General features: G+C 60.9%; 117 protein-coding genes and 3 pseudogenes (2 of these 120 only partly in view). 54 read left to right on the plus strand and 66 right to left on the minus strand.

What is annotated here, in order from left to right; translation table 11 throughout:
* A protein-coding gene (locus M1E16_RS09950) for an SMP-30/gluconolactonase/LRE family protein (RefSeq protein WP_458129772.1) crosses the window boundary here: on the plus strand, positions 1–906 show its 3' portion. It extends 183 nt beyond the left edge of the window; the window shows 906 of its 1,089 coding nt (coding positions 184–1,089); its start codon lies off the left edge, out of view; its stop codon occupies positions 904–906.
* A gap of 87 nt (positions 907–993) precedes the next feature.
* On the opposite strand, the gene M1E16_RS09955 is transcribed toward M1E16_RS09950, so the two are convergent.
* A complete protein-coding gene (locus tag M1E16_RS09955; protein ID WP_458129773.1) occupies positions 994–1,434 on the minus strand; it encodes a hotdog fold domain-containing protein in 441 nt (146 codons plus the stop codon).
* A 161-nt stretch (positions 1,435–1,595) separates the two neighbouring features.
* Between M1E16_RS09955 and M1E16_RS09960 the strand changes: the two genes are divergently transcribed.
* Complete coding sequence (locus tag M1E16_RS09960) at positions 1,596–2,213, plus strand: TetR/AcrR family transcriptional regulator (RefSeq protein WP_458129774.1); 618 nt, start codon at positions 1,596–1,598, stop codon at positions 2,211–2,213.
* Here M1E16_RS09960 and M1E16_RS09965 read toward each other — a convergent pair.
* The 4 genes from M1E16_RS09965 to M1E16_RS09980 form a co-directional block, all read right to left on the minus strand.
* Positions 2,200–2,601: a DUF1850 domain-containing protein gene (locus tag M1E16_RS09965; RefSeq protein ID WP_458129775.1), complete on the minus strand. Its 402-nt coding sequence runs from the start codon at positions 2,599–2,601 to the stop codon at positions 2,200–2,202. The genes M1E16_RS09960 and M1E16_RS09965 overlap by 14 nt on opposite strands.
* The gene (locus tag M1E16_RS09970; RefSeq protein ID WP_458129776.1) at positions 2,598–4,625 is read right to left on the minus strand and encodes a TRAP transporter permease; all 2,028 of its coding nucleotides are present in this window, start codon (positions 4,623–4,625) and stop codon (positions 2,598–2,600) included. The genes M1E16_RS09965 and M1E16_RS09970 overlap by 4 nt, the downstream gene beginning before the upstream one ends.
* Before the next feature lie 79 nt (positions 4,626–4,704).
* On the minus strand, positions 4,705–5,655 hold the full coding sequence (locus tag M1E16_RS09975; protein WP_434568986.1) for a TAXI family TRAP transporter solute-binding subunit: 951 nt from the start codon (positions 5,653–5,655) through the stop codon (positions 4,705–4,707).
* 92 nt (positions 5,656–5,747) lie between these two features.
* Positions 5,748–6,758, minus strand: a complete 1,011-nt coding sequence (locus tag M1E16_RS09980; RefSeq protein WP_458129777.1) for a LacI family DNA-binding transcriptional regulator — start codon at positions 6,756–6,758, stop codon at positions 5,748–5,750.
* Positions 6,759–6,934: 176 nt separating this feature from the next.
* Between M1E16_RS09980 and M1E16_RS09985 the strand changes: the two genes are divergently transcribed.
* From M1E16_RS09985 to M1E16_RS09995, 3 genes are all read left to right on the plus strand, one after another.
* Positions 6,935–8,110 carry a Gfo/Idh/MocA family protein gene (locus tag M1E16_RS09985; RefSeq protein ID WP_458129778.1) on the plus strand — a complete coding sequence of 392 codons (1,176 nt, stop codon included), beginning with the start codon at positions 6,935–6,937 and terminating at the stop codon, positions 8,108–8,110.
* A gap of 59 nt (positions 8,111–8,169) precedes the next feature.
* Positions 8,170–9,192, plus strand: coding sequence for a sugar phosphate isomerase/epimerase family protein (locus M1E16_RS09990; protein WP_458130301.1), 1,023 nt, complete (start codon positions 8,170–8,172; stop codon positions 9,190–9,192).
* Between the two features lie 192 nt (positions 9,193–9,384).
* A complete protein-coding gene (locus tag M1E16_RS09995; protein ID WP_434624639.1) occupies positions 9,385–10,617 on the plus strand; it encodes a nucleoside permease in 1,233 nt (410 codons plus the stop codon).
* Positions 10,618–10,635: 18 nt separating this feature from the next.
* Here M1E16_RS09995 and M1E16_RS10000 read toward each other — a convergent pair whose 3' ends face one another.
* Positions 10,636–11,292 carry a polysaccharide lyase family 7 protein gene (locus tag M1E16_RS10000; protein WP_434603791.1) on the minus strand — a complete coding sequence of 219 codons (657 nt, stop codon included), beginning with the start codon at positions 11,290–11,292 and terminating at the stop codon, positions 10,636–10,638.
* 248 nt (positions 11,293–11,540) lie between these two features.
* Between M1E16_RS10000 and M1E16_RS10005 the strand changes: the two genes are divergently transcribed.
* Positions 11,541–11,876 carry a hypothetical protein gene (locus tag M1E16_RS10005; RefSeq protein ID WP_434568981.1) on the plus strand — a complete coding sequence of 112 codons (336 nt, stop codon included), beginning with the start codon at positions 11,541–11,543 and terminating at the stop codon, positions 11,874–11,876.
* A 71-nt stretch (positions 11,877–11,947) separates the two neighbouring features.
* On the opposite strand, the gene M1E16_RS10010 is transcribed toward M1E16_RS10005, so the two are convergent.
* The 5 genes and pseudogenes from M1E16_RS10010 to M1E16_RS10030 all read right to left on the minus strand — a co-directional run bounded on the left by M1E16_RS10010 (position 11,948) and on the right by M1E16_RS10030 (position 15,779).
* Positions 11,948–13,711, minus strand: coding sequence for an L-lactate permease (locus M1E16_RS10010; RefSeq protein ID WP_434624635.1), 1,764 nt, complete (start codon positions 13,709–13,711; stop codon positions 11,948–11,950).
* Between the two features lie 448 nt (positions 13,712–14,159).
* Positions 14,160–14,234, minus strand: a pseudogene (locus tag M1E16_RS10015) (DUF6124 family protein); the annotation flags it as partial.
* 144 nt (positions 14,235–14,378) lie between these two features.
* Positions 14,379–14,453: pseudogene (locus M1E16_RS10020) on the minus strand (DUF6124 family protein); the annotation flags it as partial.
* Positions 14,454–14,603: 150 nt separating this feature from the next.
* Complete coding sequence (locus M1E16_RS10025; RefSeq protein WP_458129779.1) at positions 14,604–14,984, minus strand: RidA family protein; 381 nt, start codon at positions 14,982–14,984, stop codon at positions 14,604–14,606.
* 111 nt (positions 14,985–15,095) lie between these two features.
* Positions 15,096–15,779, minus strand: a complete 684-nt coding sequence (locus M1E16_RS10030) for an SOS response-associated peptidase family protein (protein ID WP_458129780.1) — start codon at positions 15,777–15,779, stop codon at positions 15,096–15,098.
* A gap of 294 nt (positions 15,780–16,073) precedes the next feature.
* Between M1E16_RS10030 and M1E16_RS10035 the strand changes: the two genes are divergently transcribed.
* The 3 genes from M1E16_RS10035 (at position 16,074) to M1E16_RS10045 (ending at position 18,317) form a co-directional block, all read left to right on the plus strand.
* Positions 16,074–17,249 carry a hypothetical protein gene (locus tag M1E16_RS10035; RefSeq protein ID WP_434603800.1) on the plus strand — a complete coding sequence of 392 codons (1,176 nt, stop codon included), beginning with the start codon at positions 16,074–16,076 and terminating at the stop codon, positions 17,247–17,249.
* The gene (locus tag M1E16_RS10040; protein ID WP_434624627.1) at positions 17,246–17,971 is read left to right on the plus strand and encodes a ferritin-like domain-containing protein; all 726 of its coding nucleotides are present in this window, start codon (positions 17,246–17,248) and stop codon (positions 17,969–17,971) included. The genes M1E16_RS10035 and M1E16_RS10040 overlap by 4 nt, the downstream gene beginning before the upstream one ends.
* Before the next feature lie 79 nt (positions 17,972–18,050).
* Positions 18,051–18,317, plus strand: a complete 267-nt coding sequence (locus M1E16_RS10045) for a hypothetical protein (protein WP_434624625.1) — start codon at positions 18,051–18,053, stop codon at positions 18,315–18,317.
* Positions 18,318–20,025: 1,708 nt separating this feature from the next.
* Here the strand turns inward: M1E16_RS10045 and galE are convergent.
* Positions 20,026–21,072 carry a UDP-glucose 4-epimerase GalE gene (galE, locus tag M1E16_RS10050; protein ID WP_458130302.1) on the minus strand — a complete coding sequence of 349 codons (1,047 nt, stop codon included), beginning with the start codon at positions 21,070–21,072 and terminating at the stop codon, positions 20,026–20,028.
* Positions 21,073–21,430: 358 nt separating this feature from the next.
* Here galE and M1E16_RS10055 point away from each other — a divergent pair, with 358 nt between their 5' ends.
* The 4 genes from M1E16_RS10055 to M1E16_RS10070 all read left to right on the plus strand — a co-directional run bounded on the left by M1E16_RS10055 (position 21,431) and on the right by M1E16_RS10070 (position 26,688).
* Positions 21,431–22,585, plus strand: coding sequence for a glycosyltransferase family 1 protein (locus M1E16_RS10055; protein ID WP_434652746.1), 1,155 nt, complete (start codon positions 21,431–21,433; stop codon positions 22,583–22,585).
* Complete coding sequence (gene glf / locus M1E16_RS10060) at positions 22,573–23,754, plus strand: UDP-galactopyranose mutase (protein ID WP_458129781.1); 1,182 nt, start codon at positions 22,573–22,575, stop codon at positions 23,752–23,754. Before M1E16_RS10055 ends, glf begins: the two co-directional genes overlap by 13 nt.
* A 64-nt stretch (positions 23,755–23,818) precedes the next feature.
* Positions 23,819–24,925: a beta-glucosidase gene (locus M1E16_RS10065; RefSeq protein ID WP_458130303.1), complete on the plus strand. Its 1,107-nt coding sequence runs from the start codon at positions 23,819–23,821 to the stop codon at positions 24,923–24,925.
* On the plus strand, positions 24,922–26,688 hold the full coding sequence (locus M1E16_RS10070; protein ID WP_458129782.1) for an ABC transporter ATP-binding protein: 1,767 nt from the start codon (positions 24,922–24,924) through the stop codon (positions 26,686–26,688). The genes M1E16_RS10065 and M1E16_RS10070 overlap by 4 nt, the downstream gene beginning before the upstream one ends.
* 160 nt (positions 26,689–26,848) lie before the next feature.
* Here M1E16_RS10070 and M1E16_RS10075 read toward each other — a convergent pair whose 3' ends face one another.
* Positions 26,849–27,763: a LysR family transcriptional regulator gene (locus tag M1E16_RS10075; RefSeq protein WP_458129783.1), complete on the minus strand. Its 915-nt coding sequence runs from the start codon at positions 27,761–27,763 to the stop codon at positions 26,849–26,851.
* Positions 27,764–27,863: 100 nt separating this feature from the next.
* On the opposite strand from M1E16_RS10075, the gene M1E16_RS10080 reads away from it, so the two are divergent.
* Both M1E16_RS10080 and M1E16_RS10085 read left to right on the plus strand, forming a co-directional pair.
* The gene (locus M1E16_RS10080) at positions 27,864–28,727 is read left to right on the plus strand and encodes an aldo/keto reductase family oxidoreductase (protein ID WP_458129784.1); all 864 of its coding nucleotides are present in this window, start codon (positions 27,864–27,866) and stop codon (positions 28,725–28,727) included.
* A 98-nt stretch (positions 28,728–28,825) separates the two neighbouring features.
* A complete protein-coding gene (locus M1E16_RS10085; protein ID WP_458129785.1) occupies positions 28,826–30,067 on the plus strand; it encodes a cytochrome P450 in 1,242 nt (413 codons plus the stop codon).
* Here M1E16_RS10085 and kefC read toward each other — a convergent pair.
* From kefC to M1E16_RS10105, 4 genes are all read right to left on the minus strand, one after another.
* A complete protein-coding gene (kefC, locus tag M1E16_RS10090) occupies positions 30,064–31,890 on the minus strand; it encodes a glutathione-regulated potassium-efflux system protein KefC (RefSeq protein WP_458129786.1) in 1,827 nt (608 codons plus the stop codon). The two genes, M1E16_RS10085 and kefC, sit on opposite strands and share 4 nt — an antisense overlap.
* A gap of 1 nt (position 31,891) precedes the next feature.
* Positions 31,892–32,413: a glutathione-regulated potassium-efflux system oxidoreductase KefF gene (gene kefF / locus M1E16_RS10095; RefSeq protein ID WP_458129787.1), complete on the minus strand. Its 522-nt coding sequence runs from the start codon at positions 32,411–32,413 to the stop codon at positions 31,892–31,894.
* Between the two features lie 102 nt (positions 32,414–32,515).
* The gene (locus M1E16_RS10100; protein ID WP_458129788.1) at positions 32,516–33,865 is read right to left on the minus strand and encodes a sensor histidine kinase; all 1,350 of its coding nucleotides are present in this window, start codon (positions 33,863–33,865) and stop codon (positions 32,516–32,518) included.
* Positions 33,862–34,572, minus strand: a complete 711-nt coding sequence (locus tag M1E16_RS10105) for a response regulator (protein ID WP_458129789.1) — start codon at positions 34,570–34,572, stop codon at positions 33,862–33,864. The genes M1E16_RS10100 and M1E16_RS10105 overlap by 4 nt, the downstream gene beginning before the upstream one ends.
* 331 nt (positions 34,573–34,903) lie before the next feature.
* On the opposite strand from M1E16_RS10105, the gene M1E16_RS10110 reads away from it, so the two are divergent.
* The 4 genes from M1E16_RS10110 (at position 34,904) to M1E16_RS10125 (ending at position 37,911) form a co-directional block, all read left to right on the plus strand.
* The gene (locus M1E16_RS10110; protein WP_458129790.1) at positions 34,904–35,686 is read left to right on the plus strand and encodes an MlaA family lipoprotein; all 783 of its coding nucleotides are present in this window, start codon (positions 34,904–34,906) and stop codon (positions 35,684–35,686) included.
* Positions 35,679–35,918 carry a hypothetical protein gene (locus tag M1E16_RS10115; protein ID WP_434568963.1) on the plus strand — a complete coding sequence of 80 codons (240 nt, stop codon included), beginning with the start codon at positions 35,679–35,681 and terminating at the stop codon, positions 35,916–35,918. The genes M1E16_RS10110 and M1E16_RS10115 overlap by 8 nt, the downstream gene beginning before the upstream one ends.
* Positions 35,919–36,063: 145 nt before the next feature.
* Entirely contained in the window at positions 36,064–37,365 is a 1,302-nt protein-coding gene (locus tag M1E16_RS10120; RefSeq protein WP_434603836.1) for an Nramp family divalent metal transporter, read from the plus strand.
* A 66-nt stretch (positions 37,366–37,431) separates the two neighbouring features.
* On the plus strand, positions 37,432–37,911 hold the full coding sequence (locus tag M1E16_RS10125) for a VOC family protein (protein WP_458129791.1): 480 nt from the start codon (positions 37,432–37,434) through the stop codon (positions 37,909–37,911).
* Positions 37,912–38,067: 156 nt separating this feature from the next.
* Here M1E16_RS10125 and M1E16_RS10130 read toward each other — a convergent pair whose 3' ends face one another.
* On the minus strand, positions 38,068–38,472 hold the full coding sequence (locus tag M1E16_RS10130) for a RidA family protein (RefSeq protein ID WP_458129792.1): 405 nt from the start codon (positions 38,470–38,472) through the stop codon (positions 38,068–38,070).
* Between the two features lie 131 nt (positions 38,473–38,603).
* Here M1E16_RS10130 and M1E16_RS10135 point away from each other — a divergent pair, with 131 nt between their 5' ends.
* Positions 38,604–39,530 carry a LysR substrate-binding domain-containing protein gene (locus M1E16_RS10135; RefSeq protein WP_458129793.1) on the plus strand — a complete coding sequence of 309 codons (927 nt, stop codon included), beginning with the start codon at positions 38,604–38,606 and terminating at the stop codon, positions 39,528–39,530.
* A gap of 30 nt (positions 39,531–39,560) precedes the next feature.
* Positions 39,561–39,953 carry a GFA family protein gene (locus tag M1E16_RS10140; protein ID WP_434568958.1) on the plus strand — a complete coding sequence of 131 codons (393 nt, stop codon included), beginning with the start codon at positions 39,561–39,563 and terminating at the stop codon, positions 39,951–39,953.
* 23 nt (positions 39,954–39,976) lie between these two features.
* Here M1E16_RS10140 and M1E16_RS10145 read toward each other — a convergent pair whose 3' ends face one another.
* A complete protein-coding gene (locus tag M1E16_RS10145) occupies positions 39,977–40,504 on the minus strand; it encodes a DUF3916 domain-containing protein (RefSeq protein WP_458129794.1) in 528 nt (175 codons plus the stop codon).
* A gap of 299 nt (positions 40,505–40,803) precedes the next feature.
* Here M1E16_RS10145 and M1E16_RS10150 point away from each other — a divergent pair, with 299 nt between their 5' ends.
* Entirely contained in the window at positions 40,804–41,211 is a 408-nt protein-coding gene (locus M1E16_RS10150) for an ester cyclase (protein ID WP_458130304.1), read from the plus strand.
* Between the two features lie 143 nt (positions 41,212–41,354).
* Here M1E16_RS10150 and M1E16_RS10155 read toward each other — a convergent pair whose 3' ends face one another.
* From M1E16_RS10155 to M1E16_RS10170, 4 genes are all read right to left on the minus strand, one after another.
* Positions 41,355–42,308: an alpha/beta fold hydrolase gene (locus M1E16_RS10155; RefSeq protein ID WP_458129795.1), complete on the minus strand. Its 954-nt coding sequence runs from the start codon at positions 42,306–42,308 to the stop codon at positions 41,355–41,357.
* 633 nt (positions 42,309–42,941) lie between these two features.
* Positions 42,942–43,751: a DUF6630 family protein gene (locus M1E16_RS10160; protein ID WP_458129796.1), complete on the minus strand. Its 810-nt coding sequence runs from the start codon at positions 43,749–43,751 to the stop codon at positions 42,942–42,944.
* Positions 43,751–43,912: a DUF2986 domain-containing protein gene (locus M1E16_RS10165; protein ID WP_434624585.1), complete on the minus strand. Its 162-nt coding sequence runs from the start codon at positions 43,910–43,912 to the stop codon at positions 43,751–43,753. The genes M1E16_RS10160 and M1E16_RS10165 overlap by 1 nt, the downstream gene beginning before the upstream one ends.
* 114 nt (positions 43,913–44,026) lie before the next feature.
* Positions 44,027–44,902, minus strand: coding sequence for a LysR family transcriptional regulator (locus M1E16_RS10170; protein WP_434695050.1), 876 nt, complete (start codon positions 44,900–44,902; stop codon positions 44,027–44,029).
* Positions 44,903–45,024: 122 nt separating this feature from the next.
* Between M1E16_RS10170 and M1E16_RS10175 the strand changes: the two genes are divergently transcribed.
* The 3 genes from M1E16_RS10175 (at position 45,025) to M1E16_RS10185 (ending at position 47,924) form a co-directional block, all read left to right on the plus strand.
* Complete coding sequence (locus M1E16_RS10175; RefSeq protein WP_458129797.1) at positions 45,025–45,891, plus strand: NmrA family NAD(P)-binding protein; 867 nt, start codon at positions 45,025–45,027, stop codon at positions 45,889–45,891.
* A gap of 135 nt (positions 45,892–46,026) precedes the next feature.
* Complete coding sequence (locus M1E16_RS10180; protein ID WP_458129798.1) at positions 46,027–47,001, plus strand: quinone oxidoreductase family protein; 975 nt, start codon at positions 46,027–46,029, stop codon at positions 46,999–47,001.
* Positions 46,998–47,924 carry a LysR family transcriptional regulator gene (locus tag M1E16_RS10185; RefSeq protein WP_458129799.1) on the plus strand — a complete coding sequence of 309 codons (927 nt, stop codon included), beginning with the start codon at positions 46,998–47,000 and terminating at the stop codon, positions 47,922–47,924. Before M1E16_RS10180 ends, M1E16_RS10185 begins: the two co-directional genes overlap by 4 nt.
* A gap of 9 nt (positions 47,925–47,933) precedes the next feature.
* Here the strand turns inward: M1E16_RS10185 and M1E16_RS10190 are convergent, their stop codons facing one another.
* Positions 47,934–49,700, minus strand: a complete 1,767-nt coding sequence (locus tag M1E16_RS10190) for a S8/S53 family peptidase (RefSeq protein WP_458129800.1) — start codon at positions 49,698–49,700, stop codon at positions 47,934–47,936.
* Between the two features lie 163 nt (positions 49,701–49,863).
* Here M1E16_RS10190 and M1E16_RS10195 point away from each other — a divergent pair, with 163 nt between their 5' ends.
* Entirely contained in the window at positions 49,864–50,613 is a 750-nt protein-coding gene (locus M1E16_RS10195) for a gamma-glutamyl-gamma-aminobutyrate hydrolase family protein (RefSeq protein WP_458129801.1), read from the plus strand.
* Positions 50,614–50,828: 215 nt separating this feature from the next.
* Entirely contained in the window at positions 50,829–51,212 is a 384-nt protein-coding gene (locus M1E16_RS10200; protein WP_434624571.1) for a MarR family winged helix-turn-helix transcriptional regulator, read from the plus strand.
* Between the two features lie 9 nt (positions 51,213–51,221).
* Here the strand turns inward: M1E16_RS10200 and M1E16_RS10205 are convergent, their stop codons facing one another.
* Positions 51,222–51,851 carry a DJ-1/PfpI family protein gene (locus tag M1E16_RS10205; RefSeq protein ID WP_458129802.1) on the minus strand — a complete coding sequence of 210 codons (630 nt, stop codon included), beginning with the start codon at positions 51,849–51,851 and terminating at the stop codon, positions 51,222–51,224.
* A gap of 125 nt (positions 51,852–51,976) precedes the next feature.
* Here M1E16_RS10205 and M1E16_RS10210 point away from each other — a divergent pair, with 125 nt between their 5' ends.
* The 3 genes from M1E16_RS10210 (at position 51,977) to M1E16_RS10220 (ending at position 54,236) form a co-directional block, all read left to right on the plus strand.
* Positions 51,977–52,531 (plus strand): TetR/AcrR family transcriptional regulator, encoded by a 555-nt coding sequence (locus tag M1E16_RS10210; RefSeq protein WP_458129803.1) that lies wholly within the window; start codon positions 51,977–51,979, stop codon positions 52,529–52,531.
* Between the two features lie 106 nt (positions 52,532–52,637).
* Positions 52,638–53,693, plus strand: a complete 1,056-nt coding sequence (locus M1E16_RS10215) for an alpha/beta hydrolase family protein (RefSeq protein WP_458130305.1) — start codon at positions 52,638–52,640, stop codon at positions 53,691–53,693.
* 42 nt (positions 53,694–53,735) lie between these two features.
* Complete coding sequence (locus M1E16_RS10220) at positions 53,736–54,236, plus strand: HIT family protein (RefSeq protein WP_458129804.1); 501 nt, start codon at positions 53,736–53,738, stop codon at positions 54,234–54,236.
* Positions 54,237–54,442: 206 nt separating this feature from the next.
* Here the strand turns inward: M1E16_RS10220 and M1E16_RS10225 are convergent, their stop codons facing one another.
* Together M1E16_RS10225 and M1E16_RS10230 are read right to left on the minus strand one after the other, a co-directional pair.
* Entirely contained in the window at positions 54,443–55,375 is a 933-nt protein-coding gene (locus M1E16_RS10225) for a hypothetical protein (protein WP_458129805.1), read from the minus strand.
* A 113-nt stretch (positions 55,376–55,488) separates the two neighbouring features.
* Positions 55,489–55,875 (minus strand): hypothetical protein, encoded by a 387-nt coding sequence (locus tag M1E16_RS10230; RefSeq protein ID WP_458129806.1) that lies wholly within the window; start codon positions 55,873–55,875, stop codon positions 55,489–55,491.
* 220 nt (positions 55,876–56,095) lie between these two features.
* Between M1E16_RS10230 and M1E16_RS10235 the strand changes: the two genes are divergently transcribed.
* The 5 genes from M1E16_RS10235 to M1E16_RS10255 all read left to right on the plus strand — a co-directional run bounded on the left by M1E16_RS10235 (position 56,096) and on the right by M1E16_RS10255 (position 58,540).
* Positions 56,096–57,286 (plus strand): colicin E3/pyocin S6 family cytotoxin, encoded by a 1,191-nt coding sequence (locus M1E16_RS10235; RefSeq protein WP_458129807.1) that lies wholly within the window; start codon positions 56,096–56,098, stop codon positions 57,284–57,286.
* Complete coding sequence (locus tag M1E16_RS10240; RefSeq protein ID WP_434624556.1) at positions 57,283–57,513, plus strand: DUF7683 domain-containing protein; 231 nt, start codon at positions 57,283–57,285, stop codon at positions 57,511–57,513. The genes M1E16_RS10235 and M1E16_RS10240 overlap by 4 nt, the downstream gene beginning before the upstream one ends.
* Before the next feature lie 68 nt (positions 57,514–57,581).
* Entirely contained in the window at positions 57,582–57,860 is a 279-nt protein-coding gene (locus tag M1E16_RS10245; RefSeq protein ID WP_458129808.1) for a colicin E3-like toxin immunity protein, read from the plus strand.
* A 110-nt stretch (positions 57,861–57,970) separates the two neighbouring features.
* Entirely contained in the window at positions 57,971–58,219 is a 249-nt protein-coding gene (locus tag M1E16_RS10250) for a pyocin S6 family toxin immunity protein (RefSeq protein WP_434700140.1), read from the plus strand.
* 66 nt (positions 58,220–58,285) lie between these two features.
* Positions 58,286–58,540, plus strand: a complete 255-nt coding sequence (locus M1E16_RS10255; protein ID WP_458129809.1) for a colicin E3-like toxin immunity protein — start codon at positions 58,286–58,288, stop codon at positions 58,538–58,540.
* A gap of 551 nt (positions 58,541–59,091) precedes the next feature.
* Here the strand turns inward: M1E16_RS10255 and M1E16_RS10260 are convergent.
* Positions 59,092–60,657, minus strand: a complete 1,566-nt coding sequence (locus M1E16_RS10260; protein WP_458129810.1) for a methyl-accepting chemotaxis protein — start codon at positions 60,655–60,657, stop codon at positions 59,092–59,094.
* 246 nt (positions 60,658–60,903) lie between these two features.
* Here M1E16_RS10260 and M1E16_RS10265 point away from each other — a divergent pair, with 246 nt between their 5' ends.
* Positions 60,904–61,632 carry a hypothetical protein gene (locus M1E16_RS10265; protein ID WP_458129811.1) on the plus strand — a complete coding sequence of 243 codons (729 nt, stop codon included), beginning with the start codon at positions 60,904–60,906 and terminating at the stop codon, positions 61,630–61,632.
* A 66-nt stretch (positions 61,633–61,698) separates the two neighbouring features.
* Here the strand turns inward: M1E16_RS10265 and M1E16_RS10270 are convergent, their stop codons facing one another.
* Positions 61,699–62,589, minus strand: coding sequence for an MBL fold metallo-hydrolase (locus tag M1E16_RS10270; RefSeq protein WP_458129812.1), 891 nt, complete (start codon positions 62,587–62,589; stop codon positions 61,699–61,701).
* Between the two features lie 151 nt (positions 62,590–62,740).
* Between M1E16_RS10270 and M1E16_RS10275 the strand changes: the two genes are divergently transcribed.
* From M1E16_RS10275 to M1E16_RS10290, 4 genes are all read left to right on the plus strand, one after another.
* Positions 62,741–63,712 (plus strand): GlxA family transcriptional regulator, encoded by a 972-nt coding sequence (locus M1E16_RS10275; protein ID WP_458129813.1) that lies wholly within the window; start codon positions 62,741–62,743, stop codon positions 63,710–63,712.
* Positions 63,713–64,162: 450 nt separating this feature from the next.
* Positions 64,163–64,912 (plus strand): restriction endonuclease, encoded by a 750-nt coding sequence (locus M1E16_RS10280; protein WP_458129814.1) that lies wholly within the window; start codon positions 64,163–64,165, stop codon positions 64,910–64,912.
* Positions 64,913–64,995: 83 nt separating this feature from the next.
* Complete coding sequence (locus M1E16_RS10285; RefSeq protein ID WP_458129815.1) at positions 64,996–65,730, plus strand: hypothetical protein; 735 nt, start codon at positions 64,996–64,998, stop codon at positions 65,728–65,730.
* Between the two features lie 84 nt (positions 65,731–65,814).
* A complete protein-coding gene (locus tag M1E16_RS10290; protein ID WP_458129816.1) occupies positions 65,815–66,609 on the plus strand; it encodes a restriction endonuclease in 795 nt (264 codons plus the stop codon).
* A gap of 118 nt (positions 66,610–66,727) precedes the next feature.
* Here M1E16_RS10290 and M1E16_RS10295 read toward each other — a convergent pair.
* From M1E16_RS10295 to M1E16_RS10325, 7 genes and pseudogenes are all read right to left on the minus strand, one after another.
* Positions 66,728–66,925: pseudogene (locus M1E16_RS10295) on the minus strand (hypothetical protein); the annotation flags it as partial.
* A gap of 166 nt (positions 66,926–67,091) precedes the next feature.
* Entirely contained in the window at positions 67,092–67,877 is a 786-nt protein-coding gene (locus M1E16_RS10300; protein WP_458129817.1) for a hypothetical protein, read from the minus strand.
* Positions 67,878–68,633: 756 nt separating this feature from the next.
* Entirely contained in the window at positions 68,634–68,906 is a 273-nt protein-coding gene (locus M1E16_RS10305; RefSeq protein WP_458129818.1) for a hypothetical protein, read from the minus strand.
* 147 nt (positions 68,907–69,053) lie between these two features.
* Positions 69,054–69,794 (minus strand): HvfC family RiPP maturation protein, encoded by a 741-nt coding sequence (locus M1E16_RS10310; RefSeq protein ID WP_458129819.1) that lies wholly within the window; start codon positions 69,792–69,794, stop codon positions 69,054–69,056.
* Positions 69,787–70,638, minus strand: coding sequence for an HvfB family MNIO-type RiPP peptide maturase (locus M1E16_RS10315; RefSeq protein ID WP_458129820.1), 852 nt, complete (start codon positions 70,636–70,638; stop codon positions 69,787–69,789). The genes M1E16_RS10310 and M1E16_RS10315 overlap by 8 nt, the downstream gene beginning before the upstream one ends.
* Before the next feature lie 66 nt (positions 70,639–70,704).
* Complete coding sequence (locus tag M1E16_RS10320) at positions 70,705–71,169, minus strand: HvfA family oxazolone/thioamide-modified RiPP metallophore (RefSeq protein WP_434624521.1); 465 nt, start codon at positions 71,167–71,169, stop codon at positions 70,705–70,707.
* A gap of 232 nt (positions 71,170–71,401) precedes the next feature.
* Positions 71,402–72,010 (minus strand): DUF1349 domain-containing protein, encoded by a 609-nt coding sequence (locus tag M1E16_RS10325; RefSeq protein ID WP_458129821.1) that lies wholly within the window; start codon positions 72,008–72,010, stop codon positions 71,402–71,404.
* Between the two features lie 258 nt (positions 72,011–72,268).
* Between M1E16_RS10325 and M1E16_RS10330 the strand changes: the two genes are divergently transcribed.
* A complete protein-coding gene (locus M1E16_RS10330) occupies positions 72,269–72,481 on the plus strand; it encodes an antitoxin Xre/MbcA/ParS toxin-binding domain-containing protein (RefSeq protein ID WP_458129822.1) in 213 nt (70 codons plus the stop codon).
* Positions 72,482–72,532: 51 nt separating this feature from the next.
* Here M1E16_RS10330 and M1E16_RS10335 read toward each other — a convergent pair whose 3' ends face one another.
* The 10 genes from M1E16_RS10335 to M1E16_RS10380 all read right to left on the minus strand — a co-directional run bounded on the left by M1E16_RS10335 (position 72,533) and on the right by M1E16_RS10380 (position 82,364).
* Positions 72,533–73,072 (minus strand): hypothetical protein, encoded by a 540-nt coding sequence (locus M1E16_RS10335; protein WP_434652667.1) that lies wholly within the window; start codon positions 73,070–73,072, stop codon positions 72,533–72,535.
* Positions 73,073–73,537: 465 nt separating this feature from the next.
* Positions 73,538–74,617 (minus strand): protein-glutamate methylesterase/protein-glutamine glutaminase, encoded by a 1,080-nt coding sequence (locus M1E16_RS10340; protein WP_434568923.1) that lies wholly within the window; start codon positions 74,615–74,617, stop codon positions 73,538–73,540.
* Between the two features lie 2 nt (positions 74,618–74,619).
* Entirely contained in the window at positions 74,620–75,117 is a 498-nt protein-coding gene (cheD, locus tag M1E16_RS10345) for a chemoreceptor glutamine deamidase CheD (protein ID WP_458129823.1), read from the minus strand.
* The gene (locus tag M1E16_RS10350; RefSeq protein WP_434652663.1) at positions 75,114–75,950 is read right to left on the minus strand and encodes a CheR family methyltransferase; all 837 of its coding nucleotides are present in this window, start codon (positions 75,948–75,950) and stop codon (positions 75,114–75,116) included. The genes cheD and M1E16_RS10350 overlap by 4 nt, the downstream gene beginning before the upstream one ends.
* Positions 75,947–76,483, minus strand: a complete 537-nt coding sequence (locus tag M1E16_RS10355; protein ID WP_434568920.1) for a chemotaxis protein CheW — start codon at positions 76,481–76,483, stop codon at positions 75,947–75,949. The genes M1E16_RS10350 and M1E16_RS10355 overlap by 4 nt, the downstream gene beginning before the upstream one ends.
* Before the next feature lie 39 nt (positions 76,484–76,522).
* Positions 76,523–78,181: a methyl-accepting chemotaxis protein gene (locus M1E16_RS10360; protein WP_458129824.1), complete on the minus strand. Its 1,659-nt coding sequence runs from the start codon at positions 78,179–78,181 to the stop codon at positions 76,523–76,525.
* Between the two features lie 32 nt (positions 78,182–78,213).
* Positions 78,214–80,313, minus strand: a complete 2,100-nt coding sequence (locus M1E16_RS10365) for a chemotaxis protein CheA (protein WP_458129825.1) — start codon at positions 80,311–80,313, stop codon at positions 78,214–78,216.
* 39 nt (positions 80,314–80,352) lie between these two features.
* Positions 80,353–80,637 carry an STAS domain-containing protein gene (locus M1E16_RS10370; protein WP_434652657.1) on the minus strand — a complete coding sequence of 95 codons (285 nt, stop codon included), beginning with the start codon at positions 80,635–80,637 and terminating at the stop codon, positions 80,353–80,355.
* 15 nt (positions 80,638–80,652) lie between these two features.
* Positions 80,653–81,021: a response regulator gene (locus M1E16_RS10375; protein ID WP_042730627.1), complete on the minus strand. Its 369-nt coding sequence runs from the start codon at positions 81,019–81,021 to the stop codon at positions 80,653–80,655.
* An 11-nt stretch (positions 81,022–81,032) separates the two neighbouring features.
* Entirely contained in the window at positions 81,033–82,364 is a 1,332-nt protein-coding gene (locus tag M1E16_RS10380; RefSeq protein WP_458129826.1) for a methyl-accepting chemotaxis protein, read from the minus strand.
* A gap of 269 nt (positions 82,365–82,633) precedes the next feature.
* On the opposite strand from M1E16_RS10380, the gene M1E16_RS10385 reads away from it, so the two are divergent.
* A complete protein-coding gene (locus tag M1E16_RS10385) occupies positions 82,634–83,980 on the plus strand; it encodes an MATE family efflux transporter (protein ID WP_458129827.1) in 1,347 nt (448 codons plus the stop codon).
* Between the two features lie 182 nt (positions 83,981–84,162).
* Positions 84,163–84,825, plus strand: coding sequence for an HAD family hydrolase (locus M1E16_RS10390; protein ID WP_458129828.1), 663 nt, complete (start codon positions 84,163–84,165; stop codon positions 84,823–84,825).
* A 115-nt stretch (positions 84,826–84,940) separates the two neighbouring features.
* On the opposite strand, the gene ppnN is transcribed toward M1E16_RS10390, so the two are convergent.
* On the minus strand, positions 84,941–86,314 hold the full coding sequence (gene ppnN / locus M1E16_RS10395) for a nucleotide 5'-monophosphate nucleosidase PpnN (RefSeq protein WP_305495382.1): 1,374 nt from the start codon (positions 86,312–86,314) through the stop codon (positions 84,941–84,943).
* 215 nt (positions 86,315–86,529) lie between these two features.
* Between ppnN and M1E16_RS10400 the strand changes: the two genes are divergently transcribed.
* Together M1E16_RS10400 and M1E16_RS10405 are read left to right on the plus strand one after the other, a co-directional pair.
* Entirely contained in the window at positions 86,530–87,066 is a 537-nt protein-coding gene (locus tag M1E16_RS10400) for a DUF3087 family protein (protein ID WP_458129829.1), read from the plus strand.
* 88 nt (positions 87,067–87,154) lie between these two features.
* Complete coding sequence (locus M1E16_RS10405; protein ID WP_458129830.1) at positions 87,155–87,907, plus strand: OBAP family protein; 753 nt, start codon at positions 87,155–87,157, stop codon at positions 87,905–87,907.
* A gap of 172 nt (positions 87,908–88,079) precedes the next feature.
* Here the strand turns inward: M1E16_RS10405 and M1E16_RS10410 are convergent, their stop codons facing one another.
* From M1E16_RS10410 to M1E16_RS10445, 8 genes are all read right to left on the minus strand, one after another.
* Positions 88,080–88,391, minus strand: a complete 312-nt coding sequence (locus M1E16_RS10410) for a hypothetical protein (protein WP_458129831.1) — start codon at positions 88,389–88,391, stop codon at positions 88,080–88,082.
* The gene (locus M1E16_RS10415; protein WP_186614672.1) at positions 88,369–88,548 is read right to left on the minus strand and encodes a con-10 family general stress protein; all 180 of its coding nucleotides are present in this window, start codon (positions 88,546–88,548) and stop codon (positions 88,369–88,371) included. The genes M1E16_RS10410 and M1E16_RS10415 overlap by 23 nt, the downstream gene beginning before the upstream one ends.
* 229 nt (positions 88,549–88,777) lie before the next feature.
* Positions 88,778–89,341 carry an ATP-dependent Clp protease proteolytic subunit gene (locus M1E16_RS10420; protein ID WP_039592957.1) on the minus strand — a complete coding sequence of 188 codons (564 nt, stop codon included), beginning with the start codon at positions 89,339–89,341 and terminating at the stop codon, positions 88,778–88,780.
* Positions 89,342–89,476: 135 nt separating this feature from the next.
* Entirely contained in the window at positions 89,477–90,514 is a 1,038-nt protein-coding gene (locus M1E16_RS10425) for a DNA topoisomerase IB (protein WP_458129832.1), read from the minus strand.
* A gap of 203 nt (positions 90,515–90,717) precedes the next feature.
* Positions 90,718–91,797 (minus strand): molybdenum ABC transporter ATP-binding protein, encoded by a 1,080-nt coding sequence (gene modC, locus M1E16_RS10430; RefSeq protein ID WP_458129833.1) that lies wholly within the window; start codon positions 91,795–91,797, stop codon positions 90,718–90,720.
* A 3-nt stretch (positions 91,798–91,800) separates the two neighbouring features.
* Positions 91,801–92,481 (minus strand): molybdate ABC transporter permease subunit, encoded by a 681-nt coding sequence (gene modB / locus M1E16_RS10435; protein WP_434674096.1) that lies wholly within the window; start codon positions 92,479–92,481, stop codon positions 91,801–91,803.
* On the minus strand, positions 92,481–93,233 hold the full coding sequence (modA, locus tag M1E16_RS10440; protein ID WP_458129834.1) for a molybdate ABC transporter substrate-binding protein: 753 nt from the start codon (positions 93,231–93,233) through the stop codon (positions 92,481–92,483). Before modA ends, modB begins: the two co-directional genes overlap by 1 nt.
* A 238-nt stretch (positions 93,234–93,471) precedes the next feature.
* A complete protein-coding gene (locus tag M1E16_RS10445; protein WP_458129835.1) occupies positions 93,472–94,533 on the minus strand; it encodes an NAD(P)H-dependent flavin oxidoreductase in 1,062 nt (353 codons plus the stop codon).
* A gap of 149 nt (positions 94,534–94,682) precedes the next feature.
* Here M1E16_RS10445 and M1E16_RS10450 point away from each other — a divergent pair, with 149 nt between their 5' ends.
* On the plus strand, positions 94,683–95,171 hold the full coding sequence (locus tag M1E16_RS10450; RefSeq protein ID WP_458129836.1) for a GyrI-like domain-containing protein: 489 nt from the start codon (positions 94,683–94,685) through the stop codon (positions 95,169–95,171).
* Here M1E16_RS10450 and ada read toward each other — a convergent pair.
* From ada to M1E16_RS10475, 5 genes are all read right to left on the minus strand, one after another.
* On the minus strand, positions 95,135–96,208 hold the full coding sequence (ada, locus tag M1E16_RS10455; RefSeq protein ID WP_458129837.1) for a bifunctional DNA-binding transcriptional regulator/O6-methylguanine-DNA methyltransferase Ada: 1,074 nt from the start codon (positions 96,206–96,208) through the stop codon (positions 95,135–95,137). The two genes, M1E16_RS10450 and ada, sit on opposite strands and share 37 nt — an antisense overlap.
* 87 nt (positions 96,209–96,295) lie before the next feature.
* Positions 96,296–96,976: a DNA oxidative demethylase AlkB gene (gene alkB, locus M1E16_RS10460; RefSeq protein WP_458129838.1), complete on the minus strand. Its 681-nt coding sequence runs from the start codon at positions 96,974–96,976 to the stop codon at positions 96,296–96,298.
* Positions 96,963–97,682 (minus strand): 2OG-Fe(II) oxygenase, encoded by a 720-nt coding sequence (locus M1E16_RS10465; RefSeq protein ID WP_458129839.1) that lies wholly within the window; start codon positions 97,680–97,682, stop codon positions 96,963–96,965. Before M1E16_RS10465 ends, alkB begins: the two co-directional genes overlap by 14 nt.
* Positions 97,683–97,919: 237 nt before the next feature.
* On the minus strand, positions 97,920–98,090 hold the full coding sequence (locus tag M1E16_RS10470) for a hypothetical protein (RefSeq protein WP_305495364.1): 171 nt from the start codon (positions 98,088–98,090) through the stop codon (positions 97,920–97,922).
* 30 nt (positions 98,091–98,120) lie between these two features.
* The gene (locus M1E16_RS10475; RefSeq protein WP_003182962.1) at positions 98,121–98,423 is read right to left on the minus strand and encodes a DUF1883 domain-containing protein; all 303 of its coding nucleotides are present in this window, start codon (positions 98,421–98,423) and stop codon (positions 98,121–98,123) included.
* A 204-nt stretch (positions 98,424–98,627) separates the two neighbouring features.
* Between M1E16_RS10475 and M1E16_RS10480 the strand changes: the two genes are divergently transcribed.
* Both M1E16_RS10480 and M1E16_RS10485 read left to right on the plus strand, forming a co-directional pair.
* The gene (locus M1E16_RS10480; RefSeq protein WP_434568904.1) at positions 98,628–98,978 is read left to right on the plus strand and encodes a hypothetical protein; all 351 of its coding nucleotides are present in this window, start codon (positions 98,628–98,630) and stop codon (positions 98,976–98,978) included.
* Between the two features lie 111 nt (positions 98,979–99,089).
* Entirely contained in the window at positions 99,090–99,320 is a 231-nt protein-coding gene (locus M1E16_RS10485) for a hypothetical protein (protein ID WP_305495360.1), read from the plus strand.
* Between the two features lie 16 nt (positions 99,321–99,336).
* On the opposite strand, the gene M1E16_RS10490 is transcribed toward M1E16_RS10485, so the two are convergent.
* Positions 99,337–99,618, minus strand: coding sequence for a hypothetical protein (locus tag M1E16_RS10490; RefSeq protein WP_305495358.1), 282 nt, complete (start codon positions 99,616–99,618; stop codon positions 99,337–99,339).
* Positions 99,619–99,726: 108 nt separating this feature from the next.
* Positions 99,727–99,942 (minus strand): hypothetical protein, encoded by a 216-nt coding sequence (locus tag M1E16_RS10495; RefSeq protein WP_305495356.1) that lies wholly within the window; start codon positions 99,940–99,942, stop codon positions 99,727–99,729.
* Between the two features lie 232 nt (positions 99,943–100,174).
* Between M1E16_RS10495 and galU the strand changes: the two genes are divergently transcribed.
* From galU to ahpF, 4 genes are all read left to right on the plus strand, one after another.
* Positions 100,175–101,014 carry a UTP--glucose-1-phosphate uridylyltransferase GalU gene (gene galU / locus M1E16_RS10500; RefSeq protein ID WP_039592970.1) on the plus strand — a complete coding sequence of 280 codons (840 nt, stop codon included), beginning with the start codon at positions 100,175–100,177 and terminating at the stop codon, positions 101,012–101,014.
* Positions 101,015–101,273: 259 nt separating this feature from the next.
* The gene (gene gorA / locus M1E16_RS10505) at positions 101,274–102,629 is read left to right on the plus strand and encodes a glutathione-disulfide reductase (RefSeq protein ID WP_434624470.1); all 1,356 of its coding nucleotides are present in this window, start codon (positions 101,274–101,276) and stop codon (positions 102,627–102,629) included.
* Positions 102,630–102,861: 232 nt separating this feature from the next.
* The gene (gene ahpC / locus M1E16_RS10510; RefSeq protein ID WP_011061677.1) at positions 102,862–103,425 is read left to right on the plus strand and encodes an alkyl hydroperoxide reductase subunit C; all 564 of its coding nucleotides are present in this window, start codon (positions 102,862–102,864) and stop codon (positions 103,423–103,425) included.
* A gap of 123 nt (positions 103,426–103,548) precedes the next feature.
* On the plus strand, positions 103,549–105,111 hold the full coding sequence (gene ahpF / locus M1E16_RS10515) for an alkyl hydroperoxide reductase subunit F (RefSeq protein ID WP_458129840.1): 1,563 nt from the start codon (positions 103,549–103,551) through the stop codon (positions 105,109–105,111).
* Positions 105,112–105,302: 191 nt separating this feature from the next.
* Here ahpF and gloA read toward each other — a convergent pair whose 3' ends face one another.
* A complete protein-coding gene (gene gloA, locus M1E16_RS10520) occupies positions 105,303–105,824 on the minus strand; it encodes a lactoylglutathione lyase (RefSeq protein ID WP_434603941.1) in 522 nt (173 codons plus the stop codon).
* 193 nt (positions 105,825–106,017) lie between these two features.
* Between gloA and M1E16_RS10525 the strand changes: the two genes are divergently transcribed.
* Positions 106,018–106,554 carry a DUF4946 domain-containing protein gene (locus tag M1E16_RS10525; protein WP_434631382.1) on the plus strand — a complete coding sequence of 179 codons (537 nt, stop codon included), beginning with the start codon at positions 106,018–106,020 and terminating at the stop codon, positions 106,552–106,554.
* A gap of 85 nt (positions 106,555–106,639) precedes the next feature.
* On the opposite strand, the gene M1E16_RS10530 is transcribed toward M1E16_RS10525, so the two are convergent.
* The 3 genes from M1E16_RS10530 to M1E16_RS10540 all read right to left on the minus strand — a co-directional run bounded on the left by M1E16_RS10530 (position 106,640) and on the right by M1E16_RS10540 (position 109,721).
* A complete protein-coding gene (locus M1E16_RS10530) occupies positions 106,640–107,005 on the minus strand; it encodes a histone-like nucleoid-structuring protein, MvaT/MvaU family (RefSeq protein ID WP_434631379.1) in 366 nt (121 codons plus the stop codon).
* A gap of 204 nt (positions 107,006–107,209) precedes the next feature.
* On the minus strand, positions 107,210–108,772 hold the full coding sequence (locus M1E16_RS10535; RefSeq protein WP_458129841.1) for an EAL domain-containing protein: 1,563 nt from the start codon (positions 108,770–108,772) through the stop codon (positions 107,210–107,212).
* A gap of 85 nt (positions 108,773–108,857) precedes the next feature.
* Positions 108,858–109,721, minus strand: a complete 864-nt coding sequence (locus tag M1E16_RS10540; protein ID WP_458129842.1) for a LysR family transcriptional regulator — start codon at positions 109,719–109,721, stop codon at positions 108,858–108,860.
* Between the two features lie 96 nt (positions 109,722–109,817).
* Here M1E16_RS10540 and M1E16_RS10545 point away from each other — a divergent pair, with 96 nt between their 5' ends.
* Positions 109,818–110,545, plus strand: the 5' portion of a protein-coding gene (locus tag M1E16_RS10545) for a DMT family transporter (protein WP_458130306.1). The gene runs 217 nt beyond the window's last position; 728 of the gene's 945 nt are visible here — the first part of the coding sequence; its start codon is at positions 109,818–109,820; its stop codon lies off the right edge, out of view.

Below are 110,545 nucleotides of genomic sequence, written 5' to 3' on the forward strand. Positions count from 1 at the left end.
CGCATCTTCAACGCCAGCGTGGAAAAACTCGCCAGCGGCCTGCGCTGGGCCGAAGGGCCGGTGTGGATCGGCGACGGTCGGTATCTGCTGGTCAGTGACATCCCCAACAACCGCATCGTGCGCTGGGACGAAGTCACCGGTGGGCTGTCGGTGTATCGGGAGAATTCGAACTTCTCCAACGGCATGTGCCGTGATCGCCAGGGACGGTTGCTGGTCTGTGAAGGCTCGACCACGTCGACCGAAGGGCGGCGTATCACCCGCACCGAACACAACGGCACGATCACCGTGCTGGCCGGTCGTTTCGACGGCAAACCGTTGAACTCGCCCAACGACATCGTCTGCAAACGGGATGGCTCGATCTGGTTCACCGACCCGCCGTTCCAGACCGGCAACAACTACGAGGGGCACAAAGTCACCCCCGAGCAGCCGCACGCGGTGTACCGCATCGACGGTGAAACCGGCAAGCTCAGCCGGGTCATCGACGACCTGGCGGGGCCGAACGGCTTGTGCTTTTCCCCGGATGAAAAAACTCTCTATGTGGTCGAAGGCCGGGCCAAGCCCAACCGCCTGGTCTGGGCAATCACGGTCAAGGATGACGGCAGCCTGGGCGAGCGCCGCAAGCATATCGAAGGCCTGGATTACGCCGCCATCGACGGCATCAAGTGCGATGAGAGCGGCAACCTCTGGTGCGGCTGGGGCGGCAACGGCGACCCCAAGGCCGACCTGGAAAAACTCGACGGTGTGCGGGTGTTCAACCCCGAGGGCAAGGCCATCGGGCATATCTCCCTGCCGGAACGTTGCCCCAACATCTGTTTCGGCGGCAGGGAGGGCAACCGGCTGTTCATGGCCGGCAGCCACTCGTTGTATTCATTGTTCGTGAACACCCGCGGGGCGACGTTTGCCTGATCCAGGCCTCGCGAATAAGAATAACCGTGGCGAGGCAGCTTGCTCCCGCTCGATTGCGCAGCAATCGCAAAGCAAGCTTCCCAACCCTCAAGCCAACTTCACATTCATGGTGATCCGCGCCGTGAACACCTTCTTGCCATCCACGTCATGAATATCCACCGGCACGATCTTGTCGCCCTCGGTCTGCCAGTCCACCTCATCGCCGTTCGCCACCGCCGTCACGTCGCTCTTGGCCTTGGCCAGGTATTCCACGGTCATGCCTTTGGGGATCCACCGGGCGCCGTCGGGAATCGAGACGTTGGTCATCATCCCGGCGGCCAGCTCGGCGGCGTTGCACATGGCAATGGCATGCACGGTGCCGAGGTGATTGGTGATTTCCTTGCGAAACGGTACCTGCACAGTCGCCGCGCCCTGGCGCAGCTCCGTGACCAGCGGATTGATAGTGGCGAAGTAAGGTGCCATCTGACAGGCCATTTTGCTGAACGCATCGGGACCTGCGCTGTTGAACATACCGAGAACCTGATTCATGTGAAGCCTCACTGACAAGGGATTTGCGGAACAATCTTCCGTTACAGAATATTATTCTGTGACGGAACGGTATTCTGTTGTTGGCGAATCTGTCAAGCTGCGCTCACTTCGTCATGGGCAGCCGTCTGCCTGATCCTTCAACGAACCGGTTTAAGCCCAGCATGCAAACAACGGAATTACTCGAACGTGCCTTCCCCGGCAGAAGGGCCGAGCTCAAGCGCGATATCTTCAGAAAGGCCCTGGCGCTGTTCAACGAACAGGGCATCGAGGCGACCACAATCGAAATGATCCGCACCGAATGCCAGACCAGTGTCGGCGCGATCTACCACCATTTCGGCAACAAGGAAGGCCTGGTGGCGGCGCTGTTCTTCACCGCGCTGGACGACCAGGCGCACTTGCGCGAGCAATACCTGGCCGAGGCGACGACGGCCGAACAGGGCGTGCAAGCGTTGATCTACAGCTATGTCGATTGGGTCGACAGCCAGCCGGAATGGGCGCGTTTCCAGTATCACGCGCGTTTTGCCGTGACCAAGGGGCCGTTCAAGGACGAACTCGCCAACCGCAATACCACGCGCAACGGCCAGCTCTGGCAGTGGCTGAGCGTGGCGGAGCAGGGCGAGGCGCTCAAGCGTTATCCAGCCGAGTTGATGTTCTCGCTGATCATCGGCGCGTCGGAAAGTTATTGCCGTGCCTGGCTGGCGGGGCGCGTGCCGACCAGCCCGAAGGCCCATCGGGAGTTACTGGCGCAGGCGGCGTGGCGATCGATCAGCGCTGATTAATCGAGCGCCGTTCGCAGCTCCACAGTTCTACCGAGGGGTGTTCCACGGTGGGCGGGCCGAGCCAATGCGCCATGGGCTGGCAATGCCCGGCATGACACAGTTGGTAATCGCCGGCCTGGGGCGTGCGGCCCAGCTTCAAAGGTTGCAGCGGCGGCAGTTGGCGATAGTAGTGCCAACTGCCGTTTTCCAGCCGGGCATTTTCCGGAATCTCCATGCCGGCACCGTTGCCCTTGATCCTGGCTTCGCCCAGGACCAGGCCCGTTTCGGTGACACGGTAGTCTTCCTCCCAACGGATCTTCTCGATGGTGTGATCCCACGCCAAGGTGAACTCGCTGAGTTCAAGCTGCGCCCAGATCACTCCGGACAGGCCCAGGCACAAGCCGATCACGCCAAGGCCTGTCCGCTGCGACGTGCGCGCCACAGATGCTGCCCGATCAACAGCGCCCCCAGGACAAAGCCGATTTCATCGGTCAACGGCAGCGCCACCACCAACAATGCCCCGGCGGCAAAACACATCAGCCGTTCCCAGACCGGCATCTTCTGTTGCAGGAAACCGGTGGACGCCATGCCCCACAGGCCGACCGCGAGCAAGGTCTTGATCAGCATGTACGCAGTCATCCAGAGATTGTCGCCCTGGAGCATCAGCGCCGGGTTGTAGACCGTCATGAATGGAATGACGAAGCCGGCGAGGGCGATGCGCACGGCCCAGAAGCTGATCTTCAGGCCACTCTCCCTGGCGATGGGCGCCGCGGCGAAACAGGCCAGGGCCACCGGCGGGGTCAGGTCGGCGAGGATGCCGAAATAGAACACGAACATGTGCGACACAATCAGCGGCACGCCCAGTTCCAACAGGGCTGGCGCGGCGATCGAGCTGGTGATGATGTAGTTGGGGATGGTCGGGATGCCCATGCCCAATACCAGGCAGGTGAGCATGGTCAGGATCAGCGACAGCAGCAGGTTGTCTTTGCCGATGGCCAGGATGTAACCGGCGAAAGTGGACGCCACGCCCGTCAGCGAAACCACGGCGATGATGGTGCCGACCAAGGCGCAGGCGATCCCCACCGGAACGGCGTGCCGGGCACCATCCACCAATGCATGCAGGCAGATGACCAGGGTTTCCCGGGTGCCCTTCATAAACCAGCAGGCGACCACCAGCACGCCGATCACCGCGAACACGATTCCGATACCCAACCGGAAGAAGCCGACGCAGAGAATCCCCAGTGCGACCCAGAACGCGCAGCGTAAGGCGTAGTTCGATACTTTGAGGATAATCGCCGAGCCGAGAATCACGATGGCCGTCAATGCCAGCCCGACCATGCCGGAGAACAGCGGAGTGCGCCCGGAAAACAGCAGATAGACCAGCACTGCCAGTGGAATCAGCAGATACCAGTTTTCCTTGACCGCGCCCCAGGCACTCGGGCACTGATCCTTGGGTAGACCTCTGAGGTTCGAACGCTTGGCCTCCAGGTGCACCATCCAGAACACCGAGCCGAAATACAGGCAGGCGGGTATCAAGGCCGCCTTGGCGATTTCCACGAACGGCACGTTGATGGTCTCGGCCATGATGAACGCCACCGCACCCATGACCGGTGGCATGATCTGGCTGCCCATGCTCGATGTCGCTTCCACGCCGCCGGCGAACGCGGCCTTGTAGCCAAAACGCTTCATCAGCGGAATAGTGAACTGGCCGGTCGTCACCACATTGGCGATGCCCGAGCCGGTGATGGTGCCCATCAGCGCCGATGACACCACCGACACCTTCGCCGGACCGCCGAGTTTGTGACCGAACAGGCCCATGGAGAAATCGGTGAACAGCTTGATCATGCCGGCCTTTTCCAGGAAAGCGCCGAACAGGATGAACAGGAAGATATAAGTGGCCGATACGTAGGTCGGCGTGCCGTACAACCCTTCGGTGCCAAACGCCAGCTGGTTGATGATCTGGTCCACGCCGTAGCCGCGATGCGCCAGGTCGCCCGGCAGGTGTTCGCCGAACAGGCCATAGGCGAGGAACAGGCCGCAGATGATCGGCAAGGCGATGCCCATCACCCGCCGCGCCGCCTCGAATACCAGCACGATCAGGACGATGCCGATGACCATGTCGGCGCTCGTCAGGTCGCCGGAGCGCTGGATCAGGTCGGCCTCGAATACCCACTGATAGAGCGCGGTCGCCATCCCCGCCAGCCCCAACGCCCAGGCCAGGGGTTGCCAGGGCCGTTGCTTGCCATGGGCCGGGTAGCTCAAGAACACCACCCACAGCAAAAAGCCCACATGCACCGCCCGCAGCACGATGCTGGATACCGGGGAGAAGGCTGCGGTGACGATCTGGAATATGGAAAACAGCAACGCTACATAGAACAGCGTCTTCGGCCAGTCCCGTGGGTCCGTGGCGATGCCGTGCTGGTCTTCACTCATAAGGTGCCTGCCTGTTGTCTGTAGCCGGTGCGAAACACGACACGGCAACGGCGGTTTACGCCGTTGCCGCCCCAGGGGTCTACAGCGCGCCCACTTCCTTGTAGTAGCGTTCGGCGCCAGGGTGCAGGGCTATCGGCAGGTTCTTCGCGGCGTTTTTCAGGGAAATATCTTTCGCCGCCGAATGGGACGTGCCCAGGCGATTGAGGTTGTCGAAGAGCAGCTTGGTCATCTGATAGGCCACTTCGTCCGGCACATCCTCGCGGGTCACCAGGATATTGGTGATGGCGACGGTGGGCACGGCGTCAGTTTGTCCGTCGTACGTGTTGGCCGGGATTTGCGCGCTCAAATAGGCCGGGTTACCGATTTTTGCCACGACATCGGTGGGAATCGATACGTAGTTCAATGGCATGGTCGACGCCAGGTCACGAATCGCGGCCATGCCCAGGCCGGAAGATTGCAGCGTGGCATCCAACTGGCGGTTCTTGATCAGATCCACCGACTCGGCGAATGGCAGGTATTGCACCTTCATATCGCTGTAGGTCAGGCCCGCGGCCTTGAAGATTGCCCGGGCGTTGAGCTCGGTGCCGGATTTCGCTGCGCCGACCGAAACGGTCTTGCCCTTGAGATCGGCCAGGGTCTTGATGCCCGATTCCTGGCTGGCGACGATTTGTATGTAGTTGGGGTAGGCGCCAGCGATGGCCCGCAGCTTGGTCAAGGGCGCCTTGAAGCCGGCGTCTTCCACCCCATTCTTGGCGTCCGCCACCGAATCGCCCAAGGCAAACGCCAGCTCCCCGCGTCCGGCTTGCAGCAGGTTCAGGTTTTCCACCGAAGCCTTGGTGGCCTGGACCGACGTCTTGGAATCCTTGATGCCACTGCTGTAGATCTGCGAGAGCCCGACGCCAATCGGGTAATACACCCCGCTGGTGCCTCCGGTCAGAATGTTGATGTACGCTGGCGCAGCATAGGCGGTGGTCGTGACCATCACGGCTGCGGCGGCGGCCAGGGAAATGAAGCGTTTGCTGATTGGCATGGCGACTCTCCGTCTTGTTATGGCTTTTGCAGAGTCTTTCCACTGTAGTCGAAACGGGCCTGATGGCGAGTCGACAACTCCGATGGGCCTGATCAGGCCATGCTGGAGCCTGGCGCTGCGCTGCTGCCGCGTACGGTCAGCTCGAACGGCAGGAGCACGTGCCGCTGGGCGATGGATCTTTTCTCGATCAAGGCGATGAGCATTTCTACGGCTTTGTGACCAAAGGTTTCAGCTGGCTGGGAAATGGTGGTCAGCGGCGGATCGCAATAGGCGGCAAACGGGATGTCATCAAAACCCACCAGGGAGATGTCCTCGGGCACCCGCAGGCCCATCTGCTTGATGCGCTTGAGCGCGCCGATGGCCATCTCATCGTTCTCGCAGAACAGCGCGCTGGGACGCTCGGCCAGGGCGAGCATGGCGTCGGCACCGTCGTAGCCGGCCTTGAGGGTGAAATCGCCGTGGCAGATCAGTTCCGGGACGATGGCGATGCCGGCGTCTTGCAAGGCGTCCTGGTAGCCGGCCACGCGATCGAGGGTCAACGGGCTGCTGCGAGGGCCCTTGATGATGCCGATGCGTCGGTGGCCGAGGCCGATAAGGTGCTCGGTCATGGCGCGGGCGGCGCTGCGGTTGTCCAGGCTGATGGTCGGGTAGGGCGCGTCCTTGACCACTTCGCAGGCATTGACCAGCGGCAACGCGTCGGCGCCGGGCGGCAGTGCGACAAAGGGGTCGCTGGCGCGCAGTTGAATCACCCCGTCGGCCTGGTGGGCGTAGACCAGCGCGGCGAATTCCTGCTCGATGGCTTCGCGGCCCTGGGTATCGCACAGCAGCAGTCGATAGCCGGCCGCTTGCGCCGCCTGTTGGGCACCGCTGATGACCCGGGCGAAAAAGGTATTGGCGATCGCCGGCACCAGGATCACCAGGTTGCCGGTACGGCGGGAACGGAACTGCACCGCCATCAGGTTCGGTCGATAACCGGCCTGTGCCACCGCGGCGTTGACCTTGTCGCGGGTTTCCGGCAGCACGCGTTCAGGCGACTTCAGCGTCCTCGACACCGTGGCCACGGAAACACCGGCCAGCCGGGCCACTTCACGGATATTCGACAAAATCACCTCGATTCGGCGCCTGGAGACACAGGCATGGCCGCGAGCTTACCGCAGGTTCGAAGCCTGACAAATGCTCATCGGCATCTTCCAGGGTTTGACACGAAGCTAAACCAGGCCTAGATTTCCGCTCATGATGTAACCGGTTACATCATCAGTCCGGACAAAAGAGAATCGCGATGAAACCTGTAGCACCAAAAATAAGAATGGGCTTCGTCGGCGGTGGGGAGGGCGCGTTCATCGGCCAGGCCCATCGTCAGGCCGCGGGCCTGGACGGTGGTTTCGAGTTGGTGTGCGGCGCGTTCAGCCGCGACCCGCAGAATAACCGGCAGACCGGAGAAGCCCTGGGGCTGGCCGCGTCCCGCTGTTATCACGACTGGCAGCAGATGCTCGACGCCGAGGCGCTGCTGCCGCTGGACCAGCGCATGGAACTGCTGGTGATCGTCACGCCCAACCATCTCCACGCGCCCATTGCCCGCCAGGCATTGGAGGCGGGTTTCCATGTGTTCAGCGAGAAGCCCGCGGCACTGAACCTCAAGGAGTTGCTCGCGCTCAGGGACGTGCTGCAGGGCAGCCGCTGTCTCTACGGCCTGGCCCACACCTACCTGGGCTACCCGATGGTCTGGCAGGCCCGGGAAATGGTGCGTTCGGGCGTGATTGGCCAGGTGCGCAAAGTGTTCGTCGAATACCCTCAGGGCTGGCTCAGCCAGGACGTCGCCGCGCAAGGCAACAAACAGGCCGAATGGCGCGACGATCCGGCACAGTCCGGGCTGGGCGGCTGCATTGGTGACATTGGCACCCATGCTTTTTCCTTGGCGGAGTTCGTCGCCGACCAACCGATCCAACAGCTTTGCGCCACGCTGGGCACGCATGTCGCCGGTCGGCAACTGGACGACGACGTGGCGATGTTGTTCCAGATGCAACGCGGCGCCACCGGCGTGTTGTTGGCCAGCCAGGTCTGCACCGGCGAAGAGAACCCGCTGAAGATCCGCGTCTACGGCGACAAAGGCGCCCTGGAGTGGCGCCAGGAAGAGCCGTCGAGCCTGATCCATCGCGCCTTCGATCAACCCCTGAGCATCCTGCGTAGCGGGGTTGGCCAGCCGTGGTTGTGCGAGGACGCGACGCGCCGCATGCGTCTGCCCGCCGGGCATCCCGAGGGTTATCTGGAAGCGATGGCCAACCTCTACGGCGATTTCGCCCGGGCCATTCGCGAACGCGTCGAAGGCCCCGATGTGCCTGGCGTACCCGGCATCGAAATCGGCTTGCGCGGTATGGCGTTCATTGAGGCCGCCATCCTCAATCACCGTGGCGAGGCGAAATGGACCACGCTGAAAACCGGAGAATCGCAGTTGTGAGCACCCCCGACGAAACACCGAGCGGCCTGCGCGGGCCAGCGATTTTCCTGGCGCAGTTCATGTCCGATGAAGCGCCGTTCGACACCCTGGCCGACATTGCTCGATGGGCCGCGTCGCAGGGCTACAAGGCGATTCAACTGCCGACCCTCGGCACGCGCTACATCGACCTGGCCCGGGCCGCCGAGAGCCAGGATTATTGCGATGAGCTCAAGGCCGTCTGCGCATCGGCCGGCGTCGAGATCAGCGAGTTGTCGACGCACCTGCAAGGGCAGTTGGTGGCGGTGCACCCGGCATTCGACGCGCTGTTCGACGACTTCGCCCCGGCCCACCTGCGCGGCCAGCCCGAGGCGCGCACCGCGTGGGCCATCGAGCAACTGAAACTCGCCGCCCGTGCCAGCCAGCGCCTGGGCCTCAAGGCCCACGCGACGTTTTCCGGTGCGTTGCTGTGGCCTTATATGTACCCGTGGCCGCAACGTCCGTCCGGCCTGGTCGAGCAAGGGTTCGCCGAACTGGCCCGGCGCTGGTTGCCGATCCTCGACTGTTTCGATGCGGCCGGCGTCGACCTGTGCTACGAGATCCACCCCGGCGAAGACCTGCACGACGGTGCCTCGTTCGAGCGTTTCCTCGAAGCCGTCGATCACCATCCGCGGGCGGCGATCCTCTACGACCCCAGCCACCTGTTGCTGCAACAGATGGACTACCTGGGCTTCATCGATCGCTACCACGACCGCATCCGCATGTTCCACGTCAAGGACGCCGAATTTCGCCCCGATGCCCGTTCCGGGGTTTATGGCGGCTACCAGGGTTGGGTTGATCGCCCCGGCCGGTTCCGGTCTTTGGGCGATGGGCAGATCGATTTCAAGGCGATCTTCAGCAAGCTGACCCAGTACGGCTTCGACGGCTGGGCGGTGCTGGAATGGGAATGCTGCCTGAAGGATTCGCAGCAGGGCGCGGCCGAAGGCGCGGCGTTTATCCAGCGGCACATGATCAGCAAGACCGCCAAGGCGTTCGATGATTTTGCCGGTGTCACGGCGGATGAAGCGTCCAATCGGCGGTTGCTGGGGTTGCCTCCGGAGCAATGACCCCGTGGCGAGGGAGCTTGCTCCCGCTGGGTGGCGAAGCCGCCCCTGACATTGTTCCAGCCGGACCGCGTCGCCTGGTTTTACGACTGCTGCGCAGCCGAGCGGGAGCAAGCTCCCTCGCCACAAGGGCAGGGCCATAAAAGCAGGGCACGGCTTTGTTTCAACAAGAACAACAATAAAACGGTGACTACCATGACCACGATGAATGCACGCCTGAGCGTGATGATGTTCCTGCAATTCTTTATCTGGGGCGGCTGGTTCGTCACCCTTGGCACGTTCCTGTCGACTACGCTGAGTGCCAGCGGCGGGCAGATCGGCATGGCCTTCGCCACCCAGTCCTGGGGCGCGATCATTGCGCCGTTCGTCATCGGCCTGATCGCCGACCGCTACTTCAACGCCGAGCGCATCCTGGCGGTGCTGCACCTGGTGGGCGCGGTGTTGTTGTATCAGTTGTATTCAGCGGCAGACTTCAACGCGTTCTATCCGTACGTGCTGGCCTACATGGTGATCTACATGCCGACCCTGGCCCTGGTCAATTCCGTGGCATTCCGGCAGATGCGCGATCCGGCGCTGGAGTTCTCGCGTATCCGCGTCTGGGGTACGGTCGGCTGGATCGTCGCCGGCGTGGTGATCAGTTTTGTCTTCGCCTGGGACTCACGCGAGGCGATCTCGGCGGGCGGCCTGCGCAATACGTTCCTGATGGCGGCCATCGCCTCGCTGCTCCTCGGGCTCTACAGCTTCACGCTGCCGGGCACCGCGCCGCTCAAGGCGCAGGCGAGCGCTGGCGCCGTCAAGCAGTCGCTGGGGCTCGACGCGTTAGGCCTGCTCAAGGACCGCAGCTACCTGGTGTTTTTCATCGCCTCGATCCTGATCTGCATCCCGTTGGCGTTCTACTACCAGAACGCCAACCCGTTCCTGGCGGAAACCGGCATGACCAACCCGACGGCGAAAATGGCTATCGGGCAGGTGTCCGAAGTGCTGTTCATGCTGCTGTTGCCGCTGTTCATCCAGCGCTTCGGTATCAAGCTGGCGCTGTTGGTGGGCATGCTGGCGTGGGCGTTGCGCTACGTGCTGTTCGCCTACGGCGACAACGGCGGGCTGGCGTTCATGCTGTTCACCGGCATTGCGCTGCACGGCATCTGCTACGACTTCTTTTTTGTCTCGGGGCAGATCTACACGGACGCCAAGGCGCCCGCGCACCTGCGCAGCTCGGCCCAGGGGCTGATCACCTTGGCGACGTACGGAGTAGGCATGTTGATCGGTTTCTGGGTGGCGGGGCAGGTGACCGATCACTTTGTGGTGGAAGGCGGCCACGACTGGAAAAGCATCTGGCTGTTCCCGGCCGGTTTTGCCCTGGTGGTATTTGTCTGCTTCCTGCTGACCTTCAGCGGCCGGCAAGCGGTCGTGGCGCCGTCCAAGGCTTGAGTGGGGAAAAAACGCCAGTCACTTGTGGCTGGCGCTCAGTTTGGTGTAGGTCACTTTTCCGCCTTCACTGGTGCTGCCCTTGTTATCCAAGGTGTAGACGCCGGCCTTGAAGTAGAAATCGTAGCCTTGCCAGGACTTGTCCAGTTTCACCTGGGTGCCATTGTTGCCGATCATTACCGACAGTTGGCCTTGCTTGTCCATTTGCAGCGTGTACGAAAACGATTTGTTCAACGGCACCTTGGGCACGGTCATGATCACCGGGCTTTTTTTGTCCTTGGGCTTGAAGCGGTATTCCACGTCGATATTGCCGACGCCCTTTTCATAGCGATAAACCAGTTTCAACAACGGCGTCGGCGCCTCCTTGGCGTGAATCTGCGCCACCACCACACGGCCTTCCGAAGGCACCTGGTTCACCGACAATTCCCCCTTGAGAGTGTTGGTGCCGCTGTTGTAGCGCCAGTTGCGATGTTTCCCGTCTTTGCTGGTTTCCCGCAGTTCGGAACGCGGGTAGTCGCTGTTACCGGTATGGGAGCCGGTGACAGGCGCCCAGAAGATGATCCTCTGGCCGTTATTGTCGAAATACTTGTTGTTCAGACTCGGCATGGCTTTGGTCGCCACGACCTGCGCGGGTGTTTGCACCGGCAGGGTAACGCTCCAGACAGTCACGTCAATCATGATGAAATCCTCCAACGGGACCGGCCGTATCTGGCGGTCGTCAAGACAATGAATTGCCTTCCGTGGCGTAGTTTTCATGCTATCGACGGGAGTCTGTTTCGCTGGAGGCCCAACTGACGGATGGCTCTGCGATGAGCCTCTCGGGCCCGTAATTGGGGAGAGATGACGTTGTGTCTTTTTGTTGCTGATCGGTTAGAGTACGCGCCGCCCGGGAGACGGATCCCGGGCGTTTTCCCATGGAGCATCAAATGAAACAATTCAGCAAAGTTGTCGCCTGCGCACTGTTCGGCCTGGTCCTGGCGGGTTGCACCGGCACCCCGATGAAAACCCAGCAATACGACAGCAGCCAATACACCGTGGTTGGCCACAGTGAAGCCAAGGCCACCGGCCTGCTGCTGTTCGGCGTGATCCCGATCCGCCAGAACAACCGTTTCGTGCGCGCCCAGACCGCCGCGATCAAGGCCAAGGGCGGCGACGCCATGATCAACACCCAAGTCCAGGAAAACTGGTTCTGGGCCTGGGTCCTGACCGGCTACACCACTTCGGTGTCCGGTGATGTGGTCAAGCTGAAGAACGTTCAGTAAGCCCGACCAGGTAAGTCCGCCCGTGGCGAGGGAGCAAGCTCCCTCGCCACAAAAGCTGGTTTATTTCCAGGTTACTTTCCTCCCACCACCATGTGACTGAACGGCTCGACATACGCCTGCAACGTCACCAGCCCGCCCACCAGAATCGCCAGCACCACCGAGTGGAAAAACACGTAGCGCAGGATTTCCCCTTCGTGGCCGTACCAGCGGGTCGCGGTGGAGGCGACCACGATCGATTGGGCGTCGACCATCTTGCCCATCACCCCGCCGGAACTGTTAGCGGCGGCCATCAACACCGGGCTGATTCCCAACTGCTCTGCCGTGACCCGTTGCAAACCGCCGAACAGCACGTTTGACGCCGTGTCCGAACCGGTCAGCGCCACGCCGAGCCAGCCCAGCAGCGTGCCGAACATCGGGTAGAAGATGCCCGTCGCGGCAAACGCCAGGCCCATGGTCGCGTCCAGGCCCGAATAGCGCGTAAGAAAGCCCAACGCCAACATGGCGACAATGGTGATCAGCGAATAGCGCACCACCCACAGCGTTCGCAGGTATTGGCGCGCCAGTTGCGGGATCGAATAGCCCATCAGCAAGCCGCCGAGAATGGCCGCCAGGAAGATGCCGCTGCCGGTGGCGGTGAACCAGTTGAATTTGTAGACCGCTTCCTCGGTTTTCGGCTGGGGCACCACCGGCGGGACCTTTTCGATTTGCTGGTGGATGGTGCCGAAGGTCAGCAGCGGCGAGAAGATCGGATTCGCCTCGCGCATTGGCTTGCCCTGGGGATCGAGCCTGGCCGATTGGGTCTGCGGGTCGAGGGCCGGGCGGGTGTCGAACAGATTCTTGAAGCCCTGGGTGCCCCAGGCAAACACGAAGACCGTGAGGATGATCCACGGCATCCACGCCCGCAGCACGGCGGGGCGGTTGTCGCTGGCGAAGGCGCCGCTGGCCACCGGCGTCTGTTGCTCGCTGGGGTCGATCTTCGAATCATCGTGCCGGCCTGACAACGCCGCCGAGGTATGCACCGTGGCCGGTTTCCAGACCTTGAGGAAACCGGTCAGGCAGGCCATGGAAATCAGCGCGGCAATCACGTCCACCAGCATCGGGCCGTGGTAGTTCGATACCAGGAACTGCGGGATGGCGAAGCTGACGCCGGCCACCAGGATCGCCGGCCAGACTTCGAGCATCTTGCGCCAACCGGCGAACGCCCAGATCAGCCAGAACGGTACGATCACCGAGAAAAACGGCAACTGCCGGCCGACCATCATCGACAGCTCCATTTCATCCAGCCCGGTGACCTTGGCGAGCGTGATGATCGGCGTACCCAGCGCGCCGAACGCCACTGGCGCGGTATTGGCGATTAGCGCCAGGCCCGAGGCGGCAAGGGGCGAAAAGCCCAGCCCGATCAGGATCGCCCCGGTCACCGCCACTGGCGTGCCGAAGCCCGCCGCGCCCTCGAAGAAGGCACCGAAACAGAAGGCAATCAGCAGCAATTGCAGACGCCGATCGTCAGTGATGCGCGCCAGGGAATCCTGCAGGACCTTGAACGAACCGTTCTCGGTGGTCAGCCGGTGCAGGAAGATGATGTTGAGCACGATCCAGCCGATGGGCAGCAGGCCGTTGGCCGCACCATAAAGGGCCGCCGAACCGGCCATGTCGGCGGGCATGCCGAAGGCGAAAATCGCGATGAGCAACGCCGAGGCCAGGGCGTACAACGCCGCCAGGTGCGCCTTGACATGAAAGAACGCCAGGGCCGCCAGCATCACCACCACCGGAACCGCCGCCAGGAGCGTCGAGAGCACCGCATTACCGAAGGGATCGTAGACTTGTTGCCAGACCATGTTCCACCTCTGCTTTTTATTGTTGGAAGTGCAGGCCCCGGGGGGATTGGCAGAGAAGTATAGGCGGGGATTTGGTAAGCGATTGCCTGCCAACCCCCCGTGGCGAGGGAGCTTGCTCCCGCTGGGTGGCGAAGCCGCCCCAAAATTTCTGCCTTGGCAAAAAGCTTGGGCCTGCTGCGCAGGCCAGCGGGAGCAAGCTCCCTCGCCACAGGGAGCTGTGCAACGGCGGCTAGCGGGCCTCGACGTTATCCAGCGCGCGGTTCGCCAGCAGCCCGCTCAGCTCGATCAGTTGCTGGATGCCCAGCTTTAACAACCCCGTGGCGAGGGAGCTTGCTCCCGCTGGGTGGCGAAGCCGCCCCAAAAATTTCTGTCTTGGCAAAAAGCTTGGGCCTGCTGCGCAGGCCAGCGGAAGCAAGCTCCCTCGCCACAGGGAGCTGTGCAACGGCGGCTAGCGGGCCTCGACGTTATCCAGCGCGCGGTTCGCCAGCAGCCCGCTCAGCTCGATCAGTTGCTGGATGCCCAGCTTTAACAACCCCGTGGCGAGGGAGCTTGCTCCCGCTGGGTGGCGAAGCCGCCCCAAAAATTTCTGTCTTGGCAAAAAGCTTGGGCCTGCTGCGCAGGCCAGCGGGAGCAAGCTCCCTCGCCACAGGGAGCTGTGCAACGGCGGCTAGCGGGCCTCGACGTTATCCAGAGCGCGGTTCGCCAGCAGCCCGCTCAGCTCGATCAGTTGCTGGATGCCCAGCTTTAACAACCCCGTGGCGAGGGAGCTTGCTCCCGCTGGGTGGCGAAGCCGCCCCAAAAATTTCTGCCCTGGCAAAAAAGCTTGGGCCTGCTGCGCAGGCCAGCGGGAGCAAGCTCCCTCGCCACGAGGCTGATTCGTAAGACCGTGCGCTCAGCCCTTCGCCGCCATCGCCGTCACTTCCACTTTCATGCCTTCCACCGCCAGCGCCGCCACGCCCACCGCGGCGCGCACCGGCCAGGGCTTGGCGAAGAAGCGTTTGTAGACTTCATTGAAAGCCGCGCGATCGGCCATGTCGGTCAGGTAGATGGTCAAGTGCAACACGCGGTCCATGGAGCTGCCGGCGCGTTCGAGGGCGGTCTTGAGCGCCTGCAACGTGCATTCGCTCTGCGCCGTGATGTCGCCCAGCTCCAGGCTGCCGTCCGCGCGGGTCGGGATCTGGGTGGAAACCAGCAAGCCGCCGAAACCGGCGACGTCGGAGGAGATGGAGTCTGCGTCCGGGTCGGGGGTGAACGTGATGTCTTGGTTCGCCATGGAAGTCTCGTGCTCGAAAAGAAAGGAGGCCAGTCGCGTCAAAACGACTGGCCTGCCAGTTTAACGCCGATCTTCGGGCTGTCAGCCACTTCCTCCGGTTCGAGGCCGCCGTCACCGTCGGCCCTGGACCATTCGCTTGGCGGTCAGCACGTGCTCCAGTTGCGGTTCGGCGACCGCTACGTGGGCGGCCATGTCGCGGGCCTGTTCCCAATCCAGCTCCGGGCGCAACCATTCGAGGGCGTTCTCGCCGGTGAAGGCCAGCAGGCGCTGCTGTTGATTGACCATATCGCCGTAGGTCACCAGGGCCAGCCCGTCACAGCCGTTGGGCGTTTCACTGGCCTGGGCCAGGGCGGCGAGGAAGATCGGTGAGGATTGCCGCGACGTCGTATAGCTCAGGCGCTTGGACTGGGCGTGCGCGCCAGTCTCCGCGGCGGCTTCGTACCAGCCATCCACCGCCACCAGGACGCGACCGTCGCGCTTGATCCGGTCGAACACCTTGGAGCGCATCACCAGGTGCAAGGGCAGGTGGGTCAGCGGCGGCATCGTGCCCATCGACCACACGGGCGACCACCCCCAGCGCACCTTGATGCACTCCAGGCGCCCGCCACGGTTGCGTATGGCGCTGACCTGCATGTTCGGCTTGATCACGCTTTGTCGCTCATGCAGCGAGGGCTCCGCCGCAGCGTGAAGGCTGTCGGCGGACAAGCTTGATGGGTTGGCACCGAAGGGGTCGCGCTGGGCAAAAAACGCCAGGGAATCCTTGGAAGAAACGGGCTGAACGAAACATTCACACATCGCGAAAACTCCAGGCAGATATTGACTACAACCCGCCGTTGAAGCCGCAAAAAACGAGTCGTCTTCAGTCGGTTGCGGCGGTGTTATGTAGCTCCGAGCCGGCGCGCCAAAGCTTGGTTCGAAAATCCTTATCGTCACCGGATGAGCGGAAAATCAAGCGGCATTTCATCCACTTATACGACCGCTCATCGTCTGCACGGAGAGCCGCGCAATTTCCCAAGGTCGTTCGTTTTGTCCCCGCTGCTGTTGCATCGACGGCGTATCGCGAGGCCTCTGATGAAGGAGAAATGACCCATGACCAAAATCGACAACCTGCTGGATAACAAAGGGACGCCGCTGGACAAGCAGACGTTTACCTGGCGTGACCTGGCCGGCAAACCCATCAGCAAACTGGATGACGATGCGTTCACCCGAGTGCGGGTGATCCTGATGAACGGCGTCGAATCCGACGCGCTGCGCCTCAAGCATTTCGGCGCGCGTTTCCACAAGGAATTGCAACTGCCCTTGGCCCAGGTAAGGCGCGCCGAGCAGCATCAGATGACCGCGATAAACTGGCTGCTGTCGGCTGATCATTCGCCGCTTGAAACCACCGTGGCCTACGAACAGGTCGCGATCGAAGTGACTGCCGCCGTCGCCCAGAACGAGCCCGACCCTTATCAGGCGCAGACCTACCGTTTTGGCCTGCTGGAAGATTTCGACCACCTCTATCGTTACTCGGCCATGCTTGATCGATTGGAAGGCAAAGACGCCAACAACATCTTGCAAGGCTACACGGACATCGTGCCCGGCCGGCCCACTAGCGAGCACCACCGTGCCCCCGGCGATGACCTGCGCGACAACTACAAGAAGGAGAACGCCGCGCTGATCACCAAGATCCATGCAGCGTTGATCACCGGTGCGGAATACCAGACCCACGATTACTACATGAACATCGGTCCGCTGTTTGCCGACCCGGTGGCGCGCGCGTTGTATGCCGAAATCGCCTCGGTGGAAGAGCAGCATGTCACCCAATATGGCTCGTTGCAGGACCCCAGCGAAACCTTCATGGAGAAGTGGCTGGTGCATGAAGCGATGGAGGTCTACACCTACGCCAGTTGCGCCGAGCAGGAAGAAAATCCACGGATCAAGGCGATGTGGGAACGCTTCGTCGACTACGAGCTGGGGCACTTGAACCTGGCTTGCGAATTGTTCAAGAAGTACGAGCGACGCGACCCCGCAGAGGTGCTCAGCGGCCAGTTGCCGCGCATGATCGAGTTCAAGAGCCAGCGTGATTTCGTCCGTGAGACGCTGTCCCGGGAAGTGGATTTGCGAGCCCACGGCATCGACTACGTGCCCAAGGAACGCGAAGGCCACGCTTCCCTCGACTACCGCGCCCAGCTCAACAGCGAAGGCGTGCCTGCCAACATCGTCTCCGCCGGCTACACCTTCAAGCCCGGCACCGAACTCAACCCAGTGGGAGAACAGCAATGAGCGAACGCCAAGTCACCATCGGCATGAATCGTACCGGCGTCCAGATGTCTCCCGAAGACACCGCTCGCCAACTGGAAGCCACCCGCCTGTTTCCGGCGGATGTGCCGGGCGACGTGAGCGCCTACACGGCAGAACGCGAGCGCGCCATTCGCGAGGCCGACCTGATCGGCTCGGTACCGGCACCGGGTTCGGTCAAAGGCGTGGTCAAGACCGCACTGGACAAAACCATCGGCAAGGCGCCCGAAGTGCTGCTGGACAAGCTCGGCGAACGCCTGGCCTTCGAGCGCACCGGCGTGCGCCTGTATGAGGCGATGGTCGCCAAGGCCACAGCCGCGCCCGGGGCTGATCCGGCGTTGGTAGAGACCTTGCGGCAGATCCAGGCCGAGGAGCTCGAACACATGAACATCGTGCGCGAAGCCATCGAAACCCTTGGCGGCGACCCAACCGCGATGACGCCATGCGCGGACGTGGCGGGAGTCAAGGCGATGGGCGTGCTGCAGGTACTGACGGACCCACGCACCACCGTTTCCCAGTCGATGAGCGCGATCCTGACCATCGAGCTGGAAGACAACGCTGCCTGGGAATTGCTGATCGAGCTGGCGAAGAAGGGCGGTCACCCGCTGATCGCCAAGCGCTTCGGCCACGCCCTGGAGCAGGAGGAAACGCACCTGGCCACGGTGCGCGACTTCATCAGGCAAGACCTGCTCGCGCAAGTGAGTTGAGGCTTGTTTCACTGCGGGCTCCACCCTGTTTTTTTCCGGGGCGGAGCCCTTGGCTCGAACTTTTGAAGGACACCCGCCCGTGAGTGAAACCGACCTTGAGATGGAATTGAAAGCCTGGCGGCTGTTGCTGGAAGACGATGCATATCGCCTGGACTTTCCCGAAGATTATTACGACACGTTGATCCGGCGCGCGGATGAATTGGTGTTGCATGAATTGATCAGTCTGGAGGATTGGCAATTGCTCAAGGACGCGGCGGACCAGGCTTACCAACTGACGGTGGAAATGCTGGCGCGCAACCAGCGCGATTGTCTGAGTGTGCAGGGAATGCGCTTGCCCCGGGCTTGATTTTCGTTGCGCCGCCAAGCCCATGTGGGAGCGAGCAGGCTCGCTCCCACCTTTTTGATCTGTGGCAGACACAGGTTTTGTATACGCCGCCAAACCTATGTGGGAGCGAGCCTGCTCGCGAAGGCGGCGGCGCAGGCGATGAAGATGTTGGGTGTACCGACCTCTTCGCGAGCAGGCTCGCTCCCACATTTGGATCTACGGCGGACGCCAGATCTCGGACACTCCGCAAAACCCATGTGGGAGCGAGCCTGCTCGCGAAGGCGGCATGGGCGATGAAGATGTTGGATGTGCCGGCCTCATCGCGAGCAAGCTCGCTCCCACATTCGGATCTACGGCGGACGCCAGATCTCGGACACTCCGCAAAACCCATGTGGGAGCGAGCCTGCTCGCGAAGGCGGCGGCACAGGCGATGAAGGTGTTGGATGTACCGGCCTCTTCGCGAGCAGGCTCGCTCCCACATTTGGATCTACGGCGGACGCCAGATCTCGGACACTCCGCAAAACCCATGTGGGAGCGAGCCTGCTCGCGAAGGCGGCGGCACAGGCGATGAAGATGTTGGATGTACCGGCCTCTTCGCGAGCAGGCTCGCTCCCACATTTGGATCTACGGCGGACGCCAGATCTCGGACACTCCGCAAAACCCATGTGGGAGCGAGCCTGCTCGCGAAGGCGGCGGCACAGGCGATGAAGATGTTGGATGTGCCGGCCTCTTCGCGAGCAGGCTCGCTCCCACATTGGATCTACGGCGGATGGCAGTTCTCGGACACTCCGCAAAACCCATGTGGGAGCGGGCTTGCCCGCGAAGGCGGCGGCGCAGGCGATGAAGGTGTTGGATGTGCCGGCCTCTTCTCGAGCAGGCTCGCTCCCACATTGGATCTACGGCGGATGGCAGTTCTCGGACACTCCGCAAAACCCATGTGGGAGCGGGTCTGCCCGCGAAGGCGGCGGCGCAGGCGATGAAGATGTTGGATGTACCGGCCTCTTCGCGAGCAGGCTCGCTCCCACATTGGATCTACGGCGGATGGCAGTTCTCGGACACTCCGCAAAACCCATGTGGGAGCGGGCTTGCCCGCGAAGGCGGCGGCGCAGGCGATGAAGATGTTGGATGTGGCGGCCTCTCCGCGAGCAGGCTCGCTCCCACATTTGGATCTACGGCGGACGCCAGATCTCGGACACTCCGCAAACCCATGTGGGAGCGAGCCTGCTCGCGAAGGCGGCGGCGCAGGCGATGAAGGTGTTGGACGTGCCGGCCTCTTCGCGAGCAGGCTCGCTCCCACATTTGGATCTACGGCGGACGCCAGATCTCGGACACTCCGCAAAACCCATGTGGGAGCGAGCCTGCTCGCGAAGGCGGCGGCACAGGCGATGAAGGTGTTGGATGTGCCGGCCTCTTCGCGAGCAGGCTCGCTCCCACATTAGGATCTGCGGCGGACGCCAGACCTCAGACACTCCGCCAAACCCGTGTGGGAGCGAGCTTGCTCGCGAAGGCGGCGGCACAGGCGATGAAGATGTTGGATGTACCGGCCTCATCGCGAGCAGGCTCGCTCCCACCTTTTTGATCTGTGGCAGACACAGATTTTGTATACGCCGCAAAACCCATGTGGGAGCGAGCCTGCTCGCGAAGGCGGCGGCGCAGGCGATGAAGATGTTGGATGTGCCGGCCTCTTCGCGAGCGGGCTCGCTCCCACAGATGTTGAACAATCCAGCGATCATCCCTGCTCGATACTCCGCAACACCACCTCCCGCGGCTCGACCCGAGGAAAATTCAGGCGCTGCCAGCGCCAGGCATCCTCCAACATGCGCTCAAGCCCATGATGTGCAGTCCAGCCCAACTGCTCGGCTGCCTTGCCCGGATCCGCCCAGCAACGCGCAATGTCTCCCGGACGACGCGCTTCAAAAGCCAGCGGCACCTTCGCTCCGGTCGCCCGCTCGAAAGCACTGACCACCTCCAGCACCGAATAACCACGCCCGGTGCCCAGGTTCCAGACGTGCACACCCGTCTGTTCGCGCAGGAATGCCAGAGCCTGCAAGTGCCCCTCGGCCAGATCCACCACATGCACATAATCCCTGATCCCGGTGCCATCCGGCGTCGGGTAGTCGGAGCCGAAAATCCGCAGCGCCTCGCGCTCGCCGTTGGCCACCTGCAACAGGTATGGCAAAAGGTTGTTGGGGGTCTGCGTCGGCGTCTCTCCCAGCAGGCCTGAACAATGCGCGCCGATCGGGTTGAAGTAGCGCAGCAAGCCGATCGACCAGCGGGCGTCGGAGGCGGCGGTGCTGCGCATGACGTGTTCGGCCATCAGTTTCGACTGGCCGTACGGGTTGGTTGGCTGCCCGGTCGGGCAGGTTTCGGCGATGGGCATCTGGGCGCAATCGCCGTAGACCGTCGCCGATGAGCTGAACACCAGGTTGAACACGCCGGCTTCGGCCATCGCCTGGCACAGCGTCACGCTGCCGCTGACGTTCGTATCGAAATACCTCAGCGGTTCACGCACGCTTTCACCCACCGCCTTGAGCCCGGCGCAATGAACGACGGCCTCGATGGGGTACTCCCTGAAGACCTTGTCCAGTGCGCGACGGCTTCTCACGTCGGCATGGACAAAAACCGGCTCCCGCCCCGTCACGTCCGATATGCGCTGCACGGTTGCCCGGGAGCTGTTGCAAAGGTTGTCGAGGATCACCACCTCGTCGCCGCGGTTCATCAACTCGACCGCCACATGGGCGCCGATATAACCCGCACCACCTGTCACCAGAATCATCATTCAGTCCCCCTCGATTATCCCTGTCCTGGTGTCTCTTGGACGAGACACTCGGCGTTGTCCGGCGGTCTCTTTCGGCAGTGGTGCGCGTTGGAGACATCAGCCTGTTCTGTTGAGTGTGGTGGCGGGCTCCAGGAGTTCAGAGCAGTTGACTGACCGGTGTGTGCACTTGGTCGGCTGGCTGGAAGAAGATTTGGAACGGCATCGGAACCGGCTTTCTCAAACGTCCACAAGGCCAGGCGTGAGAGGAGTTACCAGGTCTTGTTTGCCAGGCGCAGCAGCGCCGGATCGCGGTAGGCCCAGCATCGATCTACAAACATCGATCTTCAGACATCGATCTTGAGAAAAGGAACGTCACATGAATCAACAAGAACATCTTCATCCCGATCACAGCGCCGCGCCCGCCGCGAGCTTGCGACCTACGCTGTTGTGCCTGTCGCACCTGCGCTGGGGCTTTGTCTATCAGCGGCCGCAACACGTGATGTCGCGATTGGCCAGGGACTACGACGTACTGTTTTTCGAAGAACCGATATTCGAAGGGCGGCAGTCCGCGCACCTGGAAAGCTATGCGGTGGCGGAGGGGGTGACGGTGCTGGTGCCCAGGCTCCCCGAGGGGCTGGATGAAGCCCAGGTGATCGCCACCCAGCGTGAATTGCTCGATGCCTGGCTGGCAGAGCACTGGCCGAGTGAGTTGATGCTCTGGTACCTCACGCCTATGAGCCAGGCCTTCACCGATCACCTGGAGGCCAATGTGGTGATTTTCGATTGCATGGACGAGCTCTCGGCCTTCAAGTTTGCGCCGCCCGCGTTGGTGGAGATGGAGCGGCGGCTGATGGCCAAGGCCGATGTGGTGTTCACCGGCGGATACAGCCTCTGGGAGGCCAAGCGCGAGCATCACGACAACGTCCACGCCATGCCCAGCAGCGTTGATATCACGCACTTTGCCGCGGCCAGGCAGCCGATTCCCGACCCGGCGGACCAGGCTGATATCGGTCATCCGCGCCTGGGTTTCTTTGGCGTCATCGATGAGCGTTTTGATATCGAGCTGGTACGTGAACTGGCGACGCAGCGGCCGGACTGGCACATCGTGTTGATCGGGCCGGTGGTGAAGATCGATCCGCAGACGTTGCCGCGCCTGGCGAATATTCACTACCTGGGCGCCAAGCAATATGAAGAGCTGCCGGCGTACCTGGCGGGTTGGGACGTGGCGTTGATGCCATTCGCGTTGAACGAATCCACTCGCTTCATCAGCCCCACCAAAACGCCCGAATACCTGGCGGGCGGATGCCCGGTGGTGTCCACGCCGATCCGCGATGTGGTCAATGGTTACGGTGAGAGTGGTGTGGTCGCGATTGCCGATTCGCCCCAGGGATTCATCGACGCGATCCAGGCCGCGCTCGACCTGCGGACCCAGCCAGGAGTGGTTGCGCAGTACGCCGACAAAGCGCTGGACGGCATGTCCTGGGACAAGACCTGCGCGCAGATGAAGGAGCAGATCGAATGCCAACGATAACCCTCGATTCCCTTGATAACGCCCAGGGCGGCGCGCCGTACGACTACCTGATCGTCGGCGCCGGTTTCGCCGGCAGCGTGCTGGCCGAGCGGCTGGCCGAAGGATTGGGCAAGCGCGTGCTGCTGGTCGATCGTCGCGATCACATCGGCGGCAATGCATACGACCACTTGGACGAGGCGGGCGTGCTGGTCCATCGCTACGGGCCGCACATCTTCCACACCAATGCCCAGCGCATTGTCGATTACCTGTCACGGTTCACCGAATGGCGCCCGTACGAGCATCGAGTGCTGGCCCAGGTCGATGAGCACCGGGTGCCGATTCCCATCAACCTGACGACGCTCAATACGCTGTTCGGCTTGTCCATGGATGAAGCGCAGGCCGAGGCCTTCCTGGCGCAGCGGGCGGAGCCGGTCGAGTCGATCCGGACTTCGGAGGACGTGGTCATCAACCAGATCGGCCGCGAGCTGTATGAGAAATTCTTTCGTGGCTACACCCGCAAGCAGTGGGGCCTGGACCCTTCGCAGCTGGACAAGTCGGTGACCTCGCGGGTGCCGACACGGACCAATACCGATGATCGGTATTTCACCGACGAGTTCCAGATGATGCCGCTGCACGGCTATACACGGATGTTCGAGCGCATGCTCGCCCATCCGAACATCGATATCTTGTTGGCGACCGATTTCAAAGAGGTTCGCCAGCGCATCCCCTATCGGGAACTGGTCTATTGCGGGCCGATCGATGAGTACTTCGAATACTGCTTCGGCCATCTGCCGTATCGCTCGTTGCGCTTTCAGCATGAAACGCTGGATGCGCCGCAGTTCCAGCCGGTGGCAGTGGTCAACTATCCGGACGAGCGCGTGCCCTATACACGAATCACCGAGTACAAGCACCTCACCGGGCAGGAGCATCCGCGCACCAGCATCAGCTACGAGTTTCCCTGCGCCGATGGCGACCCTTACTACCCGGTTCCGCGCCCGGAAAACGCCGAGCTGTACAAACGCTACAAGGCCCTGGCCGACGAAACACCCGGGGTGACTTTTCTCGGTCGGCTCGGCACCTACAAGTACTACAACATGGATCAGGTGGTCGGTCAGGCGCTGGCGCTGTATCAGCGCATCGCCGAGGGCGAAGGGGTCGTGACGAGGGCTCACGAGGTCGAGCCGGGTTGATCCCGGCTTCATCCAGACACTGGGAGACAGCAGCGTGCAGGAGAGGATCTTCAACAGTTTCGTGATGGCCGGCTACGAGTGTTCCACTCATCGCCGTGCCGATGGACGTCGACTGGATATGCTCGCCGCGACTCGCCATGACCGCTGGGCCGAGCAGGATTACAGCCGGCTCGCCGACCTGGGCATTCGCTGCGCCAGGGATGGCTTGCGTTGGCATCTGATCGAGCAGCAGCCGGGTCGTTATGACTGGAGCAGTTTCCTGCCGATGCTGCGCGCCGCCCAGCGCTGCGATGTGCAAGTGGTGTGGGACCTGTGCCATTACGGCTACCCCGACGATCTGGACATCTGGCGGCCGGCCTTCGTCGAACGGTTTGCTCGCTTCGCCGGCGCCGTCGCGCGGCTGATGCGCGAGGAGGGGATCGAGACGGCGTTCTACTCGCCGATCAACGAGATATCTTTCTGGAGCTGGGCCGGCGGCGACGTCGGCTACTTCAACCCCACCGCCCGACAACGGGGCATGGAGCTCAAGCACCAGTTGGTGCGCGCGAGTATCGCGGCGATCGAGGCGATTCGCGAGGTGACTCCCGCCGCGCGATTTGTCCAGTGCGACCCTCTGATCAACGTGCGGTCCTTATCGCGGCGGGCCGAAGATATCGAGGCCGCCGAGGCGTATCGGTTATCCCAGTTCGAGGCGTGGGATCTGCTCACCGGCAGAAGCTGGCCGGGGTTGGGCGGGCGCGAGGAGTACCTGGATATTGTCGGCGTCAATTTCTATCCGCATAACCAGTGGTTCCTGCACGGCAATCGGATCGAGCCGGGCAGCGCGGATTATCGCCCGTTGGTGGGCATGCTCAGCGAAGTCCACCAGCGTTATCGAAGGCCGCTTCTGCTCTCTGAAACGGGCGCCGAAGATACCGCTCGGGTGCCCTGGCTGCACTACATCGGCGAGCAGTTGGCGCTGGGGATGGAGCGCGGCATTCCGATAGCAGGCATGTGCTGGTACCCGTTTCTCGACTACCCGGGTTGGGACGATGATCGCTACTGTCCCACTGGCGTGTTTGGCTATGCCGACAGCGAAGGCAGCCGCGCGTCTTTCCATCCACTGACGTTGGCAATGAAGTCCCTGCAGGCGCAGTTTGCCTCGTCCGTGGCCACGGTGCAGATGCCATGAACAGCCATCAGTCCCATGGCGCGCCGTTGCCGAATACCGCCATCGCGTTTTTGTGGCGATACGTCACCCTCAGGCCGTGGCATTTCGCGACGTTGTTTGTGCTGATTGTCGGTGCCGCCAGTTGCGCCGTGGCGGTGCAGTTCGGCATGAAGCTGCTGGTCGACGCGATGGCCCAGGGCAGGGAGGCGGCCGGGCATGTGTGGCTGCCGTTTACCGTGTTCATCGCGCTGATTGTGGTGGAAAACCTGTTCTGGCGTTCGGGCGGCTACCTGGGCTGCCGGACGGTGGTCGCCAGTTGCGCGGACTTGCGGATTGACCTGTTCAATCACCTGACCGGACACCCGATGCGCTATTTCTCCGAGCATTTCGCCGGAGCCCTGGCCAACCGGATCTCCTCGGCGGGCGCGGCAGCGGGTTCCATCTACGGTGGCCTGGCCTGGAAGATTATTCCACCTTGCGTGGATTTCATCGGTGCGGTGGTGGTGCTGTTTACCGTGCGGCTTTCCATGGGGTTAGCCTTGATCGGCGCGGTGATTGTGGTGGCTTCGCTGATCACCGTGATGGGGCTGCGCGGCCGCAGTCGGCATATCGATTTCGCTTCCCAGGCCGCACGCGTCGGTGGCGAGTTGGTGGACCAGGTCTCCAACGTCTGGACGATCAAGGCATTCTCCGCCCGACACCGCGAGCGGCGCCGGCTCGAACAGGCGATCGGCGTCGAGGCCAAGGCCCAGCGCCGCAGCTGGATCTACCTGGAAAAAGCCCGGGTCTTGCACGACATCTGCCTGTCGATCATGGCCGGCGGCATGCTCGGCTGGTCGATCCTGTTGTGGCAGGACGGACAGATCACCCCAGGCGATGTGGTGATGGTCAGCGCGTTGTCGTTTCGCATCCTGCACGGCTCGCGCGACCTGGCGCTGGCTTTGGTGGATACCTCGCAGCAGATGGGCGTGATTGCCGAGACGTTGCGCATCATCGTCCAGCCACACGCACTCAGCGACACCCCGGCGGAACTGGAGCCTGGGCGCGGCAATATCCGTTTCCTCGACGTCAGCTACAGCTATGCCGACGGGCGCGGCGCGATCAGGCATCTGTCCCTGGACATTCCGGCCGGCCAGAAAGTCGGCATCGTCGGGCCGTCGGGCGCGGGCAAATCGACATTGGTCAGTCTGGTCCAGCGCCTGGACGATGTGCGCAGTGGGGTGATCCTGATCGATGGCCGCGACGTGCGCTCGGTCAGTCAGGACAGCCTGCGCAGCCAGATCGCCGTGGTGCCTCAGGAGCCGGCGCTGTTCAATCGGACCATCTACGAAAACATCGCCTATGGCCAGCCCGATGCCACCGAGGCACAAGTCATCGACGCGGCCCGCCATGCCTATTGCGAAGAGTTCATCCGCGACCTGCCGGAAGGCTTCAACACCTTGGTGGGCGAGCGCGGCGTGATGCTCTCGGGCGGCCAACGCCAGCGCCTCGGGCTGGCGCGGGCGTTCCTCAAGAACGCACCGATTCTGATCCTCGACGAAGCCACCTCGGCACTGGATTCGGAATCCGAAGCCAAGGTGCAAATGGCCCTGGACGACCTGATGCGCGGTCGCACCGTGCTGGCGGTGGCGCACCGGCTGTCGACGGTTGCGCGGTTCGACCGGATCTTGGTCTTGCAGGGCGGAAGAATCATCGAAGACGGCTCACCCGATGAACTGCGCCAGCGTGAAGGGCCGTTCCAGACCCTGTGGCAGGCGCAGGGGCTGGAATTGGGCAAGCGTTAGCTGCCGATATTGGACGTGCCGCCGCCTTCGCGAGCAGGCTCGCTCCCACAGTGGAAATGAGGTTGGGCGTTGGATGTGCATGCGCCGCAGGACTGTGGGAGCGAGCCTGCTCGCGAAAGCGGTGGTTCAGTTTATGGAGATGCTGGATCTGCCGCCGGGATCAGGCGTCTTGGTTGCTGCGGTTTTGATTGATGAAGTCCACAAACGCCCGTAACGGCGAGGGCAGGTAGCGGCGGCCGGGGTAGTAGAGGAATGGTCCGGTAAAGTGCTGCCACCAGGGTTCGAGTACCGGTTCGAGGACACCGCTGTCCAGGTAGGGGCGCAGCCAGTCCTCGAACAGGTGGACGATCCCGAGTCCATCCACCGCGGCCTGGACGGCCAAGTCCATGGCGCCGCCAATGCGCACCAGCAATGGGCCGTTCGGCTCGACGCTGATGGTTTCGCCATCACGCTCATACTCCCACAGCGGCAAGGCGCCGCTGGGGAACTTACCGGCCAGGCAAGCGTGTTGCAGCAGGTCCCGTGGATGCTCGGGGCGGCCCCGGGCGTCGAGGTACGCCGGTGCGGCGGCGGTTGCGAAGCGTTGAAAGCGCGGGCCGATGGGGATCGCGATCATGTCCTGTTCGAGGCGTTCGTCGTAGCGAATACCTGCATCACACCCGGCCGCCAGCATGTCGACAAAGCTTTCTTCGGTAACGACTTCGAGGCGGATGTCGGGGTAGCTTTTCAGGAACGGCGCGATGATCGACGGTAGCACCAGCCGGGCGGCGCTGACCGGCACGTTCAACCTGAGGGTACCGGAAGGGCGGTCGCGAAAATCGTTGACCACGTCCAGCGCGGATTCGACTTCGCCCAGGGCCGGCACGATGCGTTCCATCAACCGTGCGCCGGCCTCGGTCGGCACCACGCTGCGGGTGGTGCGGTTGAGCAGGCGCACGCCGAGTCGGCTTTCGATCCGGCGTACCGCGTCGCTGAGGCTGGAGGCGGATTTGCCGCTGAGCCGGGCGCCTTCTCGAAATCCCCGCGCATTGACCACCGCCACAAAGGCCAGCAAGTCTTGAATGTCCGTCGCCATTGTTCTCTCCGTCGTACAACCCGTTCGGATTGCACCTGATTATCAGTGGAGTGGTCAACGCCTATAGTCGGCTCACACAGACTAATTCAAGGGGTACGCGATGAGCAGGGCAGACAAGGCAGGGACTTTTTTACTGGGTGATCGTACGGTCAACCGCATGGGCTACGGCGCGATGCAACTGGCGGGGCCGCAGGTCTTCGGACCGCCCAAGGATCCGGCGGCGGCCATCGCCGTGCTGCGCGAAGCGCTGGCCGCTGGGGTCAACCACATCGACACCGCCGATTTTTACGGGCCTCATGTCACCAACCAACTGATCCGCGAGGCGTTGCACCCTTACGCCGACGACCTGGTCATCGTGACCAAGGTCGGTGCGGTTCGTGGCGCCGATGCGTCATGGAACGCAGCCCAGAGCCCCGCCGAGCTGACCCGTGCGGTGCACGACAACCTGCGCAACCTCGACGTCGAGGTGTTGGACGTGGTCAATCTGCGGGTCATGGGCGATGTGCATGCGCCCGCTGAAGGATCGATTGAAGAGTCCTTCACAGCATTGGCCGAGCTGCAGCGCCAGGGCCTGATCCGCCATCTGGGCCTGAGCAACGTCACGGCGGCGCAGGTCAAGGAGGCCCAGGGTATCGCCAAGGTGGTCTGCGTGCAGAATCACTACAACCTGACCCATCGCGACGACGAACAACTCATCGCTGACCTGAGCCGCCAAGGCATCGCCTACGTGCCGTTTTTCCCGCTGGGTGGGTTTACGCCGCTGCAATCGGAAACGTTGTCGAACGTTGCCGCGCGCCTGGAGGCGTCGCCGCTGTATGTCGCGTTGGCGTGGCTGCTGCAACGTGCGCCCAACGTCCTGCTGATACCCGGCACCTCGTCAGTGGCTCACCTGCGGGAAAATATCTCGGCCAGTGAGCTGCAGATTCCGGCGCCTATGTTGGCTGAGCTTGACGCCATGGTTTAGCCGCAGCCCCTCTGGGCAGTCTCCATTCGCCTGAAAAATCGAACAGGGTCCAGCCGGGCGATGTCCCAGACATATCGTTGTCAGGCAAGGATTTCGTCATGGCAGACCCTTCTATTCCCGGCCACCGCTGGGCTGATTCGACCTTGGCATTCTTGCGCGAGGGCTACCCGTTCATACGCAAGCGTTGCGTCGCCTATGGCAGTCCGGTTTTCCAGGCCCGACTGCTGGGACGGCGCACGCTGTGCCTCAGTGGGCTGGAAGCGGCGGAGCTGTTCTACGATGCGCGGCGCTTCGTCCGGACCCCCACGTCGACACCGGCGCCGCTGCGCAACATCCTGTTGGGCGCGGGCGGCGTCCAGGGCCTGGATGGCGCACCTCATGCGCGACGCAAGCAGCTGTTTCTCGACGTGCTGGACAAGGAAAGCGTAAACCGCCTGGTCGGCCGCTACGAGGCTCACTTGAGTGAAGCGGCGGCGAAACTTGTGGCGAACCAGCCGATCGAATTCCTGCCCTGGATCGAGGCGCTGCTGTGTCGATCGGTCTGCGAGTGGGCCGGCGTGCCAATGATGAGTGATCGGCAGATGCACCGGTTGACCCGTCGGCTCGCCTCGCTGATCGATGGCAACGGCCGCGTCGACTGGCGGATGCCGGCCGCCTGGATGCGGCGCAAGGCTTGCGAGGCCCAGGCGGCGCGCTGGATAAAGAACTGTCGGCAAGACCCGGCGCCAGCATCGCTGCAGACCCCGCTGCAACAACTCGCATGGCATCGCGATGAGCACGGCCAGTTGCTCCCACCGCGGATAGCGGCGGTGGAGCTGCTGAATACCTTGCGTCCAGTGGTGGCGGTGGGGCGCTTTCTGTTATTTGGGCTGATCGAGCTGGAACGCCGGCCGCAATGGCGCGCCAGCATTGCTCGCGATGACGCTGCGGCTTGGGCTTTTGCCGAGGAAACACGGCGCTTTTACGCGTTCTTTCCGATGGTGGCGGCGTTTGTGCGCGAGAGTTTCGAGTGGCGAGGCTACCGCTTCGAAAAAGGCACTCGGGTGCTGCTCGATCTGTTTGGCTCCAACCGTGATCCGGCGCACTGGAAAACCCCGGAAAGCTTTGCGCCCGAACGTTTCGGCCAGTGCCCCATGAGAACCTCTGTCATCAGCCAGGGCGGCGGGGAATACACGTATCACCGCTGCCCGGGCGAGCCGCTGACGCTGGCCCTGATGCAGAAAACCTTCGAACATCTGTGCCGCCACGTGCAATGGCGGCTGGTGGTGAAAGAAGTCGATTTTCAACGCCTGCCCATGTTGCCCAGGGAGCCGGTGCTGATGTCAGTGGTGACCGGCTAGCCACGCGCCTCATCCGTCTCGTTTCGATGGTGTTCCGGCCAGCTGTCGACGGGGCGGGCGCGGTCTTCGTTGAACATCTCGGTGAGCAACGCGTTGGCGCGTCGGTAGGCGTCGTGCCGGAACGTGAGGTCATCTTCCGGTTGGGCGACGATTTCCTCGAGCATCTGCAGATTCAAGCGGCGGAACTGATCGGCGCGTTCGCGCGCCTCATAAGCGCCGACACCCATCTGCACCAGTGCCCGGCGACCCAATGCTAGCGCGCTTTCGAAGGTTTCCCGCTCGGCAACCTCGACACCCATCTGCCGCAGGTTGATCAGGTGGCCCATGTCCCGCGCGCGGACGACCAGTTTCAACGTGGGGAAGTGCTCCTGGGCCAACCGGGTCAGCGTCAGGTTGTCTTGCTGATCGTCGATCGCATTGATCAGCACCGCCGCCTGTGCCGCCCCGGCCGCGTGCAACAGGTCGAGGCGCGTGGCATCGCCGTAGAACACTTTCACGCCGAATTTGCGCAGCGTCTCGATGTTGTCAGGGTCGTGATCCAGAACCACTACCTCGACGCCGCAGGACATCAGCAAACGTCCGGCGATCTGTCCGAAACGGCCGAAGCCGGCAATGATCACCCGCGGGTTCTGCTGGTCGACCAGGTCGGATTCCTGGCGGTCTTTCTTGCTGGCCGACTCGATTCGCTCCAGCAGCAGAATGAGCAGCGGCGTCACGCACATCGACAGGGCCACCGCCAGGGTCAGGCTCTTGCCCCACTGGTCGGTCAGGATGCCCGCCAACGTCGCGGCGCCGAACACCACGAAGGCGAACTCGCTGCCCTGGCCGAGCAATACCGCCTGCCAGGAACGCTGGCCGGCGGGGACATTCAGGAAGCGGCTGACGGTCTTGATCACCAGCAGTTTGATCAGGATGAACCCGACGGTCAGGGTGATGACTTTCAGCGGTGCGTCGATCAGCGTGCCGAAGTCGATCGACATGCCGACGCCGATGAAAAACAGCCCCAGCAGCAGGCCCTTGAACGGTTCGATGTCGCTTTCCAGGGCGTGGCGGTATTCGGAACTCGCCAGCAGCACGCCGGCGAGGAATGCGCCCATGGCCATCGACAGGCCGGCTTCTTCCAGCAGAAAGCCGAAGCCGAATACCAGGAACAGCGCCACGGCACTGAAGATTTCACGCAGGCCCGAGCGCGCGGCGAAGCGCAACAGCGGCCGTGTCACGTAGCGCCCGAGCAGCACGACGACGCTGATGGCGGCGACGATCTTGACGATCGACAACGCCAGGGCCATGCCCGACGGGGTGTCGCCATGGGCCGAGAGCAACGGGATCATGGCCACCAGTGGAATGGCCGCGATGTCCTGGAACAGCAGGACGGCAAAACTGCTGCGGCCCACGGCGGTAGCGTTCAGGTTGCGTTCGCTCATGGCCTGCATGGCGATGGCCGTGGACGAAAGGCTCAGGGTCAGGCCCACCAGCAACGCCGCCGTCCAGCCCAGGCCCAGCGCCGCGCAAAACGCTGCGATGGCGGCACCGCAAGCGAGCATCTGCAACGCGCCGCCACCGAATACCATCCGGCGCAGCGCCCAGAGGCGCTTGGGGTCGAGTTCAAGGCCGATGATGAAAAGCATCAGCACGACGCCGATTTCGGCGAATTCCAGGATGGCCTTGACGTCGGTAATGAGCTTCAGCCCCCACGGGCCGATCACGCACCCGGCCAGCAGATAACCGAGCACCGGGCCCAGGCCCAACCGGACGGCAATCGGTACGATCAGTGTCGCCGAGGCCAGGTAGATGAGCATTTCGATCAGGCTGTGAGTTTCCATATCAATCTTCCTTCCAGGCGGCCAGGCGTTCGCCATAGTGTTCGATTTGCTCGCGTTGGGCCTCGGCGTCGCCGGCAAACGCACCATGCACGACCAGCGGTTCCAGCCAGCGCATATGACAGTAGAGCGCCGTGGCCTGGAGCGGCTGCGCCAGCACGGCAAAGCCGGGGTAGGCGCCCATCTGGAAATGATCGTGTTCGCCACCCGTGGTGACGGCCCACAGCAGGCTTTTGCCGTTCAGGGCCGTGGCGCCTTTGCCGTACGCCCAGCCATGGGTGAAGACTTTGTCGATCCACAATTTGAGCAGGGGCGGCATGCTGTACCAGTACATCGGGTGCTGCAGGACGACCAGCTGTGCCTGTTCGACGGCGCGCTGTTCCGCCTCGACGTCGATGTCGAAATCCGGGTAGAGATCGTAGAGCGAGCGTATGGCCACGTCCGGATTGGCGCCGGCGCGCTTGAGCATCTGCTGGTTGACCCGCGACTGGTCGGGGTAGGGATGGGCATAAACGATCAGGATCATCGGGCAATTCCAGGCGGCTGGGTCCGGGTCAAAAGGCCGGACATCCTACCGGGGAAGGCGCGTGATGTTTAGGAGATTGTTCCCGGGCGAGCCTTGCCAGGGTCAATTGAGCGGGAGCGAGACCCTGACCTCCAAGCCGCCGCCCCGGCGGTTCCTCAGCGTCAGTGTGCCGCCGTGCTCCAGCACCGTCGCCCGAGCCGCCGACAGGCCCAGGCCGACGCCGCCGGTATTTTTGTTGCGTGAACCCTCGATGCGAAAGAACGGTGCGAAGACCTGCTCATGGTATTCGGGCGCAATGCCCGGACCGCGATCCTGGATGCGGATTTCGATGCGATCAATGAAGGTCTTGAGTTGAACACCCGGTTCGCTGGCGTATTTGACCGCGTTGTCGATCAGGTTGGTCAGCGCACGCTTGATCCCGATGGGGCGGCCCACGTAGACCAGCCGCTGGGCGCCCTCGAAAGACACTTCGATGCCGCCGTCCCTGAAATCATCGACGATGGTGTGCAGCAGCTCCGCCAGGTCGAACGCGGTGGCGTGTTCGAGGCGCGCTTCGTCGCGGAAGAATTCCAGCGCGGCGTTGACCATCGCCTGCATCTCGTCGACGTCCCGGAACAACCGCGATTGCTGTTCGGCATCCTCGATGAATTCGCCGCGCAGGCGCATGCGGGTCAACGGCGCCCGCAGGTCATGAGAGATGGCCGCGAGCATTTGCGTGCGGTCCTGGACGAAATGTTTGAGCTGGGCCTGCATGGCATTGAACGCCAGGATTGCCTGGCGGATCTCGAAGGGGCCGACGACCGGGATCGGCGGCGCCCGGAAGTCCACGCCGAAGCGCCGGGCACCCTCGGCGAAACGCTCCAGCGGGGTTGCCAGGTGCCGCGTGGCAATCAGGGCGACGATGAAGGTCGACAGCAGGATCAACGCGATGATGATCAGGTTGCGCTGCCATTCCCCCAGCCCCCAACTGCGCGAGCCCACGGAGAAGATGACCCAGGTGTGGTCAGACAGCTCGATGATCACCGCGTAGCGTCTGCCCGGGTCGTCAGCGGCCGGCCAGTCGTTGGGCTCGTAGGCCTCGATCCGGGCGTCGGGCCTGTTCAATTGCTGGTGCAGGAACGCCGAGCCTTCGCTGAACTCCGGATCCCCGATCACCGGCAGATGCGCCTCCTCATAGCGCTGCAGCCACTGCACGCTGATCCCCGGGTCGCTGGCGACCCGGGCAATGGCGTGCCGCTGACCGGGATCGGCCGAGTCGATGATTCGGGTGATCGCCGCGGCCTTGTCCATCAGACCGGTTTCCATCAGGGGAGGGCGCGCCCACGCACCGGCCACCAGGCTGAACAGTTCGTTGAGGGCCAGCAGCGTCAGCATCGAAACCATGGTGGTCAGGGCAATCCAGCGCGCTACGGTGTCCCTGGGGCGAGGCATCTTCGAGGGGTTGGCGGTCATCGCTTCACCACGTGAGGACTGAACAGGTAGCCGCTGTTGCGGATGGTACGGATCATCGACGGGCCCGTGACGTCGGTCTCTAGTTTGCGCCGCAGGCGGCTGACTTGGACGTCGATGCTGCGGTCGAATGCGTCGAAGGTTTCGCCACGGGCGAGGTCCAGCAGTTGCTGGCGGGTGAGGACGCGGCGCGGATGTTCGGCGAAGACCAGCAGCAGTTCGAACTCGCCGGTGGACAGCGGAATCATGACCTTGTCGGGGGAGCGCAACTCGCGACGGGTGACGTCCAGCTGCCAGCCCTCGAATTCCAGCACGGGTCGGGAGATATCGCCCAGGCTGTCCCTGGCTTCGCCGGTACGCCGCAGGACGGCGCGGACCCGGGCCAGCAGCTCGCGGGCGTCGAAGGGTTTGGTCAGGTAATCGTCGGCGCCCATTTCCAGGCCGACGACGCGGTCGCTCAGTTCGCCCATGGCGGTGAGCATGATGATCCCGACCCGGTGTTCGGCCCGCAGCCGCTGGCAGAGCACCAGTCCGTTGTCGCCCGGCAGCATGACGTCGAGGATGATCAGGTCGGGCATCCGCCGCTCGACCGCCTGCCACAGCGCCGCGCCGTCGGCGGCCACTTCGACGCTGTAGCCATGTTGTTCGAGGAATTTGCGCAGGAGGGCGAGGACTTCGAGGTCGTCGTCCACCAGGAGTAGGTGGCTCACAGGGGTCACGTCGGGCAATGGATACAGGAGGCGATACTAGGGTCAATCCGCCGCTTGCGTCATATATTTCAATCCGGAAACAAAGCGACCGGCACGCAACATTGCGGAAATCTTCGGGCAAGAAAACCGCGGCAGGATTGCCTCGATGTCAGCCAGTGAAGCTGTGCACTGAACCCTGTGGCGAGGGAGCTTGCTCCCGCTTGAGTGCGAAGCGCTCATGGATTTTTGGGGGCCGCTTCGCGACCCAGCGGGAGCAAGCTCCCTCGCCACGGGTTGGGTGTTCGGCTTTCAACTGGCAGGCAGCCCTTATTCCTCGCCGAGATAATTCTGTATGCCGATCGCCAGACCCGCGCTGCTTGTTCGATCCACCGTCGTCGTTGCGCTGGCGGCGTTTGCCAGCGGTTGCAGCAGCACGCCGCCCGCGACACCGGGCAGCTGCGAGAATATGCCCTATGCCGTGCATGATCCGGCGGAACCGGTGAACCGCGGCATCTTCGCCTTCAACCGTACCGTGGACGACTATGCCCTGGCCCCCATCGCCCGTGGTTATCGCAAATTGCCTGAGATGTTCCAGAGCGGCGTGCACAACTTCGTCACCAACTTCGGCGAGCCCAAGGTCTTCATCAACGATTTGCTGCAAGGCAACGGCGAGCGCTCGGTCACCACCCTGGGCCGTTTCGTCATCAACACCACGGTGGGCATCGTCGGGCTGATCGACGTGTCGGGCAAGATGGGCATTGCGCGTCACGAATCCGATTTCGGCCAGACATTCGGCGTCTGGAATATCGCTCCGGGGCCGATCGTCGAGCTGCCACTGTTCGGCACTGGCAACCTGAGGGACGCGACCGGCAAGGTGGTGAGCTTCGCGGTGGACCCGTTCGGCAGCAACAGCGATACCGTCGAAACCCTGGGCACGATCAAGACCGTGGGCGGTGTCGTCGATGGCCGCGCCGAGGCGCTGCCGCTCACCGACAAATTGCAGACCCAGGCCGATTATTACGTGGCGCTGCGAGACGCGGTCGCGCAACGGCGCGCCGATTTTGTCGCCGACGGGAAACTGGGTGCGGTCCAGGACAGCCCGCAATGTCAGGAACAGGGTGCCGAGGATGAATAGCCAGGCGTTGGTCCTGCATCGTCGGGTGAAGACACTCGACCAGGGTGCGTTGCATTGCCGCGAAGTCGAGTTGCGGCTCGCCGAGGATGGCCGGCATGTGCTGCTCAGCCGCTACGTCGAATGGTACGACCCCGAGCAAGCGGGCTTGTGCGCTAGCCAGCACTATCGTGTGCCACTGGCGAGCATGATTCGGTGGATGATCAATAACGGCGAACGAGGGGAGGGCCACTGACAGCGGGCTCAATAATGGCTGTTTGCCGCCCGAGCAGTGACGAAACATTTTTACATACTCTCGAAAAATTAGAGTTGTACGATGTCGTACGAAATATGGTCGACTGTGTCCGTTTCTCACAAAAAAAACAACGGAGACTCCATCCATGTCGAGCATACCTTCCGTCGAAGGGCAGGCTGCAGCCCCCGCGCAAAGCCGCTTCGTACGACTGTTGAAGCTTCTAGGCCCGGGCATCATCGCGGTACTTTCCTGGCTGGGCGCAGGCGACCTCATCACTTCTTCCGTGGCCGGGGCCAACTACGGCTACGCCATGATGTGGGTGCTGGCGGTATCTCTGCTGCTGCGCTACCTGATCGTCAACATCATCGCGCGCTTCCAGCTTTGCAATAACCAGGGCATGACCATCCTGCAGGGCTACGCGCAACTCAATCCGTTTTTTGCCTGGTTCATGCTGGTGTATGCGCTGCTCATGGGGCACCTGATGAATGCCTACATGATCAAGGGTGCCGGCGAGGCCTTGGCGATGCTGCTCAAGACCGATTATCCGCTGCTCTGTTCGGTGGCGGTGGTGCTGGCGGTGTGGATGCTCGTCGGGCGCAATATCTATTCGATGATCGAAGGCGTGATGAAGGCGCTGCTGGCGATCATGACTTTGGCGTTCCTGGCCCTGGCGGTGATGTCCGGCCCGGATGTCGCCGGTATCGTCAAAGGCACCATCGGCTTCAGCATTCCGCCGGATGAAGGTGTGCACGGTGCGCTGCTGGTGGCGGTCTCGGTGATCGGCGCGGTGGCGGGTTCCATCGCCAACTTCGTTCACCCCTACGTGATGCGCCAGAAAGGCTGGGTGGGTCCTGAGCACAAGCGCATCCAGCGCAACGACCTGCTGTTTGCGGTGTTCGTCGGGATCATCATCAACCTGGCGATCTGGATCGTCGGCGCGGAAATCCTGCGGCCCAACGGCATCGAAGTCAAAACCCTGGGCGACCTGGGCAAGGCCCTGGAAATCTTCTTTGGCCCGATTGGCTGGTATGTGTTCTTCATCGGTGTCTTCGCCACGCTGTTCGCCAGTATTTCCGGCAAGACCACGGCGTTCCCGATGCTCATCACCGACGCCTTCCAGCACGTACGCCCCGAGCGTCGTGAGCGCTATGGCAAAGAGTTCCACCGTGACCCGATGCACAAGTGGTTCATGCTGTTCATCCTGGTGACGCCGCTGATCTGGTCGCTGCCCGGCATGCCGGACTTCGTGACCCTGACCATCGGTGTCAACGCCCTGAACATCATTGGCCTGCCGGTGATCTCCCTGGGCCTGTTGATCATGTCCAACCAGAAGTCGCTGCTGAGCAAGGAATACCGCAACAACCTGTTCGAGAACATCGCGCTGGTGTTTGCCACTGGCCTGGCGTTGTGGGTCGCGTTCCAGCTGGGCGTCGATCTGTTTACCTGAGGTCTGCTCATTCACCTCTGGAGGGGCTGCTAGACTTCACGGTCCAGCCCCTTGCGGAGAATCCGGATGAACAACAAGAACAGGATCTGTCTCTGGTATGACGGCACCGCTCAGGAAGCTGCGCAGTTCTACGCGGCTACCTTTCCCGACAGTGCGGTGAACGCCGTCCATCACGCGCCCGGCGACTACCCGGCGGGCCAGGAGGGTGACGTGCTCACCGTGGATTTCACCGTGATCGGCATCCCCTGTATCGGCTTGAACGGCGGGGCGATGTTCAAGCACAACGAAGCGTTTTCTTTCCAGGTGGCCACCGATGACCAGGCCGAAACCGACCGCTTGTGGAACGCAATCATCGACAACGGCGGCCAGGCGAGCGCCTGCGGATGGTGCAAGGACAAGTGGGGCGTGTCGTGGCAGATCAGCCCGCGGGTGCTGATCGAAGCGGTCACCAGTTCCGACAAAGCCGCCGCCAGGCGCGCCTTCGAGGCCATGATGAACATGACCAGGATAGATATTGCGGCGATTGAGGCGGCGGTGAGGGGCTGACGGCGGCACGGCTTGCAGAGGTGTTGAATGTGTCGCCGCCTTCGCGAGCAGGCTCGCTCCCACATTGGGTTTGGGTGTGACTTCGATTTTCCGACAGCCCCATTCCTTGTGGGAGCGAGCCTGCTCGCGAAAGCGGCAGCAGAGGTAACACCAAAGTCAGCTCCCGGTGGTTTCCGGCAACCGGGCAATCACCTTGATTTCGAACTGGAAACCATACAACCACGTCACGCCCACCGCCGTCAGCGTCGGGTGCGGCGCGTTGCCCCAGAATTCCGGCACGACGCTCCAGACTCGCTCGAATATCGACTGCGGATCGACCATGAAGACCGTCACGTCAACCACATCGTCAAAGCTGCAATCGGCAGCCGCCAGGATCGCCTTCAGATTGTTGAACGCACGCCGGACCTGATCCTCCAGGAGCGGCTCCGGTGAACCGTCCTCGGTACTGCCGACCTGCCCGGAGACGAACAGGAAACCATTGGAACGAATCGCTGGCGAGTAACGGTTGCGCTCGTAGAGCGCCTGGCGGCCAGGTGGGAAAACAACGTCGCGCTGTGTCATGGGTGTCTCCATCAAATGAGCCGCAAGGGGCGGGAATCAACGATGAAGTCACTCTAGGGGCTTGTGTCCGGGCGATAAACGAGCAACCTTGGCGATCACTGTTTGTAGAACCCAAACAATCCGAGGCACCCATGGATCGTTTCAATGCGATGCAGGCGTTCGTACGTGTCGTGGAGGCGGGCAGTTTCACCAAGGCCGCCGAGACCCTGCACATGAGCAAGACCACCGTGACCCAACTGGTGCAGCAGCTGGAGGCGCGGCTGCGCGTCAGGCTGCTCAACCGCACCACCCGCAAGGTCAATGTCACCGCGGACGGCGCGGTTTTCTACGAACGGGCGATTCGCCTGCTGGCCGACCTGGACGACGCCGAAACCAGCTTGTCCACTGCCCAGTCGCTGCCCCGTGGACGGCTGCGGGTGGACGTGCCGAGTCCGCTGGCCGCGATGATCCTGGTGCCGGCATTGCCGGGTTTCTATCAGCGTTACCCGGACATCCAGATCGACTTGGGCGTCAGCGATCGCATCGTCAACATGCTCGACGAAAACGTCGATTGCGTGGTGCGCGGCGGTGAATTGAAAGACCAGTCACTGATCGCCCGGCGCGTCGGCGACCTGGCCTTGGGCGTGTTTGCTGCGCCGAGTTACCTGGCGCGCGAGGGCATCCCCCTGCATCCCCGGGAGCTGGAAGATTCCGCGCACCGCATCGTCGGTTTCCTCTGGGCGCGCACCGGCAAGGCGCTGCCTTATGCCATGCACAAGGATGAGGAACACCTTCATATCAAGGGCCGCCATGCGCTCGCCGTCGACGATGGCAACGCTTATCTCGCAGCCGGCCTGGCGGGGCTGGGCGTGTTATGGCTGCCCCAGTACATGTCCCGCCCACACGAAGCGCAAGGCGCGCTGGTGCCGCTGTTCGAAGGCTGGCGCCTGGAGTCGATGCCGCTTTACGTGGCTTACCCGCCGAACCGGCACATCAGCGCCAAGCTGCGGGTATTCATCGACTGGGTGGTGGAGCTGATGGCGCAACATGCGCCTATTATTGATCGGCCTGTGTCATGAAAATTTTCTCGAATGCAGAGGAGATCGACGATGGACCGATTCACTGGCGGTTGCCTGTGCGGCAACGTGCGCATTGAAGCTTCAGGGCGCCCATACCGGGTTGGCCTGTGCCACTGCCTGGATTGCCGCAAGCACCATGGCGCACTGTTTTTCGCCGCCGCCGTGTTCCCCCGGGACGCGGTGACCGTCAGCGGTGAAACCCGGGATTACGCCGGACGTTTTTTCTGCCCCCACTGCGGCTCGTCCGTCTTCGCCCGCAGCGGCGACGAGGTCGAAGTCAACCTGGGCACACTGGATGCGCCCGACCAACTGATGCCCACCTACGAAAGCTGGACCGTGCGCCGCGAATCCTGGTTACCGGCGTTTCCACTCTCACGGCGCTATGAACATGATCGCGAGGGCACGGGGCGGTTTGAGGGGTAGGGTGCTCCTGGCCAAGCAGAGCCTCAGGCTGGCTCCCCTATGCACCACTGTTGGACTTTGTTTTCGTCGTAAGGTCGAGTGACCTCACGTCCATGCTCGATGAAGTGCGTTGGAACGTGCAGGGCGAGCTTGTCGCTGAGCCGTTGCGGTTCGAGCGCGTTGGCTTCGCCCAGAAAACGCAGGTAGTAGTCCTGGTCGTAGAAAATCGTGACTTCGCTTTCAAACACCCATGGCCATGTCAGCAGGCACGCGACTCGGTAGTAGCCATGTGAACGGTCTGCGGCACTGGACAGATGTGTTGCAGCTTCAAGCAGTTGCTGGATACAAAAGGCTTGGGCTTCGATCCTGGCTCGATCGCCTTCGACGAGGAGTTCGTGGACCGGAATCTTCCAGTTTGCATAGCGCCTGTCTTCCGGCCTCGGATAAAAATTGCCTTCAAAGCCCGATGCCCAGCGCTCGATCGAGCGAAGGCGACGGTGGAGGCCCCTGAGTGGTTTTCCGTTGATGCTGATTTGCCGCATTGATGAGCCCTGCCGAATTTGGGCGATCATTCTCTGGGGCCGGATGGGACAATCCAAGGGCTGCTTCGACGAATTCAGTGTCATTTGATTTCCCTCAATGACTGGACCAGGCAGTCATAGTGCAGCGTGAAGGTTGGACAGGGCTTGTTTGCTCACCGGTGTTACGCCATCGCGAGCAGGCTCGCTCCCACAGGGGCTTGGCGGTGGACATAGGATCGAAGGCCGTCCCGAATCCAATGTGGGAGCGAGCTTGCTCGCGATGGCGGCCCAGAACCTTGCCCATCCTCTGTGGTCAGCCCAAATACGCCTTGGGAACCGAGGAACTGGAAATGGACCTGGCCGAGCAATACCGCAATTACATCGACTGCCTGAATGACCGTCGCTGGCAGGAGCTGGGCGACTTTGTCGACGATAGCGTGCAATACAACGGCGAACCGGTGGGGTTGGCGGGCTATCGGGCGATGCTGGAAAACGACGTAAGGACCATTGTGGACTTGCGTTTTATTATCGATCTGCTGATGGTCGAACCGCCGAATGTCGCGGCCCGGCTGCTGTTCGATTGCTCGCCGCGCGGCCGGTTTCTCGGGCTTGAGACCGATGGCCGGCGGATTCGCTTTTCCGAGAATGTGTTCTACACCTTCGATGGCGGCAAAATCGTTCGCGTGTGGTCGGTCATCGACAAGGCGGCGGTGGAAGCGGCGCTCCAACGCGAAAGCCCTTCCGGAGAAGGGCTTTGAGCACAAATTAATGATTGAGTGGATGAATGTGGGAGCGAGCCTGCTCGCGAAAGCGGTGGCACAGGTTGCAGAGGTGTTGGATCTGCTGCTGCCTTCGCGAGCAGGCTCGCTCCCACAGGGTATTTCACACAACTATCCGGGGGTTATTCCTTGAGGAAAGTCAGCAGGTCCTGGTTCAGGCGATCCTTGTGCGTCTCGGTCAAGCCGTGCGGCGCGCCTGGGTAGACGATCAATCGAGCGCCCTTGATCAGCGCCGCCGAAGCCCGGCCTGAGGCATCGATGGGCACGATCTGGTCGTCGTCACCGTGGATCACCAGCGTCGGCACGTCGAATTTTTTCAAGTCGCCGCGAAAGTCGGTCGCCGAGAACGCCGCGATCGAGTCATAGGTGTTCTTGCTCCCGCCTTGCATGCCCTGCGCCCAGAACGACTGGATCAAGCCTTGGGATGGCTTGGCACCCTTGCGGTTGTAGCCATAGAACGGGCCGGAAGCGATGTCCAGGTACAGCTGCGAACGGTTCTCCAGGGACGCTTTGCGCAGGCCGTCGAAGACTTCGAGTGGCAAGCCGCCGGGGTTGGTGTCGGTCTTGAGCATCAGCGGCGGCACCGAGGACACCAGTACGGCTTTCTTGACTCGACCGGTGCCGTGGCGACCGATGTAACGCGCAACTTCGCCGCCCCCCGTCGAGAAGCCGACCAAGGTCACGTCCTTCAGGTCCAGCGCTTCGATGACCGCCGCCAGGTCGTCGGCGTAGTGGTCCATGTCGTTGCCTTCCCACGGCTGGCTGGAGCGACCATGACCGCGACGGTCGTGGGCAATCACGCGGTAGCCCTTGGAGGCGAGGAACATCATCTGGCCTTCCCAGCTGTCGGAGTCCAGCGGCCAGCCGTGGCTGAAGGTGATTACCTGGCCATTGCGCGGGCCCCAATCCTTGTAATAGAGCTGCACGCCATCCTTGGTGGTGATGTAGCTGGACGACTGCACCACGCTGCCGACGGCCGAGGCCGGGGCACCGGCTTGTACGGGCGTCGCCGCCTCGGCGCCGAGGGTGGCCAGGGCCAGGGTTGCGACAGCCAGGGTGCGGTTGAAGGTGTTCATCGTTTCTCTCTCCACAAGGGGTGTTTTGATCTGCCGGGATCGTCATCGATCGCGTTGGTGGGCAGATTAGAGAGAGCGCAGCGCAACGAGAACGGCGCTGGCGTTGATAGCAACTATGGGTATTTCGGATACCTGCGGAATCTCAGGAGACCTCAGGGCTCCAGATACCTGCAAGATCGCCGTGGCGAGGGAGCTTGCTCCCGCTGGACTGCGTAGCAGTCCCCAATGGGCTGGATGCGGTTTTGCAGGTATACCGGGTGATTCGGTATTACGACGGCTGCGCCGCCGAGCGGGAGCAAGCTCCCTCGCCACAGAAGCAGTAAAAATTGCAGGTGTGATCACCCAAACGAAGGCATCGGCCCCAACGATTTGATCACCCAGGCGATCACCGCTGCGGCAATCAGCACCGCTGCCAGCAACCCGATAAACAGCCACTTGACGACTTTCACCCACCTCGGCGTCCCGGAACTCGGCGGGAGCATTTCGGCGGCTGTCTGCCTCATCGCCTCGGAGCAGCGTTTGCACTCACCGTTATCAGCGAGAATAAGGGCTCCGCAGTAAACACAATTTTTCATGGTATATCCGAGGCTCGAGGACGTTTGTACGACGACGAAATATCGCCGCACCAGAGGGTTAGTATTTATAGACGATGCCCAGCCTGCCAAGGATTTCCAACGCATTGACCAGGCCCAGGCCGTTCATGGGCAGGCAGGCAAATGCCTGGTATTCATCGAAATGCGTGCCGATGGCCAGCAGTTTCAAATCGTGGGTTTCCAGCTGCGCGTTGAAGTACTGCAGCAAGGCGCGCTCCCAATCGTCGGCGCGGTTGACGGCGTCAACGGTCTTGCTGTCCGGGGCGGGGATTTCGATGCTCAGTTGTTTTAACGGGGCGAGGGCATTGATGGCGTAGACGCCTGAGGACGACCATTCCTTCCATTCGAATTCAGCCAGCTGCCCGGCCTCGGAAAGCGCCGATTGCACTTGCGTCCAGGCCCAATCCCACTCGCCGGTAGGGGCCGGCATGTTGTCGATCAGCGCTTGCGCCTGCGCCTCTTCGAAAAGTCCATCGAACAGGTCGGCCAGCGTATCGGCCAGATCCACGGGCGGCCCGTTGCCTTGGGTGTCGAGGTCGAGGCGCAAACGCTGCCAGAGACTGCCAAGTTCGGCCCAATCGTCATCGTCCATGTCGTCATCGATCACTTGGGCCTTGTGGCCCCGGTGGTAATTGTCCAGCCGCGTCTTGCGCACCCGGACCGCGCCTTCGGCGATGTCCACTGCATAACTGCTGTGGTCCAGGTAGTTGGTCTGGAAAACGATGCGATCAGGAAACAGGTCATGGACCAGGCTTTCTTCCGCGTCGAAGTACGACGCACCCTCAAGGGTGCCGTGGGCGGCGGTGATGCGCTGAAGCGCCAGTGGATCGATGGGGTTCTTGGTCATCATCAGCTTTCAGCGGAAACGGTCGTCTCTGGATCGGCTTCAGCCGCCAGCTTCAGTCGGTCGGCTTTGCTGATGTATCGGTCCTTGCTCTTCGGCGCCAGCTTGGCACTGGCCTTTTTTGCATTGGCCTTGAGTAGCTGGTTGATTTTTTTACGGCGATTCATGTTTTCTACTCGGCTTGTCCGATTGGGAAGCGGCTGCGGTGACGTATCGTAAGTGCGAAAGGGGGCGGTGGCTAGGGTTCGGGTTCCCGCGTCGTCTTTTGTGAACGGCTGCGCCTATCCCTTGAGCACCAACGACATGTCCGGGTACCTGGCGCACAGGAAATCGACGAAGGCGCGGACCTTTGGCGCCGCCAGGCGCCTGGATGTGTGCAAGACCCAGAGTTGCGGTTCGACGCCGGTGACAGTGCCCCACTGGACCAACTCACCGCGGGCCAGTTGGTCCCACGCGATCGATTGGGGAATGAGCGCAGCACCACCGCCGGCGATGGCGGCGTCGCGGATCATCAGGAATGAGGAAAACTGCAGGTTGGGGATGGGCTCCAGCAACAGTTCCCCTCCATCGAGCGTCCAGTGGGTGGGCTGGAAGCTCGGCATCACGATGGCGGGAACCGGGCGGATCGCGCCGGGTTCTGGCCTGGGTATGCCTGGGGCGGCTACGACCACCAGCCGGTCCTTGGCGAAGCAGCGCCCGACCAGGCTGCTGTCCGGGCTCGGATTGATCCGGATGGCGACGTCGAATTGATCCTCGACGAGGTCCACCAGCCGATCTTCCGCCACCACTTCGAGGGTGACTTGCGGGTAGGCCGCACAAAACTCGGCACCGATCCGACCCATCGCCAACTGCGAGAACAGCACCGGGGAGGCGACACGCAGGCGTCCTCGTGGCGTCGACCCTCCGTCACGCGCGGCCGTCAACGCCTCCGCCACCTCGGCCAGTGGCCCCTCGGCCCGGGCCAGCAGTGTTTCGCCGGCTTCAGTCAGCTTCAGGCCTCGCGCGCTGCGCTCGATCAGCCTCACACCCAATTGCTCTTCGAGCTCGGAGATGCGCCGCGACAAGGTCGCCTTGGACCGGCCGCTTGCTCTGCTTGCCTTTCCCAATCCCTCGCTGCTGGCGACGAGTGTGAAATCGATCAGTGCATTCAGGTTCATCTCTGTTCCAGATTTGAGACATGGCGTCTACATATTGTGGTCTTCGTTTTGCGGATGCAACGGCTTATCTTTTTTCCAACGCGGTTCGATTCATCCACTTGCATCCACCTCTGGAGATTCACATGAGCATTCTCGTCATCGGCGCCACTGGCACCATCGGTTCACTCGTCACGCAAGGCCTCGCCGACACGGGCGCCGAGGTGAAAGCCCTGGTGCGCCAAACGGGTAAACGCGCCTTTGCGGCCGGTGTCACGGAAGTTGTCGCGGACCTCACCGATGTCCCGTCGCTGCGCGCTGCGCTGTCGTCGGTACGTACGCTGTTCCTGCTCAACGCCGTGACGCCCGATGAGGTCACCCAAGCCCTGATCACCCTGAACCTCGCCCAAGAGGCAGGCATCGAGCGCGTCGTCTACCTCTCGGTGATCCATGCCGACCGGTTCACCAACGTCCCGCATTTCACCGGCAAGCACACGGTTGAACGCATGATCGAAAGCCACGGCATCGCCGCAACGATCCTGCGCCCGGCCTACTTCATGCAGAACGAACGCATGGTCCAGCAAACGATCCAGGACTACTCGGTGTACCCGATGCCGATCGGCTCGGCGGGCGTCTCGATGGTCGATGCGCGCGATATCGCCGATCTCGCCGTGGCCGAGTTGCTGCGCCGTGACAGGGCTTCGGCCCCGCTGGAGCGGATCACCCTGGATCTGGTCGGCCCGCAAGCGCTGACCGGGGCGTCGGTGGCGAAGATCTGGAGCGCCGCGCTGGGGCGCGAGATTGCCTACGGCGGTGACGATGTGGCGGCCTTCGAAGCGCAGATGGCTTCGTTCGGTCCCGCCTGGTTGGCTTATGACATGCGCCTGATGATGGCCGGCATCCAGCAGTTCGGCATGACCAGCGAAGGCGCCGTCGACCGGTTGCAGGCCATCCTCAGCCGTCCGCTGCGCAGCTATGAGGCATTTGTTCGCGAGGCGGTTGCAGGAGAGTAGGCAGCCGGAGCAAAGCGCCATTGCTGCATGTTGTGCAGCAATGATCTGCAATCCGCCTGTCTTGTTCATTTCGGGATCGCTTCTCACACTGACTCCGTCTGGTGAAGCCGATTTCCAACCGAGGGAGAAATGAATATGGCAACTGCGATCCGGTTCAACCAATTCGGCAGCCCCGATGTATTGACGCTGCAAGCAGTGCCCGAACAGTCGCCAGGGCCGGGCGAGGTCTGGCTCGAGCAGGAAGCGATCGGGGTGAATTTTCTCGACGTTACCCAGCGCAAGGGCGCCGTGCCGATTCCCTTGCCTTCCGGCCTCGGGCTTGAAGGAGCAGGACGTGTGGCGGCCGTGGGTGCCGATGTCAGTCAGGTAAAAGTGGGCGATCGCGTCGCCTACGCCACGGGCCCGATAGGCGCGTATGCGTCGGCCCGGCTTTATCCGGCGCAGCGGCTGGTCAGGATTCCCGATGCGCTGTCGTTCGATGATGCGGCGGCGCTGATGTTCAAGGGCATCACGGCGCAGTACCTGCTGAAAAGCACCTATCCCGTCGGGCCGGGCAGCACCCTTCTGCTTTACGGAGTGGCAGGCGGGCTGGGGGCGATCATGGTGCCGTGGGCCAAGCACTTGGGCGCGTTTGTGATCGGCGTGGTCTCCAGGCAAGCCAGCGTCGAAAAAGCCAAGGCATTGGGCTGCGATGAGGTCCTGGTGTTCGACGCCGACAGCCTGGCTTCGGATGTCGCGCGTATTACCGGTGGGCAGAAAGTCGACGTCGTCTACGACCCGATCGGGCGGGTCTCTTTCCAGGCCTCCCTGGACAGCCTGCGACCCCGAGGCCTGCTGGTGTCGTTCGGCGCTTCATCGGGGGCGCCGGCAGCCGTGGAACTGGCGACACTCAATGCCAAGGGCTCGCTGTTCCTGACGCGTCCTTCATTGGCCGCGCATACCGCGACTGTCGATGAATACCAGGCGCGGGCGCAGGATGTCCTGGCCGCGATCGATTCGGCTGTCATCCAGCCGCGAATCTGGGCAAGCTATGCGCTGGCTGACGCAGCATCGGCCCATGCCGATCTGGAGTCGGGGCGTTCATCGGGGGCGATCATCCTGAAACCATGAATCTTGATGTCTTGAATAACCAGCACAGCGACGAAATCGCCGCGTTCCTGGCCGTGGCCGCGCAGGGCTCATTCGTGGCGGCCGGCCGGCTTTTGCAACGCCACCCGACCATCATCTCGAAACGGCTCGCGGCGATGGAAAAGCGCCTGGGTGTGAGGCTGGTGGAGCGTTCCACCCGGCAGGTACGGATTACCGAAGTCGGGGCCAAGCTGGAGCAGCGCCTGCGCTCGGCCATCGAGTTGATGAATGAAGCTCAGGCGCAAGCGGCCGAGGGCGCCAGCGAGGTTCGCGGCACGTTGCGACTGGCATTGCCCGCCGCCATGGGCAGGCGTTGGCTCGGCCCGATATTGCCGGGGTTTCTCGAGGCATATCCGCAGGTTTCGATCATCGCGGACTACAGCGAACGCCTGGTCGACATCATCGATGAAGGTTTTGACGCGGCGATCCGGATTGGCGAACTGGATGACAACCGATTGATCGCCAAGAAACTGAGCGATCACCGGCGCATCCTCTGCGCCTCACCGGCCTATCTCGAAAAACATGGCATGCCCCGGACGCCGCAGGACCTGGCCAGCCATAACTGCCTGCGCTTCAGCGGCCTGGCGTCTTTTCCTCAATGGCGGCTCCATCGTAACAACGAACTACAGACAGTCACGCCGAAAGGCAACCTCACCGCCAACGACAGTGAATCACTGCTGGCGGCGGCCTGCGCCGACGCCGGGATACTCGGCGCCGGCGACTGGTTGATGAGCCGTGAGATCGCCGCCGGCAGGCTCTTGCATGTACTCCCCGATTGGCACCTGGACACCGCCGGCGGGGTTTATCTGGTCAGGCCATCGGCCAAGTTCCCCAGTGCCGTGGTGGTCGCTTTCAAACAGTGGATCGAGGCGAAGTTCAGCCCGGCCCCGCCTTGGGGCCTGTGACCCTACGAATCAACGCACCCGATCACGACTCTGCACCGACAGATCCAAGGCCTTTTGCATGTCCAGCCGCGCCGAGTGACCGACGTCCTTGTCGTTGAGCTGGTAGTTGCGCTCTGACGGCAGGATAGGCGCGGTGAGGTCTTCGCCGTCCATTTGTTCGAAGTCGTGGTTGTCGCCGATGGTCATGGCGCTGCGGCGCAGGAGCATGCGCAGTTGCTCGGGATGAAGCTGCGGATTGATCGACAGCATCGCCGCCAGCAGGCCGGTAACCATTGGCGTGGCGTAGGACGTGCCGCAATGCACCGCGCCGTCTTCGCCGGCATTGACTGTCGAGGCATGGGTGCACGCGGCGGCGGTGATGTCGACGCGCATGTCGACGTTCGAGGAGTCGCGCTTGACTGCGTAGGCCGGATCATCGACCGCAACCCCGGCACGTTGGCTGCGCTGATGCCCGCCGACCACCAGCAATTGTTCGGTGATGAACGAGGAGGGCAGGCGGTATTCATCAGTGCCCGAGTATGACGAGCCGTTGCCGGCGGAATTCACCACCACCACGTCGGGATGCTCCTTGCGCAGCCACAGGAAAAACTCCTCCAGCAACTCCTCGTAGCCGCTCATGGCAATGCCCGAGCGCAGCAACGAATCGACCTCGTCACCCTTGACGTTTTTCGCGCCAACGCGGTGAATGCCCCAGCTCCAGTTGAGCACACGCACGCCATCCTCGACGAGGTTCACCGAGGCGGCGATGTTGGCGGTGATTCCGGCATCGGAGTTGCGTTCGACAATGACCTCGAAGCCGCCGCTGGCCTTGTCCAGGCCCCGTAGGAACCCGCTGTTGCCGCCGTCGTTCCAGCGCGCGGCGAGGATGCCGGCGACCGTCGTGCCGTGGTTGTCCGGCTTGTCCGCATCGCGGGCATAGACGCAGGTGCGCGGCATCGAGCAGGCGCCGAGGTAATCGGCGAAATCCGCCGTGTCGAAATCCACGTCGCGCTCGATCAGGCCGATGCGCACCGGCTGCGGTCGGATCGGCGCCTGCTGCCCGGGGATGCGCCGCTGGTAATAGTGCACCGCATCCAGGAAGCGATTCGCCGCCCATTCATCGGAGTCCTTGGCCGGCTTCTTCGGCTCTTCTGGCTGGGCGGGCGCTTGCTCGGTCTCTTCGGCAGCGGACTCCTCTATCACCACCGCATCGACACTGGTCTCGCCGCCCAGACGCAGCACCAGCGCATCGCGCTCGACCAGGTCCTTGGCCGGCAGGCGCAGCTGATAAACGTTCAGCGGGGCGATGCTGCCGACCACCTTCGCCCCGTATTTGGCGGCAAGACGTTCAGCCTCCTGGCGGCCGTCGTGACTTTCCTCGATGAGCACGCTCACCAGATCCACATACGTGGTCAGGCCGTCCATGTTCTTCGCCACTTCGTTCGGCCCGGCGGCCACCACGTGGCTGGTGCGTAACGTCAGCCAGGCGGCGTTGCTGGCCCGCGGGCCGTCCTCCAGCCAGAGCGGGCCGCTCTGGTAGTCGGCGCGGTCCAGGCGCAGGCGGAGGTTGTTCCCGTCACGCTGAACGCTGCCGGCCGGAATCATTTTCTCGCCCAGTTTCAGTTGCGGTGTTGCGTCACCCAGCCCACGCGTGGTCAGGCACCATTCCTGGCGCTGGTTTTCCAGCAAGTCGCCGCAGCGTTTCAGGCCTTCCAGGCGTAGCGGTTCCTGCGTCACTGCCAGGGTGCTGGCAGACAAGGCGAACAGCGTGACGAGGGCGGCGGATCGTATGGGCATGGGGTGAGTTTTCTTGGTCGGGGATTGCTGTTCCGACCCTCGTGTCGCGAGCTTCGTTCAGCCCTGGGGTTCTATCCGTGGCGGTCGTCATCGAAATGGAACAACCGGACCCGCGCGGCAATCGGATTCTTAAACGTCTGAGACTCGAAAAAAGAGGGATCCCATGTCTCGTCCACCCATGATCGGAATCATCGCCTGCTCAGGCAAAATCGGCCCACACACCGTCCAGCTCAGCAACGACAAATATGCCCAGGCCGTGGCCACCGCCGCCGACGCGTTGCCGGTCATCCTGCCGGTGTTTCCGGCGCTGCTCGATCCGGCCCGCATCATCGCCGGCCTGGACGGCCTGCTCTTCACCGGATCGCCGTCCAATATCGAACCCCACCACTACGACGGCCCCCCGAGCCCGCCGGGCACCGAGCACGACCCGGCCCGCGACAACCTGGCGCTGCCGCTCTGGCGCGCCGCCGTCGAGGCCGGCCTGCCGGTGCTCGGCATCTGCCGCGGTTTCCAGGAAATGAACGTCGCCTTTGGCGGCTCGCTCCATCAACAACTCGATGGCCCAGGCGCCGAGCATGAACCGCCGAGCAATGAACCGGTCCAGGAACAGTACGCCCGCAACCACGCCTTGACGGTGCGACCCGGTGGCGTGTTGGCGCGGCTGGGCCTCAAGGACGTGATCGAGGTCAACTCAGTCCACGGCCAGGGCGTCGCGCGGGTGGGGCAGGGCTTGCGCGTCGAGGCCGTGGCCGAGGATGGGTTGGTGGAGGGCCTTTCGGTGGAGGGCAGCCGGGCGTTTGCATTGGGGGTGCAATGGCATCCGGAGTGGGAGGTTATGGATAACGCGGATTATCGGACGATTTTCCGGGCGTTCGGGGACGCATGTCGGGAGCGGGCGGAAAAAGACGCTTGACGCTTGGATCTGGTTTCTAGATGCTGTAGTGGTCAAGTATCTGGAAGGTAGGCTGCCCTGAATTGGTACGGGTTGCCGTTCGGCCCTCTGGGTGCAGGCAAATCAACGTTCACCCGGTAACTGGAAGCCGGGTCGATCCGATGTCTTTCCCCTTAGCGCTGGAGCGTTTTGCAATGTCTGTAAATTCACCTACTGAACCGACCGCGAACGGATCGATGCTTGATCGCTGTATCCGCTTGTCACGCGCCTACACCTCAGCCGCGCGGCGGGTCGATGCCAAGCTTTCCGCCGTGCATGGCCTGAGCTTCAGCGACTTCATGATTCTTTACCACCTCAAGCATGCCCACAACTCCCGGCTTCGACGCGCTGACCTGGCCGATTGCATGGGCCTGACTGCGTCGGCGGTGACCAAGTCCCTGCTGTCGCTTGAAAAAATAGGCTTGGTTTCCCGACAAAGCGATCCGCGAGATGCGCGCGTGGGCTACGCCTGTCTGACCACGACTGGCGAACAGGTGTTTGCCGACGCGCAGGTTTCTGCGGAGTTCGCTTGCCAGGAGGTTTATGAGGCGATGGTGGGTGAGTGGAACAAGGCCGGTTGAGATTGCTGTTTAAGCGCCTGGCCTGGACCCAATTCTCTGGATCTGACCTTGTCGGATGCTGAGCCCGATCAGGATATCGTAGAGCGCTTGCTGCCCGGCCGGCAGGACGGGGAGCAGGGTTGCGCGGCGCTTCTCGACATCGAACCAGGATTCAACCAGCCATCCCACCAGGTAAAGCGCGGCAAGGCATCCGCCTGCCGTGGCGACATTCCCGTGGCAGACCAGCGGCTGATCCACGGGCTCGATTCCCAGGGCCAGCAGGCATGATCGAGCCTCCGGGTGGGTGGTTGCCCGGCCGTCGGGCAGCAGCCCAAGCCGCTGGAGAATAAAGACCCCGGCGCAGATCGAGCCGATTCGCTGGCGTCGGGCATCGAGTGCAAACGACGGTAGGAAGTCCGCAGCTGCAAGCGCGGCAGGTATGCCTTGTTTGCCACTGACGAACAACACCGCGTCCGCGCCATTGGCCTCGCACAGCGGGCCGTGCACCGAAACCGCCAAGCCGTGCGCCGATGTCACGACAGGGCTGGAGGCCAGAATTCTTACGTGCCAGTCTTGCGTATTGCGGCCTAAGATGTCCCACATCAGGAACAGGTCGATGTCGGTGAACTGGTCGAAAGCGATCAGGGCGATTTGCTTCAAGGCGAACTCCATGAAAATGCTGGCGTGCAAAACGCAACGGCCTTCTATGCAGGTGTTCGCAGCGTATCGATCGGTTTGGCACCCTACACAGTCTGTACGGTGCATTGAGAGGGAGCGAAGTAACCATGGAAAAACTGACTCGTCACCGTTGGATCGCGGCAGGCTTCGAGGCCCTCGACCAGGCAGGCCACGCAGGCGTCTCGGCCGAAAGCCTGGCGCGTCGATTGAATGTGACCCGTGGCTCGTTCTATCACCATTTTCGCAATCGCGAAGACTTTGTCCGCGCTTTGCTGGCTGCCTGGGAAGAGGACTACACGGGGCGCATGCTTGCTTATGCGGGCCAAGGTCGGAGCGCGCGAGAGACGTTGCTGCGCTACCTGGAAATCGCCGCGCAGAAACAACCTGGGCGGGAAGTGTCCATCCGTGCCTGGTCGCTGCATGATCCGTTGGTTGCCGAGTTCCAGCAGCGTGTCGACGCAAGACGATTGGCCTTTGCGATACAGGCGTGCCGACGTTTGGCCCCGGCGCCCGGTCAGGCGGAGGTCATCGGGCAGATGGCCCATTTGTGCCTGATTGGCGGGCAGCAGGCCGGAATACGACGTGATGCGGCGCGCTTCAATGGTTTCGTGAGCCGGGCTTTTGCCTTGGTCGAGGGCGTTATTGCGCCGTGGAGAGGCTGAGTGGTGGGCTGAGTTTGTTTGAAAGTGAAAGTCAGGCACGGCGGTACGGAATTAGGCTTTAATGCCCCGCGCAACTCAACTGTTTGTCCGATCAAGGAAGACGACATTGAACAATGCTTTTGCGGCTCTGTTTCTGGTTTGCCTGGCCACCTCCGTATTCGCTGACGAAAACCCTGTCGGATTTCGCTCTTCAACGGTGTCGAATCCGCAGGATGACCGGCCGTTGGAAATGGTCATCTGGTATCCCGGAGCAACTGCCGCAACCCCGCAACTGATCGCCGATAACGCGGTATTTGTCGGTGCATCTGCCGTTCGTGACGCGCCGCCGTCTGCCGGTGAGCATCCCCTGGTGGTGCTTTCTTATGGATACAGGGGCAACTGGAGCAATCAGGTCTGGCTTGCCAGTGCCTTGGCCCGTAAGGGGTACATCGTCGCGGCCGTCAATCATCCTGGCACCACGACCCATGACCGCAGTCCGCAAGCGGCGGCGCAGTTATGGCAGCGGTCCGTTGATCTGAGCCGAGCCATCGATGAGGTCACGACTCAACCGGAAAAATTCGGCCAGGTCGCCAATCATCGCGTCGCAGTCGTGGGCCATTCACTCGGTGGCTGGACCTCCCTGGAAATGGCCGGCGCCCGTTTTGATCCGGACCGCTTCGCCGACGATTGCAAAACCCATCCGCAGCTAGCCAGCTGCACCGTCTATGGACAGATGAATCCGGCGAGTAGTCCGGACTCGAAAGCCGCGCTGGCCGCCGACTGGCGCGACAAACGCGTCACGGCCGTGATCACTTTGGATCTCGGCCTGTCGCGAGGCCTGACCGATGGAAGCCTCTCCGCGCTGCCGGTGCCCGCCCTGGTGATTGCTGCCGGCGTGCCCTCGCGCGAACTTCCCGCCGAGCTGGAGTCCGCCGACCTCGCCAGGCGCCTGCCGCCGGCATCCAGCCGTTATGTGGAAATCAGCGACGCCAGCCATTTCAGTTTCATGTCGATTTGCAAACCTGACGCGCAGGCAATGCTCGAAGAAGAAGTGCCCGGCGATGGCATCATTTGCCGGGACGGCGAAAACGGGCGTGATCGTGGGGTGATTCAACAGGAGGTCGTATCGTTGATAGCGGATTTTCTGGCGGGAACGCCTGCGTCCAGTGGAGGCCGGTTGTAAGTTGCCTTGATCCGCCGTCCCCAACTTCATCAAGGTCATCCGATGGAAATATCGCCTCGCTTTGTCGTTTATGAATCCGACTACTGGGTTATCAACCATCGCATGGACAGTGCACTGCCCGGCTACCTGATGCTCAGTGCAAAGCAGATGACGAACGCCTTGGCATCGCTGTCGGCTGAAGCGCTGGCGGAGTTGGGTGTATTACAAGCGCGAATCCAGCACGCCATCGAAACCTGCCTGCAACCAAGACGACTGTACATCGGCCGTTTTGGTCATGACGCTGGTTACTCCATCCACTTCCATTTCATTCCGGTTTATCACTGGGTCGAAGCGCTGTTCTGGGACGACGACAGGTACCGGCTGCTGCAGACTTTCGGCTCGATCGACAGCAGTTTGTCTCAGACCGATGGTGCGGAATTGACGCTCTTTGTCTGGCGGGAATTTTGCGAGCGTCCTGATCCTCCGCCGATACAGGGGCCATCTGTTGAGCAGGTCGTGGCGGTGTTACGGCGGGAATTCGGTTTTCGGCTTGTTGATGAATAGCGCGGACCGTTAGCCCTGCTCGCGATGGCGGTGGTCAGCAGTGTAGGACCGCTTTCGCGAGCAGGCTCGCTCCCACAGGTTTTTCTGGCGCTCAGAAATAACCAATCCAACCCAGCCCCCCGTGGCGAGGGAGCTTGCTCCCGCTGGGTCGCGTAGCGGCCCCAAGAATTTTGCGCCGCTGTGCAACCGAGCGGGAGCAACCGTCCTCAAGGATTGGACTTCATCCGCCCCTCGATCGCCACGCGCAAACAACCCCAGGCGATGACCCCGATGACCAGCAGCTCGGCGACGCCGATAAGCATGTGAAAGGAAAAGGTCATCGGCTCCTCGGCCCAGTAGAAGGTCGTTGGGCGACTGATGCCAATGCGCAGCCGTCCGGTAAACAGCGAAGGCACCAACGTGATGATGCGGGTCAGCTCATACACAGCCAGGAAGGCGCCAAGCAGGGCGAGCAAGGCGCGGACGGGAGTGCCTAATTGCTCAGTCGTCTCAGCCGCAGGCGTCGGCGCCTTTGCTTTGCGCTGCCTGGCGATCTTCGCCGGGGTTGGAGCAGGCCGGTAGGCTGCCTTCGCAACGGCCGTCGAACCGATCATGACCTCGTTGGGCACTGTCACTTGCAGGTAGTCGGCCAGCTCACGCAGCCACAGGTCAGTGCGTTTGCTTCCCGGCACTACCGGAACGTTGTCGCTCGTCAGGCGGTGTTCGGTGCCATCGCGCAGCACCAGCCATAGCTGGGTGCGGGCTGGCTCGGCCTCCGGGTGGCGGCGAAGTTCGAGGTATTTGACGGCGTCGATCCTGAACACCGATCGCACCCGCTCACGGCGTCCAAAAAAGTTTCGGGTGCGACGCTTGCCTTCAGCGTCGACGCGCGACAGCAGCAGGGTTTCGCGGGTGCCGGTGTAGACCAGCAGCGCCAGGCCCAGGGCAGGAATCAACAGCAGCCCGAGCACCATCAACAGCAAGGTCAGTGGGTCCAGGCCCACCAGCGACGAGTCTGCAGTGGCAATCGCCAGCACGGCTCCAACGGGAAAGATCAAGGCCAGCGCACTGGTAAACAACACGAATACGCTCTGCACCCGGTTGAGCGAGTGGATGTGCAAGTCACCCCGCGCGGTGCGCTCGAACCGATATCCAATCAAATGCAGATCTCCTGAAAGCCGCCAGCCCAAAGCAGCGGTGAATTTGAACGAGGTGGAACAACCGCCGAGTAGAGCCAATCGGCTGACTGATTGGTCGACAGCAACCAGACCGATTATTGTGCATCAGCCTCTGGCGCATCATCGGTATCCGGTGGAGCTCCATAAGGTTCGCCAATCTCCACCCGGTCTGCCTTTACCCAACCGGTATAGTCCTCGCCATCCTTGGCGATGTAGTTCACTTCCAGCCAGGACTCGTCTTCAAGACTGGCGTAAACAGTGAGGGAGTCGCCGGGTATCACGAAAATCTTCTTGTTGGCGCAAGCCCCATCCGGCGCTTCGTGGAAATGCAGGCGCCCGGTGCCAATGACCTTGCCTTGCACTGACGGATGAAATTCAGGGACCGTTCCCGAGAGCTTTTCCGTCAGGGCAGAACAGTCGACAGCGGCCTGGCCAAGGCTGCTGAAAAGGCACAGGCACAACAAGCTTGAACGCAGATGCATCTAGGCAAAGTCCGTTTGGGTTGGATGCGTAGGATAGTGAACTCGCAAACTGTTGGGAAAGACTCATAAGCAGCTTTGTGCGGTTCCGCTAATTATTTCGACCCCGGCCCTCTGGCGTTTGAGGAAAACGGAGTAGCCAATTCAAGACGCGTCCTACATCGCCGCGCCTACCCCTTGCGTTAGCGTCCGTCCTGGATTTTCAGGATGAGATTCGCGACTCGTGACCACACGCCCTAAAGACCTGCCCAAAATTCGCAATCCACCTTCTGGAGAAGGGCACCGCGTTTCCTATCGAGACATGACCTCCAGCGAGGTGGCGGAGTACGAAGCACTCCAGCGTGGCCACAAAGCCATGCTTGCCCGACAGGCTGCTTACGAAAAACAACGTTGGGCCAAGGTTGAGCGAACTCCCCTCGTCCTTACCGGGTCGGTGTTCGCCAAAAGCTGCGCGCTGCCCAACGGAATCATTGACTACAACAACCCCAACGGCTTTGTTCCGCCGGACCTGATCAAGCAGTACGGCGACCTGATGTGGCTTGGCGCCAGGAGCCCCGACGCGTCGGGAACCCTTCCCCTGAAGCAGATTGGCTCAAGCGCGATACCCGCCGCAATGGGTAGGCTCGCACTGGGCGGTTCCGCAGTGTCAACCGCCGGAGCCATCGGCGGCACGGTCGGCGCCGCACTGTTGACCGGCATCGTCGCCTTGCTCTGGCCCTCCAGCCTCGGCGACAGCGCACTCTACAGCGAAGACCAACTGCGCAATCTCAAACAGGCCCGCAGCCGCATGCGCCTGAGCATCGAGCAGCAGGCCGATGGCAGCCTCAAGGGCTATGGCTTCTACACCGGCCAGAACCGTGACTGGGAATTTGTCGACGTCATCCAGCTGACGCCGCGTGCCGACCAATACGTCGCCGACCTTGGCGACGGCATCGAACTGATCTGGACCCCAGCCATCGACCCCTCCGACACCCTCGGCATCCCGGCCTTGGAAGCCGCGCCTCAGACGCCACACATCTGGATTTATCCGCCGACGCCCGTGGCGGACAGCATCATCGTCAACCCGATCTATCCGCCGGAGTACAAGGATTTCATCCTGGTGTTTCCGGTGGATTCGGGGGTTCGGCCGGTTTATGTGGTTTTGAGTGTTCCGGGGGATAATAAGTATTACCCATCTCCACTGTCACTTCCCGCCTTTGCAGACGCGAAGTCCGCCCCCTTGAAAACGTCTGTACGTGGCGGAGGTAAAAAACGTCGACGATGGAAGGATCGCGCGGGAAAAATCTATGAATGGGACTCTCAACATGGCGCGCTAGAAGTATATACAAAGCAAGGTAAGCACCTCGGCGAGTTCGATTTCGTAACGGGGGAGCAAACAAAACCTGCTGATCCATCTAGGAGGGTTGAAAAATGAGGCACGTCATTGAGGTTTTCGACGCGGGAACTGAGGAATTGCTGCAGAGCGTGGAGATTCCAAAGTCGTACTCGACTCAATTGAGCGAACTAATGGGCTGGACGCAACCTGAAGACCCGTACGATGGCTATGACCTCTCGTCGGAACAGGTAGAGGTATTAGAGAGGTGGACCAGTACCGCATTAAATGGGGATAACGTCATTATCCAAATTGTCTGCCTTGAGTAAAGCCTGAGGAGGGGAGGAGTTGAAGGTGTTTTAGTTTGGTTTGTTGAATGTCCTAAGGAAAGGACTGCATGGAAATAATTTTTGAGGTTCAAATGGGACTCAAGCTGAGGCTCGAGTGGTATAGCAAACAAACCGAATCTTTCGAGGGGGAGGAGTACTCGGACGACTTCGGTGATGACGGTGCTGTCATCGACGCTTTGGGCATTCCTTTCGAGAATAATATAAATAACGGTGGATTTAATGTTCCCTTGGAATGGATAGAAATTCTTCGGCCCTATTTTCAACATCTTATTGATTGGGATCGTTATGACTATCAAGTAGCCTTCGATTATCGAGACAGCAGGTAATACTTGGATTTCCATCTTGGGATTTTTTTATATGGGGTCTGTGCTGGATGGGTGCTTAGCAAGACTATGCTTGCCGAGCTGGTCCAAAAACGTAGTAGCGGGAGAGAATGGTGCCTTATTACTCGATAACTGGTTTTTACCCGGATGAAAAAAATGACGACTCACTACAATTTGAGATTGATATAAAAGACATCGAACAAAAAGAAGCCTTGGCTCAGATGGCCGAAGCAAAACCATTCAGCAAAATCGGTCCAGGGGAGCAGGAAATTACGGAAGAGCAGCTCAAGAGAGTTGAAGCGATCCTGGGCAGGAAGCTCCCCGTGGGACTGGAATATTTTATTGGGGCGACAGCCGACTAGCGAGAGTTTTACGGCGCTTATTAGCTCTTGCGCTAGAAGAAGGCGTACAGATATGGCGACGGTTCAATGGGCTTAAAGTTAAGGATGGACTGGTATGACCCGAAAACGGAGTGGGGTGAAGGTAAGGAATATTCGGAAGATTTACGGGAAGATAAGTCAGCTATCGCCGCACTGGGTCTAGAGAGCGAGCCAAACATCTATGACGGTGGCTTTGATGTGCTGGAAGAATGGATTCCGATTCTTCAACCCTTCTTCAGCCACCTGCTCGTTCCCGAACAGTTTGATTACCAGATCTCATCTCGTTACCGAGCCGCTTGGTAACATAACAATTACTTGGGCCGGTCCTTTGAAGCACAGAATCATGGGAGTAGTTGAAGGGAACGATTTTGCTTGTTGGGAGATAACTCTCTGCATTGGTAGCCCAGATCTGGCAGAAATCATGGGCTGGGTAAGAAAGGAAAATTATTTTTACGATTATGAGTTGACTGAGTCTCAAGCTAGGGCGTTGGAAGAGTTTTGCTCGATAGCGCTGCCGCGAGGCTTGTTGCTTTATCTAACCACCACTGGAGAATAGTCCGTAGATAATTTCCTGAGAAATTAGAGCGCTGTATCTAGTCCTGAAACATGCACATCTGTTCCAGGGCTAGACAGAGGTTCTTAGAAACTGTACTTGGCACTCAACATCATATTTCTCGAATTACCATATCCATCCCCTCCAAACTCGCCGAATTGGCAGTAGTCGAATAATAACGGCTGCCAAAATTGTTGGCATTCACCTGCAGACCCAGGTCTGGTTGCCCCGGTACCCGGCCATCAAATCCGTAATGGCGCAACATCAGCTTCGGCAAAGCGAACTCAATTCGGTTGATGACCTAGCGGTTAAATCGCTCTACCAATGAGTACTGAGTCATGGCTGTTTGCGTCAATTCCTTGCTCAGTTCCGCGGAGTGCCTGGCCTGTTCGGAGGTCTGGTCTGCCAGGTTCGCGATAGTGGTGATATTGCGGCTGATTTCGTCGGCCACCGCAGTTTGCTCTTCTGTCGCAGCGGCAATCTGGGTGGTCATGTCGGTGATGTGTGCCACGGCTTCGCTGATACCAATCAGTGCTTTGTCTGCCTCAAGCACCCAGGCGACGCCTTCCTCAGCTTGTCGGTGGCCGCTTTCCATGGTTTTCACGGCGTTGTTGGAGGAGACCTGCAGCTTGGAAATCAGGCTATGAATCTGCGTGGTGGACTCAGTCGTGCGCTGTGCCAGTTGGCGCACTTCATCGGCAACCACCGCGAACCCCCTGCCCATGTCTCCGGCGCGCGCGGCTTCGATGGCGGCGTTCAACGCCAGCAGGTTGGTCTGGTCGGCAATGCCTTTGATGACATCGACCACCGTCCCGATTTCGTTGCTGTCCTTGGCCAGTTGCGCGACCGTCAGCCCGGTTTCGCCCACCACCTCGGAGAGACGCTGAATCGCCTGGCGGGTGTCACGGGCCACGTCGCGTCCGCGCCCGGTCAGCACGTTGGCTTCCTGAGTAGCGTCAGCCGTGCGCTGGACATGACTGGCGACCTCTTGGGTGGTCGCCGACATCTGATTCACCGCGGCCGACACTTGCTCAGTCTCGACGCGTTGGCGTTCAAGCCCGCGTGAACTGTCGGCGGCCAGGCCGTCGGACCTGCCGGCCAAACCGGTCAGTTGCTCGGCGGTGTCCTGCAGGCGAGTGAGGCACGTCTTGAGCCGGGATGCCTGGCTCTCGAAAGCTGTTTCAAGGCGAGCCTGCAGGCCGCGCTCGTCGCTGTACATTTTCGCCAGCAACGCATCCGAGGTTGATGCCTCGGCCATTTCCAACAGACGCAGCGCGCCTTTGTTCTGCTGGCGCGAGATGATCAACCCGACCGGAATCGATATTCCGACAGCAAGCGGCATCGCCATGGCGGTATTGAGGAAGGCGCCGCCTACTGTGCCCAATAAACCCATCAACAGAACCGGTACCCAACTGAGCAGGAAGGGGTACCACCGATCAACACCCGGGACAGCTGCCTTGCCGAGCCTGATGCGTTTGTAGAGCGCTTCGGCGCGGCGGATCTGGCTGGCCGTCGGCTTGACTCGTACCGATTCGTAACCGACGACCTGGCTCCCTTCGTAAACAGGCGTGACGTAGGCATTGACCCAATAATGGTCGCCGTTTTTCGAGCGGTTCTTGACGATCCCCATCCACGGCTTGCCTTGCTTGAGCGCTGCCCACATATGCGCAAACACGGCGGGCGGCACATCCGGATGACGAACGATATTCTGTGGTGCGCCGATCAGGTCCACCTTGTCGAATCCGCTGATCTCGACGAAGGCGTCATTGCAATACGTGATGACGCCTCGCGTATCCGTGGTGGAAATCAGCTTTTGCTGAGGTGCGAGCGAAATCTCACGTTGCGTGACCGGCTGATTGTTTCTCATTTCTGAACTGCTCCCTGGAATCTGTAAGTCCATCGACTGCCGTTCAGAAAAGTTGATGAAATGCCTATGAAAAACCCTAGTAACAATCAACGGTGGCCATTCTTTCCACGGATTCAATCATCAGCCCAGGCTGCGGAACGCACTCCCTCCAGAAGCTACGAAGCTGGCGACATGGAGCGATCTCTAAAGTTGGATCCAGCACCGCCGATAACCTGAACGAACCCGCCCATCATGGACAGATGAAAAATGGTACTCACCGTCAGTTCCGCTTACATCCCGCCGGCCAATACCAACCTCACGCGCTCCGAACAGGCGCTCGTGACCAAGGCGCCGACAGACGCTGCGAAAGAACTCCTGGCAAACGCCAGCCCAGCAGCCATCTTCCATCCCAGCGAAGATGCGCAGGCAACGATGCCGATGCCTGTGGCGATCGAGACCTGGATCGGGCGCTCGCAATCACCGGACTTTCCTCGATACGCCGAGACCCTCAAAGGGGCAACCAGTACGCTGAAGTCCTCGTTCGAGGAGTTTCAATCCGCACTCTCAGCGACCCACCCGGACTTGGCCGGGAAGAAATACGGCTTCACTGTCGAAGCCGACGGGAGCCTGAAGGTGCTCAACACCGCCGGCAAGCTCAGCAGTTCCGATATCCAACGGTTGACCGATCTGCTCAACGACTCCAAGGACCTGAAAGCCGCCGCCATCGCAGTCCGCGACGCCTCCATCGACCTGGTCGACGCCGACTCGCCATGGTCCGGCAGCTACCTGGGCCTCTACAGCCTGACCAAGGAAAACTTCGCCAACACGATCGATCTGGCCCCGCTGCTGAAAGACCGTGGGTCGGTGTCCATACAGGAATATTCCGACGGGTTGTTTTTCAATCAGTTGGCGTACAAGGGCGAGCGGGCGACGCGGGAGACGGAACAGGCGATGTTCGAGAGGCGGGCGGCGGAGCGGTTTTCGGTGCGGGTTTGAGTGTTAATGGCATTGAGGATAAAGGGACAGATTTATTCGCTGAATAAAACCTGTCCCCTTCCGCATTTAGAACTCCAGCGAAGCCCCATCTTCCGGAATGTCCACACGCCCCTCAATCCCTTGCTTCTTGACGTAAGCGCGCAGTTCTTCACGGGTCAGGGACATATGGTTGATCGCGTCCATGTGCACCGCGACAATCTGTGCGTTTTTCGCGGCTTTTGAGGCGCGAAGCACATCTTCCTCACCCATGATGATCGAGCCGTCGAATCCCGCCATTTTTGCCTTCCCGGCGTTGAGCACGATAACTTCCGGGCGGTACTGGTTGATGGCCTGGTCGACCTCGCTACGCCAGATCGTGTCACCCGCAAGGTAGAGCGTCTTGTAACCCGGTGCCTGGAAAACCACGCCCATGGCTTCGCCTAGCGGTTTTGCGAGCGCTGGCACGGCATACATTTCGTCAGTGCCATGCTGGCCGCCGGTCTTGGTGATCTTCACGCCGCCGAATTCGGCTTCATCCGTCAGCACGCGCACGTTCTTGAAACCCTGGGAACGAATCAGCTGTGCATCTTCTTCATGTTGGGCGAACAACGGAATGTCTTTAGGCAGCGCTTTCTGCGCGGCATCGTCCCAGTGATCCAGGTGCGTATGGGTGACGATGACGGCGTCGACTCCGGCGATAACTTTCTCCGGTGATTCCGTCAGATCAACCAAGGGGTTGCGAAGGTTGCTTCGATAGGTGTTTTCAAAACCCGGATAAGCGCCTTTTTTTGCCAGCATCGGATCAATCAGAAACGTGGTCTCACCGTAGGTAATTTTCACCGTGGCGTTACGAACCTGCTGCAGATCCAATTTGTGAGAGACGTCAGGTGCCTTGGGAGCATTCGAACTGGCGAACGCGGGGGCAGCGGCTACGGCACAAGCCATGCTGACGGCAAGCGGTAAAGTTCTGAGTTTCATAAGAATTGATCCTGTTGTTTACATCGAGGAATCCATTCTTGCTGAATGTCTCGCGAGCCAACAGTGGCCCGAATGACATATTTCGCTATAATCGGGCCAACTGCTCGACGTGGTTCGGCTTGAGCCCCACAGGGCGAATCGAGGCTTCCTTATGCTCCCCATACGCGTTGCTGTTCTAGCTTTTGAAGGCGTCAGCCTTTTCCATCTTTCCGTGCCGGGAATGGTATTGGGTACCGCGCAACCCGCGCCCGATGGGCCTCGCTACGAAATCAATTACTGCGCAGAAGTGCCCGGAGTGATCAGCACTGACCAAGACATTGGCCTATCGGTAAGCCTCGGCCTGGAGCTGATGGAAACCTCCGACGTCATCATCATCCCGGCGTGGGGCGATCAATCACTTGTTGCATCGCCCCAACTTGTGCAAGCGCTGCAGCTCGCCAATGCGCAAGGCAAACTCATCGTGGGATTGTGTTTGGGAGCGTTCGTCCTCGGCGATGCCGGGCTGCTCGATGGAAAGGAAGCAACCACCCACTGGGCCGTCCGTGACCAGTTTGCACAACGTTTTCCCAAGGTCCGATTCAAGCCCGAAGTGCTCTACGTCAGCGCGGATAACATCGTGACGTCCGCCGGAACGGTGGCGGCAATCGATTGTTGCTTGCACCTGATACGCGAGCGTCTCGGCGCAGACGTGGCGAATCGCACCGCAAAAATGCTCGTGACGCCACCCCACAGGCCAGGAGGCCAAGCGCAGTATGTTGAACGCCCGGTGCCGCAATTACCTGCCGAGACTCACTTGTCCGACGTCCTGACGTGGGCTCGAATGAATCTGTCCGGCGACCTGTCCCTCGACGTTCTGGCAGACATGGCGAAGATGAGCAGGCGGACTTTTACCCGTCGGTTCAAGGAAGCCACCGGCACGACTGTATCGAAATGGTTGACCGCTGAACGAGTGGCTAGGGCGCAGGCGTTGCTGGAAACGACTGACTTGCCTATTGAATGCATCGCGGGGGAGGTGGGGTTTGGGACGTCGCTGTCGTTGAGGCAGCATTTTGGCGCGCATCTGGGGACGTCGCCTTCTGATTATCGGAAGATGTTTTGTCTTGGGGTGGGGCGGAAGGGTTGATGGTATTGGAGGCGCGTCCGGGGGCTGCGTCGGGCTCGGATTAATTTCCGCCGCTACAAACAATTCGAGAGGTTTTTGAAGTGGGTCCGGGCGGCGCGGGAGACAGAGGTGGTCTTTGGAGGCCGACACCCATTCTGATGGGCTGCAATCGGCCAAAAGCAGCCACTCAAGGGCGTCTAAGAAAGCTGGGGAAATCCCCCCATTGCGTGGCAATCCCCTCAGTGATTCTTGCATGGAGCCGACCCCTTGCCTAGCACCTAGTCTGAAAGCTAATGTGCGATCTGGCCAACACGCTGGAAAAAGGCCTTGCCGGGGTTGGAGCATAACTCCAGTGTCGGCGCAGAAAGCACATCCTAGAGCTGTCAGCGCCGCCTGCAAGAGAATTTTATCCACCAATTGGGCAGTTTTTATCCACCAATTGGTATCTATTTATAGTTATGAAACAGAGCCATGATCACATCAAGCACCCCTGAAAACTGGAATGATCTCCAAAACGAGGTAGGCCGCCTGCTAGAAGAGTGCGGATTCTCAGTGGAGATTGAGAAAAAAGTACAGACGGTACGCGGCGAAGTCGAGCTTGATGTATATGCTCAAGAGGAAGTTAAAGGGCGACAATACTCAATTGTCTGTGAGTGCAAACACTGGAAAGCTCGCATACCACAGAATGTAGTGCATGGATTTAGAACAGTTATCGCCGATATCGGAGCTAATGCGGGATATATTGTTTCACTTGCAGGTTTTCAAGAGGGTGCATATAAAGCCGCCGAGCTTACTAATACCGAATTAGTTACGTGGCAAGAGCTTCAAGATAAATTCGAGCTAAGTTGGTACGAAAATTTCTTTTCCCCTCAAATCGCAGAGCGGCTTGATCCTTTAATGACTTACGCAGAGCCATTTCTACCAAAATGGTTTAAAGATCTGAACGAGGCTCAGCAGCAGGAGTACTTGGAGCTAAAAGAAAAGTACGACGAATTTGGCTGGCTGATGATGACTTTCACTCCATACCACCGAATGCTCAGAAATGAGCCAATCCCAGCACTCCCAATCGTAGAACGTCTCCCCCAGAACTCCATTCTGCTCAAAAATCTTCCAGAAAAATTACTAAATGCAAAGTCTTATCGTGAGTTTCTTGAGGAGTCTACGTTATACGGAGAAGAAGCCATTCGCAGCTTCCGCAAATTACGCGATTCTGTTTCATAACAATTGGTTCAAACCGCTCGCTTCGCTCACTGGGACTGGCTAAAGTCAGCCCCTTAAACAAACGTTAAGCCCCAAGGATAGATATGGAAGAATGTCCAAATAGAAAAGTATTCGACTTGCTATCATCATCGTTTGACCGAATTGACGAGGCTGCTTGGTTCATTCGACTAATGGAGGAGAACTACCACTCCGCTGAAAAGTTCAGGTGGTCTTTAAACTCATTCCTGAGAACTCTGAAGGAAATCATGCAGCTGGTTTCAATGGAGGTTCAAGGAAGTAAAGAGCTGAGCAAGCTTGTAGCTGCAAAAAAATCTGAATTATCAAGCGACCCATTAATAGCATTCCTGTACAAGCAACGAGACATCGTTGTTCACAAGGAGATGTTAAAGCCAGCAAGTCGAGGAAGTGTTGGCTTTACTCGAGGGAGAGGTATGAAGCTAGGGCTAAACCTACCGATTGACCCTTTGAGTGATAGTAGAGAAGCAATAAATAAATATATTTATTTTGCGGCAAAAGACACTGATTTCATGGGTATTCTTTACACTGAAGAGGACGGTGGAGGCGAGTACACCTGCGTTCAAAGGCAATGGAGGCTGTCTCAGTTTCCAGAAACAGAAATCACAGAGCTGGCGGCATCGGCGTGGGAGAAAGTGGCTCAGGCTTTTTTCGATGTGGCCGGAGAGATGGGCGCCAAACTTATAAAGCCTACATTCAAATTGGGAAACCCTAACCAAGTCCAGTTCGAGATATATAAGCCCGAATGGGTAAAGGAGCAGTTAGAGCACTTCAAGAAGCTAATCGCGAAGAATGGAGCTTAACAATTAATTCAAGCCGCTCGCTTTGCTCGCTCGGGACCGGCTAAAGCCCGCCCCTTAACCAAACTTTAAACTCCTAATGAAATTATGAACTCCGGAATAGAATTAGAAAAGCATGTCCAGCAGGTATATTCCTTTCTTCTAAATATGAAAGATGAAGGTATTGTAGTTGGTCAAGATGTTCAAATTGTTGATAAGTTTGGTCGCTCTCACCAAGTAGATGTTTACTATCAATTTGAGAAGGCAGGGATTACTCACAAGGTAGCAATTGAATGCAAAGATCACGGGCGACCAGTTGATAATGGGCATGTGGCCAAGTTTTTTGGAAAACTTGCCAACGCTGGAAACATCCAAAAAGTGATGGTCTCTAGGCTTGGATATCAGAAGCTTGCTTACGAAATTGCCGAAGACAACGATGTTATGCTTCTCACGGTTGACGACCTACCGAGATTTAACGAGTTGCTGGCAGAAAGGCTTAAAGCTGTGGCGCTACCCGATGAAAGTACAGTCGGGGAGCCGTTCTGGACCATCATGGAAAAAAGAGGTGGTCGAGTTACTGGTAGTTTCTTTGCTTATCCGCACCCAACAACTAATCGGCCTGAAATGCTGCTTTTTTACTCCAAAGACCATGCCGAACGGGCTTTTAAAGAAGCGCAACTTAGCGCTAATCAATGGTGCGTTAGAGGTATGCCTCAATATGTTTTCCGGGCTTTCCTATTGCAATTAGAGCTCTTCGAAATGAGAGGTTGCGGTGCGGCTGTGTTATTTGCGCCTCCAGGCGCACTTAAAGACAACCCATTTATAACCCTTCCAGCTTCCAGAGAAGATCTAATTGCGGAATACTACAAGGGTGAACTACCCAGTATCAAAAATCGCATTTAACAAAACGCTGCTGTCGGACAAATTTTCCGCTGAGCTTCAAATCTGCCGAAGAGCGCGGCGTTAGTGACCGCTTTTGGCCGATTGCTGCCGTTCAGTACTCTCCAAAACGCCCACGGCGCTAAGCGCAGAAAACGTCCAGGCAAGTGCATACAAGCGCTCTTCGGAGGCAAAAAAAACGGGGGCCACCAACGCCCGTTCTCCCATCACCCCTCAACCGCCTCCTGAGCCGCCGCCCAATCACCTCCAACAAATCACACCCATCCCTTAGCGGAATCGCCAGCAACTGCGCGAAATCCGAAAGCACCACCGTATCGCTACAGAAAAGGGGACAGATTTATTTCCTGAAATAAGTCTGTCCCCTTTTCACTTGTCCCCTTTTCACTGAAATCATAAGCAGCCGGTTAATATTTCTTCAGTGACGGCTTCGGAGTGGCTGCGGTCGTACAGTGGCGGTGGCCACCGGCTGCTGCGGTATAGAGTCTTTACCGACGTTCTTCAATGGCTTGGGTTGTGGGCTTCAAAGGTTGGAGCTTCATCAAGACATTGTTCAGTTCCACACCAATGTTTACGGTCAGATGCTGAATACGGTCATGCTCCTTTCGCATGAACTCGCGAGCGTTGGATTTTTCAAACAATTCTCCTGCGTACCAGAACGACTCCAAGAACAGAATCCACTTCTCTTCCCGCTTGCCGGTGGCGTCCTCGTTCAGTTCTGAGCGGACAATGCTGCGGTGCTTTGAAGTGTTGGTCAGGGCATCAAGATACTTGTAGTCATCGCCAGTTGTGATCTCGCGGAAAAATCTACAGAGGTTGTCGTACTCGGAATGCCCGGCATCGCGTTGCTGCTCCAAGAGCTTGAGAACCTTCTTAGCATAGATGTCCCGCTCCTTAAGGGGCCTGGGGAGTTTGTCCAGCTCCAAGGAGTAATAGAGCATGTGGGAGCAGGTATCCGCCACGGCATGCAGGCTCTGGACGAAGGCAGTGACATTCCCCCTGATCTTCAGCATCAGGTAACTAAACTCATCGTAGTCCTCGTAGACACCCCACAAGCCTGTCTCCTTCAGTTTGGATTCGATGTATCCATTCATCATGTCCAGGGCTTCGTGGTAGTGGTAGCGGCAGAACTGAGGTCTGTCCGTCATGGATCTTACGCTAGGGTGCGCCTTTTTCCACTGCGCCGCCCCGAATACCGCAGTGACTAGCTCCCCCGTCAATCTGATGTCCCATGTGGGGTGCTTCTTCTCTTCAGTTATAGAATCAACGTCCATTTTTCTCCCTATTTGGTTGGGAAATCTCTAAGTTGTTAGGCCGCGTACGTACTTTAGCTGTCCATTGAAACTTTTTCTGAAGCTCTGCAATGGATGCTTCTTGACAGTTTCCTGTCCTCCTGAATTCTGCTTCCGGCCGATTGCTGCCCGTCAGGCTGGAAGGACCGACTTTTTCAACAGAATCGGCCAGAAGCTGCCTCCCAGAAGGCTAATGCTAAGCGGTCACTCGTCAAACAAGGTCCAGCCATGGCAAATGCCGACAAGGTCTTTTGCCGTAAAAGATAATGTCAGCTCCTCTGGGTCAAATTCTTTGTAGAGCCAGTGCGCAGGAATCGGGCCTCTCGTTATCATGTATTCCAAGCGGTATTTTTGAACAGGTCGAAAACTGAAGGAGCTTGAGTTCAACTCAAACCTGTCACCTCTGTTGAGAGCCCATAGCTTTCCAACAAGGCAGTCATCAAGCACCACCTCTCCCGCTATCTCAACGAGATACTTTGAATGAGGTTTTTTTGAAGCCTAACGCTTCTGGCCATACATCAACCTACCTATGAACAGTCCGAGCATCGGCGTAATAATACTGGAACATGATGATGACCGATTTGGGTCAAAAAAGGTTGGCCTTGAGCGTCCGCTTCTGGCCGATTGCTGCCGTTCAGTACTCTCCAAAATGCGCCGCGGCGCCAAACGCAGAACTTTCTATTACCCCATTCGTTCATCGGGGGCAAAAAAACGGGCGCTTCCAGCGCCCGTTCTCTTTCACCCCTCAACCGCCTCCTGAAGCCGCCGCCCAATCACCTCCAACAAATCACACCCATCCCTTAGCGGAATCGTCAGCAACTGCGCGAAATCCGAAAGCACTACCGTATCGCTACCAATCTCGGCACGAAACGCAATATTCTCCAGAACCTGTGTCACGACCCGAATACGGTAATCAGCCGTAGCATGCAGAACGTCAAGCGGTGCCTGACTATCAATCAGCAGCGAAGCCGGGGTGCAGTCGATGCCGGTGATGGGGATGTATCTTTCCATGGGATTGCTCCGATCAGATTAATGGGCTGATCCGATCGCAGGTCGCCAAACCTGATCGCCATTCGGGGCGACGCGATTGACTATAGGTTGAAGCACCTGTGCCGGACAGGTGACCATTTCCGAGAGTCGCGTAGGAATTGTCACAACTCACCCCCAACGCGTCCCCAACACAATCCCCTGTGCCTTGAACCCCTCAAGCGCCGCCACCCCCATCGGCATCAACTCTCGCACCGACACTCCTGCCATCTCAGCCAACGCAACCAGATGCTCCCGCCCACTGCGCCGATGTTCCATCAGCGACGCCAACAATGCGTAAGCCATCGGCGCCAGCCGCGAAAACGTCACTTGCCCTTCGCGCCGCTGTAGCAAGACCAATGTGGGGGCCGCAGGCTTTTCGGTGGGCTGATGATCCGGTCCGATGTCGCACACCGGCCATTCATAGGCATGTGCCTGCGCGAGTCCGGAAACCACGGGCGTGCCTTCCATCAGATCGCCGTGGGGATTGTGTGACGGCTCCACCGCATCGCTCAGCAGCAGGGCGCTTTCGCTCCATTCGTGCTGGGCGAGTTCGGGCAGCCATGGCGGGAGGTCGTGCAGATCCTCATGTTGTTCCAGGTAGGCGACAAATTCGCCGGCCAGCTGTGTGAACAGCGGCGTCTGGCAGTGGTGGTTGGCGTAGAAGTCGTGGGCAAGTCGTTGCCAGTCGGCGCGCGGCAGGGTTTGGTGGATGACCGGGAAGCTGGCGGCGAGCAGTGATTCGATGTTGCCGATGAACAGTTGGCGGTAGATGGCCAGGCGGCGGGCTTCCAGCCCGGGTGGGGGCGGGTGGTGGGGGTGGCGGACGAAGTTGGCCATGCAGTTGAGTTGGTCGAGCAGTTGTTCAGGCATGGCGGGCCTCCGGGGTTGCTGGGCAGGCGAGTTGTTGCAGCTGTTTGATCTGCCCTACCTCGGCGAGCAGTTCGGTCAACGGCGGGAAGTTGAAGTCGCGTTCGAGCAATGTCGGCACCGGTCCGAATCGTTGGTAGGTCTGGTACAGAAGCGTCCAGACGTCTTGCTTGACGGGCGCGCCGTGGGTGTCGATTTTCAGGTCGTCGGCTTCGTCGTAATGGCCGGCCACGTGCAGGTAGCTGACGCGTTGCGCGGGCAGGGCGGCGAGAAATTTCTGAGCGTCGTAGCGGTGGTTGATGGCGTTGACGTAGAGGTTGTTGACGTCCAGCAGCAGGTCGCAGTCGGCTTCTTCGAGGACTGCGGTGATGAAGTCGATTTCGCTCATGGCCTGGAAGGGCGCGGCGTAGTAGGAGATGTTTTCCACGGCGATGCGCTGGCCCAGTAGGTCCTGGGTCTGGCGTATGCGCGCGGCAACGTGGTGCACGGCTTCTTCGGTGAAGGGGATCGGCAAGAGGTCGTAGAGGTGGCCGCTGGCGGAGCAGTAGCTCAGGTGCTCGCTGTAGATCGCCACGCCGTAGCGATCGAGAAAGCGGCGTGTGCCCCGCAGCAGGTCGAGGTCGAGAGGTTGTGGGCCGCCGAGGGACAGGGACAAGCCGTGGCAGGTGATGGGGTGTCTTGCGGCCAGTTGATCGAGTTGTTCGGCGTAGACACCGCCGACGCCGATCCAGTTGTCCGGCGCGCATTCGAGGAAATCCACGGCGCCCGGGGGCATTTTCAGCAAGTCGCCAAGCATGGCGCGACGCAGGCCGAGCCCGGCGCCGTTGGGTGAAGTGAAGGTGCTCATCGCAATTCTCCAGGGATGGCCAGACCCTCCCGGTGTGAACCGCCGGGAGGGCGCGGGCAAAGGGCTTTATTCCTTGGCTTGGCTCATGCGGGTGAACAGCTCGGTGGGCACTTTCTTGCCATTGGCGGTGTATTGGCCGGTGCGATATTTGTAGGTTTCCGCTTCGGACAGGTAGCCGTCGTGGTTGCTGTCCATCTTTTCGAACTCGGCTTGTTCGGTCGGCGCCACGCTGAGGAATTCCTTCAGCGACACGCGATCATCTTTGTCGGTATCAGTGCGGGCGAAGGACGCGTCGCCACATTTGCCTTCACCGCATTTGCCTTCGGCCTGGGTGACTTTTTTGCCCGATTCGGCGGCGCCGCATTTGCCTTCGCCGCACTTGCCTTCGGAGGTTTTTTCCGCCGAGGCCAGTTGATAACCCTGGGGCAGGGCGTCGACCGCGAAAGCCGACTGGGCGAGGCTCAAGCCACCAGACAGGGCGAGGGCGGCAAGGGCGAGGCGAGCGGTGTTCGAGTTTTTTGTACGGGTCATGAGATTTCTCCAGATAAGAGCAGTGTGGCCCCTGGCAACGTTGCGCGGGGCGTGTGCCGTGGCGGCGTCACGTTGCTTGCCCGGTGCTGGGCACGTCGGGTCGAAGCAAGGCGCGACTGGCCTGTTCGGACGGGGCCATTTGGCGCTTGTCGTGTATCTGGGATGTGTCGTGCGGCGGTGTGTTTGTATTGCTGTGTGTCGCGGATACAGAGTGCTGCAACAGGGGCCGTGCTCAGGTCAGATCATGCAAGTCCTTGCCCAGCGCAGGCCCGAGCGTCCAGTCGGAAAAAGCGACTTTCAAGCCGCCGCGCTTGGGGCTGCATGCCATCGGGCCGACGCGGTAGGTCGGTGCGATGGGAAACGGGCATAAACGCACCAGCGGCCAACGAAGTCCATCGGCGGAAACCTGCAAGCGCAGTACGCCGTTGGCGACCGTGGCGCGCATCCAGAAGTCGTTGGGATCGGCGGTGTACGGGCTGGTCGCCCAGTCGGATTGTCCGTCGGTGAGTACGCTGCCGAGCATGGCCTGGCCGTCGCTCAGTTCGATCCCGGCCTTGACCCATTGGCGTTCGTTGATGCGGACCATCAGGCCGGCCTGGTCGTACAGGGCTTCGAAGGTGCCTTGGACGCGTAGTTGGCAGGTGAAGCTGGGTGGGGCTTCGACGCCGAGGAAATGGCCGCTGTCGTGGGTGAAGCCGTAGTGGGTTTCGCGCCAGAAGTCGGTAGCGTTGTCGGTTTCCAGGTGCAGGGAGTCTGTTGTGGGCGCGGAGTGGATTTTCGGTTCGTTCAGCCATGAGCCGTTTAGCAGGCTATGGGGGTATGTATTGGGTTTGTCGGGCATCGTCGTGCTCGTGGTTCGAGAGTTTTGGAGTCGACAGACGAGCCGGGGGTTGGTTCAGAAAGGAGGGGCTGCTGCGCAGCCCAGCGGGAGCAAGCTCCCTCGCCACGGGCTTGGTGTGTTTCCTACAGAAGATGGACGCTCATGGAGTGAATGAACGAAATCTCTGACGACTTTTTAGGGTTGGCCTTCGGAAATGCCGCGCCTAGCATGGGCTAGCACAACGCTGTGTGAAGAACTTTATATCGTGAGGATAAATCGATGCTGGGAAGTCAGGATGCCAAGCTTCAGTATGCCCGCACTTTGGATCATGCGACTGAGGTGTTCGGCAGCCAGTCGTTGGCTCACGACTGGTTGAAGAAACCCTGCAGGTACCTGGACGGTCATGTGCCCTTGGAGTTGATCGACAAGCCGCTGGGCTTTCAAACGGTAAAGGATTACCTGCGCCGTATCGAGCAAGGGGTTTATCAATGAATCCTTGCCTGGATACGCGATGATTGTTGGGTTGCTTGATCGCGGATGTCTCTACTTCTTGACCGAATAATCCGCCCCCCAGACCCGTACGGCACTGATCGCCTCGTTCATGCCTTCGAAAACGAATTTCTGTCGTACGGCGATCTTCGGTGGGACGGTGACTTCGTCGGGGTTGTCCAGACCGGTGAGGCGGTTGGCGTAGCCGGCCTGGTCGATGGCCAGCAGGGTGCCGGTTTGTCCGAGGTTGATCAGGCGCAGTTGGGTGTCTGTGCTGTTCTTGAAGCCGAGGGTGATGGTGACGTTTTCTTCGCTGGGCTCAAGCTTCAGCACTTCGATGGTGATGCGGTCTTTCATCTGCTCGCCGGAGGAGATGATCGCGGCGCCATCGGTGCCCTGGACCGACTCGCGCCCGTCGAGCACGCCTTCGCTCACACCGCCCAACAGGTTCTTGCCTGCGGTGATGAACGACGAGACCGCGGATTTGGTCGAGTCCTTGATGACGCTTTCCGCCGGCTCGCCCTCGGCCAGGCACAGAGAGCTGATCAGAAGACCTGAGACGAGGAGGGTGGCGCGTGACGGCAGAAGGGGCATACCTGAATCCTTTAGGGTGGCTTGCAGCACGCCCGTTGAATGGGCGTGCGGCATGATAGCCGGGATCATGGCGTACTTCTGCAGTTCTGGCTTGGCGGGTTTCTGGCTTTATGCGCTGATCCGCATTTTTTGGTTGCAGGTGCGTCTGTAACGGTATCAGTTACCGCTCCACAATTCGGTCGTGCCGCAATGACTCTATTGGGAGAATGCTCATGGCGAAGATGGCGATTTTTCTGGGTGGTTTTCTGGCGTTGACGTTGCTGATTGGTGTGCTGGCGACGATCTCGCCTGTTTGAAGCGCTTTCCCTGTGGCGAGGGAGCTTGCTCCCGCTGGGGCGCGCAGCGGCCCTGAACCCTGGCAACTCGATCTGCAACGGCGCCTCCGAGTATGTGGGGCCGCTGCGCAGCCCAGCGGGAGCAAGCTCCCTCGCCACAACAGCTCTCACTCAACAACAGGTGCTTTGTTCAGCGATGCAATATCACCTGCGCAATCTCCTGCAACGGCATCACCCGCTGCGCGGCGTTGAGTTTGATGGCTTCCTTGGGCATGCCGAACACCACGCAGCTGGCCTCGTCCTGGGCCACGGTGGCGCTGCCGGCGTCGAGCATTTCCTTGAGGCCGCGGGCGCCATCGTCGCCCATGCCGGTCATGATGATGCCCGTGGCATTGCGGCCGGCGAACTTCGCCACCGAGCGGAACAGCACATCCACCGAAGGGCGATGGCGATTGACCAGCGGGCCGTCCACTACCTGCACGTGATAGAACGCGCCGCTGCGGGTCACCATCATGTGCTTGCCGCCGGGGGCGATGAGGGCCAGGCCCGGGTGGATGCGGTCGTTGTTTTTCGCTTCGCGCACTTCGATCTGGCACAGGCTGTTGAGCCGCGCGGCGAAGGATGCGGTGAATTTTTCCGGCATGTGCTGGACGATGACGATGCCCGGACACACCCGTGGCAGGGCGGTAAGCACTGCTTCCAGCGCCTGGGTGCCGCCGGTCGAGGTGCCCATGGCCACGATGCGTTCGGTGGTCTGGGCCATGGCGTGGCCGTTGGCGGCGGGCAGCATGGCGTCGGCGGTGAGTTTGGTCGCCGGCGTCAGCGGCGTCGCCGGAGCTGGGCGCTTGCCCAGGTTGCGGACGTTGACCTGGGCGGCGGCGCGGATGGCGGACACCAGTTCCGGGGCCGATTCCAAAAGGAAGTTCTTCAAGCCGCTGGTGGGCTTGGTGATGATTTCCACCGCACCGGCGGCCATGGCTTGCAAGGTGGTTTCCGCGCCCTTGGGCGTCAGCGACGAGCAGATCACTACCGGGGTAGGCCGTTCGCTCATGATTTTTTTCAGGAAAGTGATGCCGTCCATGCGCGGCATTTCCACGTCCATCACGATCACGTCGGGCCATTCCTTCGCCAGTTTGTCCATGGCAAAGATCGGGTCGGAAGCCGCACCGATGACGTTGATGTCCGGCGTGTCACTCAGGATCGCCAGCAATACCTGGCGGACCACGGCGGAATCATCCACCAGCAATACGTTTATTTTTTTGCCTGACATGGTTAGTGCAGGGTCCTTATCGGTTGGTGCCTGACCCAGACGTCGCCCGTGCAAAGGTCGAAAATGATGCTGCGGTGGCCGGTGCTGCCCATGTCCTGGGCGATCAGGTCCAGGCGATAGAGCGCGGCCATCTCCAGCGCCGCGTTGACGTTCGACCGTGCCACGTCGCCGAATGCCACATGGCGTTGCAGTTCGGGAAACATCTCGCCGCCGCCGAACAGCTTGAGCTGGTATTCCTCAGGCTCGGTGCGATGGGCCCGGGCCTGACGGACGAACAGCTCGATGGCTTCATCGGCGTACATCCCGTTCAACGCGGTGGAGCAACGTACCCGGCTGGGCAACATGAAATGGCACATGCCGCCGATCTTGCGCTGCGGATGCCAGAGCGTGATCGCCACGCAGGAGCCGAGGATCGTCCGCAGCCGGGTCGGGCAGGTCGCAAAGCGAAACTCTCCCGGCCCGAGGTAGACCTCCGCTACCTGCTTTATCGCGGCGCTCATGGCTTGCGATAAATCGAAGGGGCGACCAACTTCAGCGCATCGGACACACCATTGAGGCTCTCCGAATGGCTGACGATGAAATAGCCGCCGGACTTGAGCCGAGGGATCAGCCGCGCAACCACTTTGCTTTTGGTGGGCTGGTCGAAATAGATCATCACGTTGCGCAGGAAAATCACATCGAACTCCCCCAGCTCCGGCAGGGTGTCGTTGAGGTTGACCTGGATGAAGTTGACGCGGTTGCGCAGCGCCCGATCGATGAGCATCGTGCCTTGCTGGCTGCCGGTGCCCTTGAGGCAATATTTCACCAGCAACGGATGGGGCAGGTTGCGCGCGCGCTCCATCGGGTAATGCCCGGAACGGGCCTTGGCCAGCACCTGGGTGCTGATGTCCGAACCGATGACTTCCCAAGGCGTGGTGCCCAGGCTTTCGGCCAGGGTCATGGCGAGGCTGTAGGGTTCCTCGCCGGAGGAACTGGCCGCACTCCACAGGCGGAAGGTCTTGCCCGGCGTCGCGTGGGGCAGCACATGGTCGCGAAGAAAGTCGAAGTGCTTGGGCTCGCGGAAAAAATAGGTTTCGTTGGTCGTGAGCAGGTCCAGCGCCACCTGCAATTCGTCGCTGCGCTGGCCGCTCATGATCAGCTTGAAATATTCGCCATAACTGTCCAGCTCATAGTGCTTGAGGCGCTTGAACAGCCGCCCGGCCACCAGGGCTTTCTTGGCTGGCGACAGGTTGATGCCGGCGGCCTGGTACAGCCAGGTTTGAAACTGGCTGAACTCCCGGTCGCTGAGGGCCATTGAATTCACTGTGCGTTCCTTGCAAGTGTCTGTGCTCATGAGACTGGCGCTTCCAACGCGGCGGGGCTGGCCTGGGCGAGTTCGGACATCTCGTCGATGGACAGCACCCGGTCGACCTCCAGCACGATGACAAACTTGCCATCGACCTTGGCCATGCCGCTGATGAAGTCGGCGCGGATCTTCGCGCCGAAACTCGGCGGCGGCTCGATCTGCGAGGCCGGGATCTCCAGCACCGCCGACACCGTGTCCACCAGCAGGCCAATATCCTGGGCCTGCCCGTCGGCGCTGGCGGCCTCGATGATGACCACGCAACTGCGCCGGCTGATGGCGGAATTCGGTCGGCCGAAACGAGCCGACAAGTCCACCACCGGCACGACCGCGCCACGCAGGTTGATCACCCCGCGCACGAAGGCCGGCATCATTGGCACGACGGTGAGGTTGCCGTACTCGATGATTTCCTTGATGCACAGGATGCCGATGGCGAACATCTCCGTGCCGAGCATGAACGTCAGGTATTGCGCTTCTTCCTCGACCGCGCTGACGGTCTGACGTGTGGTCGCGATGGCGCCCATAGCTTTTTCTCCTTTAGGCAAGCCTGTGGAACCGGGCCATCAGAACCGGGTGAATTCCGATTCGTCCGGCGCGCTGGCCATGTTGTAGGCAAACGCCTTGGGCATCACCGGTGCCGGTGTCCGTGCCGGTTTGCGGCTGGACGGACCTGGGGTGTTATCGACCCTGGCGCTCTGCATGGCGGACTTGGCGGGCGTGTCCAGGGTGAAGAAGCTCATGGCCTGTTGCAGCTGTTCGGCCTGGCTGCTCATCTCTTCGGCGGTGGCGGCCAGTTCTTCGCTGCTGGAGGCGTTCTGCTGGGTCACCTGATTGAGCTGGGTCATGGCGGTGTTGATCTGCGCAACGCCGGCGGCCTGTTCTTCGGACGCGGCGCTGATTTCCTGCACCAGGTCCGAAGTCTTGTTGATGGACGGGACCATTTCGTTGAGCAGGTTCCCGGCCTTCTCCGCCATGTCGACACTGCTGGACGACAGCTCGCCGATTTCCTGGGCGGCAACCTGGCTGCGCTCAGCCAGCTTGCGCACTTCGGCGGCGACCACCGCGAAGCCTTTGCCGTGTTCGCCGGCGCGGGCCGCTTCGATGGCGGCGTTGAGCGCCAGCAGGTTGGTCTGGTAGGCGATGTCGTCGATGATGCTGATGCGCTGGGCGATTTTTTTCATCGCCACCACGGTCTGCTGCACCGACTCGCCGCCGTCGGTGGCTTCCTTGGCGGCCTTGCTGGCCATGCCGTCGGTAACCTTGGCGTTCTCGGTGTTCTGGTTGATGCTGGCGCTCATCTGCTCGATGGAGGCGCTGGTTTCCTCGACGCTGGCCGCCTGTTCGCTGGTGGCCTGGCTCATTGATTGCGCGGTGGCGCTGACTTCTTCGGAGGCGCTGGCGAGGTTGTCCGCCGCGTTGCGCACTTCACCGATGATGTGCGAGAGCTTGCCAACCATATTCTGCATGGCATTGAGCACCATGCCGGTTTCGTCATTGGAGCCGGCTTCGATTTTCGCGTTCAGGTTACCTTCGGCCAGTTGTTCGGCGACGGCGGCGGCCTGCTTCAGCGGACGGGAAATGATCCGCGAAATGAACAGCGCCAGACTCAGGCCCACCAGCAGGGCGGCAGCCAGCACGGCGATGATCGACAGGCGTGCATTCTCATACAGCTGGGTGCCGTGTTCGCTGGCGGCGCCGGCACCGACGTCGTTCAGTTCCACGAGTTTTTGCAGGTCGCTTGTCACCAGGTCGAACTGGCGTTTGGACTCGCCCTTGAGCAGCGCCATGGCTTGCTCGGTCTGGTTCTGCCGGGACAGCGCGAACAGATCCTTGCTGACCACCAGGTAAGCGGCCCAGTCGTTGCGGGTGGTTTCGAACAGTTGACGGTCTTCGGCGGTGGAGAGCAGTTTTTCATAGGTGCCGAGACGGGTTTCGAACGCCTTTTTCGCTTCGTCGGCTTCCTGCTCCAGCGTTACGCGTTCTTGCTCGGAGTCGGCGGAAATATGACGGTTTTCCTTGAGGCGAAAGCTCGCTGCGTAGAAGCGCATGCCCGAGGCGGCGCGCATGGACGGCATCCAGTTCTCGCGGATCTCGGTGGTGGTGCCGTTCACCTGGCCCAGCTGGTGGATCGAAAACACGCCCATGACGGCGGTCAGCGCCAACACCACGAGGAACGAGGTGATCAGTTTGGTGGCGATTCTAAGGTCGTAGAACCATTTCATTGGGGAATACCTCTCCATGGAGTGTTGAAGCGTCAGCGAGCGTTGGCTTGTTGTAATGGGGTCGGGTTGTAGCGGTTTTCTGTTTGTGCGATCTGGGTGAGCAGGGCAGGTACGTCGAGAATCAACGCCACCGCACCGCTGCCCAGAATGGTCGAGCCGCTGATGCCGCGCAGTGCGCCGAACAGCTTGCCCAAGGGTTTGATCACGGTCTGGAATTCACCCAGCAGGTCATCCACCACCAGCCCGGCCTTGAGTTCGGCGTAGCGCACCACCACCACGTTCTGCCGGCGCGAGGCCGGGCCTTCGTGATGGAAATGATCGCGCAGGTACACCAGCGGCAGCACTTCGCCGCGCAGGTCGAGGTAGCCTTGTTCGCGACTGGCGACGCCATCGTCTTCGCTCAGTTCGATGCATTCCTGGACCATGTCCAGCGGAATCACATAGGTGGACTGGCCGATGCCGACGAGGAAGCCATTGATGATCGCCAGCGTCAGCGGCAGGCGGATGCGCACCACGGTGCCCTTGCCCGGTTGGCTGTCGAGGTCGACGGTGCCGCGCAGCAGGGTGATGTTGCGCTTGACCACGTCCATGCCCACACCGCGCCCGGACAGGTTGGTGACGGCCTGGGCGGTGGAGAAGCCGGGTTCGAAAATCAGGTTGTAGATTTCCTGGTCGCTCAGGTTCGCGCCGGCGGCGATCAGGCCGCGCTCGTGGGCTTTTTCCAGGATGCGGTCGCGGTTGAGGCCGGCGCCGTCATCGGCGATTTCCAGCACGATGCTGCCCGAGTCGTGGTAGGCGTTGAGGTGCAGGTGACCCTTGGCCGGTTTGCCGGCGGCCAGCCGCGCCTCGGCGGTTTCGATGCCGTGGTCCATGGCGTTGCGCAGCAGGTGCATGAGCGGGTCGCCGATCTTTTCCACGACGGTCTTGTCCAGCTCGGTTTCCGCGCCGCTGATGATCAGGTCGATGTCCTTGCCCAGTTCCTGGCTGACGTCGCGCACCACCCGGCGAAAACGGTTGAAGGTTTCGCCGATCGGGATCATCCGCAGGCGCAGGGCGCCGTCGAGAATCTCTTCCACCAGCCCGGACACCGATGAGGTGGCCTCCTGCAACGGGTCGTTCTGGCACGTGCGGGCCAGCAGGCTGGCGCCGGCACTGGCGATCACCAGCTCGCCGACCAGGTTGATCAGTTCGTCGAGTTTGTCGGCGTTGACCCGGACGTACGTGCCGTCCCTGCTTTTGCCGTCGGTGGCCACGGCCTGTTTGTCCGGCGCGACCTGGGCCGGCATGCGCGGGGTCTTGCGCTGGTCTGCCAGCAGCTCGCCGGTGGTGACCATGGCGGTGCTTTCTTCGCTGGCTGTCTGGGCGGTGGTGACCAAATCGGTGCTCGCCTGGGGCTCTGCCTCTGGCACGGCAACGATGTCGATGACGCAATCTTCGCGAACAAAATCGAAGACTTCGTTGATCGCGGCATGACCGGCGGCGGAGCGAAACCCGATATCAAAACCCAGGTAGCAGGATTCGGCATCCCAGGCTTCGATGGCCGGCATCGCCTCGGTCAGCGTGGTGATCTCGACGATTTCACCGAGGGTCTGCAGATAGCGCAGGAACGACAGCGGGTCCATGCCATTGCGGAACACTTCCTGGCCAAAGCGCAGGCTGATGTGCCAGAGGCGCGCGTCGCTTGACTCGCTCGTTTCAGTTGCCTGTGCAGTAGTGGTTTCGGGCGCGGTCGGGGGCGCCTGGTATTCCTGGAGGATCTGGCACAATTCCATTTCCCGAGCCAGGGCAGGGGGCTGCAACGTCGAGCCCTGGTTGGCGACCACGTCGATCAGTTCAAGCATGTGATCGCCGGACTTGAGCAGCACCGCGATCAGGCCCGGGTCCACCGCCACGCTGCCTTCACGCAAGCGGTCGAGCACGTCTTCGACGATGTGGGTGAAGCTGACGATCGGCTCCAGGCCGAACAGCCCGGCCGAACCCTTGATGGTGTGAGCGGCGCGGAAAATTGCGCCGATGGCGTCATCGTCGGCGGGGTCGTTTTCCAGTTGCAGCAGCGATTCTTCCATCGCCTGCAACTGCTCTCGTGCCTCGACGATAAACGTTTGTTGTGCCTGATCGAGATTGATGCTCACGCTCATATCCTTTGTCGTGTCCGACGTGTCGCGGGGCCTCTAGGCAACGAGGTTGCACAGGGCGAGTGTGTCCATAACGGCTTTGCTCTGGCCGGTCACCGTCAGTTGGGTCCCGGCCTTGGGTGCCTCGCGCTGAATCATCAGCAGCAGTTGCAGGCCGGCGCCGTCCATCTCGGTGATCTGCGACAGGTCCAGCGCCATGTTTGGCGTGGCCCCCAGCCGTGGCAGCAATTGTGCGGCCAGGTCGGCGGCGGTGTAGATCGTCAGCTCGCCGTCGATCTGCACCTGCGCGGTGTCATCTTCTGTTTCGTACAGCAGCGGCATCGAAGCCTCCGGCCATCAAGGAAGAATCAGCTTGGATACCGCCGCCAGCATCTGCGCCGGTTGGAACGGCTTGACCACCCAGGCCTTGGCGCCTGCGGCCTGGCCTTCCTGCTTCTTCGATTCCTGGGATTCGGTGGTGAGCATGATGATCGGCGTGAACTTGTAGCTGGCGAGCTTCTTGACCTCCTTGACGAAGGTGATGCCGTCCATGTTCGGCATGTTCACGTCGCTGATGATCAGGTGCACTTTCTGCCCGGTGAGCTTGCCCAGTGCGTCCTTGCCATCGCTGGCTTCGATCACGTCGTAGCCGGCACTTTTCAACGCGATGCCGACTACCTGCCGAACGCTCGCGGAGTCGTCGACAACCAATACACTTTTAGCCATGAACGGCTCTCCTAAAAGAAGGTTATTTCCTGTGAAGTCTGTTGCGCGGCCGAGTCGCCATGATGATTGCGGCGTTGCTCGTCGGTGGCGTAGGTGGTTTCCATGCGCGCCAGCCATTGGCGGGCGTCGATGGAGATAGCCTGATCGGGCGACTGGTTGGCCTGCTGTATGTGCACATGCAGGTCCTCCATGTTGTCGCGCACGTGGCTGAGGATCTGGCTGACCCGATCCTGGAATTGGAGATTGACCAACACTTCGGTGAGCTCGTCGCGAATGCCGAAGCTTTCCCGTTGCAGCATGTCGGCCGAATCGGCGAGACGCTCGGTGACGCTTTTGAAGCGTTCCAGCACGCGCTGAATGCTGCCTTCGGAGACGGCCACGGACTGGCTGTCCTGGTCGGCGCCGCTGGAGGCGGCCTGGACCAGTTGGGTGATGGCGGTATTGATGACGTCGACCTTGGCCGACATCTGCTGGCCGGTCTCGCTGGATTTGCTCGACAGTGCACGCACCGCATCGGCCACTACCGCAAAACCGCGCCCGGCTTCGCCCGCCCGGGCGGCCTCGATGGCGGCGTTCAGGGCCAGCAGGTTGGTCTGGGCGGCAATTGCCGCGACATCGGCGGCCATGGTCCGCAGTTCGCCGGTGTAGGCGGTCAGGCTGCGGACCTGGGTCAGGGTTTCATCACGGCTGGCCTGGGTGGTTTTCAGCGAGTCGATGACCTTGACCAGTTCGCCTTCGCTCTGCGCCAGTACCTGGACGGCACCGCCACCGCCGCTGCCGGCCAACTCGCCGGCGGCCTGTTGCGAGGCTTGCACGGTCTCTTCGAGGCGCGAAGAGATGCCGGTGAAGCGGGTGGTCAGCGAGACGATTGCGGTTTCAGTCTGCTGGCGTGAGCTTTCGACTTGCTTGGCCCAGATCGGCATCGCGCCGAGGATCACTTCGTTGAGCTGCGCGGTGGCTTTATGGGAAACATGACCGGCGGCTTGCAACTCGTGGCGGGTGATGGCCGCGGCCGTCGCCTCGTCGAGTTGAAGACGTTGTGAACGCGCGCCCAAGATGCCGACGGCCACGCCAAGAACCACCAGCACGATGCTCAAACCGATGTTCTGTGTGCTCGCACCGTTAAGTGCCAGCACGCCGACGCTTGCGGCGATGGCCACGATCAAGGCGTGCCAGAGAATGCGTGGTTGGGTTTTGGCGGGGGAGTGGTCGTGGGAATACGACGTCATGGTTCGGTCCTTGAACAGTGTTGCTGACAGGATATTTGCTAATGACTGGTTATCTGCAAAGCCGACGCGGTCTTGAGGACCAGTCGTCCGGTTTCGATAAAAATAATGGCACATTGCTATCTAAGAATAGACCAAATCGGAGAAATGTCGAGAAGGCCTGACCTGCGGATAACCCGTGGCGAGGGAGCTTGCTCCCGCTGGGACGCGAAGCGGCCCCGTTTTTATCGGGTTTCGCCAGAAGTAATCAGCCTTATGGATTTTGGGCCTGCTGCGCAGTCCAGCGGGAGCAAGCTCCCTCGCCACAAAGGCGACATCTCTGCAACAGAACGAGAGGATTGAGCTAAATTACCCGGCATTGATTTCGAACCTGCCATCGAGCCCCCATGCCTGCCCAGCCACTCTGGAAAACCTACCTGCTGTTCCTGGCCCCCATGGTCCTGTCCAATTTCCTCCAGTCGATGTCCGGTACGCTCAACAGCATCTACATCGGCCAGATGCTCGGTACCCAGGCTTTGGCGGCGGTGTCGGGGATGTTTCCCATCGTGTTTTTCTTCATCGCCCTGGTGATTGGTCTGGGCGCGGGGGCGGGCGTGTTGATCGGGCAGGCCTATGGCGCCGGCGAGACCGAAACGGTGAAGGCGATCGCCGGCTCGACGTTGCTGTTGGGGGCGATCATCGGGTTGGTGGCCGCGGTGTTGGGCAGCGTCTTCGCTCGCGAGGCCCTGCAAGGGCTCGGCACGCCCGACGATGTGCTCGAAGATGCCATTTCTTACGCGCGGGTGATGATGTGGATCCTGCCGATGCTACTGGTGTTCGTGCTCTTCACCCAGCTGCTGCGCGGGGTGAGTGATACCGTCTCGCCGCTGCTGGCGTTGCTGGTATCCACCAGCGTCGGGATGCTGCTGACGCCGGTGCTGATCCGTGGCTGGCTGGGATTGCCGCAGATGGGTATCCAGAGCGCGGCGTGGGCGGGCCTGGTGGGTACCGCATCGGCCATGGCCATGCTGGCGTGGCGCCTCAACCGGCGGGCGCATGCCTTGGCGCCGGACCGCGCGCTGTTCGCCGCGATGCGCCTGGACCGGGATATTCTCGCCAAGGTGCTGCGCATCGGCTTGCCGACGGGGTTGCAGATGGTGGTGATTTCGTTATCGGAGCTGGTCGTCCTGGCGTTGGTCAATCACCACGGCTCCCAGGCTACGGCTGCCTACGGGGCGGTGACGCAGATAGTCAATTACGTGCAATTTCCGGCGCTGTCGATCGCCATCACCGCCTCGATCCTCGGCGCCCAGGCCATCGGCGCCGGACACCTGGAACGCCTCGGGCCGATCCTGCGCACGGGGCTGTTGATCAACGTCTGGCTTACCGGTGGCCTGGTGCTGCTGGGGTATCTGTTGTCCCACTGGCTGCTGGGGCTGTTCATCACCGACCCGGCGGCGCGGGTCCAGGCCGAGCACCTGTTGCACATCATGCTCTGGAGCCTGCTGGTGTTCGGCTTCCAGGCCATCATCGGCGGCATCATGCGCGCCAGCGGCACGGTGCTGGTGCCGGTGGCGATCTCGATCTTCTGCATCATCGGCGTGCAAGTGCCGGCGGCCTACCTGCTGGACGCGCACTTCGGCCTGCAAGGGGTGTGGATGGCGTTTCCGGTGGCTTACCTGAGCATGCTGATTTTGCAGGCGGTGTATTACAAACGGGTCTGGCAGCATCAGCGGATCGAGCGGTTGGTATAGCCGGCCCACCACCGAACCCCTGTGGGAGCGAGCCTGCTCGCGAAAGCGGTGGTTCAGCCAGTATCGATGTGACTGGCCCGACGTATTCGCGAGCAGGCTCGCTCCCACATGAAACCGGCGGTTAGCAGATAGGCGAGTGTTACAGTGCCCACTGCCCCGTCTTGTCACCCACGAGGATCTCAATGCCTGTAAAACTCCCCTCCATCGCCTACCGCGCCTTCCTCTTCGACATGGACGGCACGCTGCTCAATTCTGTCGCTGCCACCGAGCGGATCTGGACGCGCTGGGCCATGCGCCATGGCCTGGACGTGGCGACATTCCTGCCGACCATCCATGGCGTGCGGGCTGTCGACACCGTCGCCCGCCAGAACCTGCCGGGCGTGGACGCCCAGGCCGAGGCCGCGCAGCTCACCGTCGAAGAAATCGAGGACGTGGAGGGCGTGGTCGAGGTGCCCGGTGCGCTGGCGTTTCTCAAAAGCCTGCCGCCGACGCAATGGGCAATCGTCACCTCGGCGCCAATGGCCTTGGCTTTGCGCCGCATGGAAGCAGCCGGGATTGTGCGTCCGGCGGTGATGGTGACTGCCGAAGACGTGAACGCCGGCAAGCCGAACCCCGATTGCTATCTACTCGCGGCGCAGCGCCTCCAAGTGGCGCCGCAGGAATGCCTGGTGTTCGAGGATGCCGAAGCCGGGATCAAGGCCGGCGAGGCGGCGGGCGCGGACGTGATGGTGGTGACGGCCACGCACACGCATCCGGTGGTGACGTTGCACTCGCAGATCGAGGATTACCGTGGGCTGAGTGTCGCGGTGAATGGCGGGTTGATGCGCCTCTCAAGCCACCGCTGAACCCTGTGGGAGCGAGCCTGCTCGCGAAAGCGGTGGTTCAGCCAGCAGTGATCTGGCTGACCCGACGCCTTCGCGAGCAGGCTCGCTCCCACATTTCTTATGGGGTTCCTGCGAATCAGGTCACCACGCGATAGCACGGCACATACGCCGCGCCGCCCGGCAGTTTCATCCGGTGCTGGGCGACGAAGGCCTGCAGCAGGCGATCAAGCGGTTCCATGATGGCGGAGTCGCCGTGGATCTCGTACGGGCCGTGTTCCTCGATCAGGCGGATGCCCTTGTCCTTGACGTTACCGGCGACGATTCCGGAAAACGCCCGGCGCAGGTTGGCGGCCAGTTCGTGGGGCGGCAGGTCGCGGCTCAGGCCGAGGCTGGCCATGTTGGCGTGGGTCGGGTCGAACGGGCGCTGGAAACCTTCGTCGATTTTCAGCAGCCAGTTGAAGTGGAACGCGTCGTTGCGCTCGCGGCGGAACTGCTTCACTTCTTTCAGGCCCTGGGTCATCTGCCGCGCCACTTCGGCCGGATCGTCGATGATGATCTGGTAGTGCTTCTGCGCGGCTTCGCCCAGGGTCGCGCCGACAAACGCGTGCAACTGGTCCAGGTACGGCGCGGCGCTTTTCGGTCCGGTGAGCACGACCGGGAAGGGTAGGTCCTGGTTGGCCGGGTGCATGAGGATGCCCAGCAGGTAGAGGAACTCTTCCGCCGTACCGGCGCCGCCCGGGAAGATGATGATGCCGTGGCCGACGCGCACGAAGGCTTCCAGGCGCTTCTCGATGTCCGGCAGGATTACCAGCTCGTTGACGATCGGGTTCGGCGCCTCGGCGGCGATGATGCCCGGCTCCGTCAGGCCCAGGTAACGCCCGCCATGGATACGCTGCTTGGCGTGGGCAATGGTCGCGCCTTTCATCGGGCCTTTCATCACGCCGGGGCCGCAGCCGGTGCAGATGTCCAGGCTGCGCAAGCCGAGTTCATGGCCGACTTTCTTGGTGTATTTGTATTCTTCGGTGTTGATCGAATGACCACCCCAGCACACGACGATTTTCGGTTCCACGCCGGGACGCAGGGTGCGGGCGTTGCGCAGCAGGTGGAACACGTAGTCACTGATGCCCTGGGATGAGCTCAGGTCGATGCGCTGGCTGTCCAGTTCGTTCTCGGTGTAGACGATGTCGCGCAGGGCGCTGAAGAGCATTTCCCGGGTGCTGGCGATCATCTCGCCGTCGACGAATGCATCGGCCGGCGCGTTCAGCAGCTCCAGGCGCACGCCCCGGTCCTGCTGGTGAATGCGTATCTCGAAATCCTTGTAGGCTTCGAGGATGGTCTTGGCATTGTCGACATGGGCGCCGGTGTTGAGAATAGCCAGGGCGCACTGGCGGAAAAGATCGTAGATGCTGCCGGAACCGGCTTCGCTCAGTTGCTGGACTTCGCGCTGGGACAAGGTCTCCAGGCTGCCCTTGGGGCTTACCGAGGCGTTGATTACATGTCTTTGAGTCATTCAGCTTTCCTTGAAAACGATGCCGCGCGCACGACGGCGGCATCTTTGAAAAAACGTCCACGCAGGAAGATCGCACGATCCTTGCGGTATCGCCATGGACTTTGATCCGGGTCCTTCGGGTCGGTGCAACACAAATGAGCCCCAGCATAGCCAAATCGACCGGGGAGGCGATAATGCGCGAGTCTTTTCACGCCACACAAGGAAAATGCGACGCGATGTTCGAGATCAAACCGTGGGACGCCGTGACCTACCGGCAGCAGACCCGCCGCAGCACGCTCATCCTCGCCTTGGTATTCCTGGCCTTGGCGATGCTGCTATCGAGCCTGGCGGTGATGCTGTTCGGCACACCCGGGGGCGACAATTTTCGCTTCAACGTGGGCGGGGTTTTCGCCGCCGTGCTGCTGATGGCCGCGCTCATGCGCGGGTATTTCTGGCAACAGCCGTGGATGGCCGCGGCGGTGTACGGCTGGCAGCTCAAGCGCAGCCTGATGAGCGTTACCAACGTGATGCACCAGGTGAAGGCTGGGGTGCAGGCCCAGGATCCGGCGGCGATGAAGCTGCTGCGCTTCTATCACTTGGGCCTGGCCCAGATGCACCTGCTGGATGCCAACTCCAGCGACCAGGCCTCGTTGAGTCGCGAGGCCGATGAACATCTGCAGAACATGCAGGCGCGCGGTCTGGACCCCGAGCAGTCGCGCCTTGACCCGGCCTGGATCGATACCGTGAAACAGGCCTATAAGGCCCGCGTTTAGCGGCCGCTCGTCGGTTGCTCAGGTGAAAAAATCAAACCCTGGCGATCGGGCGCCTTTCTCATGAACAGTCATGAAAAGGAGAGTCGAGATGCCTGGAAAGATCACTCAAGGAACCTGGGCCATGCTTTGCGTGGCAACGGTGGGGTTGGCAGGCTGCGCGGGCGGTAACAGCCATTCGCCGGTGGACGCGCCAGGAGCCGCAAAGAGCCCGACCACCGCGACGCTGGAAGCCGGGGCGGGGCTCATGCAGAACAAACCCCCGTTGCAAGCGCTGGACACCTACCTGGATGGCTTCCATTTCTATAACGGGCGGATGTCCGGGCAAATGGAAGCGCATCACTACTGCACGGCACTGAACGAAGAAGTGTTCCAGTGCGCCATCTTTGATGCCAACACCGCCAATGCCAAGCTCATGGGCGTGGAGTACATCATCAGCAAGCGCTTGTTCGAAGGCTTGCCGGCCGGCGAAAAACAGTTGTGGCACAGCCATGTGCATGAGGTGAAGTCCGGGCAACTGGTCGCGCCAGGGATTCCCGAGGCGGCGGAAACCCGCTTGATGAAAAACCTCGTCAGTACTTACGGCAAGACCTGGCACACCTGGCACACCGAACAGGGCAACCCGCTGCCTTACGGTGTTCCGCAACTGATGATGGGCTTTACCGCCGACGGCCAGATCGACCCGCAGTTGGTGCGTGAGCGCGACAGCCGGATGGGCATCTCCAGCGAAGAGAAAAAACGCGCCCGCGCGGCAATCGAAGCGCCGACAATCGATCCCGGTGCGGATGCCTGGCAGAAGGGGCAGGTGTGGCAGATCAAGGACCCGACGGGGCATGCTCATTAAACGCGAATTTGCCGAATATGCTTTTGTGGCGAGGGAGCTTGCTCCCGCTGGGTTGCGCAGCAGCCCCTAGTCAATCAACTTAGGCACTGTGTTTAATTGGATAATTATCAGGGGCTGCTGTGCAGCCCAGCGGGAGCAAGCTCCCTCGCCACGGGGGGCAGGGATAAATTAATTACGGCTGTTTGAAGTGCCCCGGAACATCATGTTCCGTTTCGTTTGGCTTGGTTCTTTTCTGAACTTGAACGTCGCTGATCCTGACGCTTTTCAATTCGGTGAAGGTCACTCTCAAGAGTGCCTCGGCTTCTTCGGTGCTCAGGGTCTCGGTGTCAGCCGCCAGCACCCGATTATCGGGCTGGCCGTCGGCAATGAAACTGACAATGAATCGGTCCTGGCTCATGCATGACCTCGACAGGTTTAAGCGCCAGGGCGCAGCAACGCTACGCCCCAACGGTTTTTCCGGGTTACGATTTTCTGCCGCCGCCATGGCTGCGTTCGCCACCTTTCTTACCGGCTTCAGAGGCTTTTTCCCGGTCGTTGGCAAAGTTTCCGCCGGAAGCATGTCCGCCTTTCTTGCCGGCTTCGGATGCTTTCTCTCGGTCGTTTGCGAAGTTACCTGGGTTTTTGTTTCCGCTATTAGCCATTTCGAGAATCCTCATTTTGGTTAAGCGAGTAAAACGTGCCTCGCAGTACTGTGAAAGAAATCTGCGGATGGAAGTTTAAAAAAAACGTTTCGCTGGCGACGAACGGTATCAACAAAAAAATTAACGCCTGGGTAACTTATACAGCCGTCTCGCTTGAACTTGTACAGCATCGATTTAATTAATAACGCAAGCGGCGGCAAATTGTATTTATTCATCATCCAGGGAGTATTCAGTCCTCGCCACCGCTGACTTTCCAGTGTTTCGCCTCGGGCGCAAACACCACTTGTTCCACCCGGTGCGCGATGCCGAAAGCCAGCGAATTTTCCGCCGGTATCACTCGCTCCTCGGCGCACAGGCATTTGAAGATATCCAGTTGCGTGGCGGCGCCGGCGGTTTCCTTGACGTAGATTTCTACGTACCGCGCCACGTCGTTGTCCAGGCTCGAGAGGTATTCACGCAAGCGCGAGTGATCCACCGATTTCTGGCCGAAATACCAATTCATCGGGTGTATCAGGAAGCGTGAATGTGGGGTGGTGGTGCGGTCGCTGGCGGCCAGGTACATGACGATGCCCATCGACTCGATGTTGCCGGCATTCACCGCGCGCACGGGCACCGGAAGGGATTTGATAAAGGTATAGAGGGTGAAACCGAAATTGGTGCTGCCGCCGACAGTAGAGAGGTTGAGCATCAGCGAGTCGGCGCCTTTTTCAATGGCTTCCAGGCAATTGTCCCGGAAGCGCTCGGTGGTTCCCTGGTCGATCTGGCAATGGAAATGGACGATGTGTTCGGACATCTGAAACTCCTCTCGACTTCACGCGTTGACGAGTCTGCGGATCAGCGGCTCTGTACAGTTGGGAGTCCGCCGGCTGTCGGATGTTCCACTTCCGTCACGCGCTTGTTCAGGTCCGGCAATCAGCGGCCGCTTCGCTTAGCAGGCTTCGACGGCTTGGGCCATGCGTTGCAGAAACATCGTCAGCGCGGCTTCTTGCGCACTGAGTCCTTTGCGTACGCGAGGCTTGGGCAGTTCGCTCAGGATGCCGCCCATGAAGCCTTCCAGCACGGCGGGGTGGATGTAGCATTTGCGACAGACGGCAGGCGTATTGCCCAACTGCCGGGCGACCTGCCTGACCATTTCGGCAACGTGTCGCTTGGCTTCGGTCTCGGTTTCCCACTGCAATGTGCGCAGTCCGTCCAGCGCCGCCGCGCTGCCTGCCCAGGTGCGGTAGTCCTTGGCCGTGAAGTCGGCGCCGGTGAGTGTCTTGAGGTAGGCGTTGATGTCCGAAGACGTGACGGCGTGGCGCTCGCCGTGTTCGTCCAGGTACTGGAACAGGTTCTGCCCGGGAATTTCCTGGCAACGCTTGATGATCCGCGCCAGGCGTCGGTCCTTCACGGTGATCTGGTGTTCAACGCCGCTCTTGCCACGGAACTGGAAAGCGATGGCGCTGCCGTTGACCGCGACATGCTTGTTGCGAAGCGTGGTCAGGCCGTAGGAACGGTTGTCCCGGGCGTATTGGCTATTGCCGACGCGGATCAGCGTGACGTCGAGCAAAGTGATGACCGTTGCCAGGACTTTATCGCGGCTGAAACCGGGCGTGGCGAGGATTTCCTCGAGGCGTTTGCGCAGTCGCGGCAGGGTGCGGCCGAATTCGAGCATGCGTGAGTACTTGTCCGCATCGCGCACTTCGCGCCAGCGCGAATGGTAGCGGTACTGCTTGCGTCCTCGGGCGTCGCGTCCGGTGGCCTGGAGGTGGCCGCGCGGGTCAGTGCAGATCCACACATCGGTGTAGGCCGGCGGAACGGCCAGGGCGTTGATCCGCTGGATTTCGGCGGGATCGGTAATGCGCTGGCCCGACGGGTCGAAGTAACAGAACTTGCCCCGCAGTTTGCGGCGAGTGATGCCCGGGGCGGTGTCGTCGACGTAGTGCAGATCAGCCGGGAGTGCATCGGGCGGCAGGGTGTCGGGCATGTTTGATCCTTGGCGATGAATTCGAATGGCCTGTGAATTGATTGACCGCCGCCCGTTGCGGTCGTGCCGAGTTTCTCACATCACCCAAATCGCCCCTGTAGGAGCGAGCCTGCTCGCGAAAGCGTCGGCCCATTCCACACTGAAGGAAACTGGCCGACCGCCTTCGCGAGCAGGCTCGCTCCACAGGGGTTGTGTTGATAGTGCTACGCCAACACCGCCACCGCCTTGATCTGCGCCCACAACATCTGCCCCGGATGCAGCTTCAACTGATCCCGGGAATACCGGGTAATCCGCGCCAGCAACGGCGTGCCAGCGGCCTCCAGCCGGATCAGTACATGAGCCGCGTTGTCGCCCGTTAGTTCGCTGACGACCGTCACCGGCAGGCGATTGAGAATGCTGGTCTGTGCATCGTTCGCCAGGCTCAGGCTGACATCCCGCGCCTGTACCTTGAAGCGCAACGGCCGGCCGACAGCCATCGGCTGATGGGCGACACGCACCTGGAGCTGGCTGTCGGGCAACGTCAGGGTAAGTAGCTGGTATTGCGGGTCATGGGCGCTGACGTTGCCCTGGATCACCACGCCCGCGTCATCGCCCTGGGCCAGTGGCAGGTCGAGCCGCGCCAGGGTTTCGGCGATCGGCCCGCTGGCCAGGGCGCGCCCGGCATCGAGCAGCACGATGTGATCAGCCAGGCGCGCGACTTCGTCCTGGGAATGGCTGACGTACAGCACCGGGATGTCCAGTTCATCGTGGAGTCGTTGCAGGTAAGGCAGGATTTCGTTTTTGCGCCGCGTATCGAGGGCCGCCAGTGGCTCGTCCATCAGCAGCAGTCGCGGGCTGGTCAGCAAGGCGCGGGCAATGCCGACGCGCTGGCGTTCGCCGCCGGAGAGGTTATGGGGTTGCCTGTCGAGAAGGTGACCGATGCCGAGCAGTTCCGTCGCGTGGTTCATGTTCACGCGCCGTTGCGCCGGTGCTACGCGCTTGAGGCCGAACGCCAGATTGTCGCGTACCGACAGGTGGTCAAACAGGCTCGCCTCCTGGAAAACATAGCCCAGCGCGCGCTGATGAGGTGGCACGAATACGCCGCGCTCACTGTCTTGCCAGACTTCGCCATTGACCTCGATGAAGCCCTGTGAGGGTCGCTCCAGGCCGGCGATGCAGCGCAGGCAAGTGGTCTTGCCAGAGCCGGATTCGCCGTACAGCGCCGTCACCCCACGGCCAGGCAATTGCACGTCCAGGTCGAGGAAAAAGTCGCCGTGGTCGAGTTGAAATCTTGCCTGGATCATCGCTCAGCTCCAGCCGGCACGGGTGCGGCGGCTGGAGTACAGCGCCAGCAGCACCAGGAAGGAAAACCCCAGCATCGCCGCCGCCAGCCAATGGGCCTGGGCATATTCGAGGGCTTCGACATGGTCGTAGATCTGCACCGACACCACCCGGGTCTTCTCTGGAATGTTGCCGCCGATCATCAGCACCACGCCGAATTCACCGACCGTGTGGGCGAAACCGAGAATCGCCGCGGTGATGAAACCGGGTCGGGCCAAGGGCAGGATAACGTGGAAAAAAGTGTCCCATGGACCCGCTCGCAGCGTGGCGGCGACTTCCAATGGACGATTTCCGATGCCGGAAAACGCGTTCTGCAAGGGCTGGACAACAAACGGCATGGAATAGATTACCGAGCCGATCACCAACCCGGTAAAGCTGAAGGTGAGGGTGCCCAGGCCGAGAGCCTGGGTGAACTGGCCGATCCAGCCGTTCGGACCCAGCGCCAGCAACAGATAAAAGCCGATCACGGTGGGCGGCAACACCAGCGGCAGGGCCACCACCGCGCCCACCGGCCCGCGCAGCCAGGATCGGGTGCGCGACAGCCACAGGGCGATGGGTGTGCCGATGAGCAGCAGGATCACCGTGGTCAGCGACGCCAGTTTCAGCGTCAACCAGATGGCCGCGTAATCGGCGCCGGTCAGCGGCATCAGCGTTGATAACCGAAGGACTGGATGATGGCGGCGGCTTGCGGGCCCTTGAGGTATTCCATCAAGGCCAGGGCGGCAGGGTTATCGCGGCCTTTAGCGAGAATCACCGCGTCCTGTTTGATTGGAGCATGCAGCTCGGCCGGGACGATCCATGCCGAACCGCTTGCCAGCTTGCCGTCCTTGTACACTTGGGACAGAGCGACGAAGCCCAGTTCGGCGTTGCCGGTGGAGACGAACTGATAGGCCTGGGTGATGTTCTGGCCTTCGACGAGCTTGTTCTTGACCGGCGCGGACAGCCCAAGTTTTTCCAGGACTTGGGTCGCGGCCAGGCCATACGGCGCGGTTTTGGGGTTGGCAATGGACAGGTGCTTGAACGCATTGTCGCGCAGGACCTGGCCCTGGTTGTCGACGTAGTTGTCCTTGGCCGACCACAGCGCCAACGTGCCGATGGCGTAGGTGAAGCGCGAGCCCTTGACGGTAGCGCCTTCGCTTTCGAGCCTGGCCGGGGTGGTGTCATCGGCGGCGAGGAAGACTTCGAAGGGCGCACCATTCCTGATCTGCGTATAAAACTGCCCGGTCGCGCCATAGGCGGCTATCAGCTTGTGGCCGGTGTCTTTTTCGAAATCGGCGGCGATGGCCTGTATCGGCGCAGTGAAGTTGGCAGCGACGGCTACCTGCACCTCGTCGGCTTGGGCGGCACTGACACAAAAGCAGGTAGCCAGCAGCAGCCGGGCGAAAGGGTTCGAGCGCATGGGCAGGGTTCCGTGGGGATGGGTTCGCTATATAGCGGAATATATAGCGAATGCTTGGGAAACGGAACGCGGCATTTTGTCGGGTTTGGCGGTGATACGACTGGCCTCATCGCGAGCAAGCTCGCTCCCACAGGTTTTCAAGGCGTCGCAAGATCGTTATTCAACCCACATCCCCTGTGGGAGCGAGCTTGCTCGCGATAGCGTCCTTGAAAGCGCCGCAGACGCTCAGTCGACCAAGTCAGCCCTTGAACCGCGCCAGCGCCTCTTCGGCCAAGCGCCGGGTCAGTTCGCCGCTCGGCAGCTCGCGACCCATGGGAAAGGCCTGGCCGGCCCAGAGGTTGGCGAAATCCGCTTCGTCTTTCGCCCGCAGCGGCATCAAGGCGCCGCCCGCCAGGGGGAAAGCCGGCGCGAGCGGGCTCATCGGGCCGACTTCGCGCATCACCCGGTTGACGATGCCCCGGGCCGGGCGCCCGGTGAACAGGTTGGTAACGGCGGTCTGGCTTTCCCTGGCCGTGCGCAGCGCCCGGTGATGGGAAGGTGTGATCCTGGCTTCCGGCGTGAACAGATAAGCGCTGCCCAACTGCACCGCCGACGCGCCCAGGGCAAACGCCGCGACAATCCCGCGCGCGTCGCCGATCCCGCCGGTGGCGATCACCGGCACCTTCACCGCATCCACCACTTGCGGCAGCAGGGCGAACAGACCCACCTGGGTGTTGAGGTCCGCGCTCAGGAACATCCCGCGATGACCGCCGGCCTCATAGCCCATGGCGATGATCGCGTCGCAGCCGTGCTGTTCGAGCCAGATGGCTTCTTCGACGGTGGTGGCCGAGGAGAGGATTTTCGCGCCGGTGGCCTTGACCCGATCCAGCAAGGATTTTTCCGGCAGGCCGAAGTGGAAGCTGACCACCTTGGGCCGCAGTTCCTCGAGCACGCGGCAGGCCGCATCATCGAACGGGGTGCGATTGGACACCGGCGTCGGCGCTTCGAAGTCGGCGCCCAGTTCTTCGTAATAAGGCTTAAGCCGCTGTTTCCAGGCCTCGGCCCGTTGTTCATCGAACGCCGGTGGCTGGTGCGAGAAAAAATTCACGTTGAACGGTTTGTCGGTCTGTTCGCTGATGGTCGTCAACGCCTGGCGCAGTTGCTCCACGTCGAGCATCGCCGCCGGCATCGAGCCCAGCCCGCCGGCATTGCAGGTGGCGACTACCATGGCCGGACCGGTTACGCCGGCCAGAGGCCCCTGGATGATGGGCAGCTCGATGCCGAGCAGGTCGAGAATGCGGGTGTCTGGCCACTGACTCATGTTCGGGTGTCTCCGACGGCAGAAGGAAAGCGTGTTTTTAGCAGGTGTCGCCCGGCCAGGGCCAGTCGAGTTTTTCAATCGATGCCCGGGTTTGATCCGAGCGACGGGATGGGTACCATGCGGGCTTCCCCCATCAAGGAGCTCGATCCATGGACGTGAAACTCAAGACTGTCGAACCCTTCACCGTCGCCGGTTTGCAGGTGCGCACCCGCAATGCCGACGAGCAGCAAGGCGACACGGCAAAGATCGGCCCGATGTGGCAGCAGTTCTTCACCGAAGGGCTGTTCGACAACGTTCCGGCCCGGCAGTCCGAGTCGTTCGTCTATGGCGTGTATTCCGATTACGAGTCCGATGCCACCGGCTACTTCAACGTGACGGCCGGTGTGCAGGTCGATGCCACGAGCGCAGGTTACCCCGCCGTGGACGTCGAGGGCGGGGATTACCTGGTGTTTTCAGCCAAGGGGCCAATGCCCGATTGCGTGATCCAGGCCTGGGGCCTGATCTGGGCGTACTTCGCCGATAACCCGCAGACCGTGCGCCGGTTCACCACCGATTTCGAGGTCTACAACGCGCCCGACTCGGTGGCGATCTATATCGGCGTTCAGTCTGCCGACGAGCGTTCCAGCGCCAGCAGCTGACGCTTGCGCTCGACGCCCCAGCGATAGCCCGAGAGGTTGCCGTCGCTGCGCACCACCCGGTGGCAGGGGATCGCCACGGCGAGGCTGTTGGCGCCGCAGGCCTGGGCCACGGCGCGGACGGCTTTGGGCAGGCCGATGCGCTGGGCGATCTCGGCGTAGCTGGCGGTGCTGCCCGGCGGAATCTCCCGCAGGGCTTGCCAGACCCGTTCCTGAAAGGCCGTGCCGCGCAGGTCCAGCGGCAAGTCGAGGCCCAGGGCCGGTACTTCGATGAACCCCACGACCTGGGCAATCAACTGCTCGAATTCCCGGTCGGCGCCGATGAGGTTGGCGCGGCGGAATTTGTCCTGCAGGTCGCGTACCAGTGCGTCCGGATCGTCCCCCAGCAGAATCGCGCACACGCCACGGTCGCTTTGCGCCACCAGGATCGCCCCCAGGGAGCACTGGCCGACGGCGAAGCGAATGTCGGTGTTCTGCCCGGCGGCGCGGTAGTCGGCCGGTTTCATGCCGAGGACTTTGTCGGCAGCTTCATAGAAGCGGCTGTTGGAATTGAAACCGGCGTCATACAGCGCCTCGGTCACCGTCCCGGCTTCGGCCAGGCGTTCGCGCATTTTGCGCGAGCGGTGGGCGGCGGCGTAGGCCCTGGGCGTCAGGCCGGTGACAGATTTGAAAACGCGATGGAAATGAAAGGGGCTCAAACCCGCGCTCAGCGCCAGTTCATTCAGGCCTGGCAGTTCCTCGGCGGCCTCGATCTGCCGGCAGGCGGCCGCGACCCGGGCGGCCTGTTGCGCGGCGATCTGGGTCTGGTCCCTGGCCACGCGTTTGCTGGGGCGATAGCCGGCCGCCTGGGCCTGTTCCGGCGTGTCGAAGAATTCGACGTTACGCGGGTTGGGCAGGCGCGACAGGCTGCTGGGGTGGCAGTAGATACCGGTGGTTTTCACGCCATAGACAAATTGCCCGTCGGCACGCGGATCCCGGGCGAGCACGGCGGCCCAGCGTGGGTCCTGTTCAGAGGCGAGAGTGTTTGAAGTGCTGCTCATGGTCGTTATTCCATTGGCCCGTTTTGTCTACAGTAGCGAGCCGTCCAGGTGGCGACACTCCGGGTCTTGCGGTTGAATTCTGCGCTGTTATCCGGCCATGCGGAACGTCAGATTGATCCGCTGGGCACCCAGCGTCGGATGCTCTCCCGGCTTGAGTGGCAGCACGCCGTGGAAACGCAAGCGATCCACACCGCCCCAGACCACGATGTCGCCGTGGAACAGCGCAATGCGCTGGCTTTTGTCGCTGCGCTCGAACCCGCCGAACTGGAACATCGCCGGCAGGCCCAGGGAGAGCGAGACGACGGGGGCCGTCAGGGAGCGTTCGTTCTTGTCCTGGTGCAGCGACATTCGGGCGCCGGGCACGTAGCGGTTGATCAGGCAGGCATCGGGCTCGAAGTGTTCGAACCCCGCCTGCCGGGCGGCGTTACGGGCCAGTTCGCGAAACAGCTGTGGCATGTCGGGCCAGGGCTGGCCGGTCTGCGGATCGTGGGCCGTGTAGCGATAGCCGCTGCGGTCGGTGGTCCAGCCGAGCGCGCCGCAACTGGTCAAGGCCACCGACATGGTAAAGCCGCCGGGCGTGACCATCTGCCGGAATGGCGCCGCCTGCAAGACGCTTTCCAGCGCCGGCAGCACGCGGTCGAGCCAGGGCAGGGCAAACCCGCGTAATACGAAGGATTGCTGGCCGATCTGTTCGACCTCGCCGGGCGTGGTGGGCGGTTGATCGGCGAACAGATCCAGGGTGATGGGCGTGTGGTCATTGCGCATCATGAAAAATGATCCCAAGTGTATGCCGGCGGCCGCTGTGCAAGCGGCTGACGCCATGGCGCAGGTTCACTCGATAATAACCGCGAACGCCTTTGACGGGTCGCTGGTGTACGGCGAACACCACGGCGTCGCCCTGTTTCAGATCGATGACCTGTGGTCGTGACTGCATGCGCGGGCGCTGTTCGGTGAGGACAAACTCGCCGCCGGTAAAGTCCTCGCCCGGCTCCGCCAGCAGGATCGCCACCTGCAACGGGAATACGTGCTCGCCGTACAGGTCCTGATGCAGGCAATTGTAGTCCTGCGGGCCATATTGCAGCAGCAGCGGCGTAGGGCGTTGTTGGCCTGCGGTGTGGCAGCGCCGGATGAAGTCGGCGTGCTGCTCGGGATAGCGCACTGGCAGGCCCATGCAATCGTTCCAGCGGTTGGCCAGCGGCACCAGCCGCGAATACAGCGATTGACGTAATTGTTGGATAACCTTGGGCAGCGGATAAGCAAAGTACTGGTACTCGCCCCGTCCGAATCCATGACGGGCCATCACCACGCGGGAACGAAACAGCCCCGGGTCGCTGTACAAGCCTCGCAGCTGCAGGCACAGCGCTGCCGGCAGCAGCTTGCGAATGATCGCGCAGCCGTCCTGGTCGAGGTTTTGTTCCAGGGCAGGCCAGTCGAGGTCGGCGATGGGGCGGGGCAGGGAGGACTTAGAGGGCATGATTGCAATCCTAATGGGAGGACTGCCCAGTCTGAGCACTACTGCGTTGCCCGCACCCCGATTCTTGCGGTGTGATCAGCTTTCTGTGGCGAGGGAGCTTGCTCCCGCTGGGTGGCGCAGCCGCCCCAATCAGGCAGATGAGGCCATTATGATGTACCGCGTCAATGCGTTTTACGACTGCTGCGCAGCCGAGCGGGAGCAAGCTCCCTCGCCACGAAAGGCATTTTGTCCCGCCGTTCAGAGTGCCTTGCTGACCTTGAGGTCGCTGATCACATCATCGCTCTCGCCATGCAACTTCTTCAGCTCTGCCAGGGCTTCTTCCTCGGTGCCATTTTGCAACTGCGCGAACTCGAAGCGGCGTTCGCCGTTTAGCTTGTACTTGATGACGTATTTGGTCGTCTGGGCCACGGTTATTCCTGTCTTGGTCTGGGACGCTGCTTAGCTCAGTTTCGAGCTGGAGCGTCGGATGATCTTGATCTTGTGGGTCAGGGTCGGCTTGCGGGTAACGCTGATGGCGCGACGGTTGACGGTGTCGATGGTGATGTTCCAGAAGCCTGTGCTCGGTGCGGTGATCCTGGCCGGGAACGTGTCGAACGCGCCGCCATGGTACGTGTGCCGGCCACCGTTCTTGAAGCTGCGGAAATTGGCGTCGTTCATCAAACGGATGTTGCACATTTGGGAGCATTCGATAACGACGATATCGTCCTCGTTGAGGTGCTCGCGCTGGTGGATGAATTTCAAGGGTGCCTCCAGAAGGGCATTTCTTGCCGGGTCAGGACAGAAGATGAAGCAAATAATGGCGCGCAGTTTATCAGCACCACGGGTTAATATCCGACCCCTGTCCCAGGCTGGGCTGATTTATTACCGGCCACTGGGTAAAAAAGCGCAGCGCAGGGGAGAAAAGCAGTGTTTATGCTGTCGGAGGGTCTTTATCGGAGGAATCGTATGAAGCGCAGCGTGTGGGTATTGGCCTTGGCCCTGAGTGGATGTGCGTCGGTATCGGACATCAACCAGACACCGCCCACCATGAGCGTCATCTCCGGAAAGAAGCCCCATGAATACGCCCGGTGTGTTGCCGACAAGCTGCTCGAGAGCCGTGGCCCGCTGCAAATGGAGCCGCATAAAAACGGCGTTCGGGTGATCGTTCCCGGCAAGCTGTCGGCGCTGCCGGCGGCGGTGTTCGACATCGACGAGCGCTCCAGCGGCAGCAGCATCAAGCTGCATGAAAGCATGTCCAACGTGCCCGTGCGCCCAGGGGATGTACAGGACGCGGCCAACGCCTGCATTTCCGGTTGAGCGTGGTCTCGGCCTGACGGATCGCCAGGCATCGGTTAAACTGCCACCCTCGATACAAGAATGCCGCCACGGTCGCCGTTGGCGGCATTGTCATTTATGGAGCCCCGGTCAATGAAACGCGAACAGGTGCGCGAGCGCCATGCAGAAGGCCTGATCTGCGCCACCCATGTGATCCAGAACCCTGGGAGCCCGGGCGAGTGGATCGTGTTCTTCAAGAAAAGCGCCGGGCGCAGTTTTTTTCTGGTGGACGACCAGGACGAAGTTGAATCGTTCTCCCGGCTCGACGACCTGATCGAGACCTTGCGGGGCCTGGGGATCAAGTTCGCCGAGATTCACATCTAGTTTTATTTGCCCACTTTTATTTGCACACCACGACGACACTGCGACTGCTGAAGTTGCCCACGTCGACCCCCAGGGTCTTTTCGCTTTCCTTGGCTTGTGGTGTGCCGTCGGTGCCGACGATGCGATAACCCGTGCCGGCGCAGGACGCATCGGCTTTTTCGTAGCAGGTCGCCCAGGAATTGGCTTCGCCCGAGCAGTCGATGGCCAGGCCTTGTTCACCGTTGGCCAGGTAGGTTTTTTCCGCCGAGGCACAGCCCGCCAGGGCCAGGACTGTAAACAGCGCCAGAAGTGTTTTCATGGGATCGTCATCGAGAGAGGGGGGAGGAATGGCGCGAGATTATAGCGAATGGCCATTCCGGTACAGCTAAACCACAGTTCCCATCAAGGCAATGGCGGGATGGCCCGACTATTTCTTGCGGCGAGTATTGCGTGCCGGAGCCTTTTCGCGCTCCCGGGGCGCCGGGGCAGAGCGTTCATCCTGGAATACCGCAGCGACTTCCACCGCCATGGCCTTGCTGGGCAAGGGGCCGGCGACCTGTTCACCGTGGTAATTGGTAATCCACCACTGGCCGTCCTTGTCCTGGCTGACCGAGTAACCGTTTGCGTTTGGAGTTGCCGACATCTAATTGCCTCGTTGGCGTGATCAAGGCGGCCATGATACGTCAAAAGCTCGCAAACAGCGCCCATGGGCGTACAGTGAGACCGCTGGAACCATCGAAGCGAAAGGCGATTGAACTATCCGCCGGTTTATTTCTCTATGATGGCATCGGTTGGCCAGCGTGGGCATTGTAAGGTGCCTGCGGCCTGATTAGACTGCGCCGAAACTCGTACATACCGCCTTTTCAAGGACTTATATGATCAAGAAATGCTTGTTCCCAGCAGCCGGTTACGGTACTCGCTTCCTGCCAGCGACTAAAGCCATGCCCAAAGAAATGCTGCCGGTGGTGAACAAGCCACTGATCCAGTACGGTGTCGAAGAAGCCCTTGACGCAGGCCTGACGGAAATTTCCATCGTCACCGGCCGTGGCAAGCGCGCCCTGGAAGACCATTTCGACATCAGCTACGAGCTGGAAAACCAGATCAAGGGCACCGACAAGGAAAAATACCTGGTCGGCATCCGCAAGCTGCTGGACGAGTGCTCGTTCTCCTATACCCGCCAGACCGAAATGAAAGGCCTGGGCCACGCGATCCTGACCGGTCGCCCGCTGATCGGTGACGAACCGTTCGCCGTGGTGCTGGCGGACGACTTGTGCGTCAACCTCGAAGGCGACGGCGTACTGACCCAGATGGTCAAGCTGTACAAGCAGTTCCGCTGCTCCATCGTGGCGATCCAGGAAGTGGATCCGCAGGAAACCAACAAGTACGGTGTGATCGCCGGCGAGATGATCCGCGAAGACATCTACCGGGTTCACAGCATGGTCGAGAAGCCAAAGCCTGAAGACGCACCGTCGAACCTGGCGATCATCGGCCGCTACATCCTGACTCCGGACATCTTCGACCTGATCGAACAGACCGAGCCAGGCAAGGGCGGTGAAATCCAGATCACCGACGCGCTGATGAAACAAGCCCAGAACGGCTGCGTGATGGCCTACAAGTTCAAGGGCAAGCGTTTCGACTGCGGTGGCGCCGAAGGTTACATCGACGCGACCAACTTCTGCTTCGAGAACTTCTACAAGACCGGCAAGGCTTACTGATAGCCTGCACCGTGCCTTGAAAAAACGCCCCGACTGGTTCGGGGCGTTTTTTTGCCTGCCGCTCCAGACGCTGAATCCTCGTTGAATTGCGACTGCTTCGCAGCCGAGCGGGAGCAAGCTCCCTCGCCACAAAGGCAACCTGCGAAATGCCGGTTGGCTTTTGCGCTTGCGCCCCCATAATCATTTCCATCGCTGCCCGATCGGGCTGCTCCATGCAGGAACAGCAGGTATGCTGACGGCCTGCCGAAGGAGATGAATGATGGCCTACGATTTTGACCTGTATGTGATTGGCGCCGGTTCCGGCGGTGTTCGAGCCGCACGGTTTGCCGCCGGTTTTGGAGCCAAGGTGGCCGTGGCGGAAAGCCGCTACCTGGGCGGCACCTGCGTGAATGTCGGCTGCGTGCCGAAAAAACTGCTGGTCTACGGCGCGCATTACGCCGAGGACTTCGAGCAAGCGTCGGCCTATGGCTGGACAGCGGGCGAGGCGAGTTTCGACTGGGCCACGCTGATCGCCAACAAGGATCGCGAGATCAATCGCCTCAACGGCATCTATCGCAACCTGCTGGTCAACAGCGGTGTCACGCTGCATGAAGGTCACGCGAAGATTACCGGCCCTCACGAAGTGGAAATCAACGGCCAGCGCCACACCGCACAGCACATCATGATCGCCACGGGCGGCTGGCCGGTGATCCCGGACATTCCGGGGCGCGAGCACGCCATCAGTTCCAACGAGGCGTTTTTTCTCAAATCGCTGCCCAAGCGCATGCTGGTGGTTGGTGGTGGCTATATCGCGGTGGAGTTCGCCGGGATTTTCCATGGCATGGGCGCGCAGACCTCCTTGCTGTATCGCGGCGACCTGTTCTTGCGCGGTTTCGACGGCGCGGTGCGCAAACACCTGGCCGAAGAGCTGCAACGCCGTGGCCTCGACCTGCAATTCAAGGCCGACATCCAGCGCATCGACAAGGAAGCCGACGGCAGCCTGAAGGTGACGCTCAAGGACGGTCGCACCCTGGTCACCGATTGCGTGTTCTACGCCACTGGCCGCCGCCCGATGCTGGACAACCTCGGCCTGGAGAACACTGGCGTCACGCTGGACGACAAGGGTTTTGTGCAGGTCAACGAAAAGTACGAGACCGCCGAGCCGTCGATCCTGGCGATTGGCGACGTGATCGGTCGCGTGCAGTTGACCCCCGTCGCACTGGCCGAAGGCATGGCAGTGGCGCGGCGCCTGTTCAAGCCCGAGCAATACCGTCTGGTGGATTACCGGATGATTCCCACAGCCGTGTTCAGCCTGCCAAACATCGGCACCGTTGGCCTGACTGAAGAGCAGGCCCGGGAGGAGGGCCATGAGGTGCAGATTTTCGAAAGCCGTTTCCGGCCGATGAAGCTGACTCTCACCGAGTGCCAGGAGCGCACGCTGATGAAGCTGGTGGTCGACGCCAGCTCCGACAAGGTGCTGGGTTGCCACATGGTCGGGCCGGACGCCGGGGAAATTGTCCAGGGCCTGGCGATCGCCCTCAAGGCCGGGGCCACCAAGCGCGACTTCGACGAGACCATTGGCGTGCACCCAACCGCCGCCGAAGAATTCGTCACCATGCGCACGCCAACCGCCTGATTGGCGCCTGCGAACCAAGGCTGTGATCCATCGGTCCAGCCTTGTGAACTGTTTGGCAACTGCCACGATCAACAAAGGGTCGCCTGTGGCAGGTCCACAGATTTCTTCTATCTATATAGATTCCTGATAGCCAAAACCAATCATTCGCATGAGCTTTGCCAATGAGCCAGCGGCGGCATGAGTGGCTAAGATTCACTTCATCAACTTCTCAACCCCTGACGGAGAGTCAACGATGCCTATCATCAACAGCCAAGTTAAACCGTTCAAAGCTACCGCTTTCAAAAACGGCGCATTCGTCGAAGTCTCGGACGCCGACCTGAAAGGCAAGTGGTCTGTCGTGTTCTTCTACCCGGCTGACTTCACCTTCGTTTGCCCAACCGAACTGGAAGACCTGGCCGACAACTACGCCGAGTTCCAGAAGCTGGGCGTCGAGATCTACAGCGTGTCGACCGACACTCACTTCGCCCACGCTGCCTGGCACAACACCTCGCCAGCCATCGGCAAGATCCAGTACACCATGATCGGCGACCCGACCCTGGCCATCTCCCGCAACTTCGACGTGCTGATCGAAGAAGCCGGTCTGGCGGATCGCGGTACTTTCGTGATCAACCCGGAAGGCCAGATCAAGATCGTTGAAATCAACGACGGCGGTGTAGGCCGTGACGCTTCCGAGCTGCTGCGCAAGATCAAGGCTGCTCAGTACGTTGCTGCCCACCCAGGCGAAGTCTGCCCAGCCAAGTGGAAAGAAGGCGAGGCCACTCTGGCTCCGTCCCTGGACCTGGTCGGCAAGATCTAAACCAGTGCGTTATCCGAGGGCGATTCGCTCTTAGCCAAGTAAGCCGCTTCGCCCCAAAAAACGCCCGGGCGAGATTCGCTCGGGCGTTGTTTTTTCTGAAATTCAAACATGGAAATCGCCCGTATGTTGGACGCCAATCTTAAAGCTCAGTTGAAGTCATACCTGGAACGGGTCACCCAGCCGATCGAGATCGTTGCATCCCTCGACGACGGTGCGAAATCCCAGGAAATGCTTGCATTACTCAAAGACGTTGCCAGTCTTTCCAACCAGATTACCTTGCTCGACAACGGTACTGATGCGCGCAAGCCATCGTTCTCGTTGAATCGCCCGGGAGCCGATATCAGCCTGCGCTTCGCCGGCATTCCCATGGGGCACGAATTCACTTCGCTGGTGCTGGCCCTGCTGCAAGTCGGCGGCCACCCTTCGAAGGCCAGTGTCGAAGTGATCGAACAGATCCGCTCGCTCAAGGGCGAGTTCAACTTCGAGACGTATTTCTCGCTGTCATGCCAGAACTGCCCGGACGTGGTCCAGGCGTTGAACCTGATGGCGGTGCTGAACCCGAACATCCGTCACGTCGCCATCGACGGCGCGCTGTTCCAGGCCGAAGTCGACGAACACCAGATCATGGCGGTGCCGAGCATCTACCTGAACGGCGTCAACTTCGGCCAGGGTCGCATGGGCCTGGAAGAAATCCTCGCCAAGATCGACACCAGCGGCATCGAGCGTCAGGCCGAGAAGATCAGCGCCAAGGATGCTTTTGATGTACTGGTGGTCGGCGGTGGCCCGGCCGGTGCTTCGGCAGCGATCTACGCCGCCCGTAAAGGCATCCGCACCGGCGTCGCGGCCGAGCGTTTCGGCGGCCAGGTGCTCGACACCATGGCGATCGAGAACTTCATCTCGGTCCAGGAAACCGAAGGCCCGAAACTGGCCGTCGCCCTGGAAGAGCACGTCAAGCAGTACGACGTCGACATCATGAACCTGCAACGTGCCGACGCTTTGGTCGCTGGCAAAGACGGCGGGCTGCATGAGATCAAGTTCGCCAGCGGTGCGAGTCTCAAGGCCAAGACCGTGATCCTGGCGACCGGTGCCCGCTGGCGTGAAATGAACGTGCCGGGCGAGCAGCAATACCGCAACAAGGGCGTGGCGTACTGCCCGCATTGTGATGGTCCGCTGTTCAAAGGCAAGCGCGTAGCGGTGATCGGCGGCGGCAACTCCGGTGTCGAAGCGGCCATCGACCTCGCGGGTATCGTGGCTCATGTCACCTTGCTGGAGTTCGACGTGCAATTGCGTGCCGACGCGGTGTTGCAGCGCAAACTGCACAGCCTGCCGAACGTGACGGTGATCACCAACGCCCAGACCACCGAAGTGACGGGCGACGGCCAGAAGGTCAACGGTTTGCGCTACAAGGACCGTCCAAGCGGTGAAGTACGCGACGTGACGCTGGAAGGCATCTTCGTGCAGATCGGCCTGTTGCCAAACACCGATTGGCTCAAGGGCACCGTCGAGCTGTCGCCGCGTGGCGAGATCATCGTCGATGCGCGCGGTGAAACCTCGATCCCGGGTGTGTTCGCCGCCGGTGACGTGACCACCGTGCCGTACAAGCAGATCGTGATCGCCGTGGGCGAGGGTGCCAAGGCTTCGTTGAGCGCCTTCGATCACCTGATCCGTACGTCCGCCCCGGCCTGACGCCAGCCGCTGGAAAAACAAAACCCCATGGGCCACGGCTCATGGGGTTTTTTTTGCATTACGCATAACCCTGTGGGAGCGAGCCTGCTCGCGAAGCGGTGTGTCAGCTACGTCATTGTCAACTGATCCGCCGCCTTCGCGAGCAGGCTCGCTCCCACAAGGGCTCCACCATAAGGGGAAGGCCGTGAGGTCTACAGCGGCGCAGGCTGAATGATCTCGACCCAGTAGCCATCCGGGTCCTTGATGAACGCCAGGCTCTTCATGCGGCCATCGCTCAGGCGCTTCTGGAAGTCGCAGCCCAGCGCTTCGAAGCGCTCGCAGGCGGCAACGACGTCCGGCACCGAGATGCAGATGTGGCCGAAGCCGCGCGGGTCGCTGTTGCCGTTGTGGTAGGCAAACGCCGGATCGTTTTCGGTGCCATGGTTATGCGTCAGTTCGAGGATGCCGGGGATCGACTTCATCCACTCGGTACGCGCCGCGGCGTCTGCCGGGATCTGGCTCTTGTCGACCAGTGCGAGAAAGTAAAGGCTGAATTCGGCTTCGGGAAAATCGCGTTTTTCCACCAGCGAGAAACCCAGTACACGGGTGTAGAAATCGAGGGACTTGGTGATGTCCTTGACCCGCAGCATGGTGTGGTTGAAGACGAATCTGGCCGTGGCGGCGTCGGGCTGGGCAGTAACGCCTGGGAAAGTGTCGAGTTCGTGCAGGCTCATGGGCCCTCCGGAAAATAAGTGGGGCAAACGGCGTCGCAACCGGGCTGCGACGGTTCCTGGGCTTGCGTCAGATGGCTTCCTTGCAGGTGCGTCCATGATACGCAAGGCACGCGCCATCGCCAAACCGCGTGTGGCTATTGCCTGGTGCTGCGGCGGGCTTCAGACTTTACGATTCATCCTTGAGTGCAACGCAATGATTCGACCTTGTCTTACGCTGTTCATTCTCTTGTCAGCCGGCATTGCGAGTAGCGGTGCCCTTGCGCTCGAACCGCAGGTTGCGTGGCCATCGGGCTGGGTAGTCGAGTCGCTCCCCGCGCCAGCGTCCACACCGGCGAGTGCGCAGTCGATCAGTCGTGAACGCGCGACCAAGAACGATTCCGCGGGTAATGCGGTGATGGTGATGGAACTGACAACCACGCCGGTCGAACCCGATCATCAGGTCAACTTGCAAGGTGTGTTGCTGGAGATGCGAAAATCCGTTCAGAAGGATTTTTTCCAGGGCGGTTATCAAAGCGTCTGCAATAAGATTCATTCTTCCCTGTTAGGCGGGACTGCAGCTCTGGAAACCACTTGCACGATCACGCAGAACGGCAGACACGTGTTGTCTCAAACACTTGTTGCTGCGCTAAAAGAGGGCAGGGCGTATGTGCTGTCCTACGCCGGCCAGGCCCAGGTATTTGTTGAAAGCCAGGAGGAAGTTCAGTCTGTAAGAAATAGCCTGAAATTCTAATGCGTCTAATACTCAAGGCTTGATACTGAAGTTGTCCGGCACAAAAAAGCCCTGAACCAGTCAGGGCTTCTCGATATGCCGATGGTCAACCACGCAACCAGGAATCAACGGTTTGAGCCCCGTATTGTTCCTTCCACGCTTTCAAGCCGCGGTGGTTGCCGCCCTTGGTTTCGATCAGCTCGCCGGAGTGCGGGTTCTGGTACACCTTGACCACGCGGGCGCGGCGGGTCTTGGTTGGCTTGACCGCCTGCGGGCCGGCCTTGGACGGCTTCGGATCAAGAATGGCGACGATGTCGCGCAAGCTCTTGCCGTAGGTTTTCATCAGCCCCAGGAGCTTTTCTTCAAATTCGATCTCTTTTTTCAGCCCAGCGTCATTCTTCAGAGATTCCAGCTGTTTGAGCTGCTCCTGAAGGGCCCTTTCGGCTGCACGGAATTCAGCGAGTCTGGACAATATCGTTACTCCAATCAAAATGTCTGGCTGATACAAACCGCCAACAAAGCATTAAGCCAAGCGCTTTGTAGCGACTCGATGATAATGACTTCCTGCTCTCTGGCACAGGCAAAAAAATTGTAGTAGTTAATTCAGAAAGTGTAAATCGTAACTTTTTCGTTATGTAACAGGAACAATTGTTCCAGCGCGCGTGGTGTGTATCGGTCAATCGAACGGTGTCGTGGGCGGGCTTTTAGCGGCGATCAGCGCAGCACTGAACTGTTGGCCACTAATAGGCCGGCCAAACAGATAGCCTTGTAGAAAGTTGACGTTGTGAGCCGTCAGGTAATCGCTTTGCTCAACGGTTTCGACGCCCTCTGCGACGATCTCCAACTGCAGTTTTCCCGACAACTCGATGATGCTGTCCAGGATATGGCGTGACAGCGCATCGGCGCCGATCATCGCGACAAAGCTTTGATCGATTTTCAGAAAATCGACGTTGAACTGCTGCAAGTACCCCAAGCTGGAGTGGCCGGTGCCGAAATCGTCGATGGCGATCTTGACGCCCAGATCGTGCAGCAGCTCGAACAATTGGTGGGTCACCGGGCTCGGTTCGATCAGCTCGCGCTCGGTCAGCTCCAGCACCAGCGTGATGACACCCGGTGGGAACGCGGCCAGGAACTCGCGGCAATCCTCCAGCAGCGCAAGGTCCTTGCAGTGGCGGGCGGTGATATTGATACCGACATGAAACGGTGCCTCCAGCAAGGGCGCGAGCGGCGCCAGCAATTGCCTGGTCTGCTGCATCAGTGCCTGGGTCATCGGCACGATCAGCCCGCTGTGTTCGGCGAGCGGAATAAACAGGTCCGGACGCACCAGGCCTTCCTTGGGGTGGTTCCAGCGCATCAGCACCTCAACCCCGGCCCAACGCTTGTCATCGCCGCGCACCACCGGTTGCAGATACGGCACAAACTCCCCGGCCTCGAGGGCGCGCAGCAGTTCATGGCTGGGGGAGGAGGCGCGTTTCTGTGTCCAATGCGCGAGCAGCGCCGCGATGGCGCCGAAGACAATCAGCAGGCTGAACAGCGGCGGATATTCCCGCGTCATGTAGCGCCAGGTTTCCCCTTCATCGAAGCCGGCTTCGACGCTGAAGGCGTAGCGTGACGAGGCCAACTCGTTGCGAGCTACCTTCTGGGCAGGCGGCGGGGTTTGCCGGACCTTGCCGTCCGCCGCCAGCCAGCTCGGTCCTACTTGCAGCAACAAACGCGTCTCGCCGCCAATCAGGCGCAGGACATTGGCCAGGTGGTAACCGTCCAGTGTCGCCAGTGCCCCTTGTCGGCCCTCGTTGAGCCGGTAGATCAGCAATGCCGTGTCGGGCGTGACCGGGTTGCCGTCCATCAGCCACAGAGTGCCCTGGTGGTAATTGTGCGGGTTGACCGGCTCCTCGAATTCGCCGAACAGCGAGCTGCAGTACAGCGTGTCGTCCCATATCAGGTTGGTCGAACGGACGAAGGGCCGGCGGGTCACCTGGTCACGCAGGGCCAGTTTTACCGCTTCGCAAGGTTGACCGGCCAGGGGCAGCAGTGCGCGCGCCGCCAGCGCGGTATTGTCGAGCATCAGCTCGACTTGCCGGACCAGCTCTCCCGCGGTCTGGCGGGCCTGCTGTTGCAATGTCCGTTCGGCCTGGATGTAGAGAATGCCCACCCCCGAGAGCACCGGCAGTACCCCGCAGAGCAGGGTGATCAGGTTGCGACGGGACCGCTTGCGTATCTGTGTGGTGGACAATGGCATCGGTACGACCTTGTTGAGCCTGGGCGGGAAACTGCGTCGATGATAGACGGCCAGGCGGTTGCGCGCCCGCCAGCCTCCAGGTGGCTTATGGTTGCCGGGCCACTTCGATAAACGCCAGCGTCGCGGGCGAGGCCTGGCGGCTGTCCAGCACCGCGAGGCCGATCTGGCGCGGAACGCGCGGCGACAAGGGACGTACGACAAACCCGGGATTTTCCGCGGCCGGCAGCGAACCCTCGGAAACCACGGTCACGGCTTCACCCCGGCTGACCACATCCAGCGTGCTGAGCAGTTGCGAACAGCGATAGCGGATATTCGGCGTGAGCCGGGCGGCGCTGAACAGCCGCCGGACCACTTCCGAGGAGCCGGCCTCGGTGAGTATGAAGGGGTCGTTGCACAGCGCCTTGAGCTCCACGCAGGCGCGCTCGGCGAGGGGATGATCGGAGGGCAGCAGGGCGACCATCTGGTCTTCCATCAAGGCGAACGTATCGAAGCGTTCCTCGGGCAGGACCACGAAACCGACGTCGATCCGTCGTTCATCCAGCCATTGCAGCACTTGCCGGTCCGGCCCTTCATCGATGTGCACTTCGATTCCCGGATGCAAGGTGCGGTAGCGCTGCAGGATGGCGGGCAGCAGTTTCATCGACGACGTCGGCCCGAACGAGCCGATGCGCAGGGTCCCACGGCGCATGCCGCGGGCATCCGCGGCCTCCTGTTGCAGGGTGTTGGCCAGGCCGAGCATGGCCCGCGCACGCAGCAACAATTGCTGGCCGATGTCGCTGAGCTCGACGAGGGATTGATGACGCCTGAACAGTTCGACGCCCAACTCCTGTTCCAGGGATTTTATCGCGTGGGACACCGCTGACTGGCCGATGCCCAGGCGTGTTGCGGCCGCGGTGAAACCTTGCAGCTCGGCGACCAGCGAAAAGATTTCGAGTTGGGTGAGGGTCATGAGTAAACGCTCATTTTACGATGATGTTCCATGAGCAGAACAATACGCTATCCCAGCGACACGCGGGACATTGATCAATCGCCTATGTGGTGGACCATGAAAGCCCTGGAACAAACTGCCTCGACACCCTCGGACCTGCCGGTCTACCTCAAGCTTGCGATGGTCACGATGATCTGGGGCGGCACTTTTGTTGGCGGCAGGATCCTTGCCGATGCCCTGACGCCGATGTTCGCCGCCAGCTTGCGTTTTCTCCTGGCGAGCATCGCGCTGTTGCTGTTTCTCGGCGTCGCCGGTATCCCCCTGGCCAGGCCCAGCTTGAAGCAGGGCCTGCAACTGGCCGCGCTGGGGTTCTTCGGGATCTTTTTCTACAACCTGTGTTTCTTCCATGGTTTGCAATACATCAACGCGTCGCGCGCCTCGTTGATCGTCGCGTTGAACCCGGCAGTGATCGGCTTGGCCTCCTGGTGCTTGTTCAAGGAACGGTTGGGCCGCTTTAAAGTCGCCGGTATCGTGCTGTGCATCGGTGGGGCGGGGCTGGTCATCATCAGCCGCGAACCGTCGCTGTTGCAGGCGACGGAACACGCTTGGCGCGGGGATCTGCTGATTTTAGGCTGTGTGCTGGGGTGGGGCATCTATTCGCTGTTTTCCAAAAGCCTGAATGAGAGCCTGGGTCCTTTGCAGACCGTGACCTGGTCAATCCTGCTCGGCACGCTGATGTTGTGGCTGGCGTGCGCAGCCGGCGGTGAGATCCGCTTCGAGGCATTGCGCGGGCTGGACCTCAGGCAATGGTTGAGCCTGCTGTACCTCGGCGTGCTGGGTTCGGC

The sequence above is a fragment of the Pseudomonas sp. Z2-11 genome (genome assembly GCF_054161305.1).

Bases quoted from the DNA above. Each gene is read 5' to 3' on its own strand.
- M1E16_RS10035 (WP_434603800.1), top strand. From the start codon at position 16,074: ATGACCAAAATCGACAACCTGCTGGATAACAAAGGGACGCCGCTGGAC.
- M1E16_RS10210 (WP_458129803.1), top strand. From the start codon at position 51,977: ATGGAAAAACTGACTCGTCACCGTTGGATCGCGGCAGGCTTCGAGGCC.
- M1E16_RS10040 (WP_434624627.1), top strand. From the start codon at position 17,246: ATGAGCGAACGCCAAGTCACCATCGGCATGAATCGTACCGGCGTCCAG.
- galU (WP_039592970.1), top strand. From the start codon at position 100,175: ATGATCAAGAAATGCTTGTTCCCAGCAGCCGGTTACGGTACTCGCTTC.
- M1E16_RS10100 (WP_458129788.1), bottom strand. From the start codon at position 33,865: ATGACCGCCAACCCCTCGAAGATGCCTCGCCCCAGGGACACCGTAGCG.
- M1E16_RS10220 (WP_458129804.1), top strand. From the start codon at position 53,736: ATGGAAATATCGCCTCGCTTTGTCGTTTATGAATCCGACTACTGGGTT.
- M1E16_RS10420 (WP_039592957.1), bottom strand. From the start codon at position 89,341: ATGTCCGAACACATCGTCCATTTCCATTGCCAGATCGACCAGGGAACC.
- M1E16_RS10110 (WP_458129790.1), top strand. From the start codon at position 34,904: ATGCCGATCGCCAGACCCGCGCTGCTTGTTCGATCCACCGTCGTCGTT.
- M1E16_RS10255 (WP_458129809.1), top strand. From the start codon at position 58,286: ATGGGCTTAAAGTTAAGGATGGACTGGTATGACCCGAAAACGGAGTGG.
- M1E16_RS10080 (WP_458129784.1), top strand. From the start codon at position 27,864: ATGAGCAGGGCAGACAAGGCAGGGACTTTTTTACTGGGTGATCGTACG.
- M1E16_RS10325 (WP_458129821.1), bottom strand. From the start codon at position 72,010: ATGCCCGACAAACCCAATACATACCCCCATAGCCTGCTAAACGGCTCA.
- M1E16_RS10055 (WP_434652746.1), top strand. From the start codon at position 21,431: ATGAATCAACAAGAACATCTTCATCCCGATCACAGCGCCGCGCCCGCC.
- M1E16_RS10310 (WP_458129819.1), bottom strand. From the start codon at position 69,794: ATGCCTGAACAACTGCTCGACCAACTCAACTGCATGGCCAACTTCGTC.
- M1E16_RS09955 (WP_458129773.1), bottom strand. From the start codon at position 1,434: ATGAATCAGGTTCTCGGTATGTTCAACAGCGCAGGTCCCGATGCGTTC.
- M1E16_RS10285 (WP_458129815.1), top strand. From the start codon at position 64,996: ATGGAAGAATGTCCAAATAGAAAAGTATTCGACTTGCTATCATCATCG.
- M1E16_RS10335 (WP_434652667.1), bottom strand. From the start codon at position 73,072: ATGCCCCTTCTGCCGTCACGCGCCACCCTCCTCGTCTCAGGTCTTCTG.
- M1E16_RS10125 (WP_458129791.1), top strand. From the start codon at position 37,432: ATGAACAACAAGAACAGGATCTGTCTCTGGTATGACGGCACCGCTCAG.
- M1E16_RS10030 (WP_458129780.1), bottom strand. From the start codon at position 15,779: ATGTGTGAATGTTTCGTTCAGCCCGTTTCTTCCAAGGATTCCCTGGCG.
- M1E16_RS10160 (WP_458129796.1), bottom strand. From the start codon at position 43,751: ATGATGACCAAGAACCCCATCGATCCACTGGCGCTTCAGCGCATCACC.
- M1E16_RS09995 (WP_434624639.1), top strand. From the start codon at position 9,385: ATGACCACGATGAATGCACGCCTGAGCGTGATGATGTTCCTGCAATTC.
- M1E16_RS10485 (WP_305495360.1), top strand. From the start codon at position 99,090: ATGAAACGCGAACAGGTGCGCGAGCGCCATGCAGAAGGCCTGATCTGC.
- M1E16_RS10190 (WP_458129800.1), bottom strand. From the start codon at position 49,700: ATGCCCATACGATCCGCCGCCCTCGTCACGCTGTTCGCCTTGTCTGCC.
- M1E16_RS10340 (WP_434568923.1), bottom strand. From the start codon at position 74,617: ATGTCAGGCAAAAAAATAAACGTATTGCTGGTGGATGATTCCGCCGTG.
- ahpC (WP_011061677.1), top strand. From the start codon at position 102,862: ATGCCTATCATCAACAGCCAAGTTAAACCGTTCAAAGCTACCGCTTTC.
- M1E16_RS10085 (WP_458129785.1), top strand. From the start codon at position 28,826: ATGGCAGACCCTTCTATTCCCGGCCACCGCTGGGCTGATTCGACCTTG.
- M1E16_RS10330 (WP_458129822.1), top strand. From the start codon at position 72,269: ATGCTGGGAAGTCAGGATGCCAAGCTTCAGTATGCCCGCACTTTGGAT.
- M1E16_RS10525 (WP_434631382.1), top strand. From the start codon at position 106,018: ATGATTCGACCTTGTCTTACGCTGTTCATTCTCTTGTCAGCCGGCATT.
- M1E16_RS09960 (WP_458129774.1), top strand. From the start codon at position 1,596: ATGCAAACAACGGAATTACTCGAACGTGCCTTCCCCGGCAGAAGGGCC.
- M1E16_RS10300 (WP_458129817.1), bottom strand. From the start codon at position 67,877: ATGGACGTTGATTCTATAACTGAAGAGAAGAAGCACCCCACATGGGAC.
- glf (WP_458129781.1), top strand. From the start codon at position 22,573: ATGCCAACGATAACCCTCGATTCCCTTGATAACGCCCAGGGCGGCGCG.
- M1E16_RS10150 (WP_458130304.1), top strand. From the start codon at position 40,804: ATGGACCTGGCCGAGCAATACCGCAATTACATCGACTGCCTGAATGAC.
- M1E16_RS10280 (WP_458129814.1), top strand. From the start codon at position 64,163: ATGATCACATCAAGCACCCCTGAAAACTGGAATGATCTCCAAAACGAG.
- M1E16_RS10390 (WP_458129828.1), top strand. From the start codon at position 84,163: ATGCCTGTAAAACTCCCCTCCATCGCCTACCGCGCCTTCCTCTTCGAC.
- galE (WP_458130302.1), bottom strand. From the start codon at position 21,072: ATGATTCTGGTGACAGGTGGTGCGGGTTATATCGGCGCCCATGTGGCG.
- M1E16_RS09970 (WP_458129776.1), bottom strand. From the start codon at position 4,625: ATGAGTGAAGACCAGCACGGCATCGCCACGGACCCACGGGACTGGCCG.
- M1E16_RS10405 (WP_458129830.1), top strand. From the start codon at position 87,155: ATGCCTGGAAAGATCACTCAAGGAACCTGGGCCATGCTTTGCGTGGCA.
- M1E16_RS10155 (WP_458129795.1), bottom strand. From the start codon at position 42,308: ATGAACACCTTCAACCGCACCCTGGCTGTCGCAACCCTGGCCCTGGCC.
- M1E16_RS10195 (WP_458129801.1), top strand. From the start codon at position 49,864: ATGTCTCGTCCACCCATGATCGGAATCATCGCCTGCTCAGGCAAAATC.
- gorA (WP_434624470.1), top strand. From the start codon at position 101,274: ATGGCCTACGATTTTGACCTGTATGTGATTGGCGCCGGTTCCGGCGGT.
- modB (WP_434674096.1), bottom strand. From the start codon at position 92,481: ATGCCGCTGACCGGCGCCGATTACGCGGCCATCTGGTTGACGCTGAAA.
- M1E16_RS09985 (WP_458129778.1), top strand. From the start codon at position 6,935: ATGAAACCTGTAGCACCAAAAATAAGAATGGGCTTCGTCGGCGGTGGG.
- M1E16_RS10445 (WP_458129835.1), bottom strand. From the start codon at position 94,533: ATGAGTCAGTGGCCAGACACCCGCATTCTCGACCTGCTCGGCATCGAG.
- M1E16_RS10290 (WP_458129816.1), top strand. From the start codon at position 65,815: ATGAACTCCGGAATAGAATTAGAAAAGCATGTCCAGCAGGTATATTCC.
- M1E16_RS10465 (WP_458129839.1), bottom strand. From the start codon at position 97,682: ATGCCCTCTAAGTCCTCCCTGCCCCGCCCCATCGCCGACCTCGACTGG.
- cheD (WP_458129823.1), bottom strand. From the start codon at position 75,117: ATGAGCGCCGCGATAAAGCAGGTAGCGGAGGTCTACCTCGGGCCGGGA.
- M1E16_RS10540 (WP_458129842.1), bottom strand. From the start codon at position 109,721: ATGACCCTCACCCAACTCGAAATCTTTTCGCTGGTCGCCGAGCTGCAA.
- M1E16_RS10230 (WP_458129806.1), bottom strand. From the start codon at position 55,875: ATGCATCTGCGTTCAAGCTTGTTGTGCCTGTGCCTTTTCAGCAGCCTT.
- M1E16_RS10320 (WP_434624521.1), bottom strand. From the start codon at position 71,169: ATGACCCGTACAAAAAACTCGAACACCGCTCGCCTCGCCCTTGCCGCC.
- M1E16_RS10065 (WP_458130303.1), top strand. From the start codon at position 23,819: ATGGCCGGCTACGAGTGTTCCACTCATCGCCGTGCCGATGGACGTCGA.
- M1E16_RS10265 (WP_458129811.1), top strand. From the start codon at position 60,904: ATGGTACTCACCGTCAGTTCCGCTTACATCCCGCCGGCCAATACCAAC.
- M1E16_RS10375 (WP_042730627.1), bottom strand. From the start codon at position 81,021: ATGGCTAAAAGTGTATTGGTTGTCGACGACTCCGCGAGCGTTCGGCAG.
- M1E16_RS10185 (WP_458129799.1), top strand. From the start codon at position 46,998: ATGAATCTTGATGTCTTGAATAACCAGCACAGCGACGAAATCGCCGCG.
- M1E16_RS10275 (WP_458129813.1), top strand. From the start codon at position 62,741: ATGCTCCCCATACGCGTTGCTGTTCTAGCTTTTGAAGGCGTCAGCCTT.
- kefF (WP_458129787.1), bottom strand. From the start codon at position 32,413: ATGATCCTGATCGTTTATGCCCATCCCTACCCCGACCAGTCGCGGGTC.
- M1E16_RS10140 (WP_434568958.1), top strand. From the start codon at position 39,561: ATGGACCGATTCACTGGCGGTTGCCTGTGCGGCAACGTGCGCATTGAA.
- M1E16_RS10115 (WP_434568963.1), top strand. From the start codon at position 35,679: ATGAATAGCCAGGCGTTGGTCCTGCATCGTCGGGTGAAGACACTCGAC.
- M1E16_RS10370 (WP_434652657.1), bottom strand. From the start codon at position 80,637: ATGCCGCTGCTGTACGAAACAGAAGATGACACCGCGCAGGTGCAGATC.
- M1E16_RS10180 (WP_458129798.1), top strand. From the start codon at position 46,027: ATGGCAACTGCGATCCGGTTCAACCAATTCGGCAGCCCCGATGTATTG.
- M1E16_RS10025 (WP_458129779.1), bottom strand. From the start codon at position 14,984: ATGGCGAACCAAGACATCACGTTCACCCCCGACCCGGACGCAGACTCC.
- kefC (WP_458129786.1), bottom strand. From the start codon at position 31,890: ATGGAAACTCACAGCCTGATCGAAATGCTCATCTACCTGGCCTCGGCG.
- ppnN (WP_305495382.1), bottom strand. From the start codon at position 86,314: ATGACTCAAAGACATGTAATCAACGCCTCGGTAAGCCCCAAGGGCAGC.
- M1E16_RS09990 (WP_458130301.1), top strand. From the start codon at position 8,170: ATGTCCGATGAAGCGCCGTTCGACACCCTGGCCGACATTGCTCGATGG.
- M1E16_RS10480 (WP_434568904.1), top strand. From the start codon at position 98,628: ATGAAGCGCAGCGTGTGGGTATTGGCCTTGGCCCTGAGTGGATGTGCG.
- M1E16_RS10385 (WP_458129827.1), top strand. From the start codon at position 82,634: ATGCCTGCCCAGCCACTCTGGAAAACCTACCTGCTGTTCCTGGCCCCC.
- M1E16_RS10380 (WP_458129826.1), bottom strand. From the start codon at position 82,364: ATGTGCCATTATTTTTATCGAAACCGGACGACTGGTCCTCAAGACCGC.
- M1E16_RS10305 (WP_458129818.1), bottom strand. From the start codon at position 68,906: ATGGAAAGATACATCCCCATCACCGGCATCGACTGCACCCCGGCTTCG.
- M1E16_RS10425 (WP_458129832.1), bottom strand. From the start codon at position 90,514: ATGCCCGACACCCTGCCGCCCGATGCACTCCCGGCTGATCTGCACTAC.
- M1E16_RS10490 (WP_305495358.1), bottom strand. From the start codon at position 99,618: ATGAAAACACTTCTGGCGCTGTTTACAGTCCTGGCCCTGGCGGGCTGT.
- M1E16_RS10495 (WP_305495356.1), bottom strand. From the start codon at position 99,942: ATGTCGGCAACTCCAAACGCAAACGGTTACTCGGTCAGCCAGGACAAG.
- ahpF (WP_458129840.1), top strand. From the start codon at position 103,549: ATGTTGGACGCCAATCTTAAAGCTCAGTTGAAGTCATACCTGGAACGG.
- M1E16_RS10000 (WP_434603791.1), bottom strand. From the start codon at position 11,292: ATGATTGACGTGACTGTCTGGAGCGTTACCCTGCCGGTGCAAACACCC.
- M1E16_RS10535 (WP_458129841.1), bottom strand. From the start codon at position 108,772: ATGCCATTGTCCACCACACAGATACGCAAGCGGTCCCGTCGCAACCTG.
- M1E16_RS10245 (WP_458129808.1), top strand. From the start codon at position 57,582: ATGGAAATAATTTTTGAGGTTCAAATGGGACTCAAGCTGAGGCTCGAG.
- M1E16_RS10350 (WP_434652663.1), bottom strand. From the start codon at position 75,950: ATGAGCACAGACACTTGCAAGGAACGCACAGTGAATTCAATGGCCCTC.
- M1E16_RS10410 (WP_458129831.1), bottom strand. From the start codon at position 88,391: ATGGCGGCGGCAGAAAATCGTAACCCGGAAAAACCGTTGGGGCGTAGC.
- M1E16_RS10005 (WP_434568981.1), top strand. From the start codon at position 11,541: ATGAAACAATTCAGCAAAGTTGTCGCCTGCGCACTGTTCGGCCTGGTC.
- M1E16_RS10075 (WP_458129783.1), bottom strand. From the start codon at position 27,763: ATGGCGACGGACATTCAAGACTTGCTGGCCTTTGTGGCGGTGGTCAAT.
- M1E16_RS10070 (WP_458129782.1), top strand. From the start codon at position 24,922: ATGAACAGCCATCAGTCCCATGGCGCGCCGTTGCCGAATACCGCCATC.
- M1E16_RS10165 (WP_434624585.1), bottom strand. From the start codon at position 43,912: ATGAATCGCCGTAAAAAAATCAACCAGCTACTCAAGGCCAATGCAAAA.
- M1E16_RS10260 (WP_458129810.1), bottom strand. From the start codon at position 60,657: ATGAGAAACAATCAGCCGGTCACGCAACGTGAGATTTCGCTCGCACCT.
- modC (WP_458129833.1), bottom strand. From the start codon at position 91,797: ATGATCCAGGCAAGATTTCAACTCGACCACGGCGACTTTTTCCTCGAC.
- M1E16_RS10240 (WP_434624556.1), top strand. From the start codon at position 57,283: ATGAGGCACGTCATTGAGGTTTTCGACGCGGGAACTGAGGAATTGCTG.
- M1E16_RS10415 (WP_186614672.1), bottom strand. From the start codon at position 88,548: ATGGCTAATAGCGGAAACAAAAACCCAGGTAACTTCGCAAACGACCGA.
- M1E16_RS10135 (WP_458129793.1), top strand. From the start codon at position 38,604: ATGGATCGTTTCAATGCGATGCAGGCGTTCGTACGTGTCGTGGAGGCG.
- M1E16_RS10400 (WP_458129829.1), top strand. From the start codon at position 86,530: ATGTTCGAGATCAAACCGTGGGACGCCGTGACCTACCGGCAGCAGACC.
- M1E16_RS10315 (WP_458129820.1), bottom strand. From the start codon at position 70,638: ATGAGCACCTTCACTTCACCCAACGGCGCCGGGCTCGGCCTGCGTCGC.
- gloA (WP_434603941.1), bottom strand. From the start codon at position 105,824: ATGAGCCTGCACGAACTCGACACTTTCCCAGGCGTTACTGCCCAGCCC.
- modA (WP_458129834.1), bottom strand. From the start codon at position 93,233: ATGCGCTCGAACCCTTTCGCCCGGCTGCTGCTGGCTACCTGCTTTTGT.
- ada (WP_458129837.1), bottom strand. From the start codon at position 96,208: ATGAGCAGCACTTCAAACACTCTCGCCTCTGAACAGGACCCACGCTGG.
- M1E16_RS10360 (WP_458129824.1), bottom strand. From the start codon at position 78,181: ATGAAATGGTTCTACGACCTTAGAATCGCCACCAAACTGATCACCTCG.
- M1E16_RS10010 (WP_434624635.1), bottom strand. From the start codon at position 13,711: ATGGTCTGGCAACAAGTCTACGATCCCTTCGGTAATGCGGTGCTCTCG.
- M1E16_RS10355 (WP_434568920.1), bottom strand. From the start codon at position 76,483: ATGGGCGCCATCGCGACCACACGTCAGACCGTCAGCGCGGTCGAGGAA.
- alkB (WP_458129838.1), bottom strand. From the start codon at position 96,976: ATGATGCGCAATGACCACACGCCCATCACCCTGGATCTGTTCGCCGAT.
- M1E16_RS10450 (WP_458129836.1), top strand. From the start codon at position 94,683: ATGGACGTGAAACTCAAGACTGTCGAACCCTTCACCGTCGCCGGTTTG.
- M1E16_RS09975 (WP_434568986.1), bottom strand. From the start codon at position 5,655: ATGCCAATCAGCAAACGCTTCATTTCCCTGGCCGCCGCCGCAGCCGTG.
- M1E16_RS10145 (WP_458129794.1), bottom strand. From the start codon at position 40,504: ATGATCGCCCAAATTCGGCAGGGCTCATCAATGCGGCAAATCAGCATC.
- M1E16_RS10170 (WP_434695050.1), bottom strand. From the start codon at position 44,902: ATGAACCTGAATGCACTGATCGATTTCACACTCGTCGCCAGCAGCGAG.
- M1E16_RS10270 (WP_458129812.1), bottom strand. From the start codon at position 62,589: ATGAAACTCAGAACTTTACCGCTTGCCGTCAGCATGGCTTGTGCCGTA.
- M1E16_RS10120 (WP_434603836.1), top strand. From the start codon at position 36,064: ATGTCGAGCATACCTTCCGTCGAAGGGCAGGCTGCAGCCCCCGCGCAA.
- M1E16_RS10175 (WP_458129797.1), top strand. From the start codon at position 45,025: ATGAGCATTCTCGTCATCGGCGCCACTGGCACCATCGGTTCACTCGTC.
- M1E16_RS10130 (WP_458129792.1), bottom strand. From the start codon at position 38,472: ATGACACAGCGCGACGTTGTTTTCCCACCTGGCCGCCAGGCGCTCTAC.
- M1E16_RS10200 (WP_434624571.1), top strand. From the start codon at position 50,829: ATGCTTGATCGCTGTATCCGCTTGTCACGCGCCTACACCTCAGCCGCG.